This window comes from Halostagnicola kamekurae, from assembly GCF_900116205.1.
GTDB lineage: Archaea > Halobacteriota > Halobacteria > Halobacteriales > Natrialbaceae > Halostagnicola > Halostagnicola kamekurae.
Genome location: NZ_FOZS01000002.1, coordinates 612530 through 723059, shown reverse-complemented (window position 1 = coordinate 723059; position 110530 = coordinate 612530). Strand labels below are relative to the sequence as shown.

Here is a 110530-nt window from a genome sequence, read left to right as displayed (position 1 = left end):
AGCGCTAACGGTATGTACATCCTCGATTCCTCGGCTTTTATCCACGATTTTCACACGACAGAACAGTCTGCGACCATCCCGCTCGTCCGCGACGAACTCGAGGACGAGAGCGCCTACCGCTACGACGCGATGGAAGGCTCCGGAATGCACATCCACATTCCGAACGAGGACACCACCGAACAGGTCGAACGCGCGGCCCGAGAGTCGGGCGACTTCGAGACTCTCTCGGAAACCGACATCCGACTCGTCGCGGCGAGTTTCGAACTCGACGGCGTGCTTGTCACCGACGACTACGCGATGCAAAACGTCGCGGAAAAGTTAAACGTCGACGTCGAAGTGATCGCTCGAGAGGGGATCGAAGAACAGCGCGACTGGCGGTTCCAGTGTCAGGGCTGCGGTCGAGAGTTCGACGACGAGAAGGATCGCTGTCCGATCTGCGGATCCGGACTCGCTCGCAAGAATCCGAGTTAATTTCGCGGCGGTAATTCTCGCGATGGACTGTCGGTTGCAAGCTCAGGATAGATACGGCACGAAAAGCAGGGCGTTGTAACAGCCGTGGACCAGCGCGGGGACGACCAGGTTGTCCGTCCGCTCGTAAATCGTCCCGAGCACCAGCGAGAGCGCGAAGACGCTGATGAGACTCGCGAGCACTCGCCCCGCGCCGGCGGTCGCGTAGGCGCCGACGTGGACGACCATGAAGACGGTGCTCGCGACCACGATCGCGCTGGGTCGCGAAAACGTTTCGTACAGCGACTTCTGGACGACGTTTCGGTACAGAAGTTCTTCGAATGGTCCGACGATAAGCACCATCGCCGGGACGATGATCACGACGAGCCCGACGTTCTGTTCGACCGTTTCGGACAGGCTGTGTTCGGCGGATTCGACGCCCGCACCGGTTATGAGCATCGAGACCGCGATGTTTGCACCGAAGATGAGAATGAGGCCGACGACCATCCAGACCACCGTCCGAAGCGTCGGCAGCTCGATATCGACGTACGACAGGCCGTACCCGCGAAACAGAAGATAGCCGACGGCGACCGTTCCGAGACCGAGACCGGTCGCGAGATAGCTCACGGCCTGCCACTGGAACTCAGTCAGCTCTCCGACCGCGACTATCATCGGCACCGAGACGACGATCGACGCGATCTGCATCGCGATCAGGCCGGCGAACCCGAGGATCACCATCTCGAGGAACTGTCCGGCTCGCCGGCTCAGTCCGGTCCCGGAGATGCCGGCGTACTCCGCGATGGCGACTCCAGTCGCGGTGAAACTCGTGACGAGAGCGCCGAATAATAGCGATATCGACCAGCCGACTTCGGGAACGGTCACCGAACCGGACGTGCCGAGCATGATCGCCGTCGCCGAGAGAACCACGACGAGGGCGCTCGAGACCGCGGCGACGAGCCCGCTTCGCTCGCGCTCGAGGATGCCATAGCGTCTCGCGAGAAAGGCCGCGACGGCGATGGCGGCGAAGACGCTCGCCCCCAGGACGGTCGGCTCGTCGATGCCCTGTCGAACGGGGACCAGGAGACATCCCATCGTGAGCGCGGTAACGATGGTTCCGACCGCGGGGACGGCGTCGACGCCGCTCGCGTCGCCGTCTGCATCCGACTGTGCTGTCGTGCCCATACCCACACTGACCGGCGAACGCACATAGGGCCACCGCATTCGGCTATCGCGTCACCGCGCTGTGGGCCTCCACTCCGGGGATCGGGCGACTACCGCTCGACGCGAAGGGTCGTCTTCTCCGCGACGGCGTCCGCTTCGGCGAACTCGCCCCCACCGAGCAGGCCGCGGGTCGCGTTCTTCGCCCACTCGACGGCCGGCTGGTTGAACGCGTTCACGCTGTAGAGTTCGCCGGCGAGCACGCACGACGCCTCCATTCCGTAGAGCAGGCCGCCGAGTTCGTACTCGTCGACCGTCTCGAGTTCGACGCGCACGTTCGGGCGACCGGCGGCGGCGAGGCTCGCCTCGGTCGCCTCGAACTCGGCCTCGAGCAGTTCGCCGAGCGTGGAGTCGCCGAGATAGGCGAGTTCCTCGACCTCGGTGTCCGGAATCGCTCGGTCGGAGCGCTCTCGCGGCGCGACGAACGTGACGAGTTTGTCCCGCGGGCCCGCGCGATACAACTGAAGCTGTGAGTGCTGGTCGGTGACTCCGAGCGCCCGAACGGGTGTCTGTCCGAGGTCGTCCTTGCCCAGACTCTCGGCCCACAGCTGGGCGAACCACTCCGCATAGGTCTCGAGCGATTCCGCGTACGGAATCATCGCGTTGATTCCGGCTCCGCGGCCGTCGAGCGCGTAGGTGGTCGCCCCGTAGGCGTAGGCGGGACACTCGAACAGCGATCCCGACAGCGATTCGGCTTCGGTTCGCGCGCCCTCGAGCAGCGCCTCGAGGTCGTGGCCGGCGACCGCGGCGGCGACCATTCCGACCGGCGAGAGCGCCGAGAACCGGCCGGGGACGCCGTCGGGAACCCGAAGTTTCGGCAGGTCGTGGCGCTCGGCGAGATCCGAGAGGGGGCCGGCCTCGCCGGTGGTCACGATCGTTCGTTCGGTCCAGTCGACGCCCGCGGCTTCGAAGGCGTCCCGAACCACGAGGAAGTTCGCCAGCGTCTCCGCGGTCGTGCCCGACTTCGAGACGACGTTGATTGCCGTCTCGGCGAGCGGAACCGACTCGAGTCGGCTCGTCACCCATTCGGGGTCGACGTTGTCGAGAAAGACCATCTCGGTGTCTCCCTCGAGCGCGTCGACGATCGTCGCCGCGCCCAGCGCGCTGCCGCCGATTCCGATCGTGATCAGCGCCTCGGCGTCGGCGACGGGGTCGACCGCTCGCCGAATCTCGTCGGGATCGGTTCGCTCGGGGAGGTTCAACGCGGCGTAGCCGTGCTCGTGATTCTCCCTGCCGGTTTCGATGCGTTCGTGGGCCTGACCGACCCGCTCGTCGAGCCGGTCGAGCGCCTCTCGAGAGATGCCCGGCGAGGCGACCGACGCGAGCGCGTTGCCGATATCGACGTCCATGCGCGAGAGCGCGACGGCCGGCCCTAAAGGCGTTCCGTCATCCGATCGATCGGGATTCGATGTGTCGCTCTTTTCACCCAATCCACGCACATTGCCAGTCCGCTACCCCATCCAAAACTGCCAGTCCGCCACCCCACTCGAATCGCCAGCCCGTCCAATCCACCGCGGGGTGGGACTGAAAGGGGCTTTCGCGGGTCGACGAACCCGGACGACGCAAGCACTGCAGGGAGCGAGCGCAGCGAGTGACCGAAGCGCACAGCGAGGCCCGGGAGTCGAGCGCGAAAGGGGCTTTCATCGTATTCTTCCTGCAAGGACTCGCCGCCTGCTCGTCTCCCCAGTTGTTCATACCCCACACGGAACGGGAGGCGAGGAACGAAACCGGGAAACGCCTCGCCCGCGAGACTCGAGTATGAGCGAGAAGACGGCGACGTTCGTCGTCACCCACGCGGAAGAAGAGTCGGCGGTCGTCAGAGACGTCGAGACGGCGCAGGTTCACACCCTCGCGTCGAATCCCGGCCTCGAGGTCGACGACGTGCTCGAGGCGACGGTGGCACCGAAGCCGCCGCTCGAGGTCGCCTGGGAGGTCGTCGACGTCGAGGATCGGCGGACGGTCGAGCTCGTCGATAGCGATCTCAGCCCGACCACCCACGAACGAGAACTGGCGGCCGACGCCCAGCCGGGCGAGGTCGTCCGCGAGGAGCGAGCGGGAACCGGCGAGATTCACGTCCTCTCGCTTCCGGACGAAGACGTCGACGACGCGGCCGCCGACGTACTCGAGGACGACGAGACGGTGGCTCGAGCGGCCCGGCTCGAGGCCGTCCGCGTCGAGGTTCGCTCAGATCCCGAGGCGGGCGTCTTGAGCGTTCGGTACCTGCCCGACTGATCGGCGCGGTCGTCGCTGTAACCCGGATTGTACGAACCGTTAGGCCCGTTTCGGGCCGCCTTCGCTCTGGACGCGCCAACTGCCCTCGACGCCGCAGGCCTCGCGGGCTTCGTACTCGAGTTCGGTTTCCTCGCCGATCAGGTCGCCGCCCTCGAGTCGTTCGACCCGCAGCGGCACGTCGAGCGTGCTCCCACAGCAGCCGACGTCGACGAACTCCTCCCAGATATCGCCGACTCAAGCCTCGTCTCGCGTCTTTCGGAGAAAGGCTCGAAACGAGGACTGCTCGAGTTGCGACCGCCCCCACTCCGAGAGGTCCTCGGGGTAGGAAACGACGACGCGCGTCGCCCGCTCTCGTGGCTCCGCTCGAGGTTCGTTCGACATAGGGGGAGAAACGGGCTCGAGTCTCAAAACGGTACCGTGGGATTTGGGGCTGGAACTGACCAGTCGAATCCGGGCCCGGAACGACTGGCATCTCGCTCGAGGGTGGGCGATTCCTCGCGCCCCGGATTCGATGGTGGGACCGGGCTCGCTCGAAAGGTTCGACGACTCGAGAGATCGGACCGGCTCGAGGGACGGGCCTGCTCGAGCTATGGGTCAATTAATTCACCCTCGGCCTAGCCCAGAAATTGATCCCTTATTCGCATTGAGGCGGCTGATTTCGTTCGATTTCGCCACGAGAAACTGGCCTTCAAGAATTGCGAAGGCTTACTTTCGGGGGCACCCACGTGGGGCGTATATGGGGTATTTCGACGTACCGGAGATCGAGTACACCCGGTACAGTAACCGGCAACTCGCGGCGATTCCGTTGGCTTTCCTCGCGGTCGCGTTGGCTATTCTATTGGTCGCGTATACCGTCTATGGAACGCCCGTCGCACTCGGAATGGATTTTGCTGGCGGCACGGAACTGACCGTCGAGACGACGGACTCGGAGTCGGCGATCCAGACCGCGTTCGACGAAGAACCAGAGTCGATTCAGTCGACGGGGGCGTCGAACCAGTACATCATCCAGTTCACGTCCGAGGACCAACAGGCGCTGACCGATCAGGCCGAGGAGAACCTCGCGCCAGCTGATGGCAACAGTGAGGTCATCCAAGAGTCCTCCTCGACATCGGCGAGCTTCGGCGCGGAGGCACAGCAAACGGCGCTGCTGGGGATCGCCGTCGCGTTCGTCGGGATGAGCGTTATCACGTTCTTGCTCTTTCGGACGTTCGTCCCGTCGATCGCGATCATCCTCTCGGCGTTTTCGGATCTCGTGATCCCGCTCGCATTCATGAATCTGGCGAACATTCCGCTCACGCTCGGGACCGTCGCCGGGTTGTTGATGCTGATCGGCTACTCGGTCGACTCCGACATCCTGTTGAACAATCACGTTCTCCGTCGTGGCGGGAGCTTCTATGAGAGTACGAACGAGGCGATCAGAACGGGTGTCACGATGACGATTACCTCGATGGTCGCCATGCTCGTGATGGCCATCGCGGCGACGATCATGGGCGTCGAACTGCTGGCCTCGATCGGGACAATCCTGTTCGTCGGGCTGGCAGCCGATCTGATGAACACCTACATGTTGAACCTCAGTCTGCTTCGCTGGTACAAGTTCGAGGGGATCAATCGATGAAACCGACGGCGTTCCTCAAGGAGAATTGGCGCGTTCTCTTGCTCGTCGTGTTCGTCCTCGGCGCGGTCGTCGCGCTGTTTCTCCCCGGCGGCGTCATGGGTGACAGCAGCTACGCCTCGCAAGGAGAGAGCAACCAGTCGTGGACCGAGGACCCGATCAACCTCGAGTACGGGCTCGGTCTCGAGGGCGGGACGCGAATCAGCGCGCCGGTCGTCGGGATGACCGCGGAGAACGTCGACGCCGGCGTCGTTTCCGACGGCGAGGCCGATCAGGATCGGATAACCGAGATCGAAGAGTCGCTGTACGCAGACGAGGCGCTCGACCTCGAGATCGGCGACGCGAACGTCGTCGTCCACGACGACGGCACCGTCAGCGTCGAACTGTTCGTCGACGACGTGAGCGAGGGGGCGTTCGTCGCCGCCCTCGAGGACGCCGACGTCGGGGCGTCCGAAGACGACGTCAGGGAGGGAGTCACGCAGGAAACTCGAAACGACATCATCGAGACGATCACCCTCCGGATCAACGAGGCGGGTCTCTCCGGCGGGCAGGTAACCGACGCGGAGATGAGCGATCAGCACTACGTCGTCACCGAGGTACCCGAGATGGGCGAAGCCGAACTCAGATCGATACTCGAGGATCGAGGTATCGTCGAAGTCGTGGCGTACCACCCGGGAGGCGAGAACGGAACCCAGGTCAACGAGACGGTCCTCACCGGCGACGACATCGCGGAGGTCGACCCGCCGAGACAACCCGAACGGGGAACGGGCTACGAAGTCCCCGTCCAGGTCGAAGATAGCAGCGCCGAGGACTTCCAATCCGACATGCGGGAGATGGGGTATACTGAACAGCAGGGATGGAGTAACTGTCGCGTACAGGACCCACAGACCGGCGAGATGGAATTCAACGACGAGCAGGAACAACACTGTCTGCTCACAGTCGTCGACGGCGAACCGGTCGCCGCACACTCGATGAGCCAGCAACTGGGATCGAGCATGGCCACCGGAGACTGGGCGGAGAGTCCGAGGTTCCAGATGGGCGCCCAGGAGTACTCGGAGGCACAGGCGCTGTCGGTCAACCTGGAGGCCGGCGAACTGCGCGCACCGCTCGATATGACCGAGGGGAAATTCTACTCGCTCCAGCCGGCGCTGGCCGACCAGTTCAAGACCTACTCGCTGCTGATCGGGGTTCTCTCGGTGATCAGCGTCAGCGGCGTCGTCTACGGTCGCTATCAGGATCGGCGCGTCGCAGCGCCGATGATACTCACGGCGCTGGCGGAGGTGTTCATCCTGCTCGGCTTCGCGGCGCTGATACGTATGCCGCTTGACCTCTCGCACATCGCCGGCTTCATCGCCGTCGTCGGAACGGGGGTAGACGACCTGATCATCATCGCCGACGAGGTGATGTCCGAAGGCGACGTCAACTCCCAGCGCGTCTTCGAGTCGCGCTTCCGCAAGGCGTTCTGGGTCATCGGGGCCGCGGCCGCGACGACGATCATCGCGATGTCGCCGCTCGCGGTGCTCAGTCTGGGTGACCTGCGCGGGTTCGCCATCATCACCATCCTCGGCGTGTTGATCGGCGTGCTCATCACCCGACCCGCCTACGGGGATATCCTGCGGCGGCTCCTCACCGACAAGTAACGCCGGAAAACGGCTCTGTTGAAATCCTTGAATTATGATGTTTTTTGGAGTGCGTGCTGACTATAGAGATTGCGTCCATCATTGGTCTTGTTAAAAAAGATGGTCTAGCCAGAGGTCGAAGCGACTCTCCCCCTCAATGGGGACGGTCGGTATAGCGACTCGTGGTTCTCCATCGTCTGCTCAACCTTCCCTTGGTTCGGCTAATACCGACGCATCCCGTCCACGCCGTGAGGAACCTATGGTTTAAGTGTCGTCTCAGCCGTCTCCCTGAAGCCCTTGTAATAGATTATACCCCACAACCGCGTCGACTCGTAGTAGTCGACGGTACCCTCGGTCGGGTCAATGACGACAGGAAACTCGAAGGATGACCAGTGTATTGGGTCGTACAGTTGGACCCAATTGGCGAGATCTGTCTCGCTAACAACGATCGGGTAGACGACGAGGTTGCCACCTAATCCCCGCGGGAGTTTCGATTTCAGGGAGAGGCCGTGCTCGAAGGCAGCCTCGCTGAACGCCCGTGCCTGATAGGCTGTTTCCGCGGTGCCGACCACGAACACGGTGTCGACTAATCCAAACTTCGAGAGCGACAGCGAACGGTCGTGAAACACCGTCACATGCTGGTCGTCCACCGTCGTCGTCGATTGTTCAAACTCGTGGAGTCTCCCCGCAAGCGTTTCGATATACCCCTCAACAGATTCGTCGTTTTTCATGGGAATTTCTTGTCAGTAGATAACTAAAAACTTAGCTGTGAATTCACCACATACGAGTGCTGGCGACATAGTGAGATCGTCTACATATCGACGACCAATTCTGCCCATCAGTTTGGAGTGCTGAATATGCGTGCTGTATTCAGCACGGAGTTTCTATCAACTACGGAGGATTTCAACAGAGCCCGGAAAACCGGTTTTTTTTGATTTACGGGGAACTCAGAATCCCCCGAGCGTCGTCTGATTCGCCGCCGCGAGCGCGTCTGCACACGTCGACCACGACTCGCGGGCGAAGGGCGGCAACTCGCCCGTCTCCTCGACGTAGGACTCGAGGAACGCTCGGGTTTTGGGATCGCCGGGGTAACCGCTGCCGATCTCGCCGTACTCCGCGGCGAGGTCGGCGACGTGGGCGTCGCGCTCGACTTTCGCCACGATGCTCGCCGCGCCGACGAGGTCGGAGTCGTCGTCCGCGCCGTGGCGGGCGTCGACGGTCGCCTCGAGCGAGCAGGCATCGCTCACTCGCCGGGCGAACCGATCCGCGTCGGTATCGCAGGCGTCACAGAGGCCGGAAATAGCTGCGTTCTCTGACTGGTCCGAAACCGCGAGCCCCGCCGTCGCGTCCTCGATCGCGTTTGCGTGCGCGCTCACAGCGAGGGCGTTCATGTTCGTCTCGGGATCGTCGATCCGCGCCGTCGAAACCTCGGCGACGCCGACGTGGACGCCGTCGGTCTCGCGAAGCGTTTCGGCCAGTTCCTCGCGCCGCTCGGCCGTGAGCCGCTTCGAATCGGCGATTCCGTCGGGCAGCCGCTCGAGATCGTCCACGCAGACGGTCGCGGCGAACATCGAGCCGAACACCGGTCCCTTGCCGGCTTCGTCGACCCCGAACTGGTACATGACAGTCCGTGGTTGGGCGACGGGCAAAATCGTTGCTTTCCGTCGCGCGCTCGAGCGCAGCGAAAACGATACCCGAAACCGGTCAGGCCGAGCGGTCGTCCCGGAAGTACTCCTCGCGTTCGAACGGTTCGTCCTCCCCCTCGACGCCGGTGACGTCGAGCGCGGTCACCTCGGCGTCGACCTCGAGCAGGCCCGCCAGACTCGGCTCGGTGCGGCCGTCGTCGCTGCTGATGAGTTCCTTGACGTAGAGCCCGCCTTCGCCGTGAAGCCGGACTTCGGCTCGCGTCGGTTCGCTGAGTTCGCCGTCGATCTCGTAGACGGTTCGCGTGCGGGTGATGTTCGCCCGTCGGTGGTCGACCCGCTGTGGGGTGTACTGCTCGAGGGTCGTTCCGTCGAGTTCGGCAAGCGCGCCCTCGAAAGCCGCTTTGTCGACGGGTTCTCCGAACTCGACGTCGGCCCGGTAGCGCTTGCTCGCGTCGTGTTCCTTGACGCGTTCGACCATCTCGTAGCTCGCGAGACGGAGTCCCTCGACCTCGACCGCGCCGTCGGCCGCGTCGTTGATCTCGCGCTCGAGCGCTTCCGGATCCGGATCGCGGATTCGCGGGTCTTTGACCTCGAGGACGAACGGGCGACCGCCCTCGAGCATCCGGGCGTCGACGTCCTCGCGGCCCGCGCCGTGGAAGGTACCCTCGTCGCCGTCCATCGCCGCGACGACGTGGGGGCGAACGACCTGTTCGACGCTCGTGTCGTACATGTAGCCCGATCCCCCGCAGTAGTCACAGGGCTCCTCGCCGTCGTCGCCCAACTGAACGCCGCTTCCGCCACACTCCCGACAGGGCCACTCGGTCTGAGGAATGTCCCGCTCGAGCTTTCGGTAGCGCCCGTAGACGAACGCGGGGTTGACCTGCAGGTCGACGGCGTGGCTCGTCACCGACCGCGGTTCCACGGCGGCCTCCCCACCCGCTTCGCCAGCTTCGGTCTCGAGCAGGTCGAACGGATCGAAGCCGTCGAGGTCGACGATAGCGAGGACGTCGGGGCGTTCGAACCCGACTTCCGCGCCGGTTTCCGCGCCGACGCGGCGACCGACCTCCCGGTTCACCTCGCGTTTGAGTGACTCGCCGACGTCCGGCTCGAGGCCGGCGTCCTCGCGGAAGAGGTCCTCGTTCTCCTCGATCAGCGGTGGGATGCGGCTCCCGACCTGGTAGGTCGCGAAGTCGATCCCCTCGAGCGCGTCGACGATCGTTTCGGCGATCGCGTCGAACGTTCCGCAGTACCCCTCACAGACCCAGCACTCGAGCGGCTCGACGGGGTCGAAATCCGCGTCGTCCTCGAGCGCGATCGTCGTCCGAAGCGCGCGCCCCCGCTCGGCGTTCGTCAGGCCGAAACTGCGTTCGGCGAACGGACGCCCGAGACAGGAGTCACAGACCGGCCCCGTCGCCAGCAACTCCCGGGCGTCTTCCGTGGGTGTCATATCTGGGGTGTCGGGTCGCCGTCGATAACACGCTTTCCCTTCCGTTCGGCGACGGATCGCGTATGGCGCTCCCACGTCCCGTCCTCGAGTGTCACGAGTCGGTGACCGTCTTCCCGGCTTTGATATCGGTCGAATCCCAAGGTGGCGTATGGACAACGTTACTCGCCGCCGTTATCTCGCCGCGGCCGCGACCGGCATCACTGGCGTCGTGGCGGGGTGTGCAGCGCCCCAATCGGAGAGTTCCGTTCCAGGGAGTTCGTCCACTGAACTCGAGGTAGACGGCGACCTCGCCGGCGAATCAGCCTACACGCAGGTCTACGACGCGGTCATCGATTCTATCGCACAGGTCCGCGCCTACGGCGTCGAGAGCCCGAGACGCCTCGGAGAGGGGACCGGACAAGGGTCGGGCTTTCTCGTCGCACTCGAGCAAGATGGAGCGTATCTCATCACCAACGAACACGTCGTCTCCGGGGCTGATTCGGTCGAGATCCAGTACATCGGCGGCGACTGGACGACCGCCACCATCGCCGGAACGGACTACTACAGCGATCTGGCCGTTCTCGCGGTCGATCACGTGCCGGACGATGCCGTGTCGCTCCCGCTGAGCGAGCAGACGCCGGTCGTCGGCCAGCAGGTCCTCGCAATCGGCGCGCCGTACGGGCTCGAGGGATCCGTTTCACAGGGGATCGTCAGCGGCGTCAACCGCTCGGTCGACGTCTCCTATCGCCGGTTTCCGTTCCCGAACGCGATCCAGACCGACGCGGCGGTCAACCCCGGCAACAGCGGCGGCCCGCTCGTCGACCTCGAGGGCCGAGCCATCGGCGTCGTCAATGCCGGCGGCGGCGACAACATCGGCTTTGCCATCTCCGCCGCGCTCGCCCGTCGCGTCGTCCCGGCGCTGGCCGACGACGGCGTGTACGAACACTCGTATCTCGGGATCAGCTACCGAGAGGTCACCAGAGCGGTCGTCGAGGAGTACGGCCTCGAGGAGGCGTCCGGCGTTCTCGTTTCCAGCGTCGATCCGAACGGTCCCGCTGACGACGAACTCGAGCGCGGCGACGTTATCTACGAACTCGACGGGGAACCGATCCCCGACCGCCACGCGCTGGGGACGTATCTCGCACTCGAGACTCGTCCCGGCGACGAGGTCGGCATCGAGTTCTGGCGAGACGGCCAGGAGAGGACGGTGACGGTCACGCTCGGGAGTCGCTAACGGCTGGGCCCGGAGCCGAAGGGACGGAGGGCAAAAAGAGACTGAACGGAAAGAGACAGACGAACGGGTCGTTCGGAGTCGTCTCGCGTCAGGACTCGAGTACCTGATCGCCGATCGTGTTCCGAAGCACTTCGCTGGTCCCCTCGTAGATCTCGTTGAGTTTCGCGTCCCGGTAGAACCGCTCTGCCGGGAAGTCCTTCGTGTAGCCGTAGCCGCCGTGGATCTGGATCCCCTCGTTTGCGACCTCTCGAGACACCTCCGAGGCGTAGAGTTTGGCCTGCGCCGCGTGTTTAATGAAGTCCTCGTCTCGAATCTTTCGATCGGCCGCACGGTGCATGAGCAGCTTCGCGGCCTGTACCTTCGTGTCCATGTCGGCCAGTTTGTGTTTGATCGCCTGAAACTCGCCGATGGGCTGGTCGAACTGCTCGCGTTCGTTCGCGTAGTCGGTCGCCTCCTCGAGGGCCGCTCGAGCGATGCCGACGCCCCGGGCGGCGATGGTGATTCGACCGCCGTTGAGCGTCTTCAGCGCCTGCACGAATCCCTCGCCCTCCTCGCCGAGCATTCGATCCGCCGGGACGCGAAGGTCGTCGAACCGGAGTTCGGCGGTCGGACAGCCCTTGTCGCCGAGTTTCTCTTCCGTTCCTTCCACGACGAAGCCGTCGTCCTCGTCCGGCCGAACGATAAACGACGAGATACCCTTGTTGCCGGCTTCGGGGTCCGTTTTCGCGAACAGCGTTATCGTGTCCGCGACCGAGCCGTTCGAGATCCAGAGCTTCCCGCCGTCGATGACGTACTCGTCGCCGTCTTTTTGCGCGGTCGTCGTCATCGACGGAACGTCGCTGCCCGCACCGGCTTCCGAGAGCGCGAACGCGCCGATGTCCGACCCTTCGGCGAGCGGCGTCAGATACTCGCTTTTCTGGTCCTCGGATCCGAACTCGTAGAGCATGTTGCCCGCCAGCGAGGTGTGGGCGGCGACGATCGTCCCCAGTCCGCCCGAGCCTCGGGAGAGCTCCTCGAGGCCGATCGCGTAGGAGTGATAGTCGAGCCCGGCGCCGCCGTACTCCTCGGGGAAGGGCATCCCCAGCAAGCCGAGTTCGGCCATCTCGTCGACGAGGTCTGCCGGAAACTCGTCGTCGTGGTCGATCTCACCCGCGACGGGGACGACCTCTTCGTCGACGAACTCGGAAACCATCTCGCGGATCTGTCGTTGTTCGGCCGAGAGCGCGAAGTCCATACGCGAGGTATCGACCGGTCGATCCTTTACAGTTGCTGTAACTCCGCTCGAGTTCACTCGCGTGGCCGCGAGTCAGCCGTGGGCCGACCAGTGGCTGCAAGGCGACGAACTGACGCGCCGAAATCGGGTATCTGTCCCCCGCTGAAGGTCGCAACCGGGACCGCGGTGTTTTTCCGGAAAGCCCGCTAATAGAGTTGCACGTAGATGACTTCGGGCCAGCGCGAACTGACGACGGACGCCGATTTCGAGTGGTGTTTCGAGGCCGTACACGGGGTCTCACGGACGTTCTCGATAACTATCGACCGACTCGAGGAGCCGATGGCCGGACACATCTGTGTCGGCTATCTCCTCTGTCGAATCGCGGATACGATCGAGGACGCGGGTCACATTCCAGCCGGGACCCAGACGGAACTGCTCGACTCGTACGACCGGTTGCTCGACCCGGAAGACGACATCGCCGTCGAGCAGTTCATGGACGACGTCGAGCCGTGGATCCCCGAAGAGACTACCGACGACTGGGAGGTCGTCGCCCAGACGCCGCGGGTCCTCGACACCTTCGACGCGCTCGAGGACGAACCGCGCGAGATCATGCGCGAACCGGTCCGGGAACTCGTCGGCGGGATGGCGATGTTCACGAGCCGATACGCCGACGAGGGCGGGCTCCGCCTCCAGACCGTCGAGGAACTCGAGGAGTACTGCTGGTACGCGGCCGGCACGGTCGGGACACTCATCACCGGGCTCGTCGCTCGCGGCGTCTCGGCGGATCGAGCCGAGGAGATGCGGGACAACGCCCGGTCGTTCGCCCTGCTCTTGCAACTGGTCAACATCGCGAAAGACGTCGAGACCGATTACCGCGAGGAGAACAACGTCTACCTCCCCGCCGAGTGGCTCGAGGAGGAAGACGTGCCCGTCGAGGAAGTCACCCACGAGGAGAACCATGGCGGCGTCACGAACGTCATCAAGCGCGTCACCGGACGGGCGGAAACCTACCTCGACGACGCCCACCGCTATCTCGAGATCATCCCCGAACACCGCGGCAACAAGCTCTCGGCGTGGGCGATCCCGTACCTGCTCGCGGTCGGCACCATGCGGGAACTCCGCGAACGGCCCGAAGACGTCGTCCGCGACGGCGACGTGAAGATCTCTCGAGCGGAAGTGTACGAGCTCATCAGCCAGTTCGAGGAGGGCGTCGCTCGGGGGAACCTCTCGACCCTTCGCAGCGAGATGGCGGAAGGACCGCTGCACCAGTAGCCGGCCCGTGCGCCGGCAGTCCACCGGTCCCGTCACCAACGGCCCGTCGATTTCTTTCCTAACAGGTTGTCGATCTCGCCATCAATGGCCCGTCGATTCCATTCCCAACGATTCGTCGATCCCGTCACCAACGGGACCGTCCCGACGACGCTCACTCGTACTCGTAAAAGCCCGACCCCGTCTTTTTGCCGAGTTCACCCGCCTCGACCTTCCGTTTGAGTAGATAGGCCGGTCGATATCGATCCCCGAGTTCCTCGTGGAGCGTCTCGGTCGCGTGGAGACAGACGTCGAGTCCGATGTGGTCGGCGAGCGTCAGCGGTCCCATCGGGACGTTCGTCCCGAGTTCCATCCCGGCGTCGATGTCGTCTTTCGTGGCCACGCCCTCGTCGTAGGCACGGATTCCCTCGTTGATCCAGGGCATCAGGATGCGGTTCGTAACGAACCCCGGTTTGTCGTCGGACTCCCAGGTCGTCTTCCCCAGCTCCTCGGCGATTCCGTGGGCCAGTTCTCGGGTCGACCCGCTCGTCTTCTCCCCGACGACGACCTCGACGCCTTCCATGATCGGGACCGGATTCATGAAGTGCAAACCGACCACCCGATCGGGGCGGTCGAGACTCGATGCGATGGACGTAATCGAGAGCGTGCTCGTGTTCGTCGCGAGGACGACCGACGGCTCACAGACCCCCTCGAGTTCCTCGAAGATATCCCGCTTGACCGAGAGGTCCTCGAGCGCGGCCTCGACGACGAGGTCGCAGTCGGCGAGCGCCTTGAGGGCCGTCGTTCCCTCGATTCGCTCGCGGATCGTCGCCGGGGATTCGGCGAGGTCGTCTCTGTCGGCGAGTCGCTCGAGACTGTCGTCGATCGAGTCGAAGCCGCTCTCGACGAGTTCGGTGTCGATATCGCGCACGACAACGTCGTAGCCCGCGGTTGCGGCGACCTGTGCGATTCCACTGCCCATGGTTCCTGCGCCGACGACGCCAATTCGGTCGATGCTCTCACGAACCATACTTCGACCGTCACGAGAGGCGGTGGTAAGCCTACCGGTGGTGACGATCTCACGGCAATTCCGCCGTTCGGCGTCAAATGGGCCCGCCACGACGACCGCGTTCGACTCCGCAACGACGACCGCGTTCGACCCGTCGGGGACAACTTTCAAGACGAGACGCCGAGAGGTACGGATAGACTGGTGTCCCGCGTGAGCAACGACGCCGCCGTTGAGCGAACGGACGAGTCGCGGATCGAGGATCGAATCCGCGACTCCCTCGAGCGAGCCGACATCGATCCGGATCGGGTCGCCGAGAAGGCCTACTCCTTTCGTATGCTGCTCGAGGCCGGCCTCGACGAGTCGGACGCCGAGACGCTCCGACGGCGGTTTTCGTTGCCGTGGTCGTTCGAAACCGACGGCGACCTCGACAGGCGCTCGACGACGGTTCGGGGGCTCGGCGACGCCGAACGCGAGTGGGTCGTCGCCAGCGCCGACGAGGACTGGCAGGCGTTCGAGAACGTCTCTCCTCCGGACGAGCCAACGGAGTCGGCCGACGAACCCGAGCGCCCCTACCCCCACCCGACTCCCCTCGAGCGCGTTACCGGCGTCGGCCCCGACGACGCGGATCGGCTGGCGACCGCCGGCATCACCTCCGCGGAGCGACTCGCGACGATCCGCGCCGCCGAGGTGGCCGAGGTTCTCGAGCTAAACGTCCTGCACGTCAGAACCTGGCGACACAACGCCAGAGAACTCCTCGAGGAGACATCCTAGTAGTTTCGTCGGAGGGAGCTAATTCGACCCGTACTCGAGCGATCACGTCGGCTATCCGACTCGAACCCGAAGGTCCTTTTCCGTCGAGTCCGTACAATCGTGTATGTTCGGTCCCGCTAACACACTCGTTCGAGTGACAGTCGCGGAGGGATCGCGATGAAACGCCGGGAGGCGATCGCCGGCGTCGCCAGTCTCGGGACGCTCGGCAGCGGCGTCGCCCTCTGGCAAACCGGAGTGCCGTCGTTCGGGGGTGAAACCGATTCGTCGGAACGCGATTCCGGGAACGAAGACGACGGTCCGCCAACAGTCCGGACGATCGACGCCGGGGCGAGCGAGGCCGGGACGCAGGTGCTCCCGCCCGAGGGGACGATTTCGGTGCTCAATTTCTTCGTCACCTACTGCGGGTACTGCAAACAACAGATGGGACCGCTCGCGGAGGCCAGAGCGGAGATCGACGACGACGTTCGATTCCTCTCGATAACGACCCAGACGATCGGCAAGACCCTCGAGAAAGACAGGCTCCGCGAGTGGTGGAAAGACTACGACGGGGCGTGGGACGTCGGCCACGGGTCGACGTACTCGTTCCGCCAGCAGTACGACGTCATCGGCACGCCGGTAACACTCGTCATCGACGAAGCGGGCGAAACGGTCTTGAACAGTGACGCGTCGATCGTCAGTTCGGGCGCAATCGTCGGCGCCGTCAACGAAGCCAGAGACGGCGAGAGCGCTTGACATCCTCTCCGCACTGAAGCGCGAGGATTCCCACGGTGCGATATTGTGGTTTACGACGTGATTTATTCTCGAGGTGTGAACGCACCAGTCTCCTCGTCAAACAAGTATGTCAATGGCTGTGCCAACCGGTGCTGTTCAGATTAGAGTTTGAAGGAGTGAGGCGGTGGAATTCCGTTGTACTTATGCCAGAATTCTACCTCCTCGGCGGGTCTAGCATCGCCATCCAGTTAGACTTTGTAGAACGCGAGGAGACACCGCACGAGCGGATGTAGTCGAGTATTCAGCTCCAACTGCGCGGATTATTACTTTCGGATACTGCATTTGTCTTGGAAAGTTTCGGTGTCAAACGGGCGCGATTGACCGTCCATAACTCGATGCAGAAAGCCGATCTACAGCCGACAGATGGCAAACAGCCGGATCACGTCACGGTCGACGAACCCGTGATCCAATTCGACGATCAACGCTACTAGCTGCACGCTGCTGTTGATCCCGAAACCAATGAATTCTCCATGTCAGGCTATTTTCGACCCGGTACGAAGGTGTCACTTCGGTCTTTCTCTCCGAACTCACGAGGAACATGACGTTAAAGATGCCGTGTTTTTCGTCGGTTTAGCACCCCAGCTCAAAGCGGCACTTCATCGATACGGACTCCGATTTCGATACGAAAAACACGAAAATCGGAACGCTGTTGAGCAGTTCTTCCAAGAGATGAAACGACGTATATGACAATTTTGAAACCATCTCAGAAGCAAACCGAAAACCGGTGAAGCATGGCTGCAGAGCGACGTATACTGCTGGAACCAGCTATCTGAACAATACCGTAAAGTTCACTGTTTGCTTGCTGGTTGGAGTGCACATCCTCAGCAAGTAGACGTTCTAACTAACGGCTTTGTGACGTACTGAGAATTAGCATATCATCCGAAGCTGTGGGTATCAGTCCCGCTGATTCTCGAGCACGCGGTATCTTTCATGTCCCGACTGTGTATTGTTATCGAAACCGATGGCAGGCGATAGTGAAACTTGGCTAAGACAATCTCCGTACCGATATATAATACAAATACAATGCTACCAAACCAAATATTAGAAGTGAGACGCTATATAAGATTGGCATGCTATTATAGATGCTCGCTGCCGAGGATATTATTACGGAAACTCCTATGAGTAAATAGATTCGGTGATGTTTAACGTGCTTTAGGCCGGAGAGGACTGCCGCTGCTAATAGCGATAAGTATAAAACCTTGAATGATATCGGGTCTGACTGATCGTAAAGTAAGACTACACCTACTAATATAATGGCCGAACCAAAAATATGAGGTGTTCTTATCTTTTCAGTAATAGAAATCATAGGTATAACTATGAATGGGAGAGTATTAAGCTTTGTTGTTAGATAGGATCAGGAACACCATCAGCAATAATAATAGCAATAACAATTAAAAGAAGGACTCCGATAATTTCGCTCCCTATTGAACCTCGGCTAGGTCCTCCCTGTTCGTCAATCCAATCAAGTATATCTCCCTTGACGTCGTTAATCTCATCAACAATATCGTCAACCGCTGCAGTTGGACTAGGTGGGTCAATGTGGAACCTGGCACATTCACCGTCTGGTGTGCCGACCCAAACTCCATTTAGATCTTCTTCCACACCAGCCCAGAATGAGAGTGTTGAAACAACATCAAAACCATCCCATCCTAACACCTTATGCGTAACTGACACACTCGCAGAGGCAAGGGGTGGAGTACGTCCACTATTACAATCTCTTGGCTCCCCAATAGTCATAGGATCAGTATTCACGCACCACTGGTCTCTACCAGTTGGAACACAGACGGTGAAAGGAATTGCGTTAGGAGTCGGAATTGAGGGGAGTGCTGGTTCAGCACCCTTGCTTTCCGTAACATTTTCATTTAGTACTACTTCTTCTTCCACCTCATATGACTGTGGGATATCTACTGCGCATCGTTTCAAATTCTTTTGGAAAGAAAGGTAATTTTCACCGATCCATTTTGGCCCATAGACGCCTGCCTTTGGAGAATCTGTAATGCGATAGACTTTATTTGCTTTGTCCTCCTTTGATTGAATTCCTTCAGCAATAAATAGGTCAAGTGCACTTTCACCACGCGAAGAAATGAAAGCGACGCGATCTTGTGATGGATGTTTAGCTACTCCTGGAACATCAGTAAGGCCATTGACTGATGCGATTCCCCGAACCGTTTTATTGTATATTGTGGCATCGACTTCTGGGTATTGCTCTCCAGTATCTGCTGCTAACACTCGTCCTGAACCTGCTGTTAGCAGTGCGCCTGTTGCGCCGATTGTCTTCAGCACCTTACGTCTGGAATTGCTAAGTTGGTTCGCCATACATTAATATTTACCAACCTAATATTTTGTATCTTACTAACTTCTGTAGTTTAAATATACATCCGGTATAGTTATTCTTTACCTTTATGGCAACCTTTACATATAATTTAGTTTGAGTGAATTGATTGACAGCAACCAATAACAGAGATGCAGTAAGCAGTAAAAACGCAAATCGAATTCAAAAAGCATAAAATATTATATTAGTATAGTATACTAATACACCAGAACATTATTATGGAATGAAATTACAACATCATTATTAGAAGGTTCTTTTATTAGTACTATGATGGGGAAGGTTACACCCTACTCAAGACGATCAATAATTAAAAGTATCGTAGGAAGCAGTATGGCAGTCACTGCGATCGGTATTGGAAACGCAAGTGACCGAGTAGTTCCAGATGAACAACATCTATATATTGTTCTTGGGGGCGGTTCCAACCTACGAACTCGAATCACACAGGCTGGATTCGAAATCTTACATGAACTTGCTGAGAAATCGGTTCTTATCATCCAAGGGCCTGAAGATAGGCTCAACCAGCTCCAGTCAATGGCAGTAATTGAAGATGTGATTCCAGATGAGGTGTACGCCTTTAATGAGATCAATCGGACAGAGGACGAACTGATTGGCACTAACGGATCGCTGTACGAAAAACAGTGGGACAAACAGATCACCCAGACAGCAGCGGCCCATGATCTGGCAACAGGCAAGGGAACGACAGTTGCAGTCATTGACAGTGGTATCAGTCATATACATCCAGTACTCGAACCCAATATCGACGTTAGCCGAGGTCGCCTCTTTCGATATGGTCGTATTCACTCGGGAAGCAACGAAGTTCTTGTCGCCGAAAAGCCAGGAACTAACTCAGTAGTATCGTCGATCACTCAGCCTGTCGCTGGCGATGTTTCTGGACATGGCACTCCCGTTGCCGGGATCACTGCTGCTGTAGGCAACGATACTGGTATCATCGGAATGGCACCAAATGCGAATATCGTCTCGCTTCGCACTATGTTCTTCGAGCGGATCAACGAGTTCATTGGCACACTCGTAGGGACGATCACCGACACTCTTCTCGCGATCGATTATGCAGTTGAGATAGGTGTCGACGTAATTAACCTCAGCTTTGGACATATGTTCCCGTCTAATAGTAGGGCTTTTACTGCGTATCGCCGTCTGGTCCAATACGCGATTGAGCATGGTGTCGTCGTTGTAGCTGCCGCTAGAAACCAAGGAATCAATTTGAACAAAAAAACGGAGTACATTTTGCCAGCCGATACTCTAGGAACAATTACCGTCGCCGCAACCGGACCTACCGACAAGCGAAGCTACTACTCGAATTATGGAGATAGGACAGTTGATGTTGCCGCACCTGGTGGTGGCTACGAAACATCTGAGAAAACAAAGTTTGCAAAGCCTGAGAGGGTTGAATATCCGGGTTCAACGAACAAAGTACTTTCAGCTGTTGCAAAAGACATCCATGGTTCGCACTACGACTACGTATCCGGGACATCGATGGCTGCACCTCAGGTATCGGGTCTAGCATGTCTCCTTCGTGAACTCAACCCTGATCTCCATCCACGGCGTGTCCATCAGGCGATTGAGCAAGGTGCGATAGAACTTTCCGGCGAATATACATCTGGGCTTGGTGCTGGCCGTATTAATGCTCTTAAGACGCTTGAGCGCGTCGCAGACTGATTAAATCTAGAACTCGAAGCTGACACCTTCTTTTTGAAGGCCCACGCCCAACGTCATGGTTGATGAAATATTCAACAGTAAACTGGCAGGCTCGTGTGAGAATTCGGAATCAAGGAATGAATATCACAGCGAAATCAAAGAAGGAAAGTCGTGAAGGCGCTCATGTGGCACGTAATGGAAACGAATGCTCAAAGAGTTTATTTGTATAGCTTGATAGGGATAACGCTTCTTGGGCTTGGAATAACAGCCCTTCTGGCAGCTGTTGTTTCTGGTAGTATTGTATCTACCTCTTTATTCTTCATTTATGCTATTTTGCTCCAACCGCCGGAATTGCCGTCTACTGAAACCCTATTCTTGGTCGGTTCTGGTGCTGGTACCTGTATTCTGACTCTTCTTCTATGGGGTGAACAACATGCTCCTGCACACTCGATCAGAGCAGTCAATGCTACTCATATCCAAGAAGATAAGCATCCAGAATTGATGAATACCGTTCAATTAGTCGCTCATCAAGTCTCGACTCCTGTGCCAGATATTTATATTGCTCCAATTGAAACACCTTTTTCTTTCACAACGGGATTCAGACCACAAACTGCACGACTTGTTATTAGTGAAGGACTATTATCAATACTTGACCAAAGTGAGGTTGAGGCCGTTATGGCACATGAAGTTGCTCATATAAAAAATCGAGACATGGTAGTGATGACTATCGCATCATTACCTATCGGAGCAACGAAACGTATTTTTCGTCTATTTTCAGATTCAACGGTAGGTGTTAAATATGGGCAGCCAAGCCGTGCTGATAGTACAGATTTATTTATAACGGTAGGGTTGATTCTGATACTTCCAATCTGGATTGTAGCTGTCTTATGCTGGGCAGCACTCTCTCGGACAAGAGAATTCACCGCTGACAGCGGTGCAATCTCTATTACTGGTGATCCGGCTAGTCTGGCAACTGCACTTGAAAAAATTGATACAACACTTTCAGAGCGTCCTTCGACTGATCTCCGCAATGCAGATATTTCGCCGCTCTCGATCGTTGAACCTCCACAAAAGCAGCCTGATTTCGGTGGTTTACCGTTACCAACTCGCCGATTGAACTGGTTAGTCAAAACCCATCCCAATACAGAACGACGGATCAAGCGACTCAGAAAGAAAAGATTATAAAAAGGACTTTTTCTCATTTTCATAAAAATCCGCCACACGTGCTCGCTGTTGCGCCAGTGTAGCTTCAACTATGTTCTTGCTAGTTCTCTCTTTGCTCCACTGAGTAAACCACCTCGGGATCGAGTGGTTCGAGAATCGGAGACATTTCGGCGTATCGTTGGAACTGAGTTGGCTGGTTCAAGTAAGTCGTCAGCTAGATCTGGATCGGACCAATAGAGATCGTGGCAGTCACTGTGACGAGATCGTTGTCCCGTTATTGATTGAGTTCTGCGAATTGGAAGAAGTCTGCAGACCAGGATATTTGAGACATTCTAAATAGCCTATTTTGGCTCTGATGAATCGCCATACAGCGTTAGATTGAGTGATTTCAGTGGGCCTGTGACGGAGTCCAACCACACCGCCATCACGGTTTCCTTCGGATAGTGATCGAATTGTCCCAGAGTAACACCTCAAGTCGCCGGATCTGATCCGTGGAAGCCGACGCCGTCTAGTGATTCATCAGAGCCGTATTTCTCTAACTTAATTATTCGAATCAATGTGGAACATCCAGCACTGCTATCGAACTTCGGGATGGAGGGTATTGGCGGATTCATCGCGCGCTAAAGCGCGAACCTTTCTCCTTGCTTCCCCGTAACCCGTTTCCCTCGAGCCGCTTACACGACGCTCGAGATCATGTAGAGGTTGATACCGATCGCGACCAGCCACGGCAGGGCCAGTCCCGCCGGCACGATCGGTCGGTACTCCTCGGGGAGCAAGGATCGACACCCGATGCCGACGGCGACCGCGATCAGCTTCAACCCGACCATGCCCGCCGGACCGTAGCCGTCGATCGCGCCATGAGCGATCGGGTTCGATTCGGCGAGTCCGAGGTGGAGTCCGACGAACGTCGTGACGACGTCTCCGATCAGGGCCGCACCAACGGCGACCCACAGTAGCCCCTCGAGTTCGATCGGCGACGCCTCCGTGTCGGCCGCTCTCGCGAACCCGGCAATCGAACGCATAGGCCCCTGACCGGAGTCGAACCGGCTGGCGTCGGTGACCGTCCACCGGCGATGGACCGTCTCGAGCCTCCCACGGTGTCACGGAGCGGCCGTTCGAACGCCCGCTCTACCGACCGACGTATTGTTAAGTGACCCGTAGCTCTCGATCTGCGGCGAGGTCGGCTCGCGACTCTGCGTTCGGTCGTGGAAGGGTTCGCTTACCGCCCGCCGATCCGGATCGATCTCAGCGCGAACTCACAACGTGAGATCTCGGCGCGTTTCGAGACCGCTCTCTCGACCGAACCATCAGGATAATTCATCGTGGACAGCGTTTTTACCGTGCGGTTCCCAGTGTATTCACCATGAGTCAGCGCCCTCCCACCCCCGACGAGGACCCGCCGAAGAAAGGCGTCCTCTTCTGTCCCGACTGCGGACACGAAAGTCCCGTAACGGGCGATTGGATCATCCGCGAACGGCCCACTCGAGACGTCTACGAGTGTCCGTCGTGTTCGACGACCATTCTGCGTCGCCGTCGCTTCGTTTCGCTGTCCTGTTGACCGTCCCCGCCGCCGGTCACAGAACCGTGCCGTGTTTCTTGCTCGGGAGCGATTTCTCGACGTCGGCGTAGAACTCGAAGCGGTTCTCGAGTTCCGTCCGGAGCGTGCTCGGGGGAACGATCTCGTCGATGACGACGTCGCTGGCCATGCGATGGATGTCGATGTCCTCGCGGTAGGCTTCCCGAAGCTCTCGCTCGAGGGCCTCGCGCTCGTCGGGATCGTCGACCGCGGCAAGCTTTCGGGCGTACACCGCGTTGATCGCCGCTTCGGGGCCCATGATCGCGATCTCTCCGGAGGGGAGACCGATGACGCTCTCGGGGTCGTAGGCCGGCCCGCCCATCGCGTAGATCCCCGCACCGTAGGCTTTCCTGACTATCACCGTCTGCTGTGGGACCGTCGCCGAGGCGGTCGCGTAGATCAGCTTCTTTCCCTTCTCGAGGATCCCCTCCTTCTCGACCTGCGACCCGGCCATGAAACCCGGCGTGTCACAGAGGTACAGCAGGGGGACGTTGAACGCGTCCGCAGTCCAGATGAACCGGGCAGCCTTCTCGGCCGCGTCCGGGAAGATCGCCCCCGCGCGCCGTGCCGGCTGGTTGGCCACGATGCCTACCGGTCTCCCGTCGATCCGGGCGAACGCCGTGACGATCTCGTCGCCGTACTCCGATCCGATCTCGAGCGTCGAATCCGCGTCGACGATGCGCTCGATCACCGCGTTCATATCGTAACTCGCGTTCGGCCGCTCGGGAACCACCGCGTCGATCCCCGCGGGCGAGGAAGCCGGCGACTGACCCTCGACTCGAGGCGGCGTCTCGTCGGCGTTGCTCGGCAGATACGAGAGCAGCTTCGCGACGAGTTCGCGGGCGTGTTCCTCGTCTCGAGCGACGAGATCCGCCGAGCCCGATTCCCGCGCGTGGACGGCCGGGCCGCCGAGTTCCTGTAAGTCGATCTCCTCGCCGGTGACCATCTGCACCATCCGCGGGGAGGCGATGGCCATCGCGGACATTCCCTCGACCATCACGGTGAAATCGGCGAAGACCGGCGTGTAGGCCGCGCCGGCGATACAGGGGCCATAGAGCACGCAGATCTGCGGGACTCGACCCGAGAGCATCGAGTGGTTGTAGTAGTACTTGCCGATCCCCTCCCGGTTGGCGAAGAAGCCCGTCTGCTGGTCGATTCGACCGCCCGAGGAGTCCATCAAGTACAGTACGGGGTTGCCGGTTTTCAGCGCCCGCTGTTGCATCCGGAGGAACTTCTCGACCCCTTTCTCGGCCATGCTCCCCCGTTTGACGGTGTAATCGTTGGCCATGACGTGGACGTCCCGGCCCTCGAACGTCGCCGCTCCAGTGATGAGTCCGTCGGCCGGCAGCCTGTTGTCGCTCTCTCCCGAGTCGTCCGTCTCGACGCCGTCGGGGTGCCACTCGTCGAACGCCGCGAACTTCCCGTCTTCGAACAGGAACTCGTCCTCCGGGCCCGAGAACCAGTACTCGAGGCGGTCCCGGACGAACAACTTCCCTTCCGACGAGAGCTGTTCTCTGTACTTCCGTGGACCCCCCTCGAGGATGTCTTCGATTTCCGCCCACAGACGCTCTTCGCGATCGGTCGGCTCAGACGAGTCCGACGACCGATTCGCCGTCGTACCCGTCGCGGCCGGACTCGCTTCCTGAGTATGCTGGTCACCGCTTGCGGTGCCCGTAGACGCCGGCGTCTCGTCCGCGCTCGAGTCGACCTCGCGAACGACCGTCGGTTTGGCTTCATCGCCCACGTAGACTTCGATGTCGACGCCGACGTGTTCGACCAGCGCCGTCGCGATGGCCGTCGCTTCCGCCTCGCTCGCGCCGTCGGCGATACGAACGTGCATGCCAAAGCCTGCGACAGATATCTTGAAACCGTTTTCCCTTTTGATGATTAAATAATTAAAGAAATAAATCCTCGGAGTGAAAGGGGAGACGAGCGTTAACTCCCTGTATTCCCGATACGTTTCGGCTCGTCTCCCGCTTCACGACACGGCAGCCGAGGACACGCGTCTCGAGTACGTCGTCGGCCGACCGAACGCAGGTACGAGTTCGTCCGGTCTCGAAGACGCCCGAACAGTGGGGGGAGATCGCGTTCGGGAGCGTCGGGAGGGCAGTCCCCGCGGTCACCAACGCAGGGACACGTATCATTACGGGGACGCCCGACACTATTCTTCGCGTTAAACTATCCATGTTTTATGTATGACTCGAGCCGTATCCGAGAGGGTCGGCTGTGTGCTGGTCGTATGAAGCGGCAGTTGCAGGCAGAAGGTGTATGCCCGTTTTCGTAGTTCGTTCGCACGTACCGTCGCCGCCGCTCTCTTGTCGCCGGGTGAGCGGCCGACATCGCGTCCGTTAGGTTACATGTCGGAAAAAGATACTGAGACCGTCGTTCACCGGCTGTCGACGATTCGCGAGCGATTGGACGCCGGAATGGACCGCCGAGAGTTCGTTCGCACACTCGCAAGCGCCGGGTACGCCGTGGGCATGGCGCAGCTTCTCGGCGTGGACGACTTTCTCGAGACCGACGACGGCGACGTGCCGGTCGTCACCGCGCTGGCTCGAGACCGAACCGACGACCCGTTTTCGCTCGAGAAGCGGACGCGAACGGTCCCGGCCGAGTGGTACGCCGCCGTCGAGAAGGCATTCGAGGTCAACGAGATACTCGCGTCGTCGCGGGTGATGGGCTATCTCGGGAGCGCGGTCGTTCCCGGCGACTACCGGAGCGGGACCGCGTCGGTGACCATCGGCGTCACCGGCGACTCCGGGTTTATCGGCGATCTGATCGGCACCGTCTCCGATAGCCTCGGACTCGAGATCGAACGCTTCGAGGACGAGGAGTTCGAGACGTTCGAGGAGTTCAGAGACGGCGCCGACAGATCGATCCGACAGCCCCGTCTCGCTCGAGACGCCGCGAACGGGACCGCGCCGGGCGGAGTCACCTGCGAAACCGACTCGACCATGGCGACGCTCGGACCTGCGATGTACGACCCCGAATCAGGATCGTCGTTTTTCGTCACCGCAGAGCACGCCTTCGACGACGAAGCGACCGTCGTGGGAGAAGCGCTCACGCTGCCGACGGAAACGGAGGAGTCGTTCGACCTCGGAACCGTTCGCTTCGACCACCCGATCGCGGACATCGTCGCCGTCGAACCGAGCGGTCGCCTCGACCCGATCAACCGAATCGACACGTCGCCGCCGTCGACTATCACCGGCCAGTACACCCGCTGGGGACTCGCCGACCTGCTCGCCCGCGGCGAACCGCTCGAGAAGGTCGGCGCGATGACGGGCCACACGACCGGCGAAATTCAGGGTATCGACGCCGTGACCTGCTTTACCGACAACTTCTGTCGCCACGGACAGATCCGCTGGGGCAGCGAGATGGACCTGATCGACGGCGATAGCGGCTCCGTTAGCTATCACCCGGACCCGGAAGATCCCGAAGAGAGCGTCCTCGTCGCGGGGTTCAACAACGCTCGAACCTGGTGGCCGGGCCAGAGTTACGTCTGGGGTGTCTCGGCCTATCGGGTGAACGAATCGCTGGGGTATCACTTCTGAGTGCAAATCGCTACTTGACAGGACTACGATGACTACCGCACTCACCGAAACGCTGCGGGCCGGCATCCGCCTCCTCGGAGACGCCGTCGTCCTCGGTCTCTGGGTGCTCTTCCTGACGCTTTTGTTTCTCTCGACGGGGTGGCCGATCTGGGCGTTCTACGCGCTGTTATTGGGTGGCGTCGCAGTCTACGTAAGTATCACCGCGTCGTGGTTCGAGTCGGACGACCCGTAAGCGGCGGGACACAGCGGCGTTCACTCGAGCGTCGACTCGAGACGGCCGATCAGGTCGGCGTTGCCGACGTGGACCGGCGTTCGGTCGTGAAGCGACTCCGGCCGAACATCGAGCAGGGATCGGTCGCCGTCCGAGGAGCGCCCGCCCGCTCGTTCGAGGATGTAGCCGATCGGAATCCCCTCGAACTGGAGTCTGAGTTTGCCCGCCGAGCGCGACTCGAGGGCCGGGTACGCGAACACGCCCCCGTAGGTCAGCACCTGGTTGACGTCGGCGATCATCGCGCCGCCGTAGCGGAGTTTCAGTTCGTCTTCGATCGCTCGCGCGTACTCGCGAAAGTCCGCCGGCCAGTCGGGGACGCGCCCGCCGAAGCCGTAGACGACGGGGTCTTCGGGCAGCGTGACGTCGTCGCGGATGACCGTCCGTTCGCCGCCGGTGAGTTCGTACTCGGTGACGCCGCTGTCGTCGGCGACGACCATCGTCGTGATCGGGCCGTAGAGAACGTACCCCGAAGCGATGAGGTCGCGTCCGGCGGCGGGAAGCGTCGCGTCGTAGATCCCGAAGATGGTCCCCATGGCGTTGTTCGACGCCAGATTCGACGAGCCGTCGAGCGGGTCGACGGCGACCGAGACCGTCCGCTCGAGACCGTCGTCGGCGTCCGACGCGCTATCGGATCCGGGCGTCGGCCCGCAGTCGATGCACTTGGCTCGCTCTTCGCTCGCGTACTGGCCGACGGCCGCGAGCGATCCGAGTCGGTCACAGAGCAGTTCGTCCGCGTACACGTCGGCTTCGGCCTGGCTCTCCCCGCTCGGGTTCTCACTCGCGGTTTTTCCGCGGCGGCCGACGAGACCCTGTCGAACGTCGACCGCGGTTCGTGCGACCGTCGAGACGACGGCGTCGACCGCCGCCTCGAGTTCGTCCCCGCCCGACTCGCGTCGGGATTCGGACGAGTCGGTGCCGGCGCGGACGTCGGGGTTCGGGTCGGTCATTCCTCGAGTGCGGCTTCCGCGCTCTCCTCGTCGTAGATGACTTTCTCGAGGGCGTCGAGCAGTTTCGTCGGGTCCTCGCGCTGCCAGACGTTCCGCCCGACCGCCAGCCCGGTACAGCCGGCGTCGACGGCCGCTTCGACCGTCGAGAGGAACTCGTAGTCGGACGTCTTCGAGCCCCCGCTCATGACGACGTTCATGTCTCCTGCGGCTTTGCAGGCGTGTCGCATGGCGTCGGGACTACCCGGGTATTTCACCTTCACGATGTCCGCGCCGACCTCGAGGGCGATGCGAGTCGCGTAGGAGATGGTGCTCGGTTTGGTGTCGTTTTTCAGGCCCTGTCCGCGCGGATACGACCACATGACGACTGGGAGGTCGTGGTCACGGGCGTTCTCCTGTGCGTCTCGGAACTCCTCGAACATCTCCACCTCGTGGTTCGAGCCGCTGTAGACGGTGAATCCGACCGCGTCGGCACCGAGCTCGGCGGCGTACTCGACCGAGCAGTTGACCGGCGAGTCGGGTTCGCCCATCCAGAGGTTCGAGGTGCCGTTTAGCTTCAACAGGAGGTTAACGTCGTCCTCGTAGCTCGGATAGTATCCCTCCGCGATCCCCTTCTGGACGGCCATCGCGGTCACGGCGTCGTGCGTCGCCGTCTCGAAGACGGTCGCCGGGTCGAGTTTCTCGGGCACGTCTTCAAAATCGACCGGCCCGTGTTCTAGGCCGTGGTCCATCGCAAGAATGAGTGATTTGCCGTCGCGGACGATCGGAGAATCGTCGATCGGTATCATCTACGTGGTGGTCCAACAGGCCGCTATAAATCTCTGATGGTCCGGCCGGTCGAAATTATTCTATTCTGTAGTAAATCTCGGTTCAAACGGCCGAATATCGCGTTTTACCGTGGTACGGGAACCCGCCACAGTGACGGCAAAATATGTGGTAAATCATACCTTTGATTCGGTGACTATCACGGTAGCGTGACAATAACAAACCCCGTCCTGCCGATGTGCTCGAGTATGCGCGGACCAACCCGACGCGGTGAGACGGCGTGAGAGACGTTCTGAAAACGGTGCTCTTTCGCCGCTCGAGCGCGATGGTCGTCGAGGAGTGTCGACGCTGTGGCACCACGGTCGGTTCGACCGCGGCGAACTGCCCGGAGTGTGACTGCGAGGAGATCGTCCGCTACACGATTCAGTGACCCCCGATCAGCGGTCAGTGACGCCCTCGTCTCACCAGCCTCGAGACGCGCTGGGGCCTCGTCTCGCACAGTCCCGTCTCATTCGGGTTCGAGACGGGCCAGGACCACGTCTCGTTCGGTCCCACCTCATTCTGTCTCGAGACACGACTCGACCCACCGGACGTGTTCCTCGAGGCGGTCCTCGCCGACCGCGGTCAGCGAGTAGACGTCGGCGAGTCCCTCCGTTCTGGTCTCGACCAGCCCCGCCTCGACCATCGCGGACAGGGTTCCGTAGAACGACGACGGCTCCAGTCGCTCGTCGTAGTGGGACTCGAGGTCGGATTTGAGTTGCTGGCCGCGCCGCTCGCCCTCGGCCGCGAGCAGATAACAGATATCCCGCCGCCGCCCGCTCCGGATCCACTTCGTCATGGGTCTCGTCCGCAGCGAAGGTGCTCTAACGTTACGATTTCTCCCGTCGAAGACAGCCGTAGTCGGGTCCAACCTCGCGCTTTCGGACGGTGTCGAGGTAGCTCGCGGTGATTTACGATCGCAACAGTTCCACACCGCCGACCGTGACCGTCCAGAGAGCTCCGCCGAGGCTCATCGCCGCGAGTATCACCTCGACGCCGATCCGAAGTCTCACCTGCCGGGTTTCGCGGCTGATCTCGTGGGCGAACAGGAACCAGCGACCGTCCGGATCGCCGACGACCACCGTCCCCGTGCCGAGCGCCAGCGAGAGCAGGACCGTTCCGACCATGCCGACGACGAGCAGGACGAGGGTCCCAACCGCGCCGACGAGAAACGCCGAGGCGAGCCTCGAGCGCGCAGTCACCCGGCCCTGAGACGCGCTCGAGCCGTAGATCCCCATCCCCCGCCCGTCCGGCGCTCGATCCGGCAGCGGACCGACGCGGACGCCCTCCGGGAAACGGACGAGGATCGAGGCCATCCAGAGGTCGCCGATCGAACCCGCGGCGTTGGCGGCGAGAGCGACGACGAGTACGGGCGATGGATACGCGCTCATCACCAGCACGCCGAGTGCCGAGATGCCGATGACGGGAGCGAGCAAGACGGCGAGCATCTGGTCGCGCGTGTAGCCGCCGTCGGAATCGGCGTAGGCGTAGGGAACGATGACGTGAGAGAGCCCGAACCCGTACGTCGGCTCCCTCCCGAAGGCGCTCATCGCGAGCCCGTGAATCGCTTCGTGGAGCGCGATGACGAGCGCGACGAGCAGCCCGAAGCCGCCGAGGAACTCGAGCGTCGTCGGGTGTGCGGAGATCGGGAGCACGATCGGCTCGAGCGGACGGCCTCGGAGCCAGGCGCGAACGCCCGCGAACAGGTAGCCGAACGCGAAGAAGCCGATCGTCGAGACGACGACCCACTGAGCCGCGACTGTCCGCGTCACTCGGAACGTCTCGAGGGTGTGGAGGGAACCGGCTGACTCCTCGGCGCTCACTGCACACTCACGAGGGGCATTCTCCAGTGAAGTGACAAAGCGATGTCGATCCGGCGCGGAATCACCCGACTGGTTCGACTCGGACCGGCCGTCGAAACCGATACTCTTCCGTTCGTCGACGCTCGAGAGAGGGTATGACAGACGAGGAACGAACGGCGACTAGCGACGAGCGAACGGCGACCAGCAATGGGATTACGGCGACCTATCGCGAGACCGAAAGTGAGCGGCTCCTCGAGTTCAGTTCCGACGCCGCTGCGGACGGTCGGGCCACGGCTGCGGTGGCACAGAACCGCGAGGGATACGCCATGCTGAAGGTTCGGCCCACCGCGACGGGGGACGAACTCGAGCGCTACTACGGCTTCGAGATGGCGCTGGACCACGTGGGGGAGCTACTCGGCGTCTCGCCCCACGAGTTGCCGGTTCCGGACGCGGCGGCCGATATGGGGATGTGAGTCTGTCGATGGTGTCCGTCGGTGAAGTCACGTTGATCGAACGCCCTCGTGTCGTCGACGATCCGGGTGAACATGTTCGTTCGAATCGAGGCAACGGTACGCTCGAATGGCAGAAAGCGGGACGCATAAGTACACAGAGGCGAAGTTCGATGTAACGACACCGTGGCATCCGATTCCTATCCCTGGCCGATCGAGACCCAGCGGCGATTCTCAGCACTGCTAGCCGGGACTGCCCTCGGGATCTATCTGCTCTTGATCATCGGTGCCACGACCTCGATTACGAACGCCGCGACGACCTGCTCGACGTGGCCGCTCTGTAGCGCTCCCGTCGATCCGGTGAGCCAGACGGAACTGGCTATCGTCTGGGGACACCGACTCACGGCGGCCGTCGTCGGCGCGCTGGCCGCGATCACCGTCGCAGCCGCCGTCGCCGGCGACGCCTCGCGTCGGGTCACCGCGGTGCTGGTCGTTTCGTTCGTGCTCTATCTGATTCAGATCGGCGTCGGTGCCGTCACGGCGACCGTCGGCTCCGCGGCGATTCTCCCTGGCCTCCACCTCGGACTCGGGATCGCCATCTTCTCGATCGTCGTTCTCGCACTCGCCTGGGACCTAGAGCGGACGACGGGCAGCGACGACGACGCGATCGAGTCGCCACCGGAGCCCGAGCCAATCGACCCCGCCGCAGTACCGGAGCGAACACTTCCGACGGGTCGACTCGAGCGCGCCCGCTTGACCGCCTTCGCGTACTTCAAGATGATGAAGCCGCGGCTGATGTGGCTGCTCTGTCTCGTCGCGGCGGCGGGGATGGCGCTCGCGGCGGGCCGGGATCTCGAGGTCGGAACCATCGTCGCCACGCTCGGTGGCGGCGTGCTCTCGATCGGCGCGTCGGGGACGTTCAACCACGTGTTAGAGCGCGACATCGACCAGAAGATGTCCCGGACGGCCGACCGTCCGCTCGCGACCGATCTGATCCCTGTCCGGCGAGCGCTGGCGTTCGGCGCGTTCTTGACGGCTGCGTCGGTGGGCATCTTTCTGACGATCAACGCGCTCGCCGCGGCGCTCGGGCTGGCCGCGATCCTCTTTTACAGCGTGGTCTACACCCTGCTGTTGAAGCCCAACACGGTCCAGAACACCGTCATCGGCGGCCTGGCTGGCGCGTTGCCCGCCCTCATCGGCTGGGCTGCGGTGACCAACGCGGTCGAACTGCCGGCGCTCGCGCTGGCGGGGGTCATCTTCCTCTGGACGCCCGCCCACTTCTATAACCTCGCGCTGGCCTACCGCGACGACTACGCTCGAGGCGGGTTCCCGATGATGCCCGTCGTTCGCGGCGAGACCGAGACCCGGAAACACATCATCTACTACATCGCGGCGACGCTGCTGGGAACCATTGGGCTCGCCTGGATCACCGACCTCGGCGCGCTGTACGCGGCGACGGTCGCCGTCTTCGGCGGCATCTTCCTCTGGACGGCGGTCAGGCTCCACTTCGAGCAGAGCGAGACCGCCGCGTTTCGATCCTTCCACGCGTCCAACGCCTTCCTCGGAGCCGTCCTCGTCGCCGTGCTCGTCGACGCGCTCGCGCTGTAGGCCGACAGAACCGCTCTGATTCCCGCGACAACTCTGGGTAGAGCGCCAGCGTAGTCTTCGGTAGCACAGCCACGATCCCCGATCGGCGAAAGAAACAGCCCCCGCTTACGACTCCGCCTCGCCGCGAGCGCCGTCGATCCGATCAAACTGCTCGTCGGAGAGTTCGACCTCGACCGCGCCGACGTTCTCCGCGAGTTGGTCGGGCGTTCTCGCGCCGACGATCGGGATGCAGGTGAACTCGCTCTGGTCCATGAGCCAGCGAAGCGACACCTGCGCCGGCGAGGCCCCGACTTCGTCCGCAACGTCCTCGACGGTCTCGAGGACGTCCCAGGCCTGCTCGGTCGCGTAATAGTCGTCGAACATGTCGTCGAGACTGCCCCGCGAGCCGTCGGGGGCGATGACCGAGCCATCGTCGGCGCGGTCGTACTTGCCGGTGAGGAAGCCGCCGCCCAGCGGTGAGTACGGACAGACGGCGAGGTCCTGATCCGCACAGACCTCGAGGTACTCTGCGACGGTGTCGTACTGGGCCGCGTTGACCATCGGCTGAGTCACGTCGAACCGCTGTAGCCCCTCGACGTCGCTGGTCCAGAGTGCCTTGGTGAGCTGCCAGGCGGCCATGCTCGAGGCCCCGAGATAGTTGACCTTCCCTTCGTCGACGAGGGCCGTCAGCGTCTCTAAGGTCTCCTGAATCGGCGTGTCCTCGTCCCAGCGGTGGATGTAGTACAGGTCGAGGTAGTCGGTTCCCAGTCGATCGAGCGTGCCTTCGATCTGGGCGCGGATGTGCTTGCGCCCGAGTCCGGAGTCGTTCGGGCCGGGTTCGCCCCAGCCGTCGAACGGGAAGTAGACCTTCGAGGCGATGACGTAGTCCTCGCGCGAGCGGTCCTCGAGCCACTCGCCGATCCACTTCTCGCTCTTTCCGTTCGGATCGCCGTAGACGTTCGCCGTGTCGATGAAGTTGATGCCGTGCTCGCTCGCGGCGTCGAGCAGGTCGTGGGCTTCCTCCCGGTCGGTTTCGACGACGCCGCCGGTTTCCCGACCGAATCGCCACGTTCCGAAACAGAGCCTCGAGACCGTCGTACCCGTGTCGCCGAGTGTCGTATACTCCATGGGCTCGATTCGGCGTCGACCGACAAAACGCATTGGGAAGCGGCGAGGGTGCGTTCGATCGGGCAGCGGTGGTTTTCCGCCGCTCGCATCCCTCGAGAACTCGAACGGAGCTGGGCCGATGGAGCTCGAACGGAGCCTGGCCGACGCAGGGTCGCGCCGACGAGGAGACGCGCTGCCGCGGATTCAGGAGAACGAAGGGAGGACCTCCTCCGCGTAGAACTCGATGGCGTCGTCCTGTTCGGGGCCGATCTGGTGGACGTAGACGTGATCGTAACCGGCCTCGATCGCCTGTTCGATGCTGTCGATGTGGGCCTGCGGGTCCGGATCGGTGACGGTCGACCCCTCGGCGACGTCCTCGCGCTCGACCATCGTCGCGGCCTGCTGGAAGTGTGCTGGCGTCGGCAGTTCCTGGCCGAGTTCGCCGGGGATGGAGCCGTTCGGCCAGTACTCGTAGACGGTGTCGACCGCCTCGTCTTCGGTCGCCGCATAACAGCAGTGAAGCTGGGCGTACTTCGGCCCCTCGCCGCCGGCGCCCTCATAGGCGTCGACGACCTCCGCTCGCGGCCCGGAAGTCCAGAGGCCGTCTCCGTCCTCCCCGGCGAACTGCGCAGTTTCCGGACCGAACGCGGAAACGACGATCTCGGGAATTTCCTCCGGAACCGTGTACAGACGAGCGTTCTCCGCGGTGAAGTACTCGCCGTGGTGGCTCGTGTTCTCGCCCGCCCAGAGCGCCCGCATGAGCGCCATGGCCTCGGCGAGCATCTCGAGGCGAACGTCGTGTTCCGGCCACTTCTCGCCGGTGACGTGTTCGTTTAAGTTCTCGCCCGTTCCGACGGCGAAGGTGAACCGATCGTCGGCCATGACCTGTGTCGTCGCGACCGCGTGTGCGACGTTGACCGGATGGATTCGAACGATCGGGCACGTGACGCCGACGCCGAACTCGATTTCGTCCGTCCGCCGGGCCAGTGCGCCAAGCACCGACCAGACGAACGGCGACTCGCCCTGCGCGGAGACCCACGGGTGGAAGTGATCGGAGATGGACAGGAAGTCGAAACCGACCTCCTCGGCGTGAACGGCGTAGTCGACGAGTTCGTTCGGCCCGTGTTCCTCGCTCGAGAGCGTGAATCCGAGTTCGACCATGAAAACCCAGTAGGACGAACGCGGGGCTGATGGTTGGCCCTGCGAACGAAAGGTCGCCGGGGACCGGACGAGCTCTCCATGGGCCTCCAACAGCACGCTATTCTCCCTGTCCGGCCTCCGCCGGCGTGCGCTCGAGCGATTGCACTCCGGTTCCGCGACGGACGACAGCGTAGCCCACGACGATGAACAGCCCACCCCAGAGCAGAAATCCGAGGTCCCAGAGGAGCACGCTTCCGGGACCGGCCGGCCAGACGTGGTGAATCCCGAGGAGGTGGTGGTTGACGAGCCCTTCGATCACGTTGAACAGCCCCCAGCCGAGGATCACCGATCCGAACAGCGCCCGGCCGGATTTGGGGACGCCGGGTCGCCCCCACGCTCGCCACAGCAGGACGATCCCGAGTACGGTGAAGACGTACGTTCCGACGTGGAAGAACCCGTCGGCCATCACGTTCAACTCGAGGTTCCCCGCGACGGCCGGGTCGGCGTGCGAGGAGACCATATGGTGCCACTGGAGGATCTGATGGATGACGATGCCGTCGAAAAACCCGCCGAGTCCCATTCCGAGGACCACGCCGGCCGTGACGAGCGGTTTCACTCGTTGTGGAAGCCCCATCCACGCTCCCGTCTGATCGCTCATGGCTCGAGTACGGGAAGCGCGGGGATAGCGATGCTGCCGGCGTATTCCCGGGTGCCCGCGAGCTATCACAGTGCCGTCTTTCGTGCTCGAGACCTGTCCAGCGGCCGAGGGTCGACGCTCGAGAGTCAGAACAACTGTTCGTCGGCGTCGAGGATCTTCGCGGGGCCGCCGACGCCCCAGACCATCGTCTCGACGCCGCAGTCTGCGACTTCCGATTCGACGCGGTCGACGTGTTCTTCGGTCGTATTTACGTAGACGCTCGCGCCGGTGTCGGTCGAGAAGTAGACCGGAACGCCTTCTTCCTCGCGGAGCGCCCGAACGCGGTTGAAGATCTCGAGCGTCGCCGGCTGCCAGTACACCCAGCCCGAGGGGCCGGTCATCGTCGTCGCGGCCAGCGACAGCGAGTCGTGCTCGGCGAGTTCGAACGCGGCGTCGAAGTCGTCGTTTCGGAGCGCGTCGCGCATCTCCGCGATCTGGCCGTGGATGTGCGCGTTACGCGCCTGAAACATGTGACTGTCGGCGGCCTCGTCGTGGGCGTCTTCGGTTTCTTTGTGGTAGGGCACGAGGCCGACGACCGTCCTGAGTTCGTCCTCGAGTCCCGTCTCGATGCGCCGGGATCGACAGTCCTCGTCGTTCAACCCCGTGTACAGTTGCGAGAACGCGCCGGTCACCGCTCGCGATGCAGACGCTGATCCGACGCGGGCGATCGTCGAAATCTCCTCTCGATCCGCGTCGATGCCGGCGGCTTCCGAAAGCGCCATCGCCGCGGCGGCGAATCCCGACGAGGACGACCCGAGTCCGACGTTCGTCTGGAAGTCGTTCTCGCTCACCAATCGAACCGGCTGTTCGGCGCGGTCCGAGTCGGCTTTCGATCGAACCTTCTCGAGGACCGCGTCGACGCGCTCGGCGGCACGCCCATCGAGTTCCTCGCCGTCGACGACGAAGGTGTCCTCGTCGTACTCCGCCGAGAACTCGGCCGTCGTCTTGGTGTGACTCGGCGCGGTACAGACGCTGATGCTGTCGTGGTACGGAAGCCGCTCGACGTCGTCGCGCATCCCGTGGTATTTGACCAGCCCCTGAATCGGGTGTGCCAAAGCCGTGGCTTTCATACCCAGACTGGCGAGTACCGGCCGCTTAAAGGTCACGGGATGGTGCTGTCGTGTCTCTCTTTCGTCACGGTATCGCCAGCGAACGCACCCTCACACGCGACGACGAGCACGGCCAACCATCGATTTGACCGGATCGCAAATCCGAACGCTGAAAGCCCGACAGTCCAAGCGGAGGCTATGGGAACGCCACGTGAGACGCGGACCGAGCAGGCCGCAGAAATCGTCGACCGGTTGGAGGAAACCTACCCCGACTCGACGATTTCGCTTCGGTACTCGAACCGACTCGAGTTGTTGATCGCGGTCATCCTCTCTGCCCAGTGTACGGACGAACGGGTCAACAAGGAAACCGAGCCGCTGTTCGAGACCTACGACGGCCCGGAAGACTACGCGAACGCGCCCCAGGAGGAACTCGCCGAGGCGCTGAACTCGATCACCTACTACAACAACAAGGCAGAGTACATTCGCAACGCCTGTGAGAAAATCGTCGAGGAACACGACGGCGAGGTTCCGGACACGATGAGCGAGCTCACCGACCTGCCGGGCGTCGGGAGGAAGACGGCGAACGTGGTGCTCCAGCACGGCCACGACATCGTCGAGGGAATCGTCGTCGACACGCACGTCCAGCGGCTCTCGAGACGGCTGGGGCTCACCGAGGAGAGCTATCCCGAACGCATCGAGGAGGCTCTGATCGAAATCGTCCCCGAGGACGACTGGCAGCAGTTCACCCACCTGTGTATCGACCACGGGCGAGCGATCTGTTCCGCGCAGAACCCCGATTGCGGCGACTGCGTGCTCGCCGACATCTGTCCGTCCGAGAAAGGCGACAGCGAGATCGACCTGGCGTCGGGCGAACCCTGGTAACGTCTCCGTGCTACCGTCGTCGCTCGAGACACAGCCGGCTTGCGTGTTCCGGCCACGCGCTTTTGTTCGAACTCCAGTTACCCCATCACAGGAGGTGACCTGTATGTCCGAAAAAGACGAACACGGTCGAGACGTCGAACTGGCCAAAGAGGACACGACGGCCGACGAAGACGAGGAACTCACCGAAGAGGAAAAGGAGGCCCGAGAACGGCGAGACGAGGAACAGCGCCGGCAGGATATCGAACACAAGTCGGTCGAACGCGAGAACGAGGCGCTGGAGCAGGAAAATCCCGACAACCACCGGGACGAAGAGCCTCACACCAGCTAAGAGGAGGCTCGTCCATCCAACCGCTGGGTCCCGAGCATCAGCCCGCTATTCGTCCGGAATTACGAGCGTCGAGAGCGATCCGTCCGCGGTGATGTGGACAGGTGTGTCGACGGTGATCGTCTCGAGCGTTCGCCCGTCGACCGACACCGCGACGGCGCTCTCGTCGCGTTCGACCGAGAGGACGAGGTCGTCGTTTGGGAGGACCCAACGATCGGTGTGGGTGTCGAACGGTGCGATCGGCGCTGCGACCACGGCCTCGACCGCCGCTGAGAGTATCGGTCCGTCGACGGCGTTCGCGTAGCCGCGACTGCCGGCCGGCGTCGCGACGACGACGCCGTCGGCGCGAAACCGATCGATCGATTCTCCCCGACTCTCGATACTGTACTCGGAAATTCGGGCCGGTTCGTCGGTCGCGAGTGTGACGTCCCAGAGCGCTCGATGACGCTGTCGGTCGCCGATCTCAACTGCGAGAACCGGGTGGACGCGAACGCGCGCATCGCCCTCGAGCAGCGTTCTGACCGCGTCTGTCAAACCGTCCGGTCGTGGCCCCTCGGTTTCGGGACGACAGCCGACCGGGAGGACGGGTGCGTCGGCGCACGCTCCCGACTGCAGGAGCTCGAACAGCGCTGCGTCGCCGAGTGCGACGACGAAAGACGGGTCCGCCCCACAGACCGTCTCGACCGCACCGGGGACGACCGATCCGTCGTATTCTGCGAGGATGCCCTCGAGTGACTCCTCGAGCGAGGGCTCGCCTGCCGACGAATCGGGGTCCGTACCGACGATGCCGACGAGCGGCTCGTCGCCCGCAGTCCACGCGGCGGATTCCATAGCCGTCAGTTCCCGCGGCCCGACCAAAAACGTGCGGATGTGCGTTCAGTTCCCGTCGCCGTCGTACGGCCAGTCGCCGGTTATCCGCATCCCCTCGGCCAGACCCTGTTCCTCGAGATCGGCGGCGATCGCGTCGGGGGCGCGGTGATCGATCGCGACCTCGTCGCTGGCGAGGTGGACGACGAGTTCGGTCAACAACACGGCCTGTTCGCGCAGCGTTCGCTTCTCGAGTTTCTCGAGCGTGTCGGCGTAGGTGTGGCCCCATCCCCGGCCGACCTCGTCGGACGTGCTTTTGACGTGATAGCCCGGCACGCCCCACTGGACGAACGGCCAGTGATCGCTGTGCGGGCCGAGGCCGGGGTCCGTCTCGATCGGGTGGTCGAACCGATCCGAAACCGTCTCTGCCGCGGACTCGAGGCCGTCGAACCCGTGACAGGTGAGCGAGAGCGTTCGATCGCCGACGACGCCGTCGTTGTTGACGACGGCAACGATGTCGTCGTGGGTAGCTTGCTCGGCGTAGTGTTCCGACCCGACGAGCCCGACCTCCTCCGCGCCGTAGGCGACGAACTCCACTCGCGTCTCGAGGTCGTCCTCGCGCCGAGAGAGGGCGTTCGCCAGTTCGATGACCATGGCGGTCCCCGCACCGTTGTCGAGGGCCCCTTCGGCGATGTCGTGTGCGTCGACGTGGCTCGTCACGAGAACGCGCTCGTCCGTTTCGGGGCCGAGTTCGGCGTGGACGTTCTGGCTCGTCGCGTCGCCGATGTCGGCTTCGACCTCGATCGCGATCTCTTCGCCGTCGAACCGGCGAGCGAGTCGCGCGCCGAGCTCGCTCGAGACGCCCAGCGCCGGGATCTCCCCGATCGGATCGGCCGGCGTTCCGACGCTTCCGGTCGGCGGCAGACAGCCTTCGACGTGGTTTCGGTAGATGAACCCGACCGCACCGCTGTCGACCGCGTGGTAGTACTTCTCTCGCCGGTGAACGTAGCGCTCGTAGTGGTCCGGAACGTCGCTTCTGACCATGACGATCTTCCCGTCTATATCCGTCTCGGCGAACGATTCCGGGAGCCCGTATCCGAGGTCGACCAGTTCGGCGGTGGCGGTCGCCGACGGACTCCGCGGGAGCGCGATCGAGGCGTGCTCGAGGCCGAGCGACGACGAGGACTGTTCGCTCCGAATCGAACTTTCGCCGCGGGTCCACCCCTGCACGTCAAACGACTCGAGGCGCGCGTTTCGCGCGCCGGCGCTGGCGAGCGCCCCCCGCGTCCGTTCCGCGGCCTCGCGCTCGCCGTCGCTGCCCGCCATCCGAGACCCGATGTCGACTAGTTCCTCGAGATGATTCCAGCCGGCGTCGCTCGTGAACGTCTCACCGATCCACGTGCTCATGGCGACGGCTACGCACTCGAGGGTGTAATCCTTCGGGAATCGTCGATGCGAGTGAGTATCCTTCGAGAATCGTCACCGTGGGAGAGAGTCCGTCGAGAATCGCTGACGCGAATCGGCTGTCGTCGCGTCCCGCGGTCGCGTGGTCGAGAGTGCGCTACGGTTTCACCCTCCGTCTACTCGTCGTCGGGCTGTAATCGTTCGGTCGTCTCGACGAGCGGGTGGCGCGCGTAGTCGACGACGTCGATGTCGCCGATCCCCTCGAGGTCTTCCTTTGCCGCCGTCTTCGCCATTCCGAGGTCGATCTCTCGGTCCGTCACGATGACGTACGCGTCCATTTCGTCGATCGATAACCGGTCTGCAGCGAGCACTCGATGATGCCCGTCGGCGAGCAGCAACGTGCCGTCGTTATCGATGACGACGAGCGGTTCGGCCAACCCGTTCTCGAGTTCGTACCGTCGTCCCTCGAGTTCGTCGGCGTAGACCCGTCCCTGGGTCGGGATCAGGTCGGCCAGCGGAACCGTCCGTCGCTCCTGTGTGAGGTCGATTTCGTGGATCTGCTCTAAGGTCCGGATCAGCTTCCCGACTTTCTCGGGGGTGGCCCGCTCGATCTGGCTCCGGATCACGTCGGCGTTCGAAACGATCCCCACGAGGTTGCCGGCGTCGTCGACGACGGGCAGTTTCTGGATTCCCGACCGCAGGATGACTCGGGCGGCATCGGTCAGTTTCATCTCGGGATGGGCGACCAGAATATCGGTCGTCATCACCTTGAAAATCGGCTCGTTGTCGTCGGCCAACAGGAGATCCCGCGCGCTGATGAACCCTTCGACCCGACGCCGGTCACAGACCGGAAAGCCGCTGTGCTCGTCGCTCTCGGCGATCCGCGATGCGACATCGTAGACGGTCGAATCGGGCGATACCGTTTCGACCTCTCGTGTCATGTACTCTTTGACCGGCGGTTTCCCCTCCGGAACAACGTCCATACGCGTTCGTTCGCTGCCGGACCGCAAAAGTACTGTGCGTTCCCGCCGATCTGGGATCGAGTTGCTTCACGCCGACTCGCCGTCGTTTCGCTCTCCGTCGTCCGGCTGAAACAGCCACTCGCTGGTCCGGTCGTAGGCCCCGACCGGCGTGCCGGGTCGCGTCCGAATCGCTTCGAAGAAGCGATCGGTGATGACCTCCTCGATGACGCTGAAGATCGAGTTCAGTTCGTCCTCGTCGTCGGCCCCGCCGAGGATTCCGATCTCGAGTTGCGCGCCGGCCATGTCGGCGTGGCCGCCGGCGCTGCCGATCGGATCGAACGCGTCTCGGAGCGTCTCGCCGAGGTCGACGTTGCTCGCTCGAGACCGGGCCGACAGAAAGACCATCTCGTCGCGAAACCCGAAGACGAGCGTCGTACTCACGCCGTCCATCGCGAGGAGTTGATCCGCCGCCTGCGGGAGCGCGTCTCGGTCCGCGATGCGCCCGACGCCCGCGACGGCGACCGACTCGCGTTGGTCGCGGTTCTTGATCGCGCGGGCGATTATCTCGAGCGTGTCGCCGCCGATCGTCGGCTGTTCGATCTGATCGATTTTGGTCTGATCGACCGACGGAAACAGCGTCGAGGCCGCCTCGAAGTCCATCGCCGAGACCTCGCGAGCGAAGTCGTTGGTATCGATCCGGATGCCATAGAGCAGCGCCGTCGCGATCCGCGATCCGATTTCGAACCCGAACCGCTCTAGGTACTCGGTCATGATCGTACTCGTCGCGCCGGCCTCCTCGCGGAGGTCGACGAACTCGCCAGCGACGGGCCCTCGCGGCGGGTGGTGATCGATCACGATGTCGACGTGGAGTTCCTCCGGGAGTTGATCGTTGACGCCGGGACGGGCGTGATCGACCAGCGCGAACGCGTCGTACGCCCCGAGAGGATCGTCTCGCGTGAAGTTCGTGAGCTCTAACTCGAGGAGGTTCACCATGGCCCTGTTTTCCTGGTGGGAAATCTCGCCGAAGTAACACGCGTCGGCCTCGAGGCCGACGCGCTCTGCGATCTCGACGAGCGCGACCGCGCTCGCGATGGCGTCGGGATCCGGGTTGTCGTGCATGAACACGCCGAGTCGGCCGTCGATGCTCGAGAGTTGCGCGCGGAGATCGATCGCGTGTTTCGCCGACCGGCTGGCCGTCTTGTCGACGATGTCTGCGGCCAGCGCTTCGGTCGGGTCGACGATCCTGTCGGCTCGGGATTCGAATGCCTCCCGATCGGACGCCGTCGCGTTTCCGCCGAGGTAGGCGACGATCGAGGCGACCGGAAACCGCTCGCGGGCCCGCTCGAGTGCGGTCCGGTTGACGTCGGTCCGATCGCCCGCGATGAAAATCTCGTCGGGCGTCTCGAGCCCGTCGAGGACGGCCGGATCGGTGGGGTCGTCGAGACGCGCCGGAACGCTCTCGTCTCGAAGCGTCTCGACGAGGCTCGGACCGTCCGCGATGACGAGCAACCGGCCGTCGCTGGTCGCGAGTTGCTCGACGATCGGCTGGCCGACGGAGCCACAGCCGAGCACGAGCCGAAAAACCATACCGCGGATTGTGACTCCTGCGGATAAAAGCTACCGGGTTTTAGGCGGCGAGTGCCGCGGCGGCGTCGACGGCGACGTCGGCGACCGGGCCGAATCCGGGCAGGACGACGACCGTCATCACGGCCGCGAAGACGACCGCGGCGTAGAGCCCGAGCGGTTGGGAGAGCGCGTCGCGCTCGTCGACCGGCTCTTCGATCCAGAGCGCCTTGATGAGCCGCGAGTAGTAGTACAGCGACAGCGCGCTGTTTATCACGAGCGCGGCGGCGACGGCGAACATCCCCGCGTCGATCGACGCGGTGAACAGGAAGTACTTGCTGAAGAAGCCGCCGAAGGGCGGGATTCCGGCGAGGCTGAACATGAATACCGTCATGGCGGCGCAGGCAACCGGCGCCTTCGCCGACAGCCCGTTGTAGTCCTCGAAGGTCCGGCCGACGCCCCAGTACTCGGCCAGGCCGACGAACAGGAACGCGCCGGTGTTCATGAAGCCGTAGACGAACAGATGCATCAACGCCGCACCCATCACGACGTCGTTTACGCCGGCTCCGAGTCCGGCCAGTCCGATCAGCGCGTAGCCGGCGTGACCGACCGAGGAGTACGCCAGCATCCGCTTTACGTTCTCCTGGGTGGCCGCTGCGAAGTTCCCGATCGTCATCGTGGCGATAGCCAGTACCATGAACAGGACCGACCAGTCGATGCCGATGACGGCGGTCGTTGTCTCGAGCGGGAACGCCGTCGTGAACACGCGGAACGCGATGACGAAGCCGGCGGCCTTCGAGGCCGAGGAGAGAAACGCCGCGATCGGCGCGGGCGCTCCCTCGTAGGCCTCGGGCGCCCAGAAGTGGACCGGAACGCTCGCGGTCTTGAACGCGAAGCCGCCGAGTAACATGAGGACGCCGAGTCCGAGCAGCGGTCCGTACCCCGCCTCGAGGTTGTTCGCGATCGCCTCGAGTTGCAAGAAGCCGGTCGCGCCATAGACGAGGCTCACCCCGTACACGAAGATCGCCGAGGAGAGCGCTCCGATGAGGAAGTACTTCAGCCCGGCTTCGACGCTGCCGCGATTGTCCTTTAAGATCGCGACGAGCGCGTACGAGGGGAGACTCGTGAGCTCGAGGGCGACGAAGATGGTGACGAGGCTGTTCGAGGCCGCCATCGTCGCCATCCCGGTCGCCGCAAGCAGCGTGAGCGAGTAGTACTCGGCTTGGTAGGTGTGGCCCTCCATGTAGTCGTAGCTCGCGACGGACACGAGCGACGTGACGGTCGCGACGACGACCATGAAGAAAAGCGCCAGCTGGTCGACGACGAGCTGGCCCTCGTGGAGTTCGATGACGCCGAAGCCGCCGTCGGCCTGGGGCGTTCCGACGCCCGCGAGCAGGAACCAGACGGCGACGGCGAGCGCGACGAGCGACCCCGCGGTCGCCGTCCCCGCCAGCAGCGTGCGGTTCGTTTTCCGCGGATCGATGCTATCGACGACGAAGAGGACGAGGGCGGTCGCCACCAGCACGTACACCGGTGCGAGTCCCGCCCAGCCGGCGAACTCTATCGGCAACATCACCACTCACCTCCGTTCTCGAGGATCGGATCGACTGCGTCGGTTATCATGTCGAAGATCAACTCCGGGGCGACGCCGAGCGCGATAATGATCGCGAGCAACACGAACATCGGCGCGATGTCGTGCAGCGGCGCGCGACCGATTTCGTAGTCGGTCTCCAGCAGATAGGGGCCGAAGACGGCCCGCTGGAGCGCAAACAGCAAGTAGCCGGCCACGATGACGATGCCGAACATCGCCACCGCGGTGATCAGCGGTGCGTACTCGAGGAACTCCGAGCCGAACGAGCCGAAGAAGATGAAGTACTCCGCGGCGAATCCGCTCATCAGCGGCAGGCCCATGTAGGCGAACGAGCCGGCGATGAGCACGCCGACGGCGAGGGGCATCTTGTCGGCCAGCCCGGACATATCGGTGAGCATCCGGGTGTGGGTCGCGTTGTAGATGACGCCGACCGCCATGAACATCAGCCCCGAGACGAGGCCGTGTGAGACCATCTGGAAGGTCGCACCGCCCACGCCGAACTGGGTGAACGCGACCAATCCGAGGATCACGTAGCCCATCGAGGAGACAGAGGAGTACGCGACCACGCGTTTGAGGTCCGTCTGTGCGAGCGCCAACAGCGCGCCGTAGATGACGCTGATCGCGGCGATGGCCGCGATCGGGACGGCGAACGCGCTGATAACTTCCTCGGGGAACATCGTGAAGTTGAACCGCAAGAGCGCGTAGGTCCCCATCTTCAGCAGGACGCCCGCCAGCAGCACCGACGCCGGCGTCGGCGCTTCGACGTGGGCGTCCGGCAGCCACGTGTGGAACGGAACGATCGGCACCTTCACCGCGAATCCGAGGAACATCGCGAGGAAGACCGCCGAGGCGAGCGCCGTCCCGCCGAGGCCGAAGATTTCCGCCTGCGGGCCGGTCTCGAGCATCGCCGTCGTGATGGCGGGCAGCGCGAACGTCGTCACGTCGAGGCTGAACACGAGCGTAACGAACGCGCCGAACATCACGAGCGACGCCACGTTCGTGTAGACGAAGAACTTGATCGCGGCGTACTTCCGGCGCGGACCGCCCCAGATCCCGATCAGCAGGTACATCGGGATGAGGACCGCCTCCCAGAAGATGAACCAGAGGAAGAAATCCAGCGCCGTGAAGACGCCGATCAGGTTCGCCTCGATGAACAGGAGCAGTCCGTAGAACTGGGACTCTCGGTCGTCGATCGGTGTCCACGAACTCACGATCGCGAGCGTAATCAACACCGTCGTGAGGACGACCAGCGGCAGGCTGATGCCGTCGAGGCCGACGAACCACGAAATCGTGTACTCGCCGAGTTGAATCCACTCCGTCGAGGATTCGAAGGCGATCACGCCGCCGTCGGCGAGCAAGGCGTTCCCGCTGCCGTCGAACGCGGTGAACATGTAGACGCTCAGTACCGCGGGTACGAGGCTAATCGCGAACGCGAGCTTTCCTGCGATACGATTCGGCGCGACGAACGTGACGAGCGCGCCGAGCAGTGCGACGCCGATTAGTAACTCGATCATCATACGAACCACCCTCCGTACACGCCAAGCACGACAAGTAACCCGACGAATCCGCCGACGATCAACGCGGCGTAGTTAGTCACGATTCCCGTCTGGATCCGCTTGATCCAGCCGCTTCCGAACAGGCTCACGCTCGAGACGCCGTCGACGACGCCGTCGATGACCGACTGGTCGAACCGATCGGCCGTTCGGGCGATCGGCAGCGTCACGCCCTCCGCGAGCCACACCTGGAACTCGTCTTGGTAGTAGTTACTCCGGAGGAGTTCGCGAACCGAACCCAACCGCTGGGTGTGCTGTGCGGGATCGGAGCCGCTGTAGAGCGTCCACGCGAGTCCCGCGCCGCTCAGAGCCAGCCCGAGCGAGAGCGCCGCTCCGACGAGCAACGTCGTCTGTTCGGAGCCGGCGATCGCTCCCGTCTCGTGGGCCAGCGTGTCGCTGTAGGCACCGTAGGTCAGCTCCTCGAGACCGCCGTAGTGGCCGTCGAGCCACATCTCGAGGAACATGATGTCCATGTCAAGTAGCTTCCCGACGGGCGCGAGGTTCGCGATCCCGGCGGTCAGCGAGAGGAGCCCGAGGACGATCAGCGGCGCTTTGACGCTCCAGCCGATGTCGTGTGGGTCCTCGGCCGCTTCCGAGCGCGGCTCTCCGTGGAACGTGAGAACCACCATGCGGAAGGTGTAAAACCCGGTGAAAAAGACCGCGATCAGCCCCATCGCGTAGGCCGCGAGGTAGACCTCGTTCTCGAGGCCGAGGATGAGCGCGTCGTAGAGCACCTCGTCTTTGGACCAGAAGCCCGAGAACGGGATGATCCCGGCGAGCGCGAGCGCGCCCGCGAGGAAGGTGTAGTAGGTGACGGGAGCCTTCTCTTTCAGCCCGCCCATCTTCCACATGTCCTGTTCGTGGTGCATGAGGATGATGACGGCGCCGGCACCGAGGAACAGGAGCGCCTTGAAGAAGGCGTGGTTCATCAGGTGGAAGACCCCGGCGACGTAGCCGCCGACGCCGAGGCCGAGCATCATGTAGCCGTACTGGCTGATCGTCGAGTACGCCAGCACCTGTTTGATGTCGTCTTTGACGACCGCCATCGACGCCGCGAACAGCGCGGTAAAGCCGCCGACGAAGGCGATGATGCCGAGCGCGGTCGGCGAGAGCACGTAGTATCCGAACATCCGTGCGACGAGGTAGACGCCGGCCGCGACCATCGTCGCCGCGTGGATGAGCGCCGACACGGTGGTCGGGCCTTCCATCGCGTCGGGCAACCAGGTCTGGAGCGGGAACTGCGCGGATTTGCCGATCACGCCGCCCAACACGAGCAGGCCGGTGATCGTGATCCACGTCCGGGCGTCGAACCCGAACAGCGTCTCGCCGCCGTCTAAGGCGGCTTCCGCCTGGGCGACGAACGAGTTGTCGCCCGCGAACGCGAGCGTGCCGAACGTCGCGCCGATCGCGACGACGCCGACGAGGAAGAAGTAGTCACCGAAGCGGGTGACCAGAAACGCCTTCTTCGCGGCCGAAGGCGCGGACTCGGTTCTGAACCAGAAGCCGATCAAGAGATACGAGCAGAGCCCGACCAGCTCGAAGAACATGAACGCCATCAGCAGGTTGTCCGCGTAGACGAATGCGAGCATGCTGAACGTGAACAGCCCGAGCTCGGCGTAGTATCGCGGCAGTCCCGTCTCGCCCTCGGCGTTCATGTAGCCGAGGCTGAAGACGTGGACGAGCAGCGCGATCAGCGAGACGATCACGAGCATCAGCGCCGAGAGCGGATCGATCAGGATGCCGAACGTGAACTCGATCCCCTGAGTGGCGCTGTGGCCCGCTGTCTCGCCGGCGGCCCACTGGTAGTACGTTTCGTGGTGTACCTCGCCGCTCGCGACGGCCGCGAGCATCAACAGCGAGAGGCCGAGGGAACCGGCCGTCGCGAAGATACCCGCGATGGCACCCTTCTTCGGCATCGCGTTGCCAAAGCAGAGTGCGACCACGAAGGCCGCGAGCGGGAGCAGTGCTATCGCCGGTGCGTAGGTAAAGATCCCTTCCATCTTCTTACCACCTCATCGTCGACGGGACCGTGACGTCGACGTCACGGAAGTTGCGATACAGTACCAGAATGATGCCGAGGCCGACGGCCACTTCCGCGGCCGCCAGCGCCATCGTAAACAGCGCGAACACCTGCCCCGTGAGGTTGCCGTGGTAGAACGAGAACGCGATCAGATTGACGTTCGCCGCGTTGAGCATCAACTCGACGGACATCAAGAAAAGCAGCGCGTTCCGCCGCGTGAGCACGCCGAACAGCCCGATACAGAACAGGGCCATCGACAGCAGGACGTAGTGTTCGATCCCAACGCTCACGCGCTCTCACCTCCGTCGGAAGCGACCACATCGTCGTCGGTCTTCGCTGAGCTCGGCCCCGAATCGGACCGGAAACTCTCGCCGCCGTCGGTCGCCGCCCCGAGATTCCCGCGACGGCTGGTTCCCGTCTGCGTCGAACTGGGTTCTGCGTCAGCCGTGGCACTCGAGAGCGCCGCGACCGTCTGGCCCTCGTCTTCGCGTTTGGCGAGGACGAGCGCGGCGTCGAGTGCGGCGTCCAGCACGATCGCGATCAACAGGAACGAGACGAGGAACGGTTCGGTATTCGTCATCGGCCCCTCGGTCGGCTGCAAGGCCTCAAGGTCGAACAGCGCGTAGCCGATTTCGGCGGTGATCGAGGAGACGCCGGAAAACCCTTGCAGCGATCCGGAAAACGTGGTGTTGAACACGACCGCGGCCATCAGGCCGAACAGGGCCACTGCGAGCAGGCCGGGGACGAGAGTTTTTCCGAGCCGTAGCTTCGGACGCGTCGTCACGACTGGGTCACCTCCGTCTCGTCGATATCGGACGTCTCGTCCTGAGTCAACATCACGGCGAACGTGATGAGGATGAGCACGCCGCCCACGTAGACGAGGATCTGCATCATCGCGACGAATTCGGCCGCGAGCATGATGTAGTACACCGCGACGCTCAACAGCGAGATGCCGAGCGCGAGCGCCGAGTGCCAGGGGTCCTCGAAGAGGACGACCCCCAGTGCGCTCGAGAGCGTGATGGCTGCGAACAGCGCGAAGGCGATCGTTTCCATCATTGGTAATCGACCTCCCCTTCGCCCTCGCCGATCCAGGCGCCCCGGTCGGGTTCTCGGGACTCGAGCGGGTCGATGTCCTTGTACCACGGGACCGCCTTGAGCTGTTCTTTGTTGTAGACGAGGTCGTTTTTCGTATCGCCCGTGAACTCGAAGTTCTGCGTGAGCAAAATCGCGTCGACGGGACAGACCTCCTCGCAGAGTCGACAGTAGATACACTGGCCGATATGGAGGTTGTACTGTTCGCCGTTTCGCTTGTCGTCCATCACGATCTGAATCGTGTCGTTCGGACAGACGTTCTCACACTGACGACACCAGATACAGCGTTCCTGACTGAACTTGTGGACGCCGCGAAACCGCGGCGAGACGTCCGGTGCCGTCTCGGGATACTCCACGGTGAACGTAGAGCCATCCAGCGCGTGTTTCATCGTCGTTGCCATCGATTTGAGTATCCCAATCATGCTATCAGCCCCACGATAATCGCGGTGAGCAAGAGGTTCGCGAACGAAAGGACCAGCAGGCCCTTCCAGCCGATCTCGATCAACTGGTCGATCCGGACTCGCGGCACCGCAGAACGGAGCCACTGGGTCATCATGAAGACGCCCCAGATTTTGAGCAGGAACCAGACGATCCCCAGGAACGCGGGCCCGGGTCCGGCGGGACCGCCGAGGAAGATCGTCGCGATGATGGCGCCGCCGAGGAAGATGTGCAAGAACTCCCCGAGGTAGATCAGGACGAAGTACACTGACGAGTACTCCGTCTGATAGCCGGCGACGATCTCGGTCGGTGCCTCCGGGGTGTCGAAGGGGTTGCGCCCGACCTCCGCGAAGTTCGCGACGAGGAACAACACGAACGCGAAGGGGTTGACGAGCGCGTACCATTGGGGAATCGAGACGACGCCGAGATCGATCAGCGCCTGCGACTGCGCCTCGACGATCGTGCTCATCTGTAAGGATCCCGCAAAGATCACGACGGACATCCCCGTGACGACCAGCGGAATCTCGTAGGCGACGTTCTGTGCGACCGCACGAAGCCCGCCCAGCAGCGAGTACTTGTTCGACGATGCGTAGCCCGCCATCACCAGTCCGAGGCTCGCGATCCCGGAAACGGCGAAGACGAACGCCAGACCGACTTCGGGGTCCGCGAGTTGAATTCCGGTCCCCATCGGGATCACGGCGAACCCGAGCATAGCCGAAGAGGCGACGACGATCGGTGCGACGTCGTAGGCCGGCCGGTCGACGTTCTCGGGAATGATGTTCTCCTTCGAGAGCAATCGAACCGCGTCGGCGACGATGATGCCGACGCCGGCCGGGCCGATCTGGTTGACCGCGATCCGATCGGTGAAGGCGGCGGTGATCTTCCGTTTCGCCCACGGCCCGGCGAGGCCGGTCATCGCGAGCATCAAGTTGCCGACGATGAAGGCCGCGAGAAACGCGGCGATCAGCTCGCCGGCCACGCCGAACTCGCCGAGTCCGGTGAGGTCACCGATCCGCTCGGGGAGCATCGGCTCGCCCACCTGAAGCACCATTTCGGGCGCGCCCCGGCTCATCGATCCACCTCGCCGAGCACGATATCTAGGCTGCCCAGGGACGCGACCAGGTCAGGAATGTACTCTCCCTGTACCATCTGCTCTAGGACCGAGAGGTTGTGGTAACACGGGCTCCGAATCTTGAAGCGGCCGGGCTTGTCCGTCCCGTCCGATCGGATGTAGATCCCGAGTTCGCCTTTCGCACCTTCGACGGCACGGTACACTTCCGTATCGGGATCCGGCTTCAACGTGCGCGGCACGTTGGCCTGTACCTCTCGTTCGTCTTCGGGCCACTCCTCGATCAGGTCGAGACACTGTTCGATGATCTTCGCGGATTCCTCGACTTCCCGCATCCGGACGAGGACGCGGCTGTAGTTGTCACAGCCGTCCTCGGTGACGACGTCCCACTCGAGATTTTCGTAGTAGCCGTAGGGGTCGTCGCGCCGGAGGTCGTAGTCGATCCCCGAACCGCGGGCGACCGGACCCGTACAGCCGTACTCTTTGGCGACTTCGGGCTCGAGAATCCCGGTGTCGACACAGCGGATCTGGAAGATCTCGTTGGTCGTGAGTAGGTCGTTGTACTCGTCGACCTTCGCCGGGAGTTCGTCGAGGAAGTCCCGCGTCTGTGCGATGAACTCCTCGCGGGGTTCGGGCAGATCCCAGGCGACGCCGCCGAGTCTAAAGTAGTTGAACATCAGCCGCTGGCCGGTCAGGTCCTCGAGGATGTCCTGGATGACCTCGCGGTCGCGGAAGGCGTACTGGAAGACGGCCGTAAAGTCGCCGTAGACGTCGAGCGCGAACGTTCCGAGCGCCAGCATGTGCGAGGCGATCCGGCAGAGTTCCGCACCCATCGTCCGGATAACCTGTGCGTACTCCGGCACCTCGATGTCCGCGAGGTCCTCGGCCACTCGAGCGTACGCCCACTCGTTCAACAGCCCCGATGAGACGTAGTCCCAGCGGTCGGGGTAGGGCATGATCTGGTGGCGGTAGGTCCCCTGCTGGCACATCTGCTCCTCACAGCGGTGCAGATAGCCGATATCGGGGTCGACGTCGAGGACCGTCTCGCCGTCCAGCACCGTCTTGATGTGCAAGACGCCGTGGGTCGCCGGGTGGTGTGGCCCCACGTTGAGGAACATCGTGTCCGACTCGGAGTCGATATGGTCCGGCTGAATCGGGTTCTCGTACTCCGAGAGCGTGACGACCTGCGGTTTCGTCTGATCGTAGTCGAGGCTTAGCGGGTGACCCTGCCAGGTCTCCGGGAGGAGGATCCGACGCGGGTCCGGGTGTCCCTCGTAATCGATGCCGACCAAGTCGAACGCCTCGCGTTCGTGCCAGTCTGCGGTCCGAAAGACCGGTTCCGCGGACTGGCTCGTCGGCTCGTCGAGGGTCGTCGGGACGACGACGCTGACCTCCTGGGTGGGGTCGGCGTACTTCTTCATGTGGTAGATCGACTCGTACCGGTCCTCGTACTGCTGTGCGGTGAGACAGGAGAGGTGGTCGAACCCGGCCTCATCGCGCAGATCAGCGAGGACGTCCTGGACGTCGTCGGGGTTGATGACGAACCCTGGCGCGTTCAGGTGATTGTCGCGTGCGATCGCGCGGTCGCCGATCAGCGCCTCGAGTTCGTCCTCGGTGGTTTCTGCGGTTCGTGGCGGTTCGATGTCCGTGCTCATGGTGAATCAGCCCAGTTGTATCGCATGACGAGGTCGTCCTCGTCGATCTCACTGGCCAGTTTCTGGACGAGTTCGTCCTGCGGAAGGTCGCCGAACTGCTCGAGTTCGTACGGTTTGACGACGACGGGGGACGATTCGCTGTTTTTGATCCGTTCCTGGAGTTTCAAGACTCCGTACACGAGCGCTTCCGGCCGCGGCGGACAACCCGGCACGTGGATGTCGACGGGAATGATCTCCTCGGCACCCTTCACGACGTTATAACCCTCCTGGAAGGGGCCGCCGGAGATCGTACACGATCCCATGCCGACGACGAACTTCGGTTCGGGCATCTGATCGTAGACGCGTTTCATCCGCGGGCCGAACTTCGAGACGATCGTTCCGGGGACGATCATCACGTCGGCCTGTCGCGGCGACGCCCGGGGAACGCCCGCACCGAAGCGATCGATGTCGTGTTTGATCGCGTACGTGGACATCATCTCGATGCTACAGCACGCGATTCCGAACTGGAGCATGAACATCGAGTTCCCCCGGACCCAGTTCATGAACTTGTCGAACTTCGTGAGGATGAACGGCGACGCGCCGAAGGCCTCTCGAAGCTTCGAGTTGAATCGGTTATCGAGTCCCTCGCCGATCCGCGCGTCTCGGGTGTCGGTCGAGGGTGCGGTACTGTCGTGTATCTGTTGGCGTGGTTCGTTGCTCATGGTCGGTCAGCCTCAGTTTCGACCTGGTACGGGCTTCGCGCCCACTGTACTGCACCGCTGCGCCACGCCCAGGCGAGTCCGACGAGGAGGATTGCGACGAACACCAGCATCGGACCGAGTATCTCGAGAAGCGACACGGCATCCGATTCGACGGCATCCAGGTAGACGACCGCCCACGGGAACAGGAGGACGGTTTCGATGTCGAAGACGAGAAAGAGAAGTGCGACCATGTAGTACTGGATGTTAAACCGAATGCGTGTCCCACCGGTCGGGACCTCGCCACTCTCGTAGGTGGCGCGTTTGCTCGTTTCGGGAACGCTTGGCCGGATGAGATACGACACCGCCATCATCGCGAGCGGAATCAGTAATCCCACGAGCGCCAGCATCCCCACAGCGATCCATTCATTCATCTCCGTAACGTTCGCAGGTTCAAACCGCACGCATATAAGGGTTGATTCTTGCGCTTTCCGGTTGATTTGCCCGGAGACGGCCGTACGGATGGGTTTCAGTGACGAACAATCGTCCACAAATAACTCCCGACCGAAACCCGATGGTAATGAGTTATTAGCCGCTCGAGTCGGCTCGAGCGGGTCCCTACTGAGTATCGGACCGATACGCCGCGACTCCGTCGTCGTGGAGGGCTCGAGACACTGTTCCAACGTCCGATTGGAGCGACTCGTGGTAGGCGACGAGTCGGTCTCGGACATCTTCGTGTTGCCGTGCGAGGATCTGGGCGGCCGATAAGGCTGCGTTGAACGATTTCCCCGCGTCGACCGCGACGAGCGGCGCACCCGTCGGCATGCCGATCACGCTGTCGACGGACTTCTCCTGGACCGGAACGCCGATGACGGGGAGCGGGTACGCGATCGACGCCGTCATGTTCGGGAGGTCCGCCGACTTCCCGCCCGCGCCCGCGATGATAACCTCGATCCCGCGCGCTTCTGCCGTCTCCGCGTAGGCCGTCATCAGATCCGGCGTTCGATGCGCGGAGGTCACGTACGTCTCGAAGGTGAACCGCTCTTCCGGGGCGCTCTCGTAGTCGGTCTGCTCGGCGAAATCGAGCTCTTCGACCAGGGCGTCGTACGCGCCGGGCCGACGACCGCCGGTCATCATCACCTCGAGGTCCGAATCGCTTCCCATGACGACACCGATGTCCGGAGTCTCCTCGGTCGGGCGGTCCTTATCCGCTTCGTCGTGCAACCGATCGATGAGGGTTGTCACAGAATCTGCCATTACCGAGGCTACCGCGTTCGAGGTAGTTAGTCGGTCCGGAGTTACTCGGTCCGGAACGTTACCGCATCCCGCAGGGCTCGAGCGGTCTCGAGGTGGGACTCGAGGAGGTCGTCGTCCGTTCTTCCCCGCCCGGAACCGTCGCCCTCGGTCGTCGACCGGTCCGTCGTCGACGGCTCGAAGTCGATGGGGTCGTCCGAACTGACCGTCACGTGGCCCATCTTCCGGAGCGGTCGGACCTGCGCTTTCCCGTACCAGTGGAGGTGGGCCGCCGGCGTCTCGAGGATTCGGTCGACGTCGTGTAGGGTCGCCTCCTGGTTCTCGTCGACGTCGCCGAGCAGGTTCGTCGAGACCGTGGGAGAGCGAAGGGCCGTCGAGGCCAGCGGCCAGCCCAGCACGGCGCGAACGTGTTGCTCGAACTGCGAGCTCTGTGCGCCCTCGATCGACCAGTGTCCGGAGTTGTGCGGTCGCGGGGCGATCTCGTTTAACAACAGCTCGCCGTCGCGGGTCTCGAACAGTTCGATCCCGTAGACGCCGCGGCCGTCCATCACCTCGAGTACGTCCGTCGCGAGTTCGGCCGCTCGCTCTCGGACTTCGGGGTCCGAGCGGGCAGGGACCAGCGTCTCGCGGAGGATCTCCTCCTCGTGGACGTTCTCGCCGACGGGGAACGTCGCCGTCTCGCCGTCACCCTTGACGGCGATAACCGACACCTCGCGGGCGAAGTCCACGAACGATTCGACCATCGCCGGTCCGGCGACCGACTCGAGGGCCGACTCCGCGTCGGCTTTCGAGTCGACGGGGACGTTGCCGCGCCCGTCGTAGCCCCCGGTTCGGGCCTTGAGCATCACCGGCGCGCCGTAGTCGTCGATCGCCGCCCGAACGTCGGCCGCGTCCTCGACGGCGCGAAACGGCGGGATCGGGATCCCGGCGTCGGCGAGTTCGCGCTTCTGGACGAGTTTGTCGTGGATCGTCTCGAGCGTCGACGGTTTCGGGTGAACCGGCGTTCCGGTGTCCTCGCTCACACGCTCTAAGACGTCCTGATCGGCGAGTTCGATCTCGAAGGTCAACACGTCGGCGCTATCCGCGAGTTCGGAGATCGCTGCTTCGTCGTCGAAGTCGGCGACGATCTGGTCTCGAGCGAGCGATGCCGCGGGACAATCCGGCGTCGGATCGAGCACGATCACGTCGACCCCGAGCGGGCCGGCCGCCTCGGCGAGCATCCGTCCGAGCTGGCCGCCGCCGACGATCCCGAGCGTCGGTCCTGGCGACTGTAGCGTCGTCATCGAGCGGCGGTTGTCCGCGACTCCGCTTAAGGATTGGCAATCGGCTAGGGTCAATCGACGCCCGGTCGGTAGACACGGGTCGATCTCGACTCGAGCCCCCTCGAAGTCGCGCGAGAACGGTACCTCTTTTACCCGCCCTCACTACCGCTGGCGTATGACCGCGCTCGGAGTGGTGGTCGCGGAGTTCAACCGCCCGATCACCGAGCAGATGGAACGAGAGGCGCTGGAAGCCGCACGCGCGGCGGGCGCGACGGTCGACCGCACCGTTCAGGTCCCCGGCGTGTACGACGCGCCGCTGGCGGCCGACCGGCTCGCTCGCCGCGAGGCGATCGACGCCGTGGTCGTCGTCGGCGCGGTGATCACCGGCGATACCGATCACGATCAGGTGATCACCGACGCGACGGCCCAGCGCCTCTCCGACGTCAGCCTCGAGCGCGACACGCCCGTTACACTCGGCGTAACGGGTCCCGGTATGTCCGCCGCAGAAGCGCGCGAACGAGTCGAGAACGCCGCGAAAGCAGTCGACGGCGCGCTCGACCTCGTCGAGGAACTCCCCGATCCGGACCCGAACACAGACGGTCCCGATCCGAACACCGATTCAAACGTAGACACCGATTCAAACGTAGACACCGATTCAAACGGAGATTACCAATGACCCTGGAATTCACCGACCGCGTAACCCGAGTCGAACCGTCAGCAACGCTCGCGATTTCCGCGCTTGCGACCGAACTCGAGGCCGAAGGCAAGGACGTCGTCGACCTCTCCGTCGGCGAACCCGACTTCCCGACGCCCGAGAACGTCATCGAGGCCGGACAGGACGCGATGGACGCCGGCCACACCGGCTACACGACCTCCGCGGGCATCCTCGAGCTTCGGGAGGCGATCGCCGACAAACTGGCCGACGACGGCCTCGATCATGGCCCCGAGAACATCATCGTCACCCCCGGGGCGAAGCAGGCGCTGTACGAAATCGTACAAGCGCTGATCGAGGACGGAGACGAAGTCGCACTGCTCGACCCCGCCTGGGTTTCCTACGAGGCGATGGTCAAGATGGCCGGCGGCGACCTCACGCGCGTCGACCTCTCCGCACACGACTTCCAGCTCGAGCCGGCACTCGACGACCTCGGCGCCGCCGTCTCCGACGACACCGAACTGCTGATCGTCAACTCGCCGTCGAACCCGACCGGCGCGGTCTACTCCGACGCGGCGCTCGAGGGCGTTCGCGATCTGGCCGTCGAACATGATATCACCGTCATCTCCGACGAGATCTACAAGGAGATTACCTACGGCGTCGAGCCGACGAGCCTAGGTACCCTCGAGGGGATGGCCGACCGGACGATCACCGTCAACGGCTTCTCGAAGGCCTACTCGATGACCGGCTGGCGACTGGGCTACTTCGCCGGTCCCGAGGAACTGGTCGATCAGGCGGGCAAACTCCACAGCCACTCGGTCTCCTCGGCCGTCAACTTCGTCCAGCACGCGGGTCTCGAGGCGCTCGAAAACACCGACGAGGCGGTCGTCGAGATGACCGAGGCGTTCGAGCAACGCCGAGACCTCGTCGTAGAACTGCTCGAGGACGAAGGCGTCGACGTGGCGGTTCCGGAGGGCGCGTTCTACATGATGCTCCCGGTCGACGAAGATGATCAGGCGTGGTGTGAGGGCGCGATCGAAGACGCCCACGTCGCGACGGTTCCCGGCAGCGCGTTCGGCACACCGGGCTACGCTCGCATCTCCTACGCCGCGAGCGAGGAACGGCTTCGCGAGGGGATTGGCCGGCTGGTCGAGGAAGGCTACTTGTAACGGCGAGCATGGCTGTTCGACCAGCGTACTGATCGAACGCGTACGTACGTCACAGATGGGGTTCTCCTGACCGACAATATTATATAATTACCTGACACAATTTGTCGTATGTATCGAGTCGCGACGGAGGACAACTCGTCGACGCTCCGCTCTCGTGGTGAGGGTCCGGACCTGCGCTGTTCGGCCGCATTTGGAGCTGTCGTCGAGACGCTCCCCGAAAACTGTCCGGTTCCGGCGCCGATTATCGAACTCGGAGCCCTCTCCCGACACGTCGAACCGGCATCGGACGCGTTCGAAATCGATCCCGAAACGATCGACATCGGGTCCGCGTCGACGGCCGTCGTTCCACCGCAGACCCTCTCGCGAGTCAGATGGTTGCTCTCCAATCATACCGACCACTTGAGCAGCCACGAGAAACGGCGCGTCGGTCTGTTATGCGAAGCCTCGAGCTTAAATCAGCCGCCGGCAGCGGGCGAGTCGAACGCGAATCGAATACGATCTGCATCCCGGACGGAGATCGACGAGTCGCTGTTTCTTGAGAACCACTCGAGGGAGTTCGAAGGCGACCACTGCGGTACCGAATACGGGACTGCGGATGCGTTGAGCGACCATCGCTCCGAATGTGCGCCGCGTCAGACTGAGACGCAGACGACGACGTCACCCGACGAGACAGAATACTCCTGTGAATACTGCGACGAGTCTTTCAGCAAGAAACTCAGTTTACGGGTCCACGAGAAGCGAAATTGCGACGAAAAGCCGTCTTCGAAGTCCTCGAGCACGAATTCCACGAGTCAACGACCAGCGTTCGGCAAAGAGATTCGGAAAGACAGGGGCTCCGAGCGTGTCTCCGGCCGAAGTCCGTTTGCAGATGCTGACAAGCTAAAGGACACCGGCATTCATCAGGGCGGAAACTGATTGCAAACCCGTGCAGTGAAAATCACTGGTCCGTCAGAGCGCTGTTCCACGAACGGGTTCCGTTCCTCGTCCGTTGATTCTCGATAGATGCGGGTGTAGGCAAGTGGTCTGGAACTACTCCAACCGAAAGATTACCGGCCCCATATGGACTCGCCGTCGTTCAGTAGGCAGCTTCACGTTCTGTAGGCGGGATTACTGGCCGAGAGGAGAAACGAGTCTCCCTCTGGGCGTTCTCTCCCTAATTGGTCACTGATGAGTATTCGAAATGAGATTTTGGAGTCAGTAGGAACAGTTACTCTTGGGGAGTAGTATCAGATAGTGACCCTTGTAGAAGATAAAATAATGAAAAGAATAGTGCCACAATACCAATTATGAGTGATGGGAATATAAGTAAACCATTAGTGATGTTCGCCTGTCGGTTGAGTGCGTATAACGACGCTGTTTGTACTAGGAGAAGCATTGCAAGCGGAATGGCTAGCATTGCAATCCCTCGATAAAAATCTCTAGTAGATAGGTCACTTGACATGCATTATATTTGACTGAGGGTTTAGGTCAATCTGTCGATAACAATGCGTTTGGTTGGGTGAGTGCTGTCCAGGCCGCTATTCTCGGCTTTTTCGCCCTCGAGGAGCAAGCACGAAACGCTATCCCGGTGGCGACCAAAGTAAGGAGTAATATGACGAGTCAACCAGATCAATCGGTTTCAAGCGCGCCCGAGGACATGGACCCTGACGAGGTCCGTGAGCGCATGCTCCGGTTTATCGTCAAACGAGATATGGATCGTCACTGTGATATCTACGACGAGCTGGTTGAGGAGTACTCGCCTTCTGAAGTTCCTTCGTTCTTGGCTCCCTCTGTCCGAGAAGTAGAGCAATGACGGACAGGATCATGACGCAACGGGAGATACAGAGAACTCACATATCGTTCAGTACAATGGAATGATTCTACCATTCGGCACCGAATTCTACTTTCGTCTCAAGGGTCACCGGGCCACGGAATTTCGTCCGACCAGACCACAATGGCACCGATAATGATACTGGATACAATTATCACCAGTTGAAGTATCGAGTTTATCGTTCCGTCATTGAGAGCCCCTGCACTGGTGGCGAGAATAAGTAAGAAAACGAAAACGAAGAAAAACAACAACGAACTTACTCCCCAGCGCCAAAGATTACCCCACGGAACTTCCTCGAGATAATCACTCATAGTTGGACTAACAGGTAGAATTACATAAATTCTCGGCAGTAAATACGCAGACGTAGTTACCGCGAACGTTGTATCCGAGAATTGTGCTTTCTCGGACGGCTCGCTATCGCCGAAATACTTGTGCACGTGACCAGTATCGCGGAAGCGATAGACCGTCTTTCGCCTGTTGCGTCGGTGAACATGACGACCCGAAGCGTTCCTGCTGGCGTCCACTTTTCGATGGATCGTTTCTACCAGGGATTTGAACCCGGAATTAGACGTTCCTGCTCGTTCGCTTCGCTCACTCGCGATCTGGGACTAATAGGGCTTCAAATCCCGCCTTCGCCGACTATATGCGCCGCTCGCGAATTTGCTCGCGACGTAAAATAGTGGACTCGCCGGGATTTGAACCCAAGCGTCGTGTACGCTGACGCGTACTCCGCTTCAACCAATGCATGGGCTGTGATCTGGAATGGATCTCAGTCTGTCCGGCGAGTCCACCCGCTCGCTCCTCTCGCGGTGACCGCCCGAGCGTCGGTCTGCCGGTGGTTCAAGAGAAACCATGCTCGAACCAATCACACCACGACAGGCCAAAGAATTGTACCTTGAAGACCGTACTGACCTCAGCGTCACCTCAAAGCAGAATCACGGATACCGGGTCGAACGATTCGTAGAATGGTGCGAGGAAACCGATCTGGATAACCTCAACGAACTTACTGGCCGAAAACTCCACGAGTTTAAGGTCTGGAGATCAGAGGAAGTGAATAACGTCACGCTTCAGAACCAGCTCGGAACCATCCGTCAGTTCCTCGTGTTCTGTGAGCGAATCGACGCGGTTCCGCCCGGATTAAGCGAGAAGGTCGAGCTTCCTAAGCTCGGTATGAACGAGGACGTTAATGACACGGCGATCACCCCGGAAGAAGCCGAGTTGATCTTGGAGTACTTGAATAAGTACGAATATGCGACGCTTCGCCACGTCATATTTCACTTGCTGTGGCATACTGGTATCCGGACCAGCACGCTACGTGCATTCGACGTGACCGACTTTCACCCGGGAGAAGGCTATATTAAAGCGGTTAATCGAGAGTCCACAGGAACACCACTAAAAAACCGAACCCAGGGCGAGAGGGAGATTAACCTGGGAAGTGGCCTCGTTCAAACCCTCAATGACTGGGTTCACGATCAACACCCTCGCGTCGAGGACGATCACGGTCGAATGCCGCTAATCTGTACGTCCCACGGACGCGCCCACGAGACAACGATCCGTTCACACGTCTACAAGATTACTCGTCCCTGCCACTATTCCAATAAGTGCCCCCACGACCGCGACATGGACGAGTGCGAGGCCGTTAACAGCTCGAAGGCCAACTTTTGTCCCTCCTCCGTCAGTCCTCACGCAATTCGTAAGGGGTCGATCACCTACCATCGGAACAAGGGTTGGCCAGTTGAGGCAGTCAGTGACCGAGCTGATGTGAGTCAGGAAGTGTTGGACAAACATTACGATAAGGCCTCGATCAGCGAGAAGCGCCAGCGACGAGCAGAATTCCTCGATCGTCTATAGCCAATTTTTTATTTTACAGGTACATTTTTCGTCATTATGCCCAAAGAGAGTGAACCTTCAGAAGACCAATCAGCAGAAGAGTTTGCGCGTGACTTGCTCCAGCGACAGCAAAGGCATGAACAAGTTGAAGAATTAACTGGAGGGATGGGCGCTGGTTCACAGGTCAATATATATCAAACTGCTGTTGACTGGACAAGGATCGAACGATTAGTTGGAGTAATTGGTGTTTTGATTCCTGTGTTCTGGTTACTTGGCCAAGGGTTCTCAATAATGATAGGAATTGCAGTACCAGAAACTATGCCCATAAGCGCCGCCTTAGGTCTGTCTGCATTAGGTGATTACTGGATTCACAGAAATGAGGGGGCAAGACCAGAACCACCAAGCCTACCCCACCAGCAGGATTGATTTTATCTATTCCATTGTTCTAATGGGAGTTACCGCCAGCAGACGACGACCGAGAGAGGCCACCGCTTCAAATCACAGCGAGAAAAATGCCGGAAATTCACTCGAAATCGTTGTGCGCAGAAGATAAGGCAAGGGACGAAACCGGCAGAAGGCCGGCTCGTCCACTCTCACTACGTTCGAGTGGACTCGCCGGGATTTGAACCCGGGGCCTCTCCCATGCCAAGGGAGTGATCTACCACTGATCTACGAGCCCTCGAGCGCACTTGCTGCTTTCCTACGGGAATAGATAAACCCCTCGAATTAGGCGTGCCGGCGAGACCGGCTGACACACCTGACGGGTGCTCGAGTCGCAGCCGGCTGAGCGATTCACCGCTTTCGGATCCACGACGCCCGTCGCCGGAGGGACAGGTAACACAGCGCAGTCACCGCGTTGAGACCGGGTGCGGCGTTGAGGATGGTCCAGCCCCAGCGACTGAACGGGCCACCCCAATCGGTGTGCGACCGAAGATATCCCGCATCGAGAAACGTCGAAACCGGTAGCACGAGGAGGTTAAACACCATAAACAGCGACAGGAGTAGTCCCTCGGACACGCCGAGGTTCAACACGAACGCTGTCAGGACGGTCACGTTGAACAGTACGCCACCGAGAAGACCGTAGAAGCCGAGCGGGCTACCGGCGGACTGCTGGGGCGGAACTACTGGCACCCAGTGGCCGTCCGCTCTCTCAACGAGCACTTGTTTGCCGTGCAGGTCAGCAACAGCGTCCGGGGACACCTCGAGTGTGCCCAGCAATCTCGAGAGTCGAGCGTCCGAATCGGGGACGGGCCATTCGAAGTAGACCGTCACCTCGGTTCCTCGATCGTCGATCTCGAGATCCAGTGCGAGCGCGTCCGCGGTAGCGATCGACCACGGATATGAATCGGGCACCGCCGACGCCGAAACGCGGTCCGTTCCGACGATCTGGGCGTACGTCTCCGAGTCGGAGAGCGATTCGGGGGAGACGGCCGCCTCGAGGTCGAGAAAGGAATCCGCGGATTGGTCGTACTCCCGGCTGGGATCACGGCCGTCGAAATCGGATTCGGTTTCGTGTGCGTCGCGTCGATCGCTGTCGCTGTTCTCACTTTCATCGGCTTCAGTCGTCCGCTCGAGTTCTCGTTCGGTCATGAAGGGGGCATTCAGTGACGGCGGTGAGCACACCGGTTCGGATGTGAATATTTCATTCCAAAAACACATAAATGCTGCCGATGGACATCTCCGTTATCACGGAGGTGGTCCGCGTAACTCGAGGTAGAAACCCTTTAGTCGCTGACCGAATAGGTACCAGTGGGAACCGCACGGCCGCAAATCTGACCCCGTCGCCCGCTCTCTTTGGGTGACTCGAGATTGCGGAAGTGCAACCCGGCGAGAGCCGGACATATGCGGCGGTCAGTGCGTTTCCTATCCTCAACAATGGCACGAATGCATACGCGCCGCCGAGGCTCGTCCGGATCGGACAAGCCCGCGGCAGACGAACCACCGGAGTGGAGCGACGTCGACTCGGAGCAGATCGAACAGCGAGTCGTTGAACTGGCAGAACAGGGCCACGACCCGAGCCAGATCGGCATCAAGCTGCGTGACGAGGGCGTCACCGGCACGCCGATTCCGGACGTCAAACTGGCGACCGGCAAGAAGGTCACCGAGATCCTCGAGGAGAACGACGCGAAGTCCGAACTCCCAGAGGACCTCCGGAGCCTGATGCAACGCGCGATCCGCCTGCGCGAGCACGTCCAGGAGAACCCACAGGACTACCAGAACAAGCGCGCGCTGCAGAACACCGAATCGAAGGTGCGCCGACTGGTCGATTACTACCGTGGGAAGGAACTCGAGCCCGAGTTCACCTACTCCTACGACGTCGCCAAGACGCTGCTCGAGGAGTAACTCGTCATGTCCACCGAGGGTCGTTCGATCGACGCCGAAACCGCCACCGACGACCTCGAGAGCGCGAGCTTCGTCCGGCTGGTCACGCGACCGGCCGGCGACGCGTTCGCCGCCTGCGGGGTCGTCGTGGACGCGCTCGCCGAGCGGGAGATTCCGTATCAGGTGAGCGCCGTCCGGACGGTCGGCGAGCGGACGACCCTTGCCGAGGAGAGTCTGGATCGAGGCCCGGCCGATCGAACGCTCGTCGTCGGTGCGGTCGACGGCGACGCGACGCGACTCGGCTCCGCGGACCGGCCGGCCACCCTCGAGGCCTGCGATCTCGTCCAAGAGCTGGGTTCGACGCCGAACCCGGTGCTCGCGCTCGCGGGCGTCGCCGCCGCCGGCGTCGAGCCCGGTGCCGGCGAGACGGAGTGGCTCCTCACGGACGCTCTCGAGCGCAACCTGCTCGAGCAGCGACCGGGCGTTTCGGTGCCGACCGCGGACCCGATCGACGGGCTCGCCTACTCGACCCGCGTGCTCGCCCCGTGGTCCGGCGACCTCGAGGCGACTCGAGATGCGTTTTCGGCGATCGTCACCGAATCGGGGACAGACGCCGAGCCGGCCACGCTGGAGCGGGAGACCCACCGGAAGATCGGCTCGCTCGTCGCGATCGACGCCGTCGGCGCACCGAACGCCGTCGACAGCGCAGCGCACTCGGTCACGCGAGCGCTGAGTCCGTACGCGCGACCCGGCGATTCGGGCGACGCACCCGAATCGACTCGGCAGACTCGCACCGACCGTCCCTTCGAGACCGTCGGCGGCTACGCCGACGTGCTCGAGGCGACCGCACGCGTCGAGCCGGGAACCGGTATCGCGCTGGCGATCGGCCACGACGCACGCGAGCCGGCGCTCGAGGCGTGGCGGGAACACGGCCGGAGCGCCCACGACGCGCTCGAATCCGGGTCGACCGGCCGCTACGACGGCGTCTTCGTCGTCGATGTCGACGACGGTCCTGTCGAAACCGTCGCTCGACTCGCTGTAGCCTACCGGTCGCCGGAGCCGACCGTTCTCGTGATCGGCGACGGCGAAGCCGGGATCTCGACGCGCGAGGACCGCGCTCTCGGGTCGACGCTCGAGGCGGTCACACGGGATCTCGACGACGACGGAGTCGAGTGCGGCTACGACGTGGGTCGTCGCCGGGGATACCTGGCCTACGGCTCGGACGTGGACGATTCGACGATCATCGCGGCAGTACGAGGGCAACTATGACGATTGGAGGTGGACACCGATGACGAGACACGCGACGATTCGGACGACACACGACGATCCGGAGCTCCTCGCCCGGGCGCTCTGTCCCGACAATACCGAGGAGATGGAGACGGCCGTCGAGGACGCTCGAACGCTCGTCACGCGGATCGAACGCGAGACGACTAGTGGGTTACAATCGACGGTCGACGATTACGTCGTCAACCTCGACGTCGCCTGTAGTATCGATAGACAGACACCCAACCCTTCGGATGCAGACTCGAGCGCGGACGGACACGGCGTCTCGACCGCGGCGAGATCCGACACGAACCACGAACCTAACACACAATGAGTGAACGATCAGTTTCACGCGCGAAACAAGAAAAGCGGTGGTACACCGTCCACGCCCCGGCGCAGTTCGACCGGGAAGTGCTCGGTGAGACACCCGCAGACGAACCGGACAAGGTCTACGGACGGACCATCGAAACGACGCTCGGCGACCTGACCAACAGCGCCAGCGAAAACAACACGAAGCTCACGTTCAAGATCACCGACGTGGGCAGCGACAGCGCCTACACGGACTTCGTCGAACACTCGCTGACGCGGGATTACCTGCGCTCGCTGGTTCGACGCGGCGCCTCGAAGATCGAGGCCTACGTCACCGTCCTGACGACGGACGACTACCGCGTTCAGATCCAGCCGGTCGCGTTCACGACGAAGAAAGCCGACGCGAGCCAGGAGAAGGCCATCCGCGAGAAGATGGTCGAAATGGTCGAGGAAGCGGCCCAGGAGCGAACCTTCGAGGACCTGATCGACGGCGTCGTCGAAGGCCGTCTCTCCTCTGCGATCTACGGCGAAGCGAAGCCGATCTACCCGCTTCGCCGGGTCGAGATCCAGAAGACGACCCTCGAGGCGCATCCGGAAGAAGTCGCAGAAGAGCAGGCGACGGCCGTCGACGTCGACGAAGAGGACGTCGCGACGGACGAATAGACTGCGGACTGGCGCGATTCGATTCGAGTTTCGATCGGAAGACTGTTTTTCGACGCGGAGTGCGGCTTACTCGGTTACTTTGATGAGGCCAATCATACCGCCTTCCTCGTGCGGTAAGCAGGCGTAGTGATACGTTCCGGGAACCTCGAACGTGTGTTCGAACGTTTCTCGAGTGTGGAGCGCACCGTTGTTCTCGTTCCAGAACTCCTCGTGTGCCGTTTCGAAGTCGTCGTAGTCGCCCGTCGCGAAGTACTCCGCTCCCTTGTCCTCGAAAAGGGAGGAGTCGTAGGCTGTGACCGTGTGGATCGCTTCGCTCGTGTTCTTCCAGACGACGGTCTCGCCGACGGAAATCTCGTACGTTTCGGGAACGAACTCGGTCCGAGTCATTCCGATGTCGCAGTCGTTCCCGCTACAGGGCTCGCCTCTGAGCGTTCCGGTGACCGTTGAACAACCCGCGACCCCGACTGTCGAGACCGTTCCCAGGGACGCGAGATAGGCACGGCGGTTCATAGACGGGGGTTGGGACAGACCGAATATAAGCCCCCGGTTCGATTCCCACTCGACGTTTCCCAATAGTGCGACCGTCGAAAAACGAAAACACGTAAGGTAACTGCCCATCGAATGCCGGAGTATGCTTCCCCGGTTCGTCGGTCGGCTCGGCGCCGCCGACGCAGTGACGATCGCGAACGGAGCGCTGGGCTTTCTCGCGGTCGTCATCGCGTTCGTCGATATCGACCTCGCCGCTCGACTTATCCTCTTCGCTGCGATCGCTGACGGACTCGACGGCATCCTCGCACGCCGGTACGGCGGAACTGAAGCGGGACCGTACCTCGACTCGCTGGCCGACGTCGCTTCTTTCGGCGTCGCCCCCGCCGTCCTCGCGTTCGTCGTCGTCACGGACGGGTTCGGTATCGGATTCGAGACGGTATCGCTCGAGTTGCTCGTCGTCACCGGCGTCTGTGCGCTGTTCGTCGCGATGGCCATCGCGAGACTCGGGATGTACACCGCCTACGATACGGCGACCAATTACACGGAAGGGATTCAGACGACGCTCGCCGCGACGATCATCGGATCTGCGATCCTGGCGCACAAACCGGCCGCCGAGCCGTGGCTCGTACTGACGATTACCGGTATGTTCTGTTATCTCATGGTCTCCCGGATCCAGTACCCGGACTTGCTGGTTCGGGATACGCTCATAATGGGCGTGGTTCACGCGCTCGCGATCCTCATTCCGGGCTTTGCCGGCCGAACGTTTCCCTACGCCCTGCTCACGCTCGGAATCGCGTACATGACGCTCAGTCCGTGGTTTTACTGGCGCGAGGATACCCACGCCGATCCGGCCGATGCCGAAGAGCCCGAGAGTGCGGAGATGCACGGAAACGTCTGATCGAACCCACTTACGTCTACTCACCTGTGTTTGCGGGCTGGACGAATTCGTCCGGACTCTGCATGGAAACGCTTAGGAGCGTCCTGACACGATACCCTCGTATGAACGCAGTCAGGAGACAGGCGGCACCTCGCCGGGTGGTGGGATGAGCGACGAGGACGCTCCCGACTCCGAGCAGACACAGGATCTCGAGGAGCGGGCCGACGAGATCCGCGAGGAGTTCGCATCGATCGAAGCCGAGTTCGGCCCCATCCGCGACGATCTGGATCCGATTCGAGACGAGATCGAACCGGTCCACGACACCCTAGCGGCCGCCGAGACCGAAGACGACCTCGACGACGTCGAGGCGGAACTCGAGCCGGTTCGATCGGACCTCGAGGACGTTCGCGAGGCGTTCGACGCCGTCCGCGAGGAGTTCGACGAGATCGAGCTTCCGGAACCCGAAACGGACGAGGACGACGAGGAGGAGGAGGCGAGCGATGGGGAAGACGACGACGCTCCCGACGGACCGATCGCGGAACTCGAGGCCGAACAGGAGGCGCTCGAGGAGAAACTCGACGATCTCGAGGGAGAAATCGAGGACCTCGAGGACGAGGTCGACGACATCCAGTCCGACGTCGACGACCAGCGGGGGCCGTACGCGACGGACGTCATCGACGAAGTCGAGAGCGCCAAAGGTGACCTCGAGAGCACCCGCTGGACCGAGGAGGGCGAGGAAGAACTGCGAGAAGCGGTCGAGGAGACACTCGAGGATAGCAACGCCGTGCTTGGAACGTCGGTTTCGATTTCGGCAGACGAACCCCTGCTCGACGCGCTGGTCGATGCGCTCGAACGCCTCGAAGCCGAAATCGAGGCCGCGGAACTGGACCCCGACGAGGACGCCGAGGATATCGCCTCGCTGCTCGAGATCACCGACGTGTTACAGTCCGGCGTCGACGACGCGACGGCCTGGGACGACCTGCAGGTGCGCGAACAGCTCCGACGCGAGGGGTTCTACGACGTCCTCGATCACGTCAAGGACTTCCCCCCGGAGTGGCACGCGCTGAAAGTCCACGAGAAACGCGGCAACGCCGACATGATCCTGCTCGCACTCGAGTCGCTGGGTTCGGACTTCATGGAAGAACACTGTCTCGAGTCTCTAGAGCGGATGGGGCCCGAGGAAGCGACCGAACCGATGCTCCAGCGGGCGAACCGTCGGGATACGACCGCGATGTCGATCCTCGGAAAGATCGGCAACGACGACGAGGACGTCGTCGAGACGCTCCTCGAGTACGTCGATTCGAACCCGCAACTGCAGCGCCCCGCGATGCGAGCGCTCGGCGAAGTCGGCAGCGAAGAGGCGGTACAGCCGATCGCGAACCAGTTGGTCGCCGAGGAGGCTGCCGTCCGAAGCTCCGCCGCCCGCGCGCTGGGACTGATCGGCGACACCCGCGCGATCGAACCACTCGCCGAACGGATCGACGAAGACGACGAAGACACGGTGCGTGCGAGCGCCGTCTGGGCGCTCACCCAGATCGGCACCGAACGCGCCCTCGAGGTCGCTGCGGACGCTGCCGGCGACCGCGCGTATCTCGTGCAGGCCGAAGCCGAGAAGGCGGATTTCGAGCCCGCTGCGTAGGTAGATGAGCAGACAGTTCCGTTTCGCTGCCTAATCGGTTTCTGTTCGTGCGGCGATTCGGAGACGGTATTTTCACAGTGTATCGACCCCCTCGACGGGTGAGGATTTACATACCGAGACGCGGCCAGACCGCCCAATGCGTGCCAGGGTCCTCCTCGCCGCGGTCCTCGTTTGCGGACTCGTCGCCAGCGCGTGTGCCGTCGCGTTCGTCGGCGCGCCTCCGGGCGTCGACGTGCGATCGTCCGTCCCCGGCGAATCCGCCTCGAGCGAACGGGCAGAGCCCTCCACATCGGCGGAAGCCACGCCGGGAGACGTATCTTCCGCCCAGGCGCTTGCGTGCCCGGTCGCCGCGCGGTCGGACGACAGCCACCGCAACGTCTCCGAGGCCCGGATCGTCGAACTGTATCCGAACCCGACGACGCCCGAGAACGTCGGCGAGTTTTTCGTCCTCGAGACGCCGCCGGAGACCTCGCTCGAGAACTGGACGGTCACGGACGGTCACACGACCGCGTCGTTTCCGAACGAAACAGTCTCGGGCGCGGTCGCCGTCACGATCAATCCCAACGAAACGGCGTCACTCACCGACGAACCCACCCTCGAACTCGAGGGGCATCTCCGCCTCGCGACGGACGGAGACCGCCTCGAGATCCGGAACGGCTCCGACCGAATCGACGCGGTCAGTTACGAGGATGCGCCGGTCGCCGAACAGTGGTATCGGACCGAACGGGCGAACGAATCGGGCGACCAGTCGAACCCGAGCGCGAGCGCCCGCTCGAGTGGGGACGCGACTGGCCGATGGTGGCCAAGGGGCGCGACCTGTCTTCCGTCGACGCGCGTCGCTGCGGAGAACGCGACGACGTTCGTTCTCCCCGATAGCCCAGAGATTCCGCTGGAGACGATCCGAAATGCAGAGGAGAATCTCTCACTGGCTGGGTATACGTTCACGTCCGAGGCGGTCGCCTCGGAACTCGTCGCGGCGAGCGAACGCGGCGTCGAGGTCGACGTGCTGCTCGAGTCCGGTCCCGTCGGCGGCGCGTCGTCCGCGACCGAAGCGCCCCTCTCGACCCTCGAAGACGGCGGCGTCGACGTTCGAATGACCGGCGGGGAGAACGCGCGCTATCGCTACCACCACCCAAAGTACGCGATCGCCGACGACACGGTGCTCATCATGACCGAAAACTGGAAACCGTCCGGCGTCGGCGGCGAGTCGAGTCGCGGCTGGGGAATTTCTCTGGAGAACACGGCGCTCGCGACGGACCTCGAGACCGTGTTCGACGCCGACTTCAGCGGGCCCGACACGGAGTCCGGGACGGCCTATCTCGAGGACGCTTCGTTCAGCGACCCAGCGGGTCAGGTCCAGACCCCCACCGAGTTCCCGTCGAACCACCCGCCCGAATCCGTCGACGTCGAGAGCGCTGAACTCCTGCTCGCTCCCGACAACGCCGAGCCGAGACTCCGCGAACTCCTCGCGTCCGCCGAGGACGAGATCCTCGTCAAACAGGCGAGTCTCGGCGGGCCCGACGTGTCGCTCGTCGAGGAAACGGTCGACGCGGCACGCCGCGGCGTCGAGGTCCGCATCCTGCTCGATTCGTCGTGGTACGTCGAAGAGGAAAACGCCAGAGTGAAATCGGTCCTCGAGGAGACGGCGGCCGCGGAAGACCTCCCGCTCGAGGTCGCCCTCGTCGAACCGAAAAACAGGTTCGAGAAAATTCACGCCAAAGGAGTCGTAATCGACGGCGAGACGACGGTCGTCGGGAGCATCAACTGGAACGACAACTCGCTTCGAAACAACCGCGAGGTCGTTCTCGCGATCCACGGCGAGGAACCGGCCGCCTATTACGAGGGGGTCTTCGATGCCGACTGGAACGGCGGGACGTGGTCGCTTCCGGTCGGACTCGCTGCTGTCGTCGCGCTCGCCCTCCTCGGGGCCGCAGCACTCGGCCGGCGATACATCTCGTTCGGCGATTCGCGCCGTCCGACGATCGACGGTGTTGGTCGGGATCGCCTCGAGTACGACGAGGACGCGAGTCCGGTCGAACCCCCACCGCTCGAGGACGACTCTCTCGACCCGGACACGACAGAAACGGCTCACTCGATCGCTCGTGACGTCGAACGTCGCCGGTCCGACGAATGAGATCTATTATCGAAAAGCTGGGAGAGCGGGTTACGGATGGTGGCCGGTTCACGGGATGGTTCACGTGGATCGGTCGGTTCGTCGGCTCTCGCCGGTTCGAGAGTCAGGACCGAGTATACCACTGTGGAAACTGCGATCGTCGGTTCAGACTGAATAGACAGTACTGTCCGGAGTGTGGATCGTACCGTATCGAACGGATCCGATACGACGAACTGATCGAGTAGAACTCTCGCGATGGACGGTTAGTTCGCCGGCCCGCAAACCTCGAGCAGACTACAGCAGTCGGCTTCGGGGTCGAAACAGTCCGGACACTGCTCCGGGCGGTCGATGATCGTATCGAGTCTCTCGGCGACCGTATCGTCGATGACGCTCTCGAGCGCGCGGGCTTCGTCGCGAAACTCGTCGACCTCGAGGACGTTCGCGAGGAATCGCTCGATGATACAGTACGTCTGGAGCGCCTCGTGGGCGCGTTCGAGCCCCTCCTCCGTGAGACTCGCGCCTTTGTACTTTTCGTGATCGACGAGGTCTTTGTCCTGGAGTTTCCCGATCATTTCGTTGACACTCGCCGGACTCACGCCGAGGAGGTCCGCGAGCGTGCCCGTCGAGGCCGGTCCCTCCTCCATTCGCTGTGCGAGATAGATCGCCTTGAGATATTGATCTGCTGTGTTCATCGCCAACCCTTCGTGTGGTGTCTTGGTCGTCGATCGGTCCGACTCGTCTGGCGCTCGTGAGTGGTGCGTATCCCGATCATGCCCGCCGCTCCATAATTTCTGTGACTTCCTCGACGCCCTCTTTTTCTTCCGCGCGGATCTCTCGGAGGGTCTCGAGAACTCGTTCCCGATCGACGGCGAACGTCGCGTCGGCGGCTTCGATCGCCTCGATGAGATCGTCGTAGAACTTGTAGGCCGTTTCCTCGTTGCAGAGTTGGTCGTACAACACGCCGTCGGTATCCTCTGGTGGGCCGTACTGGGCGTCGACGAGCTGATTGATCTCCTCGTATCCGACCGTTTCCGCCTCGAGGTCGTCGATCAACGTTTCGAGCCGATCGCGGTGATCGGCCGACTCTTCCGTTGCGTCCGTAAGTAGCTCCCTGACCTCTCTGTCGATCTCCGCTCGCGCCTCGGCGGGGAGTGACTCGAGGTGATGGGCAGCACGCGACTCGACGACTTCCTCTAGGACCACGCCGATCTGGAGAAGGCGGGTCAGTTGGTGGTCGGTCGAGACACGCTGTCCCAAGCTCATACACGTCTGTGGGTGGTCGCGTTACTTAACTTCCCGTTTTCTCGTCGGGAGTCGTCTGGGTAGTCGGCTCGCTTTCGAAGTGATGACCAACCGTCGGGCAGTCGCTCGAGTACGTTGGTGTGATCGAACGCGAAGAAAGCGTAGTAGGCGTTAGTTTCGGAGACGCGTGTTGACGAGCGACTCGAAGTCCGTTCGGAGTTCGTCGACGGCGACTTCCTCGAGAACGGGGACGAAGAAGCCCTCGACGAGCATGTTGCGAGCCGCCTCCGGCGTGACGCCTCGGGAGGTCATATACAGGAGGTCCTCCTGGTCGACCTGCCCGACGGTGGCGCTGTGGGAGGCTTCCGTGTCGTGGTTGTTGATGATGAGCTTCGGCGAGGCGTCGGCTTCGCTCTCGTCGGAGAGCATGAGCGTGTTCTCTCGCTGGTAGGAACTCGTATCCCAGGCGACGTCGCCGACGTCCTGGACGCCCTCGTAGACCGATCGCGCGACGTCGTCGGTGACCCCGCGGGTGACGAGATCTGCCGTCGTGTGTTCGGCGCGGTGCCAGACCTTGAAGTCCAGATCGAAGTGCTGGTCGTTGTGTCCGTAGAACGCACCGATGATCTGTGTTTCCGCACCGTCGCCATTGAGCTCAGTCGAGACCCCCGTCTTGGTTAGCTTCGAGCCGACGTTACCTTCGATCCAGTTGATCGTGGCGTAGGTGTCGGCGTCGCCGCGTTTGGCGGTGAAGTTGTACGTCTCCTCGGAGAGGTCCTGAAGCGATCCGTACTGTACATAGCTGTTTTCGGCCGCGGCGACTTCGACGATACCGCTGTAATACTGCTCGTCCTCGAGATCGGTACCAGTTGACTGGCGCTCGAGGATCGTCACCGACGAGGATTCCTCGGTGACGACGAGCGTGTAGTTAAACAGCGATCGGGAGTTCATCTCGGTCCGGATCGTCACGTCCTCGGCGTCGACGCCTTCGGGGACGTAGATGACCGTTCCCGTGGAGAAAAGCGCCGTCGAGAGCGCCGTGAGGTAGTTCTCCTGAGGATCGACCATGGAACCGAAGTGCTCCTCGAGTAGCGACTCGTGTTCGTCGACGGCCTCGGCCCACGAGAGGACCTCGGCGTTTTCGGGACCGACCTGGTCTTTGTCTTCGGCGGTATTCAACGGATCGACGAGCGACTCGAAATCCAGTTCGTAGAGGTTGGTCCAGTTCTGTCCCGGCGTTCGGATCACGTCGGGCATTTCCAGCTCTTCGAGCGCCTCAAGCGCCTCGAGACGGGTCTCTAGGAGCCAGTCGGGCTCGTCGAGCCGATCGCTGATCTCGCGTACCTGTTCGTCCGTCAGATTGGCGTGTACCTGCGTGCTCATGTCTATCCGAGGCTTCCCTCCATCTCGAGTTCGATCAAGCGATTCAGTTCGACTGCGTATTCGATCGGGAGCTCTTCGGTGATCGGCTCGATGAAGCCGGCGACGATCATCTTCTTCGCGTCGTCGTCGTCCAGTCCGCGGCTCTGGAGGTAGAAGATGTCCTCGTCACCGATCTTGCCGACCGTCGCTTCGTGAGCGACGTCGACCTTCGACTCCTCGATCTCCATGTACGGCATGGTATCGGAGGTCGACTCGTTGTCGAACATCAGGGCGTCACACTCGACTGCCGTACTCGAGTTCTCGGCACCGTCGGCGATGTGGACGAGCCCGCGGTAGTTGGTGCGGCCGCCGTCTTTCGAGATCGACTTCGATTCGATCGTCGAACTCGTGTTCGGCGCGTTGTGATAGACCTTCGCGCCGGTGTCGATGTTCTGTCCCTCGCCGGCGAAGGCGATGGTGATGTGAGTGTCCGTCGCGCCGCGACCCTTGAGGATGGTACACGGGTAGAGCATGGTCGCTTTCGATCCCATGCTGCCCGACACCCACTCCATCGTGCCGTTTTCTTCGACGATGGCGCGTTTGGTGTTCAGGTTGAACGTGTTCTTCGACCAGTTTTGGACCGTCGAGTACTGAACGTGGGCGTCGTCTTCGACGAAGACCTCGACACAGCCCGAGTGCAGGTTGTGCGAGCCGTACTTCGGCGCGGAACAGCCCTCGATGTAGTGGACTTCCGAGCCCTCTTCGGCGACGATGAGCGTGTGCTCGAACTGGCCCATCCCTTCCGAGTTCATGCGGAAGTACGCCTGGACGGGCATCTCGACGGTGACGTCTTCTGGAACGTAGACGAACGAACCGCCGGACCAGACGGCGCCGTGAAGCGCCGCGAACTTGTTGTCGCTCGGGGGAACGCAGCTCGTCATGAAGTACTCCTTGACGAGCTCCGGGTGCTCTTTGACGGCGCGGTCCATGTTCATGAAGACCACGCCCTTCTCCTCCCACTGGTCTTGCATGTTCTGGTAGACGACCTCGGACTCGTACTGCGCGCCGACGCCCGAGAGCGCGTTCTTCTCGGCTTCCGGAATGCCGAGCTTGTCGAACGTGTCTTTGATCTCGTCTGGAAGCTCCGTCCAGTCGTCGACGCCTTCGCGTTTGTCGACGTCCGGGCGGATGTACGGAACGATCTCTTCGATGTCGAGTTCGGTCAGGTCCGGCTGACCCGGCCAGTCCGTCGGCATCGGCATCGCGTGATACTGCTGTAGCGCGCGGAGCCGTCGCTCGAGCATCCAGTCCGGTTCGTCTTTGTCCTCACTGATCAGTCGGACGACTTCTTCGGTGAGGCCTGCGTCGGACTTGACGGCCGAGCGCTCTTCCTTTTTGAACTCGAAGCGCGCTTCGGTGTCGGTCTCCTTGAGGTGATCTTGTTCGGAACTCATAATTTGTATGTATTCGTGTTTACGGCTGTAGCGTTATTACCGTTGTTCTAGTTGGATTCGGTTACGCCGTCTCGTAGACTTCCTCTCGGACCCAGTCGTACCCTTTGTCCTCGAGTTCGGCTGCCAGCGAGGCGTCGCCGCTCTTGACGACTTTGCCGTCGAGCATGATGTGGACCGTGTCGGGTTCGACGTAGTCGAGGATGCGCTGGTAGTGGGTGATCTGGAGGACGCCCGTTCCCTGCTCGTCGCGAAGCGTGTTGATGCCCTTCGAGACGTCCTGCAGTCGGTCGATGTCGAGCCCGGAGTCGATCTCGTCGAGGACGGCGATCGAGGGCTCGAGGATCGCGGCCTGCAGGACCTCGTTCTGTTTCTTCTCGCCGCCGGAGAAGCCGGCGTTGAGGTAGCGCTGGGCGAACTGCTCGTCCATGTCCAGTTCCTCCATCTTCTCCGCGAGAATCTCCTGGAACTCGGCGACGCCGATCTCGCCGTCGTCGGCGGGACCTTCCATCGGCGAGGACTCGAATCCCTCGTCTTCTTCCTCGGCCTCGGCCTCGTCGTCGCCTTCCTCGAAGAGTTCTTCGCGCTCCTCGAGTTTCGCGTTGAGCGCCGTCCGGAGGAAGTTCGTCATCGTGACGCCTTCGATCTCGGCCGGGTACTGGAACGCGAGGAAGATGCCGAGGGCCGCGCGCTCGTTGGGTTCGAGATCGAGGATGTTCCACGTGCGTTTGTCCTCGGGAATCTCGAACTCGCCGCCGAACTCGTCTTCCTCGAGGTGGAGGAGGACTTCCCCCTCCGTGACCTCGTAGGCCGGGTGACCCGCGATGACTTTCGCGGTGGTCGACTTCCCGGAACCGTTCGGTCCCATCAGCGCGTGGATCTCGCCCGACTCGACCTCGAGGTCGACACCGCGCAGGATCTGTTCGTCGCCTTCCGCCACTTCTGCATGCAAGTTTTGAAGCTCTAAGCGTGCCATAGTACGAATACCTCTGTCATCCAAACGGTGGGTCGTGTGAGTGATAAGGGTTTGGTATCTAATTGGATACGGTTCCGATTTCGGAAGATAATTTTTTGAAAGGGAAAGCAGTCGCCGCGATGACGACCACCGAAATCGATCATCGAACGGGTGTAGCGACGCGGCTGTCACGCGGGTTTAGGGGAAACTGTGACCGGCGATAGTCACATGAAGCTGTCGAGGCCGGTCTGTTCCTGTCCGGATTTGACCTCCTCCCACGACACGTCGAGCGCCTCGAGGATTCGTTCGATCGGTCCCTTCAACGTCTTCTCGAGCATCGTATCGTAGTCGATCTCGAACTCGGGCGGGATCTGGTCGTCGTACTCGAAGCAGATGACGTCCGGGTCGCGTTTGAACGCGCCGTAGAGGGGGTCACGGCGGGCGTCGAACTCGTCTTCGTCCTCGAGTCGCCGGAAGAAGGCGGGATCGACCCGCTCGAGGTAGAGTCGCTTGGGCTTGGATCCGCGGTCGAAGTTGGTTCCAAGCAGGAGGTTCGCGTACTTCGCGCCGCGAACCTGTGCGGTGTCGGTGTCGTAGTTGTCGAGTCGTTTTCCGATGCCTCCCGGAATGGCGATCTCTTCGGGGTTGACGTTCCCGGATTCGAAGTCCTCGATGATCCCGTTGACGTACTCTTTGACGCCCTCGATGTCGCCCTCGCGGACGATCATCTCGATGACCTGATGCTGGACCTCCTTCGTGATCGGGGCGATGTCCGATCGCTTGTACTCGAAGCCGGTGATGTCGATGTCGTCGACGTCTTTACCCTCCTTCCAGACGATGTGGCCCGCGTAGCGTTTCTTCGTTCCCGCCTGGAAGAAGCGCCGGTAGAGCTTCTCGAACTCGATCTGGAAGCGATGGGAGTCTGCGTTCAGTTCCTCGCGCGCGAAGTCGTCGTAGCGGTCGTTGACGTAATCCTCGATGTCGAACGACTGCTCGAGCGCGTCCTCTTTCGTAACGTCCGGTCCGAGCTCGAGCATGACCGAGTCTGTGTCCCCGTAGGCGACGGTGTGATCGAGCTCGCTCGCTGCGGTTTCGGTGAACTCGATGACCTCTCGTCCCGTGGCGGTGATCGCCGATGCTGCATCCTTGTCGTAGAGACGGAACCGCTCCCACCCCGACACGCCGTAGAGGCTGTTCATGATGACCTTCACGGCCCCTTGCTGGCGGTCGTACTGCTCGTACTCGCGAGTGCCGGGTTCGTACTCGTTTCGGAGCGACTTCTTCTCCTCTCGCTCTGCGAGCAGTTCGTTGATCATCTCTCGCATCACGCCGTCGGGCTTCTTCCGGAAGTGCGTTCCAGAGGGCGCGACGTGGGTCTCGCCGTCGTAGGTTTCGGGGTCGACTTTCGTCTCCGGCGAGGCGTTGATCGTCACCATACACATCGGATACAGGCTCTTCAGGTCGAGGACGGTGACGTTCTCTCGAACGCCCGTAATCGGCTCAAAGACGGCCCCGCCCTCGTACTCCTCGTCGGCTTCCTGCTGGCCTTTCGAGGGAAGCGCGAACTGGCCATGGGCCTGATGAAGGACGTACATGTCGACGGTATCGCCGGGCGTCGGGGCGTCCTCGAGTTTACAGCCGACGAACGAGCGCACCTCGTCCCAGAAGGCGATGATCTCCTGTTGGCGATCGAGTTCGACGCAGAGTTCGACGTCCCGGAGGTTGTACTCGAGCAGGCGCGTCGGGTCGTCCTCCCAGAGGTCGCCGATCGAGCCGGCGTAGCGTTCCTTGCCGACGCCGAGTTCGGCCTCGCCGACGGCGTCGAGCCGGTAGGAGTCGAGTTCCGAGAAGACCATCCGCTGGTACGCATACAGCAGGTCGAACACGACGCGGCCTTTCACGTCGGGACCGCCCCAGCCGCTTCGCCAGACCTCGTCGACGCGCGAGAGGCGATCCGGGTTCAGGTCGTAGTCGTGGTGCGGTCCCTCGAGTTCCTCGAGCCGATCGAGGAAGTACGGGCAGTCGAAGTCCTCGAAGTTCCAACCCGTGAGGATATCCGGATCGGTGTCGTCGACGTAATCGAGAAACGCCTCGAGCATCGCCTCCTCGTCGGCGAAGCTTCGGACCTCGTGGTCGATGTCGCCTTCGATCGGTTCGTACTCCTCGATCGCCGTCGGGGTCGCCCCGTCGCCGACCGGTGCCTCGTAGAGCCACATCACGTACTCGTCGCGGTAGGAGTCGTGGCTCGTGAGACAGACGATGGGTTCCTCGCCGTCTTCGGGGAACCCGGCCCGGTCGTTGACCTCGATGTCGAAGGTACAGACGCGCGGGTCGGCGTCGACGTCGGCCGCGGCCACTTCGTCGTGTGGAACGTGGAGCGTCCCGTCGTCGGCCCGTCGTTCGGCGACCGTGATCCCGCTTCGAACGTCCTTGTCGATGAGAAACCGGTTCGGGAACAGGACGTCGGCCTCGAAGTGCTCGAACTCGTCTCTGACTTTCCCGACGTCTCGCGGCGTCTGGCCGAATATCTTCGTCAGTTTCTCGCCGCGGATACTCTCGTAGGGCTCGTCGTCTTCGTCGGTCTCTTCGTGGCCGGTCAACCGGTCGTACTCCTCTTCCGGCGGGTGCTCGAGCGACTCTGTGGGCGCGTAAAAGTACGGCCGGAACCCGAGAACGCGGACGTGCTCGAGCGTTCCGTCGGGAGTTCGACCGAACACGTTCATGATCACGCGCTCGTCGTCGCCGTAGCCGTCGATCGTATAATCGACCTGCATCACGGCGAGGTCGAGTTCGCCCGTGGCCTCGGGGATCGTTTCCTCGACGACGTCGACCACTTCCGAACGATCCGCTCCGCCGTTCCCAGCGACGGCCATCGCTTCTTCCGCCGGCCGCTCGTCGGACTCGGGAGAAAACGAGTCGAGGCCGGTCTGTGCCGCGTCGGTCATTGCTGTTGGGTTTGAAGGGGGCGGATAAAAACCCCCGCATACCGACCGTTCCGCCGCCCGGGAACGGAACGCCGGCCCCGCCTTTCGGTCCGAACGTGATAGTGCCGAGGCAATAAGACATATAACTTGGTAACACATAGCACAGGCCACGGTGATCGAAGTGTCCACTCGAGGTACTGACGATACGACGGCCGACGCACCGCGTAGCGAACTGACGGGCACGGAAACGATCGAATCGTACGAAATCGAGGACGGCGTCGTCTTCTACGACGCCGAGAATCCTCTCGCCTGGGTCGAAACGTCCCGGACGCTCCCTCTCAAAGAGTTCGTCTGAGAGCGACAGTGTGTCCGAGAGAGCGATAGTGTGACCGACGAACGCGAATCCTTTTGACCTTCCTATCCGTCCCAACTGATGTGGCCGATCGATCCGACCTCGAGCCGGAGGAGTACGATCCGGAGGCGGAGTTCGCGGACCCCGAGAGCGACGCGATCACGATTCCCGACGTGCAGCCGGAGGAGCCGGAGGAGAAAACGGTTACGCCACCGAAGATCTCGACTCCGGAAGTGACGGTCGCGGAAACGGACGTCCCGGAGCCGATTCTCCAGCACTTCTGGATCCTCGTACTCGTTCTCAACGCCGCGTTGCTCGCGGTGTCGCTCGGATCGATGTTGGTACTCTTCGAGGGGATGCTCACGACGGGCGGGACGCTGGCCGTCGGCGGGTTCGTCCTCCTCGGGCTCGCGCTCCGTCGATACAGGACGCTCCAGTCGCTCGAGGGATCCGATCCGACGCCGACTGCAGACCCCTAACTCACTACTATGAAAACCGTACGCGCCGACGACGGAACGGACTACGTTCTCCTGAAACGATCCGACGACGCGAGTCTCGTCCGCGATCCAGCGACCGGCAACGAGTGTTACGTCCGAAACGACCGACTCGAGATCGTCGACCGATCGCCGCTCGAGACGGCCGCGAGCGCTGTTCCCGAACCGGTCCGACGGCTCGTGACGAACGTCCACGACGAGAAGGCCCTCGGTCTCCTCTTCGAGTTGACTGAACGTGGTCCGACCGGCGTCCGAACGCTCCTCGACGCCACAGACTTCTGCGAGAGCGATCTGCACGGCACGCTCACCGTTCTCACCGCGTCGGATCTTCTCGAGGAGACGACGGTCGCCGACGAGCGGGGCTACCGCGTCACCGAAAGCGGCCGGGAGGCACTCGAGTGGATCGCCACTGGGAACGACCCGTCGTCGTGAAGCGACAGAAAAGGACGGAAATCGAGAGCGTTTCAATCCGGACCGCCGAGTGGAGTCGATATCGATCGTCGGTCTCACTCGGGAGCCGGCCCGGGACGCCACTCGAACGCGAACGAACTAATTGACCGGCGAATCGACCGGATTCCCCTCCCGATCGGTGGTCCGACAGGCCCGCTGGGCCGTGACGCGTTCGATTTTCTCGAGAAGGGTCGCTTTCGAAATCGGTTTGACGAGATAGTCGTCCCAGTCAGCCTCGAGGCGTTCGGTCGAGGGGTCGATCGCAGAGACGATAATCACGTAGCAGTCGTAGCCGCTTGCCCTGAGCAACGAGAGTACTTCGTCACCGGATAGTCCCGACATTCGACGATCGAGCAAGACTACCTCGGTCGAGTCGTCTACGGTCTCGAGGGCCTGTTCGCCATCGTAGGCGGTCTGCACGGTCCAGTTCGGCTCGAGCCACGCGGCGAATAGATCCGCGAGTCGAGGATCATCGTCTACGACGAGCACGTCTCCGTTCGAATCGTCCGCCGTCCCCTGTCTCATCGTCTCAGTCACCCACGAATCACCAATGGTTCTTCCCTGTCATAAAGCTCGTGACCACATGTAAAATAAATTTCACTCGTGGCGGAGATGCCGAGGGCCGCCCGGACGGAAAAACGGAGTCGCCGGTTTCCCACTGCCGGCGAACCCGACTACTTGCCTTCGAACTCGGCGTCGCCGTCGCTCATGAATGCCGTGATTCCTTCCATCAGGTCGTCCGTGCCCATGAGCTGGCCGAACGCGGCGGCTTCGTACTCGAGGCCGGCGTTCGTGTCGTTTCGACCGGCGAGCATCGCGCGTTTGGTGTATTTGGACGCGATCGGCGGTCCGCCGGCGAGGCTCGCGGCGAGTTCGAACGCGCGCTCTTCGAGGTCGTCGTTCTCGGACACCTCGTTGACGAACCCGTACGATTCCATCGTCTCGGCGTCGTATCGATCCGCGGTGAGGATGATCTCCTTCGCCCGACCTTCGCCGACGATTTTCGGCAGCCGCTGGGTCCCGCCCCAGCCGGGGATCAATCCGAGGTCGAGTTCGGGCTGGCCGAACTCCGAGCGCTCGCTGGCGACGCGCAGGTCCGCACAGGCGGCGAGTTCCATGCCGCCGCCGAGACAGTAGCCGTCGATGCCGGCGACGACGGGCAGGTCGCTCGACTCGAGCGTTCCGAACGCGGATTGGCCCTTCCTCGAGAGTTCGGTCCCGTGGAGCGGATCCGCGCCCCCGGCGGCCATGCTCTGGATGTCGGCGCCCGCGGAGAACGCCTTGTCGCCTTCGCCGGTGACGAGAATCGCACGGACGTCCTCGTCGTCCTCGAACAGTTCGACCGCGTCGACGACCTCGTCGATGAGTTGCTCGCTGACGGTGTTCATCCGGTGGGGTCGGTCGAAGACGATGTGACCGACCATCTCGCCGGGGTACTCGACCCGGATCGCCTCGAAGTCGACGTCGTCGTCACCGCCGGCCGGATCGTAGAACGTGCCGACGTCCGCTCGCTCTCGCAGGTACGACGCGGGCTCGTACCGGGCGTGACCCGTCTCTTCGTGAGCCGACTCGAGCGTCTCAAGGGCCGCCTCGAGGCCGAACTCGTCGACCACGGTGACCGGACCGTCCGGGAAACCGGCCCCGAGCATGACGGCCTCGTCGATCGACTCCGGCGGGGCCACGTCGTCGCCGATCAGCTTCGCGATCTCGTTGGCCATCGAGGCGGTCAGTCGCCGCTTGACTAGCTCCGACTGTTCGTCCGTCGGAATATCGACGCCGTCACCGTCCTCGTAGTCGTAGAATCCCTTGCCCGTCTTCTTGCCCAACTCCTCGTTCTCGACTTTCTCTTCGAGCAGCGGTGCCGGCTCGTAGGCGTCGCCCAGCACCTCGTGCATGTACTCGAGGACGTGGTAACTGACGTCGTTTCCGACCTGGTCGCCGAGTTCGAAACTCCCCATCGGCAGCCCCATGTCGAATTTCGTCGTCGAGTCGACCTCGGCGATGGTCGCCTGGTCGGTACTGACGAGCCACGACGCCTCGTTCATCAGGGGGACGAGGATCCGGTTGACGATGAACCCGGGGGTATCCTTGTGTACGCGCACGGGCGACTTTCCGAAGTCCTCGGCCAGCGCTTCGGTGACCTCGAGCACCGATTCGTCGGTGTGTTCGCCGGTGATGACCTCGACCAGCGGCATCCGGACCGGCGGGTTGAAAAAGTGCATGCCACAGAAGCGCTCCGGGCGATCGGTGACCTCCGAGAGGTCGGTGATCGAGAGGCTCGAGGTGTTGGTCGCGAAGATCGCTTCCTCCGGGGCGGCCGCCTCGAGATCGCCGTAGACGTCCGTTTTGATCTCCATCTTCTCGGGAACCGCCTCGATGACGATATCCGCGTCGCCGACGGCTTCCTCCATGTCGACGAGCGGCGTCACACGCTCGAGGGCGGCGTCCGCTTCGTCCTGCGTGAGCTGATCGTTTTCGGCGAGTTTGTTCAACGACCATTCGATCTGTTCATAGCCGTTGGTCACGAACTCGTCGTTGATGTCACGCATTCGCACGTCGTAGCCCGCCATCGCGGCGACCTCCGCGATTCCGTGGCCCATATTACCAGCGCCAAGAACTGCGACGGTGTTGATATCTTCGAGATCCATGGTGGATTGTCAATCCGTACCGGTTTTAACGTTTCCCTCGAAAAGGAAAGAAACTCTATTTGAGTTTATGTCCGGTTACGAAGTTCTTTATCGTTCACGAAAGAAGTGGTTCGCATGGAGTTTGGGCTATCCGACGAACAACAGCAAATCCGCGAAGAGGTAACGCGGTTCGCAGAGAACGAGATCGTGCCGGTCGCCGAGGAGTACGACGTCGAGGAGAAGTACCCTCACGACGTCGTCGACGAGGCGGCGAAAATGGGACTGACAGGGTCGTACATCCCGATGGAGTACGGCGGCGCGGGCTACTCGATTCTCGACACCGCGATCATCACAGAGGAACTGTTCTCCTACGATCCGGGCATCGCCCTCTCTATCGTCTCGACGTCGTTCGGCTGCGAGGCGATCATGAACTTCGGAACCGAAGACCAGAAAGAGCGCTTCCTAGAGCCCGTCGCACTGGGCGAGAAGATCTCGGGCGCAGCGATCTCCGAACCCGACACCGGCTCCGACGTCTCTTCGGTCTCGACTCGCGCGGAGAAGGACGGCGACGAGTGGGTCATCAACGGCAACAAGATGTGGATCACCAACGGGACCGTCGGCGACTTCTTCGTCGTGCTCTGTAAGACGAACCCCGACGCCGAGGGCCGGTACAACGGCTTCAGTCAGATAATCGTCGAATCCGACCGCGACGGGTTCCAGGCCGACAAGATAACCGGAAAACTCGGTATTCGCGCGTCGGACACCGCCGAACTCGTCTTCGACAACGTTCGCGTCCCCGAGGAGAACCTCGTCGGCACCGAGGACGCCGCGTTCATGCAACAGATGCAGTTCTTCGACGAAACCCGAACCGCCGTCGCCGCACAGGGCGTCGGGATCGCGAAAGGCGCGACGCGAGCGGCCCTCGAGTACGCTCAGGACCGCGAACAGTTCGGGAAGTCGATCTCGGAGTTCCAGGCGATCCAGCACAAACTGGCCGAAATGGCGACGAACACCGAGGCCGCACGCAACCTGACCTACAAGTCCGCCTGGAACGTCGATCAGGGCGGCGACGTCACGAAACTCGCTTCGATGGCCAAGGAGTACGCCTCCCGCGTCGCCGTGGAGGTCGCCGACGAGGCCGTCCAGATCCACGGCGGTGCCGGCTACGTCAACGACTTCCCGGTCGAGCGGTTCTACCGGGACGCCAAGATCACGCAGATCTACGAGGGCACGTCCGAAATACAGAAGAACGTCATCGCCCGCGAACTGCTCGGAAAAGGCTTCTAACCCGAGTACTACTGCTTTTAATTCCCTCGAGAGGGCGTTTCTTGCTCCGTTTTCCCAAATACTCAGTCGATCACTCCGCGGGTTCGACGACCTGTTGGCCGTTTCCGAGTTCGAGGCCGCCCTCGAGCGTCCGGACCGGATACGGGATGTCGATCCCCTCCTCGTCGAAGCGCTGTTTGACGCTGGTCACGTACTCGCCGCGAATGCGGACGAAATCGGCGCGGCCGGGGTCGGCGATCCAGAACCGCGACTGGAGGCCGACGTCCGAACTGCCGAGTTCGGTGAGTCGGACCGACGGGGCCGGGTCGTCGAGAATGTCGGGGTGGTCCATCGCCTCCTCGACGATGATGTCGGACGCCTGTTCGATGTCGTCGTCGTACCCGATGCCGAAGACGAACTTCAGCCGGAGTTTGTCGCTCTCGACCGGGTTCTTGAGAACGCCGTTCGTGAGCTCCGAGTTCGGCACCGTCAGCAACTCGTTGTCGAAGGTCCGAACTCGAGTCACCCGCAGGCTAATGTCCTCGACGGTTCCGGCGTATCCGTCCCACTCGATCCAGTCACCGATCTTGAACGGCTTGTCCGTGTAGATGAAGACGCCGGCGACGAAGTTCGAGATCACGTTCTGGGCCGCCAGTCCGATCGCGAGCGCCCCCGCGGCGGCGATACCGGCCATGGAGACGAGGAAGTTTCCGTACCCGCCGAAGCCGAACGCGACCGCGATCGCAACGAAGATAATACCGAACTGCGTAATCAGCGTAAGCGGTTTCTGTGCGTGTGCGTCGAGATTCCGTCGCGTCATCGCCCGGTTGACCAGCGGCACGACGACGGCCCGACCGATGAAATAGATGGCCAGAAACGCGACGATAAACCGGATCACGCCAGCAGCGCTCGTCGCAATCTCCGAGGAGATGCCGGTATCTTGCAACCGTGCGCCGATTGGGCCGGTCGCCAGCACCGCTCGGGCGGTCCCTGTCATCGGTACATCACTGCGGTGTGACCTCGCGTATCGAACACCGTCGCGTTCACGCGGTCGGCGAGATCAGCCGCCTTTTCTTCGGTCGAACTGCCCGCTCGAGCGGCACGGAGGAACTTGACTTTGACGAGTTCGCGATCCGCGAGCTGGTCGTTGAGTTCGTCGACGACCGCGTCGATTCCGCTTTTCCCGACCCAGACGGTCACGTCGAGGTCGTGGGCCTTCCGTTTTCGCTCCTGTCGATCCATAGCCCCGTTAGCGGGTCGATTGGTTTCAACCTTCGTGAACTGGGTCAGCCAGACAACTCGAGCCACGGCGCGTGATCACGCTCCTCATTCGGACTCGGCCCCGTCGGTGTTTTCCGTCCCCTCGTTCCCACCGGCATCGCCGTACGGATATCGGGCGTGCGAACCGCACGTACACGTAATTACGACGTGACCGTCTCGCAACCGAACCCGAGCGTTCGTTCCCGGGCGAACGTATCGGTCACACCGATCGCAGGTGAACCGGCGAAACGTCCGCGGCAGTTGCAGTCGGTTGCGCTCTGCGACTCTGCGCGCGAGTCTGACGTACTCGCGAGCGCGCTCGTCGTCGGACCTCGCGGCCGCCGCTCGAGCGAGCTCGTGCAGTCGATCGATGCGCTCGGCGGCGATACTCATCGTGTCGGTGTTTCGTCGCGGCTCCTATGGCAGTTGCGCTCTTGTGTTCCGCACGGACCCAGAGTAACTGCCACCGTGTGGGAAAGCCCCACGTTCATATTTATCATTCTCTCGCGAATTCCGACGAGTTTTATACCTACCCGGTAGTTTCGATGAGATGTGCTGATGACAATACCCTCCACCCCCCTTCTACCAACTGCCACCATGTCTACTTGTATCAAGGCGTGGTATCGCGCGAGACCAGAGACACATATGTCCGAACAGAGTACACAATATTGTTATATATCGGACGCGTATCGGAGTGATAGAACCCAATGACAGGAAGTTCGGACGGTCCCCCCGAACGGATTAGCCGCCGGTCGCTTCTGACCGCCGGAGCGGCGGGTCTGACTGCGGCGACGGCCGGCTGTATGAATCGGGTACAGAGTCTCGTCAACAGTACCACCAACCTCAACGCGGACAAGTCCGCCCTGCAGATCACCACCGTCCCCGCCGACGACGATGGACAGTCGATCCAGATCGTTCGCGAACTCGAGGCGAATCTCGAGACGCTCGGATTCGACGTTTCGCTCGATATGCGCTCGACGACCGAGTTCCAGAAAACCGTCTTTCTCGAGCAGGACTTCGATATGTACGTCGGTACGTATCCGATCGGTCCGGACCCGGATTTCCTCTACGAGCTGTTGCACTCGTCGTTCGCGACCGAGGAGGGCTGGCAGAACCCGTTCGGATTCATCGACTTCGATATCGATTCGCTGCTCACGGCCCAGCGCCAAGAAAGCGGCGCAGAACGCGAAACCCAGATCAAACGGCTGCTCTTCGAGGTCGCGAAGAAAAAGCCGTTTATCCCGATCTGCCTGCCCAGCGGCGACCGGGCGGTCGGGGACGCGATGGCCTCGCCGTGGGAACGGTACCACCCTCACTCGCGGCTCGCCTACTTCGGCGACGAAGAGGCACCCGAGACGCTCACGTCGATCATCATGAGTTCGCAGCCGACGCAGAATCTCAACCCGTTTTCGACGGCGTACCGGAGCCACGGGACGTACATCGATCTCATTTACGATTCGCTGGCGATCGACGGTTCGCTGATCGCCGACGAAGAGGGTCTCGCGGAGTTCGACAGCGAACTCGAGACCGCCGTCCGCCCCTGGCTCGCAGAGTCGATCGACGTGGGCGACTCCGAACTGACGCTGGCGCTCCGGGACGACGTGCAGTTTCACGACGGCACGGCGCTCACCGCCGAGGACGTCAAGTTCACCTACGAATTCATCGCGGATACCTCGATGGGAACGGCCGTCTCGGGCGGACAATCCGTCGACCTTCCGGCGACGAACTATCGACGACACGCCGCGACAGTCGAGTCGGTGACGACCGCGGGCGATCACGAGGTTACGATCACCTTCGAGACGAATCAGGCGGTCGCCGAGCGAGCCCTCCTCGTCCCGATCCTTCCAAAACACGTGTGGGGACTCGGCAACGGCTCGGAGACGGACCAGCAGGGCGCTCTCGGAGAGCTCGAACAAAATCAGATACCGTCCCGTCAGGGGCACTGGAGCCTGCTGGGATCGGACGAGACGGATCTCATCGTCGGCAGTGGGCCCTACGAGTTCGCTAACCGTGTCGAAGACAATCAGTTCTCGCTCGAGCGATTCGAGGACCACTTCACGTACGACAACGACGGGGTCGAGTACCCGCAAGTGACCCCGCAAACGGTGGAATTCCTGAACGACACGAGCAGCGCGTCGGCGATCCAGCAGGTCGAAGGCGGCGTCGTGGACGTGACGACCTCGCGAATCGAGCCACACGTCATCGAGGACATCACAGCGGGCGGCGACGACGACATACTCAGTGACCATCGATCCTGGTCGTTCTATCACATCGGATTCAACGACAACGTCCTCCCGTGTTCGGAACAGGAGTTTCGACACGCGGTTGCGCGAATCCTCGACCGGGAGTGGATCGTCGACTCGATCTTCTCTGGACACGCCGATCCGATCTGGACGCCCGTTCGCGATCACCCCGTCAGCGACGACGAACTAGAGCGGGAGGCGACCGAGTGGATGGATCAACGCGGAATCGAACGCAACGGCAGGATAGACGAGAGCCAGCCGTTTGCTCCCTTCTGCGGGAACGAATCGATGCAGCAAGGACGGGTCGACTTCGATCAGGCGCGTCGAGTGTTCGAGTCGGCCGGCTTCCAGTTCAACGAAGACGGCGTGCTCGTTGACAACTAATGTTACTAGATGTCCTGACCGACGTCGTCATCGTCGTCGTCGCGATGCTCGCGATCGCGATCCCGCTTATTATCGGGTTCGATCGCATCCGGACGACGTTGTCCGAGTGGCGCTCGCGAATTCGAATCTCGCTGCCGGTCATCGCGCTGTTGCTCGTCGTCATGCTGTTCAACCGCTACGGTCGCGAGACGCTGACGGCGATGTCACGGGAGTACGGCGTCGACATGACCACGGTGTTCTACGAACTCGAGGGCGATTTCATCTCCGTCTTTCAGGCGTTCGATTACACGATAGTGACCCAATTTTTCTCGTTTGTGTACATATACGCCTACGTCTTCGTGCTGGTCTTTCCGGTTCTCGCGTACTTTGCACTCTCCGATAACCGCCCGTTCAGACAGTTGCTCACGGCGTACGCGCTCAATTACAGTATCGGTGTGATCATCTACTTCCTCGCCATCGCGTTCGGACCGCGAAACGTGATGCCGGAGGTGTTCGATACGACCCTGTACAACTTCCAGCCGCGATACCAACACCTCACGCGGCAGGTCAACGATTACAGGAACGTCTTCCCGTCGTTGCACACCTCGATGGCGGTCACCGTCGGCATCTTCGCGTTACGGACTCGAGACGAATACCCGCTGTGGGCACCCATCGCTCTCTTTTTCGCGATCTGCGTTCCGCTCTCGACGATGTACCTCGCAATTCACTGGGCGATCGACGTCGTGGCGGGGACCGTCCTCGCAATCTTCTGTGTGTCCGTGTCGGTGGTCGTCGTCGAGCGCTGGGAACTCTGGAAACGGAGTTCAGAACACCTGCCGACGCTCGCCGAACTCCGCGGGTGGCTCGCCGACGCGTGGGTGCGCCTTCGATCACCCCTCCGATAGCACCTCAGAGCCGGAGATCGATCACCCTCGAGACGATCGCGTTCCAACTCGGTCGAACCTGATTGCTCTCCGTCTTGCAGACGGGCGACTCGCACACTCGAGAGTCACCGATGCGAAGCGAGCCGACAAAAACCGCGGTGGCGTGATCGATTCGACGGCTACTGCGTTACGCCAGCGTTACTCGTTTTCGAGCGCGTCGGCGATCCGCTTGAGCGCCCGCGTCTGATCGCGCATCTCGTCGCGCATTTGGCGAACCTCCTGTACGAGTTCCTCGTTGCCGACTTCCTCGCCGCGTCCGCCGGGACCGCCGGGTGCGCCGCCGGGACCGCCCGGACCGCCGCCCATCATGCCGCCCATCATCTGGGCAAACGGGTTGCCGCCGCCACCCATGCCGCCGGGACCGCCCGGACCGCCACCGCCGCCGCCGAAGGGGCTTTCCGGTGGCTCTCCCTCGCCCTCGCCTTCTTCGGCGCGCTTTTCGCGGATTTCCTCGACGCGCTCGCGGAACGACTTCTCCTCGCTGTCGTCTGCGTTCTCGTCGGGTTCGTTTTCGTCGGACATACCCTCGGGTTCTGGACGCCCGCGGAAAAGGATTGCCATGTCTCGAACGACGCGACAGTCTCCCGCCGGCGGAGGTGGGTCTCGAGAGCTAATGTCCACGCGAGGGAAGGACCGACGCTGCGCGCTCGGCGGTCGGAACCGACCTACCCGAACGATCCCAACGACGACTGCAGATCCCGGCTCGACGACTCCTCGAGAAGGTCGTAGCCCACGAGGTCGCGCATGTCGACCGCGTAGGTCGTCCCGCCGTTCTCGACGACCAGAAGCCGCCCCTTGACGCCGACGACGGTGCCCGAGGCGATTGTCTCGCGAACCGGTCGCGTCTCGAGGTCGAGTCCGTAATCGAACTCGAACCGATCGATGACGTCGAATTCTGCGAGAACGTCCACCCACGCCGCGTCGTCGACGGTCGCCGCGAGCGAGGCGACCTTCGATCGCGTTCGGACGCGGTCGACCAGTTCCTCGGCGATTTCGGCCTCGAGTTCGCGGGCGATCCGACCGTTCGAGACGGTGTGAACGTGGGCCGCGCGGTCGGCTCCTTGCTCTCTGAGCCGGGTCTCGAGTCGCCACAGTTTCGTGACGCCGACTTTGAACGTCTCCGGCGCGAACGCGGCGATATAGACGGCGTGATCCTCGTAACAGTCCATCTCGTCTTTGAGGCAGGTGCCAGTACAACGCGCACAGACCCACGTGCTCGTGTGGAACTCGCAGTAGGGGGCGCTCGGTCGGTCGCACGGAACGTGGCTCTCGTCGTCGATGACGCCGGCGCAGTGGCGCGAGCCGAGCGTGTAGGATAGCTCGGTTCCGGGCTCGAGCGATTCCCGGCTCAGGTCGGTACCGTCGCTACAGAGCAGCGAGGACCCCTTTCCCGACCGTTCGTACCCGACCAGTTGCACGGGTTCCAGTTCGAACCGAGTTCGTATAGACGTAGCGTTCTCACCGGCGGGGGTCGCACGGACGCGGCTCGCGGCCCGCGGCGACCGTCGCCGACAGCGAAGTGGATAAACCGTTCGACTCCTAACCCGCGGATATGCAAGCGCTGGTCATCGCGGCACACGGGTCACACCTCAACCCGAACGCGTCGAATCCGACGTACGCCCACGCGGACGCGATCCGCGAGACGGGTGCGTTCGACGTCGTTCGCGAAACGTTCTGGAAGGAGGAACCGCACTTCCGAGAGGTGATCAGAACCGTCGAGGCCGACGAGATCTTCGTCGTCCCGCTTTTCATCAGCGAGGGCTACTTCACGGAGCAGGTTATCCCTCGAGAGCTTCGCCTCGAGGGGTGGGACCCCGACCTGTGGGACTCCGACGGCATCGACGCCTCCCAGGCGACGCTGACGGCCGGAGACGTCGAGAAGACGATCCACTACTGCGGGCCGGTCGGCACGCACGACGCGATGACGGACGTGATCGTGGGCAGAGCCGAGAGCGTGACCGGCGACCCGGACGTCGGCGAGGGCTTCGGACTGGCGGTCGTCGGCCACGGCACCGACCGGAACGAAAACTCGGCAAAGGCGGTCCGGTACCACACCGAACGAATCCGCGAGATGGACCGGTTCGACGAGACGAAAGCGCTGTTCATGGACGAGGAGCCGGAGGTCGACGACGTCACCGACTACTTCGAGAGCGACGACATCGTGGTCGTCCCGCTTTTCATCGCCGACGGCTTCCACACGCAGGAGGACATTCCCGAAGATATGGGGCTCACCGACGACTACCGAAACGGCTGGGACGTTCCCGGCGTCGTCGACGGCCATCGAATCTGGTACACGGGCGCGGTCGGCACCGAAGAGCTGATGGCGGACGTCGTCATGGAGCGCGCGGCCGACGCCGGGGCCGATATCGGTAGCTCGATCGATCACGAGGGTCGAACGCGATCGACCGACGCCAACGTCGCGGGTGACTGACCCGTGGGACTCGAAGACGAGACGTTCGAAACGCTTCGAACCGCCGCCGACAACGGCGTCGAGTTCGATGGACTCCGCCTCGAGCGGGCGGACGGCGGCTACGTCCTCGAAACGCCGATCGAGACTCGAACGGGGCTCGATCCGGACGAGTTCCGAACGGCGCTCGAGGCCGTCGACGAGTACGTCACGAACTGGCGCTACTGGCGGGAAACCGTCGGCGACGAGGGGCAGGCGAGCCGAGCGTTCCTCCGATGGTGCGAGCGGGCACCCGTGGAGGGAAGCGCCGCTTTCGAGAGCCAGCGAACGGAACCGCTGTCGGTTCCGGAGCGCTACGACGCGCTTCGGGACGGCGTCGATCGAACGTGGGGCCAACTCCGGATCACCGCACGATTCCTCGACGTCGACGAACCGGACGGCATACGCGTCTACGACCTCTGGCACGTCGACGACGCGGACACGCCGCTCTCCGAACTCGAGGTCTACGACGAACCCAGACAGGCCCGAGAGATCGCGACGGCCGACGACGACGGGCGCTATCGGCCGCTCAAGACCGCCCCGACGCTCGCATCGGGATGGGCGTTTACCGGCCTCTCGGGATCGGAACTCGTCGACGCAGTCGATTTCTTCTACCCGGCGACGGTCGCCAACTGGCACCGCGAGCGCGAGGGCGACCTCGACATCGATCACTGGATCGACGCCGCGGAACGCCAGTCCGGCATCTACGAGGTCGTCGACGAGCTACCCCGAGAGGCTCTCGAGTGGCTGACCGAAGCCTGCTGTGTCGACTCGCAGTGTCTCAGACGACGGGAGTGGGAGTACTCGGCCGACGACGAGATCGAGGTCGACGGCGGGGACGGCGTCTTCCCCTGTCGAGAGCCCTGCTCGCTCGTGATCGCCGCGGCCCGAAAGTGGGCGATCCTCGAGTCGGAAACGGAGCGGACCTACGAACTCGAGTTGACGACGAGCGAACTCAACCAGCTCGAGGAACTGATCGACGCGGTCGCCGACGGGCGCGTCGACGAGGTCCGCGAGGCGGACGTCAACGACGGAGCGAACCGCTACCGGGCGCGATATCTTCGAGCGAAGCGCTTCGAAGACGGTTCCCTGAACGCCGCTGAGTCCGACGATCAGTAGTACAAGAGTCCCGCAGCGATCACGATGCCGGCCGCGACGATGAGAACGCCGACGAGCGCGACGGGGCCGCCGATCGACCCGGCGGTCAGGGCGGCGACCGCGAGCGCGATACACGCCAGCGCGACGACGCCGAGCGTGGCCGGGTTCGCGCCGACGGCGTTCGATATCGACTCGAGAAGCGACGGTTCGGGTTCCGGACGGTGCGGTTCGCCGAGCGAGTCGTCGACGTCGACTTCCGGGGGTCCGGGGACGACCTCGACGGCTATCCGGGCGACTTCCGCGCCGTAGCCGATCGAGATTTCGAGTGTGCCCGAGACCGGTTCGTCGACTTCGGGAACCGAGACCGGGACCACGACTTCCTCGTCCGGTTCGACGTAGTAATTGGGTTGCTTGAGCGAGCCGACGCGGGACAGTTCGCCCTCGAGTCGGCAGTGGGCGTGGGCCGGGACGGTGTGGCCGCGGAGCCGAATCGCGAACGATCCCTCGGTCTCGATCGACCGCGAGTTCGGCTCGAGCGATTCACCCGTCTCGCGGTTGATCTCGAGGGTGAGTTCGGTCCCGGACACGTTCTCTCACCTACGCTGGCGTCTGTTCGCGCATGTCCGGCGGCAGCAGGTTCGGAATGCCGTCCTCGATGGGATAGGTCTCGCCACACTCCGAGCAGACGAGGTCACCGGAGACGACCTCGTCGCCGTCGTACTGGGCGTCCTCGAGTTCCAGATCGTGTTTATCGAGCGGACAGCAGAGGATCTCAAGCAGCGACTCCTTCATAGTTGAAGGGTGTCGGCCGAGAGCAAAAGGTTTCGGGAAACCGATCGATCGGCGTGTTTGCGGACGACCGTGAGGAAACGACGGGCGTTTCGACGGACACTTCTTTCGCGTCGACCCAGTAGGGGCCGATGTCAGTACTGCGTACACACCACGTCGGGATCACGGTCAGGGACCTCGAGACGGTTCGTTCGTTCTACGAGCGCGTCCTCGGCCTGTCCGTCGTCGACACCTTCAGCGTCTCCGGAACCGGGTTCGAGGAGGCCGTCGACGTGCCGAACGCGGCCGGCTCGTTCGTCCACCTCGAGTCCGAGGGCGGGGACGTCAGACTCGAACTCGTCGAGTACGAACCGGAGGCGCCGGCGAGTCGGGCGGAATCGATCAATCAGCCGGGAGCGGCCCACGTCAGTTTCGCGGTCGCGGACCTCGAGGCATTCGCGGACTCGATCCCCGACGACGCCGAGCGACTGAGCGGCCCGCGGACGACCGCGAGCGGGACGACGATCATGTTCCTGCGCGATCCGGAGGGGAACCTGATCGAGATTGTCGAGGCCTGACTCGCGAAAACGGTCGCGATCGGCTATTCGTACGGATCTTCGACGATGACGGTCTCCTCTCGGCCCGGCCCGACGCCGACCGCGTAGATCGGCGTCTCGAGTTCGTCGGCGATGTACTCGAGGTACGTGCGGGCGGCTTCGGGGATCGCGTCGTAGCCCTCGGCCGCGACCGCCGTCCAGTCGACGTCCGACCAGCCATCGAACGTCTTCAGGGTCGCCTCACAGCGGCCCCAGGCTTCGGTGGTCGGGGGCATCGTGAGCGTTTCCTCGCCGTCGAGGCGGTAGCTGTGGCCGACCTCGACTTCCTCGAGGCCGGCGAGCACGTCGATGTGGTTGATCGCGAGTCCAGTGAAACCGTTCGCGCGCGCGGCGTGGCGTAGCATCGGCATGTCGAGCCAGCCGACGCGGCGAGGGCGACCGGTAACGGTGCCGTACTCCCCTCCCTCGTCACGGATGTACGTCGCGAGGTCCTCCTCGTCTTCGCTCGTTGCGCTCGCGGCGTCGTAGTTCGGCGTCTGGCCGTCGACGCCGCCCAGTTCGGTCGGGAGCGGTCCGGTTCCGACCCGGGAGAGGTAGGCCTTGACGATCCCGATCACTTCACCCTGGCCGACGACGGTCGGCCCGAGGCCGCTGCCGACGCTCGCGCCGCCCGCGGTCGGGTTCGAGGAGGTCACGTAAGGATAGATCCCGTGATCGATGTCGATCGACGTTCCCTGTGCGCCCTCGAGCATGACGTTGTCGCCGGCATCGATTCGCTTCTGGAGGTAGGTTCCGCAGTCGACGGTCATCCCCTCCTCGGCGAGGCGCTCGCCGTATTCGCTGTAGGTCTCGAAGAGGTGCTCGACGTCGAACGCCTCGCCGGTCTCCTTGCCGAAGACCTCCTCCGCGAGGGCTTTCTTCTGGGGGACGACGTACTCGAGTCGTTCTCGGAGCACGTCCGGCTCGAGGAGGTCGCCGACGCGGACCCCGCGACGGCCCGCCTTGTCCTCGTAGGTCGGACCGATGCCGCGCTTGGTCGTCCCGGCGGCGAGGTCCGCTTTTTCGTCCTCCTCGATGCCGTCGAGCGCGCGGTGGTACGGCAGGATCACGTGCGCTCGCTCGGCCACTCGAACGTCCGGATCGAGGCCGCGTTCGCGGAGTGTGTCGATCTCGTCGAACAGCGTTTCGGGGTTGACCACGCAACCGTTTCCGAGAACGCCGACTTTCCCCCGGACCGCGCCAGAGGGGACGAGCGAGAGTTTGTACTTCGTGCCGTCGTGAACGACGGTGTGTCCAGCGTTGTCGCCGCCCTGATAGCGAGCGACCACGTCGACGGCGTCGCCGTAGATGTCGACGACGCCGCCCTTGCCTTCGTCGCCGAGTTGCGACCCGACGATTGTGACGGTCATAACAGCGGCGGATTCTTGCCCGGCCGATAAACCGATTACGGTATTGCCGGGTGAGATCGGCGAAGATGAACAGGAACGTGAATAGTGTTCACCGACGTGAGTATTTCTCTGTTCCGCTGGGGTGAAGCGGCGAACGAACCGCTGTGAGTATCACTATCTACTCTTCGTATCTGCCGTTCACGCCGTAATCGGCTGCTATTCGACAAATACGCTCGTAGTACGGGAATCGTATCGGAGATGAATACCGAAACACGAACCGTTAACTACTCGCAAGACCCATCGGCGGGTGGACACGTTCCAGTCGGTTTCGGAGAGTAACTTTTAAAAGGCGGAAAGACAAGTTAACAAATGCCATGATAGACCGACTTGAGAAGGAAGTCGATATGCTGGAACGACATCTGCAGGTCCTGAAGATGGTTATCGAAAACGAGCCGATCGGGATCGTCAAGATGTCGAACGAAACCGGGTACCCACATCACAAAGTCCGCTACTCGCTTCGAGTCCTCGAAGAGGAGAACCTCATCGAGCCCTCGAGCCAGGGCGCGATCAAGACCGAGCGGACGGTCGAGTTCGTCGACGAACTCGACGGTAAGATGGACGAGATCGTCGACAAACTCGAAGGCATGAAGATCGAAGACGCGACCGAAATCGAAGGCTAGAAGGATTCTACAACGACTTTAGAGTTCCGGGACGGTCATGTGAAAGCCGCTCGAGCGCGACTCGACGAGCGCGAGGTGGTACCCCTGTTTTCGCGAGAGGTTGACGTAACTGAGCTTCGAACTACGGCTGAGAAAGCCGCTGCTGGTCGCCTGCTCGGTCACCTCGAGCGCGCCGGGTTCGAAGTAACTCGCGGTCACCGCCATCGCGGCCCCGAGGTCCGGATAGTTCGCGGTGACCGCCGAGGCGGCTTCCTCGAGCTCCGAGAGCATCCCCTCGGTCGCCGGATCGCGCGAGTCGTTGAGGTTCGCGACGATTAGCGGGGTCCCCATCTTGTCGAACGCGACGACGTCGAAGGTCACTTCGTCGGGGACGTCGTCCGTCTCGTCGTCCTCGAGCGAGATCGACGCGTGTAGCTCCGCCCGGTCGATCCGCGGAATCGCGTCGTAGAGGTCTCCGAACTTGTCGCCGTGGCCCGTCTCCCGGATTTCGAACAGCAGCGTCTGGACGAGCCAGTCGACGAACCGGTACTCCATCGTGTCGGCGAGGAACTCGTCGTACGGTTCGCCGAGGACGGTCACGTCCGACGAATCGAACGTCGTGTGCTGTTCGATCTGTAAGTTCGCGGCGACCTCGCCCTGCTCGCCCGCGCCGTCGTGGGCCGTCTGGAGCGTCGGATCGCTCTTCGAGGCGTATCTGACGAACAGGTTCGTCCCCGAGAGCGCCTCGCGCGGCGAGAGTTGCTGGCTCGCCGTCGACTCGCCGACGCCGGCCGCCACGGCGTCGGCCGCGTCGACGTCGCGAAGCCGCTCGCACTCCGCCTCGAGTTCGTCGATCCGCGAGCGAAGCCGTTCGACCGTTTCGGAGAGCTCCTGATTTTCGGCTCGCAACTGGTCGCGTTCGGACTCGAGCTCTCGCGCGTGCTGGGTAAGCGCCTCGATGCGTTGCTCGTACTCCTCGAGCGCCGCCTCGGCCGACATCGCGTCGGTTTCTGGCGTCGTCGGCCGCTGTCCGGAACCGGCGGCCGTCTCTCGGTCGGTACCAACTCCTTCGTCGCCGCCGGCGTCCGCTTTCGAGCCGTCAGCGCCCGATCGGGGCTGTCGACTTTCTGCCGTCCGCTCGCCGTCGGACGACTGTGAACGCGCTTCGGGTCGATCGCGATGCTCGCTCGGAGCGCGATCGGCCCGTTCGCGTTCGACGCCGCCGGCGTACTCGGTCTTCTCCGGGTCGATCGAGGGAATACTTCGGGTCTCCCGCCAGCGTTCTTCCTGTTTCAGCCGCGCGTCGAGTTCGCCCGTTTCTTCGGCGTCGTCGGCTTCGTCGGTCGGCTCGGACGATTCGGCCTCGGACGCCGTCGGTTCGGCCTCGGACGCTGGCGATTCGGCATCCTGCTCGGAGGACGGTGGTTCGGGTTCGGGCGAGTCGGCGTCGGCCGCGACTTCGACGGAGGGGGCGTTCGTCGCGTGATCGGACTTCGAACCGGGCGCGTCGTCGGACTCGAGCGACGCGTCGTTCGGATTCGCCGCCGACTGAGCGTCGTCGGTCGCGGTCGTCTGTGGGCCCGACTCGAGTGACTGGGTCTCTTCGATGTCCGTGTCTGGTTTCGATCTTTCAGCGCTCGAGTCGCTCGCATCGATCGGAGCGTCGTCAGCCGCGGTCCCGGCGTCTTCGGTGAACGAGACCGTTTCGGAATCGGTTTCGTCGGACGACGCTTCGTCCCGAAGTTCGGGCGACGAACTGGCCGCCGCCGGATCGGGCTCGTCGTCGGGACTCGTCAGGTCCGACATCTCGCGGAGCTCGGATGCCGAGGCTGGTCGAGTGGTATTCTCGGACGACGGAGACGACCCCGAATAAGCCGCCGGCTCCGCTCCGTCCGATTCCGACACACTCGGCCGTGTGTCCGCCGACCCCGGTTGGGCTGGCGACGGTGGTTCGTCTGTCGACACATTCCCTTGTCCCGCCGAATCGACGCTGGCGGCCGACGACTCCGCGTCGGACGGTCGATCGGAACCCGTCGCCGGTGAACCGCTTGTCTGGCCGGTCGACTCGTCCGAAGACGACGACTGGCCGCCGCTGGGAACGTCCGTCACGTCGATTTCCACGTCGACGACCTCGTAGATCCCGACCTCGTCGGCGGCGCGTTCGAACGCCTCGTCGCCGGTGAGCAACCGCTGTGCGTTGCCGATGTACGCGGCGGCCATGCGTCGGCCGCCGTAGTAGACGGCGTAGTAATCCCCGCTGAGAACCTGCTCGCTCAGTTCGATGTACCCGGTGAACGAGCCGTCTTTGAGCGTCTGATCGACCTCCGAGAGCGGCGTCTCGTTCGTGTAGTAGTTGGCCCTGGTTTCGCCGCCCTGTGCCTGCATCGAGCAGAGAAGGGGTAACGACGCGTGCGGTGCGGCGTAAATCGTTCCGGAAGCGTCCTCGAACGCGGTGATCTCGCCGTCGATAACGCCGACGACGCGTCCGTTGAGCATGAACAACCACGTTCCGTCCGCCGTTACCGCGCCGGAGAAATCGGAATCAGCGAGCGTGGAGAGTTCGGTATACCCGCCAGTAAAGGGACGAGAATCCCATCGTTCGACGCGCTCTTGCGTGCGCGAGTCCATAGTCCAACATGCCGTAACCGGAACAAATACGTTTCGCCTATATTTTCGATTCCGCGTCGTCGGCGAGTTCGGCCATTCGCTTTCCGATTCGGCCGGCGCTCGAGAACTCGTCTTCGCTCATCGCACTCGCCAGCGCGTTCCCGAGGACGAACACGGCGTGTTTGTGTTCGCTCTTCGATTTGTGTACGTGGGACGGATCGACATCGAGTTGGCGATACGGATCGAATAGCTCCTCGTCTACGTTCTCGCGCTGCGAGAAGTACTCCATGATGACGACAAGCTCTTCGTGGAGCTCGAGGAGTTCGTCTTTGTGCATGGACCACCGTACGAACGGTTTCGATTTAAGAGTTTTGTGCAACGCCCTCACAAAACCGGCGTGACGGGCGCGTTCGACTCGTCTCGACGGTAGCAGCCTCGATCGAACGCACTCACGGTCGGCTCCCGCCGACCGCGGCACTACAGCTCGACCCCGCTCGGGATCAAGCTGTGTTGGCGCAGGAGGCTCCCCTCGTCGTCGTAGACGAGGAACGTCCGCTTGTCGTAGCTGACGAACGGATCGCCGTCGATGCTGATCTCGACCTCGTACCGCCCATCGTCCTCGGCGGTGTGTTCCCCATAGCCTCGAGCGGCCTGGATGAACTGGAGGACGTCGGCCGCCTCCTCGTTGAGCTCGAGGATGAACTCCCCCGTAATCCTGTTCGTGACGCTGACGACACCTGCGACGTCGTCCTCGCTTCCCAGCGGCGATTGCAATCGAAGCGAGGCGTCGGTCTCGTCGGCGGCAAGCAGGGTGCCATCCGGTCCTGTGAGGCGTTCACGAAGCTCCGTCGTCGGGCCGGTAAACTCGATCGATACCTCTGGTTTTCGGGGTTCGCTATCGGTATCGACCCAGTCGACATTACTGACATCTAGCGTGAAGTGCTCGCGCCTCATTCCGTGCATATCGTTTGGGCTTCACACGGTATGAACGTAACGCACGAGTCACGTCCACCGGCGGCGCGAAATCGCTCCACGGAGCCGGTCCTTCTCGATCGAATCGACCTCTGAGACCGACGATGCTGGATCCGCGAGCGCGGTCGAACTGCTTTTGACCGTCCTCGCTCGAGGACACTTATCGGATGAGCACCCGCGCCGACGTTCGTCGAACCTACGATCGGATCGCCGAGCACTTCGCCTCGACGCGCGAATACGCCTGGCCCGAAGTCGAAGCCTTCGTCTCGGACGCACGGCCCTCGAGCGTCGGGCTCGACCTCGGCTGTGGCAACTGTCGGCACGCCGAACTCCTCGCCGAGCGAACCGATCGCGTCCTCGGGATCGACGCGAGCCGCGGGTTGCTCGAGACCGCGCGCTCGAGGGCTCGCGCCCGCGATTTCGAAGTCGATCTCCTCCAGGGAGACGCCGCTCGCATCCCGCTCGCCGAGGGAACGGTCGATCTGGCGGTCTACGTCGCGACGATCCAACACCTCCCCACGGAGGCTGATAGGCGGGAGAGCCTGAACGAACTGGCTCGCGTGCTCGCTCCCGGCGGGCGGGCGCTGGTGAGCACGTGGTCGACGGCACACGATACGTTCGACGAAACCGAGTCGTTCGATACGACCGTCGAGTGGACGCTTCCGGGCGGCCAAACGGTCGATCGATTCTATCACATTTACTCCCCGGCGGCGTTCGAAACCGCGCTCGAGGAGAGCGCCCTCGAACTCGTCGAATTCGAACTCTCGAGTGGTAACTGTTACGCGACCGTGGCTCGATCGGAACCCGCTCGAGGCCGACAATCGAAAAAGGAAGGCACTTAAGGGTGAGTCTCGAATCGGCTGATGGAGCGCGGATGGTCTAGTGGTAGGACCTGAGCCTTCCAAGCTCATGGCCCGGGTTCAAATCCCGGTCCGCGCATTACTGCTGCGAGCAAATTCGCGAGCAGCAGCAATCCCGTTCCGCGCGCTTTTCGACTCACTCGGCTCGAGATAATCGTCCAAAAGCTTCGTTCGAGACGGTTCGTCGAACGCCGCACGCAGTCTTCACTCCGAGATTTCGTTGTTCTCCATGGCGACCGTTTCGGTGGCAACGAACTTCGCGAGCTGGCGCTTTCGGTGGTTGTCGACCAGGTGGTGCTCCAGTTTGTGACCGTGTCTGATCTGTGCGTGACAGATCGGACACTCGAGCGGCGGTTTCGTTGCCATAGTGTGGCCAGCGGATCCGGTCGGATACGTCTGTTGCCGGCGATTTCAACCAGTTCCGTGAACCGTCGCGCTGGAAACGCAGTTCGCGCTCGAGACGTGTTCGCAAGTGGGGATGCGTCCGATCGAAGAGACCGTTCAACGGCGATCGATTTTGCGCCGTTATCGAACGGCATTCCCTGATTCCCGTCTGCAAAAGGCCCGAGCGGGCCTGACGTTGGGTTCCCCAGAAACGGGGATGCGTCGGGGAAGAATGGTGTGTCGGCGATGATCAGTCTGCTGGCAACAACAGATTCCCCCCATCCTCCACCTACGCAACTTTCGATAGCCAGTACGAGCATATCAATCTTATCGCCGGCTCGAGAGGACGGATTACTCTGGTGGCCGGCTGCGGCGGCTTGCACACGTCCGGAGAGTGAATATACGTCCGAGTCGCCGACGACGAAGTATGACGTCCGAACCGACCGAAAGTATGCGAACCGCCGAACGGCCGGCGAGTTGTCCGTACTGCGGGACGACGAACGACTTCGTCTTCACGTATTGCCGGGACTGCCTCGGCGAACTCCCGTCTGGTCCGCGGAGAGACACCGCGCTGGACGAATAGCCGGGACCCGATCGTTGCTCGACTCGAGTACCCGCGCTCAACTCGGGTTCTCGAAACGGACAGTTCACGATCGTTCAGTGAACTATATCCGGACAGGCGTTGGCGGAGTACTACGTGTGAACCTCGCTACGACGCTCGATCGAGTGCTCTCGACGATGGGGTATCCGTCGGTGACACACGGGCTACTCAACCGATACGCGGAGGGATTCGACCTCGAGATCGCCCGGTCGGCCCGCGTCTCAAACGGCAGTCTCCTCCGTGGCTCGGTCGATCTCGGGCCGCGGACGCGAATCAGCCGAGGGTGCATTCTCAACGGCGAGGTGACGGTCGGCAAACGGACGAACTTCGAGCCGAACTGCGACGTGATCGGTGCCGTCGAGTTCGGCAGGTACTGTGCGATCGCAAAGCGCAGTACGTTCCAGCAGACCAACCACGACACGCGGAAACCGTCGCTGCAGATCCGGCTGTACGACGAGGTACTCGACAGCGAGTTACCCCCGACCTCGAGCGGCCCGATCACGATCGGCAACGACGTCTGGGTCGGCGTCGACGCGACGATCCTCTCGGGCGTTACCGTCGGCGACGGTGCGGTCATCGGGGCCGGTTCGGTCGTCACAGACGATGTCGAACCTTACTCGGTCGTCGGTGGCGTTCCGGCGGAACACATCAAGTGGCGGTTCCCGAAAGCGGTAAGAGAGGAACTGCTCGAGCTCGAGTGGTGGACCTGGGACGAAGCGCGGATCAGGCGAAATCGGGGCTTTTTCGAGCGACGGCTCGCCGACGAGTCCGACGTTCCGACGCCCGTCAGTGAGGGTTGAGAGGCTGTAAGTCAAAGGGCGAACGGAAGAACGGGCTACAGCAGCGCCGAGAGCGCGAGCGCGGCCCCGAGCGCGCACGCGGCCCAGTCGGTCCGCGAGAACGAAAGGGCGGGGAGCGTCGGATTCCACGAGAAACACCGCGCCTGCATCGCGAGCGACAACCGATCGGCTCGAGCGAACGCTCGCGAGAGGCCGAGGACGCCGATTCTCCGGACGCGGTCGACGACGCCGCGTTCGGTTCCGAGTCGGACGGCCATCGCGCGACGAATCTGTCGCAGATCGGCCAGAACCACCGGAACGAACCGAAAGACCAGCCCGACCCCCATGCCGAGCAGTTGGCCGAGTTTACCGGGAACCGTTCGTTGCACCGCCGCTCGAGAGTCGCGCGCGGGGGTGGATCTCACGTAGGCGGCACTGAACAGGAGGAGCAAGAGGACGCGGTAACTGGCCAGTGCGGGTGAGACTGCGTCCGAAACGACGATCCAGGGAGCGCCGAGCGTGAGCATCGAAACGGCCGGCGCGGCCGCCAGGATCACGAGCGCGAAGCGATACCCGTACAGGGCTTGCCAGAGCCCCACACCCGCGACGGCGAGCCCGACCAGCACGAAGCCGGTAAACGCGATCAGCGGGACGACGTCGGTGTGTGCGAGCGCCGTCGCGGCGAATCCGACCGTTACCGCCAGCTTCGAGCGCGGATCGAGACGATGTGCGAGGGTATCGTCGGGTTCGTAGGTCAGCATCCGTCTCGAGCACCCCCAGAGACGGTTCGTTCGACGGTGCGACGGGATGTCTCGAGGCCCCGTCCGAGGTGGCGTTCGAGGGTTCCCGCCCGCTGTGTGGTGGCGGTCGCGCCGGGACTGAGGGTCACGGTGGTACTGGCGATCATGACGGTGCTCGCACGTCGAGGCCGTCCAGTCGCTCTACGACCCGCGACGGCGGGCCATCCTCGAGTATCTCCCCACCTCGCATCACGACGATCCGGTCCGCGAGACGGGTGACGTCTCGCAGGTCGTGGGTCGCGAGTACGACGCCCGTTCCGTCCCTCGAGAGGGCTTCGAGTCGCTCGAGCACCGCCTCGCGCGACGGTTCGTCGAGGCCGGTAAACGGCTCGTCCAACAGCAGGTGCGTCGGGTCCATCGCCAGCGCGCCGGCGATGGCGACTCGCGACTGCTCGCCGCCCGAGAGCGTATCGATACGTTCGTCGCCTCGCCCCTCGAGGTTCACCGTCGCGAGCGAGTCCTCGACGCGGCGATCGATCTCCGCGTGCGAGAGGCCGAGGTTTTCGGGGCCGAAGGCGACGTCGCTGCCGACGGTCGCCGCGACGAACTGATCCCGTGGGTGTTGAAACACCATGCCGGTGGCCGTCCGGGCCGCCACGGGATCGTCCGCGACCGAGACGCCGTCGACGAGCACCTCGCCGGAGTCGGGCGAGAGGAGCCCGTTGCAGTGGCGAAGCAGCGTCGTCTTGCCGCTCCCGTTCGCGCCCGCCAGCAGGACGAACTCGCCGTCGTCGATCTCGAGCGAACAGTCCTCGAGCACCGGGGGGCCCTCGAAGCCGTAGGTGACCGATTGGAATTCGATCATGTGTGTTGGTGGGTCTGTGTCCTCACGTCGCCTCGATGAGGCCGGATCGAACGATCGCGACCGCGGCGGCTATCTTGAGCAGGTCACCCGGGATCAACGGGAGTGCGGAGACGATAAACGCATCGAGAAGGGCAGTTTCGGTCACCCATGCGAACCACAAGAATCCGGCGAGGTAGACGACCGCCGTCGCGACGACGAGCGCGAGGACGACGATCGGCAAGAAGACCGAGGCCGGATCGCGGAGATCGCGTCCGCGGTGGACGATTGCACCGGTGAGCGCTGCTCCGATCGGGAACGTCAAGAGGAATCCGCCGTGCTGTCCCAGCACGACGCCGAGTCCGCTGTTGCCGCCGGCAAAGATCGGCGCGCCCAGCGTCCCCGCGAACAAGTACAGGACGATAGCGAACGGTCCCCACACCGGCCCGAGATACAATCCGGCGAGAAAGACGACGAGCATCTGAAGCGTCCCCGGCACTCCTGCGATCGGAATCGCGACGAACGCGGCCGCCCCCATCAACGCGGCGAGCAACGCCGCTCGAGCGAACGACCGGACCACGTCCCCCTCGACGAGGTCGACCGACCCCTGTTCGGTTTGCATACCCCCTCTCGTTCGTAAACCGCCATCAAAACTTCGGTTTACCGAGTTTCGCTCCGCGGCCTGCACCGCCCCGCTGCGACGACCCTAATCGAATCTTACCTGTCTGATGCCACGATACACCGATCGGTCGCTCGCTCGAGTCTCGAGCGGCGGTTTCTGGGCGGTTCGCTCGATGCGCTGGATCCCCTCACGCGCGGCAGGCGCGACAATCCGAGGTTGTATCGTCTCCCTAACTGGAACGAACGGGGTGCTTAAGCCCCGATTCGTCCCGGTGGTCGGTTGTATGAGGATAGATAGCACATCTCATTCGAGGATGGGGAACCGGGAAAGCAGATCCGGTGAGAGCGGCCGAACGGACGCATCGTCGGCGACGGCTGATCGGGAACCGACTGCCGGCGGGGGGCGAGAGAGCCGATGACCCGCCGGGCACTCGTCGTATCGGCGCTGGTCGCCGTCTCGATGGTCGTGAGCGTCGTCGCCCTGCCGTTTCTCGGTGGCGGGCTGTCCGACCGGGAATCGATGGACGACGCCGCTCTCGAGAACGCCGGCGTCGGGAGCGCGAACGATCGAGGTGACGCAACCGGGTTTGTCGCGACGGAGGGGAGCGACCTCGAGACGGCTTCGGCGGCGTCCGGTCCGGTACAGTTAGCCTCCGGTCCCACGCAATCGGCATCCGGTCCGGCACAGTCCGTATCCGATCCCGTACAGACGGCGACCGCATCCGCGTCGCTCACGCAGGAGGGCCAAGACGCCATCGAAGCCGGTGTCGAGGAGGGCGTCGACCTCGCCCAGGCACAGGGCGTCGAGATCAGCCAGGAACAGCGGGCAGCGGCCCTCGAGGCGGCCAACGCGTCCGCTGACCAGTATCAGGAGGCGGATGCCGAGCAGATCCAGGCCGCGACCGCGGGGGCGGTCCACGGCTCGCTGATGCAATCTCAGGTGGCCAACGCGACGCAGGTTCAGGTCGTGGTCGGCGGTGCGACGGAGGGCGCGCTCTCCCAGTCCCAGACGGCCAACGCGAGTCAACTACAGAGCGCGACCTGGGGCGCGGCCCACGGTTCGATAGCCCACCACCAGCGCGTGACGGTCGAACAGCTACAGGTGGCGAGTTTCGGCGCGGCCACGGGCGCGACAGCCAGTGCGGGGGAAACCGGGGTCGATCGCGCGCCGAAGATTCAGGAAGCCGCGCAGGGATCGGCCTACGGGGTCTTAGCGCAGTACCAGATGATCACCGCCGAGCAGCGCCAGCGGGTCACGATAGCGCACGTCCAGTCCGCCGCGGCGGGCGCAGCAGGCGGCGCGCTCGAGGGGAGCACCGAGGCGGCCCTCGAGGGAGAGCAGCGACTCGAGGTCGAACAGCGACAGGAGGTGACGGTAAAGCAGATCCAGAAAGCCGCGACGGGAGCCGCGAAGGGAGCGCTCGTCCAGCGACAGGCGGTGAGCCTCGAGCAGACCCAGGCGGCGGCCCACGGCGCAGCCATGGGACCGCTGAAACAGCTCCAGACGGTCTCGATCGAGCAGGTACAGCGGATTTCGATCACGCAGGTGCAGGAAGCCTCCTTCGGCGCGGCGACGGGTGCGATCAGCCAGAGCCAAGAAGCGTCGGTCGAGCAGATCCAGGCCGCGGCCGACGGCAGCGCACAGGGCGCGGTCGTCCAGCAGCAGGCGGTCTCGATCACCCAGATTCAGGCGGCGGCGACCGGAGCGGCGACGGGAGCCGTCGATTCGGCGATCCAACGACAGACCGTCGAGATCGAACAGGTTCAGGCCGCCGCGTTCGGTGCCGGATCGGGCGCGGTCAGCCAGAGCCAGGTCGTCGACATCGTGCAAGTACAGGCGCTGGCCGAGGGCGCGGGAAGCGGCGCGTTACTCCAGTCCCAGGGGGCGTCGATCGAACAGGTCCAGATCGCGGCCTCGAGCGCCTGTCAGGAAACGGCGAGCGCGATCCAGTCCCAGCGGATCAGCGTCTCGCAGGTGCAACTGCTGACCCAGGAGACCGCCAGCGACGCTGTCGATTACGCGGTTTCGGAGGGGACCGACGACGAATCTCAAATCGTCCAGTACGTCGAGGTCGAAATCGTCCAGCGAATCGAGACGATCGACGAACTCGAGGGCGACGCGTCGATTTCCGTCGACGACCAGAACAGCACCGGCGAAAACGTCACCGTCGACTCCGTCTCGCTCTCGGAGGGCGGGTTCGTCGCGATATACGACGGCGTCGACGTCGGGCTCGACCCGGATGCGGTTATCGGGAACTCAGGATACCTCGAGTCGGGCGATCACGAGGATGTCGAAATCGAACTCGACGAACCGCTCTCCGAGGACGGGCCGATCGTCGCGGCGGTCCACCACGACACGACTGACGACGAGAGCTTCGAGTACGTCGAGAGCGACGGCGCGGACGACGAGCCCTACGTCACGCAGGGTGGTCTGCCGGTGCTCGACAGCGCGTTCATCACGCTCGAGGACGACGAGCCGGAGCCACCGAACGAACCCGAGGCGTCCCTCTCGGTGAGCGACCAGACCGGGAACGGTTCGACGCTCCTCGTCGACGAGGCGAACGCCTCAGTCGAGTACGCGATCGCTGCCGAATACGACGGCGAGGCAGTCGAAAGCGACGCCTTCGAGGCGAACGAGTCGGTGACGAACGAGACGCTCGACCTCGAGCCGCCGCTCGAGGCGAACGCGACGATAGACGTCTCGGTCCGGGACGCGGAGAACGGGACGGAACTGACCACCGACTCGATCGAGTACACGCTCGAGGACGACGAGCCTGACCCGCCGGACGAGCCCGAAGCGACGCTCGAAGTGGCCGACCAGACCGGGAACGGCTCGACGCTCGTCGTCGACGAGGCGAACGCCTCCGTCGAGTACGGGCTGACTGTAACCGACGAGGAGGGAGACCAGATCGGGTCGAGTGGCCCGTACGACGCGAACGAAACGATCGCCAACGAGACGATCGACCTCGAGCCGCTGGTCGAGGAGAACGCGACGCTCGACGTGGCGGTGGTTTCGACGGGCGAGAACGGGCTCGACGACGGCGAGGTCCTCGAGAACGAATCCCTCGAGTACACGATCGAACCGGACGACGCGTCCGAGGCGTTCGCGGCCGAGTTCCCGACCTGTTCGCGGGCGGAAGTGACGGGATCACTCGAGGACGGCGACCGGATCATCGTGGCGACCACCTTCTACACGAGCGGCGGGATCGGGAACAGCCTCGGCGAGTACTCGGTGACGGTCGGCGACGATATCGACGCGCCGCTCGAGGAGCCGATCACCTTCGAGGTCGGCGAGGACTTCGCGGTGAGCGAGACCGACGAAGGGCCGGTCGTCGAGATCCCCGGCGGCGAGTTCGGGTCGGCCATCGTCGGCTTTAGCTCGCCCGATGCGACTCCCGGGAGCGTCGATTACGTGAACCCGAACGCGAGTGAGTGCGTCGAAGAGGTGCGCCCGGAGCTCCCCGAACTCACCGTCGAGGACGCGACGCCGACCGACGACGGCATCGAGGTGACCTTCGGCTACGACAATCCGAACGACGCGGATCTGATCGTCGAAAGCGAACTCGAGGGGACCACCGACGATCAGCCCCCGACAGAACTCGAACCCGGATCGGGTACCTTCACCGTCGACTGGACGCCCGAGGACGACGACGAGCGACTGGCCTGGATCGTCGACATGGGCTTTTACGACTACGAGGAGCCGATCGTCGTCGAAACGGACCCGGCGGGCGAGATCGATCCGACCGAACCGGCCGAGTTCGCGGTCGACATTCTCGAGCCGATCGAGCCGGTCGAACGGGGCGAGGACCTCGCGCTCGAGGTCGACGTCGAGAACATCGGCGGGGAAGAAGGCGAGCAGTCGGTCGATTTCGAACTCGACGGCGTGACGGGATCCGCCTCGGTCGCGCTCGCAGCGGACGAGAGCGAAACGGTTTCGTTCGCCGTCGACACGTCCGCCCTCGAGCCCGGCGAGTACGAGGCGACGGTCTCGAGCGAGAACGACAGCGACGCGGCGACGGTGACGATCGAGGAACCGCCATCGGAGGAAACGGGCGCAGTCGATCAGGGGGCCGATGATGGCGAGAACGCGACCGGAGCGGAGGGCACGCCGGACGCGGGCGAGTCGACCGCGGACGGCGGGGCTGCTGAAGGCGACGAGCCGACCGAGGACGATGGGACGATTGAAGACGGCGGTCCTGTCGACGGTGAGACGGAAGGCGACGGAGCCGAAGCGGCCGAACCCGGAAATCCGGGAAGCGGTGACGGGAATTTCGAAGGTGATGAGCCGCTCGAGGGAGACGAGCCACCGGCGAACTCGCCGCAGGATATCGGTGGGGCCGACGAAAGTGAGGATGACGATCCCACGGACGACGCAAACGAAAGCGCTCGAGTGACCGAGGCGAGTAACTAAGCCGTCTCGAGGAGTCCCAGCGGCGAAGTTTTGACGCCGTCTCAATTCCAATCAGTCGCTCCTACCGTGGTTTCGTGCCACGAGGGGTCGCGGGTGAAACCGCTTCAAAACGGAAGGCGATTGCCCGCAAAGACGTCGTCAGCCGACCAGATAGAGGCGAGAAGGCCGATGGAAAGCAGGGCATAATACTCGAGTCCGACTGGCTCGAGGACGATGATGGCGCCGGTGACGACGGTCGCCGACAGTATGGCGGCGAACGAAACGATACTGCGGTCGAATCCGCGTGCATCGACGAACACGTAACCGAGATTGATAATCCCGATCATTCCGACGATGGCGAGATAGGTACCGACGGAGCTGTCGAAGATGACGGCAACGACGCCGAGAATCGCGAGGAGTACGACGGTATCGCGGGGACTGAACCGCTCTCGAGCGAGACGCCAGAACGAACCCATGGTAGGAGAATCCAGTCAACCGGCCCTAAATTTTTCGGAGAGCGTATTGGAACCCCATCAGTTCGATGCTACATTGGTCACTCCGCGAGAAACACAGCGGTACCGGTTCGATCACATCCGCCGAAAAACGAGTCGGTCGTCCGATCAGTGCTGGTGGCCGGTCGCTTCGCCGAACGTGACGCCGAACCGCTCCTCGAAGAGATCCATCACGCGGGACTCCTGGGCCTCGAGTTCCTCGTCCGTCCCCTCGCCGTGGTGGACGACGTGGTGGGCGCGACTCGCGAACGAGAGCAGCGCGACGTCGCCGATGGTTTCGGTCGGGGTCTGGTCGCCTTCGGCGACGAGGTCGAGGAGTCCCGTCGGCACCGTCACGGTCTCCGTTTCCTCGCCGTCCGCGTCTATCGAGAAGGTTATCGTCTCAACTTCGTCTGTCATACGTCTACTCTCACGGAGCCTGCCTAAAGGTGCTGTGACTCGTGTCTCCCGACCGACCGATGGCGAGTGACCGGCGACGTTTCAGCGACCCAGAATGTCGCCTCGGTGTTTTTGCCCGTCGACGCCGTACCGTTAGGTATGCCCTCAGTCGAACTCGAGGAAGAGACGGTCCAGCGACTCGACGACCTCCGCGTCGACGACGAGTCCTACGACGAACTGATCACCGAACTCATGAACATCTACGAGACGAGCGAACTGACGCTGTTCCATTCGGGCGATTGAGGTCTGACTCCAGTCTGACGAGGTTCTCCTTGCGGGCTCAGCTCGTTCGACCCTCGCCGAACCGCTCCGTTCAAGTTCAGTTTTCGGCCGCGGCTTCGCAGACGGACTGCCAGCGGTTGTTCGACTCGAGGCGAGACTGTAACTGGTCGGCGTACTCCTGGGTGAGCGTCTCCGCGGCCTCGCGTTCCGCGTCGTAGGACCCGCCCGACGATCCGCCGCCCACGCCGAGTGCGCTCTTGATCGAATCGACCACGCCGCCGCCGCTCGAGCCGTCAGCGCCGCCCTGTCCGCCGGCGCCCATCGCGCCCATCTGCGAGCGGACGTTCTCGAGTTCGGGGAGGATGCTCTCGACGTTTTCCGTGTCGGCGACGATCCGGGCGTCGTCGGGTGTCTCGGGCCGTTCGATCTCGAACTCGGTCGCGGTCATGATCAGGTTCCACTCCTGGCTCGAGAACCGAGAGTTCTGGACTCGACTGGAGAACTCCTGATCGAGGGACATCCGTTCGCCGACGATTCGGTCGGTCCACGCGTTGTCGCTCATGTGGACCGGTTGAACGGGTGACGGTATCAGGGTTTCCCTGTCGGGAATCGATCGCGAAAAGTCGTGGGCGTTACCGGGTCGGACGCGACCGGTTCCAGACGCGCCGTTTTGCGTTCGGTCACTCGCCGACGTGGTTCGTGATCGTCGTGTGTGCGCCGATGAGCGCGCCCGCCAGGTCGAGGTTTTCGAGGTGGGTTCCCTCGTCGATGATCGAGCGCCGAATATCGCCGTTTCGAACCGTCGCGTCGGGGAAGATGACCGCGTGATCGAGCTCGGAGTCCTCGAGGTTCGCACCGTCCATCACGTGGACGTTGTCGCCGACCGAGACGTTCTCGAGGGTCGCCGTCTCGGCGACCATCGACTCGCCGTCGAGATGCCAGGCGACGGCGTCGAGGTAACTTTCCGGCGTGCCGATGTCGAACCACGCGTCTTCGAACGTAAAGGCGTGGGTCGGCTCTCGGTTCTGCAGCCACTGGACGAACCAGCCGGGTTCGTCCGGGTTGTTCCCGTCCTCGAGGTAGGTCCCGAGCAGGGAGAGAGAATCGCGTGGGAACGCGTAACAGGCAATCGAAACGAGGGTGCTCTTGGGATCGTCGGGCTTTTCCTGAAAGTCGACGACGCGGTCCCCCTCGAGTTCGACGAGTCCGTACGAGGACGCCTTCTCGCGGGAGCCGACATCGTAGGCGGCGAGCGTCGGCGTCTCGCGCCGTTCGAAGTAATCGAGAAACTCCGGAATTTCGAAGCTGATGAGGTTGTCGCCGGCGATCACCAGCAGATCGTCGTCGACCCCTTCGCGCTCGACGAGTTGGGCGAGCGCGCCGACGACACCGAACTTGTCGGCTTCCTCGCTGGTGTCCTCGATCGAGAGTCGCGGCTTTTCGAACTCG

The 110530-nt window shown here is 62.5% G+C and carries 113 protein-coding genes, 2 tRNA genes and 2 pseudogenes (2 of these 117 cut by a window edge); 49 read left to right on the top strand and 68 right to left on the bottom strand.

Features of this window, described 5'->3' with window-relative positions:
• Positions 1-8 carry the end of a PRC-barrel domain-containing protein gene (locus BM348_RS11440; RefSeq protein ID WP_092904944.1) on the top strand. It extends 238 nt beyond the left edge of the window, so the window shows 8 of its 246 coding nt (coding positions 239-246); its start codon lies off the left edge, out of view; it ends in the stop codon at positions 6-8.
• A 4-nt stretch (positions 9-12) separates the two neighbouring features.
• Positions 13-471: an NOB1 family endonuclease gene (locus BM348_RS11435; RefSeq protein ID WP_092904943.1), complete on the top strand. Its 459-nt coding sequence runs from the start codon at positions 13-15 to the stop codon at positions 469-471.
• 42 nt (positions 472-513) lie between these two features.
• Here the strand turns inward: BM348_RS11435 and BM348_RS11430 are convergent, their stop codons facing one another.
• Together BM348_RS11430 and BM348_RS11425 are read right to left on the bottom strand one after the other, a co-directional pair.
• A complete protein-coding gene (locus BM348_RS11430) occupies positions 514-1629 on the bottom strand; it encodes a CPBP family intramembrane glutamic endopeptidase (protein ID WP_092904942.1) in 1116 nt (371 codons plus the stop codon).
• An 89-nt stretch (positions 1630-1718) separates the two neighbouring features.
• Positions 1719-3014, bottom strand: coding sequence for a glucose-6-phosphate isomerase (locus tag BM348_RS11425; protein WP_092904941.1), 1296 nt, complete (start codon positions 3012-3014; stop codon positions 1719-1721).
• A 409-nt stretch (positions 3015-3423) separates the two neighbouring features.
• On the opposite strand from BM348_RS11425, the gene BM348_RS11420 reads away from it, so the two are divergent.
• Positions 3424-3897 carry a DUF5812 family protein gene (locus BM348_RS11420; protein WP_092904940.1) on the top strand — a complete coding sequence of 158 codons (474 nt, stop codon included), beginning with the start codon at positions 3424-3426 and terminating at the stop codon, positions 3895-3897.
• Between the two features lie 39 nt (positions 3898-3936).
• On the opposite strand, the pseudogene BM348_RS11415 reads toward BM348_RS11420, so the two are convergent.
• A pseudogene (locus tag BM348_RS11415) lies at positions 3937-4278 on the bottom strand (hypothetical protein).
• A gap of 355 nt (positions 4279-4633) precedes the next feature.
• Here BM348_RS11415 and secF point away from each other — a divergent pair.
• On the top strand, positions 4634-5512 hold the full coding sequence (gene secF, locus BM348_RS11410; protein WP_092904939.1) for a protein translocase subunit SecF: 879 nt from the start codon (positions 4634-4636) through the stop codon (positions 5510-5512).
• Positions 5509-7149, top strand: a complete 1641-nt coding sequence (locus tag BM348_RS11405) for a preprotein translocase subunit SecD (RefSeq protein ID WP_092904938.1) — start codon at positions 5509-5511, stop codon at positions 7147-7149. Before secF ends, BM348_RS11405 begins: the two co-directional genes overlap by 4 nt.
• 236 nt (positions 7150-7385) lie before the next feature.
• On the opposite strand, the gene BM348_RS11400 is transcribed toward BM348_RS11405, so the two are convergent.
• The 3 genes from BM348_RS11400 to BM348_RS11390 form a co-directional block, all read right to left on the bottom strand.
• A complete protein-coding gene (locus BM348_RS11400) occupies positions 7386-7859 on the bottom strand; it encodes a hypothetical protein (protein ID WP_217642013.1) in 474 nt (157 codons plus the stop codon).
• A gap of 216 nt (positions 7860-8075) precedes the next feature.
• A complete protein-coding gene (gene rnhB, locus BM348_RS11395) occupies positions 8076-8750 on the bottom strand; it encodes a ribonuclease HII (RefSeq protein WP_092904937.1) in 675 nt (224 codons plus the stop codon).
• Positions 8751-8832: 82 nt separating this feature from the next.
• Entirely contained in the window at positions 8833-10221 is a 1389-nt protein-coding gene (locus tag BM348_RS11390) for a tRNA pseudouridine(54/55) synthase Pus10 (protein WP_092904936.1), read from the bottom strand.
• A gap of 148 nt (positions 10222-10369) precedes the next feature.
• On the opposite strand from BM348_RS11390, the gene BM348_RS11385 reads away from it, so the two are divergent.
• On the top strand, positions 10370-11434 hold the full coding sequence (locus tag BM348_RS11385) for a S1C family serine protease (protein WP_092904935.1): 1065 nt from the start codon (positions 10370-10372) through the stop codon (positions 11432-11434).
• 88 nt (positions 11435-11522) lie between these two features.
• On the opposite strand, the gene BM348_RS11380 is transcribed toward BM348_RS11385, so the two are convergent.
• On the bottom strand, positions 11523-12668 hold the full coding sequence (locus tag BM348_RS11380; protein WP_092904934.1) for an acyl-CoA dehydrogenase: 1146 nt from the start codon (positions 12666-12668) through the stop codon (positions 11523-11525).
• A 204-nt stretch (positions 12669-12872) separates the two neighbouring features.
• Here BM348_RS11380 and BM348_RS11375 point away from each other — a divergent pair, with 204 nt between their 5' ends.
• Positions 12873-13919 carry a phytoene/squalene synthase family protein gene (locus tag BM348_RS11375; RefSeq protein ID WP_092904933.1) on the top strand — a complete coding sequence of 349 codons (1047 nt, stop codon included), beginning with the start codon at positions 12873-12875 and terminating at the stop codon, positions 13917-13919.
• A gap of 151 nt (positions 13920-14070) precedes the next feature.
• Here BM348_RS11375 and BM348_RS11370 read toward each other — a convergent pair whose 3' ends face one another.
• Positions 14071-14925, bottom strand: a complete 855-nt coding sequence (locus BM348_RS11370) for a 3-hydroxyacyl-CoA dehydrogenase family protein (protein ID WP_092904932.1) — start codon at positions 14923-14925, stop codon at positions 14071-14073.
• Positions 14926-14982: 57 nt separating this feature from the next.
• On the opposite strand from BM348_RS11370, the gene BM348_RS11365 reads away from it, so the two are divergent.
• The 3 genes and pseudogenes from BM348_RS11365 to BM348_RS11355 form a co-directional block, all read left to right on the top strand.
• Entirely contained in the window at positions 14983-15675 is a 693-nt protein-coding gene (locus tag BM348_RS11365; protein ID WP_245779458.1) for a hypothetical protein, read from the top strand.
• A 156-nt stretch (positions 15676-15831) separates the two neighbouring features.
• Complete coding sequence (locus BM348_RS11360; RefSeq protein WP_092904931.1) at positions 15832-16407, top strand: TlpA disulfide reductase family protein; 576 nt, start codon at positions 15832-15834, stop codon at positions 16405-16407.
• Positions 16408-16589: 182 nt separating this feature from the next.
• Positions 16590-17214: pseudogene (locus BM348_RS11355) on the top strand (IS6 family transposase); the annotation flags it as partial.
• A gap of 576 nt (positions 17215-17790) precedes the next feature.
• On the opposite strand, the gene BM348_RS20640 reads toward BM348_RS11355, so the two are convergent.
• Positions 17791-18762, bottom strand: a complete 972-nt coding sequence (locus BM348_RS20640) for a hypothetical protein (protein ID WP_139231184.1) — start codon at positions 18760-18762, stop codon at positions 17791-17793.
• A gap of 346 nt (positions 18763-19108) precedes the next feature.
• Between BM348_RS20640 and BM348_RS11350 the strand changes: the two genes are divergently transcribed.
• Positions 19109-20455, top strand: coding sequence for a S8 family peptidase (locus tag BM348_RS11350; RefSeq protein WP_175507170.1), 1347 nt, complete (start codon positions 19109-19111; stop codon positions 20453-20455).
• A gap of 174 nt (positions 20456-20629) precedes the next feature.
• Positions 20630-21619: a M48 family metallopeptidase gene (locus BM348_RS11345; RefSeq protein ID WP_175507169.1), complete on the top strand. Its 990-nt coding sequence runs from the start codon at positions 20630-20632 to the stop codon at positions 21617-21619.
• A gap of 653 nt (positions 21620-22272) precedes the next feature.
• On the opposite strand, the gene BM348_RS11340 is transcribed toward BM348_RS11345, so the two are convergent.
• The gene (locus tag BM348_RS11340; protein WP_092904928.1) at positions 22273-22620 is read right to left on the bottom strand and encodes a DUF5658 family protein; all 348 of its coding nucleotides are present in this window, start codon (positions 22618-22620) and stop codon (positions 22273-22275) included.
• A gap of 341 nt (positions 22621-22961) precedes the next feature.
• Here BM348_RS11340 and BM348_RS11335 point away from each other — a divergent pair, with 341 nt between their 5' ends.
• Entirely contained in the window at positions 22962-23156 is a 195-nt protein-coding gene (locus tag BM348_RS11335) for a hypothetical protein (protein ID WP_092904927.1), read from the top strand.
• Positions 23157-23172: 16 nt separating this feature from the next.
• Here the strand turns inward: BM348_RS11335 and BM348_RS11330 are convergent, their stop codons facing one another.
• Entirely contained in the window at positions 23173-25014 is a 1842-nt protein-coding gene (locus BM348_RS11330; RefSeq protein WP_092904926.1) for an acyl-CoA carboxylase subunit beta, read from the bottom strand.
• Positions 25015-25531: 517 nt separating this feature from the next.
• Here BM348_RS11330 and BM348_RS11325 point away from each other — a divergent pair.
• Both BM348_RS11325 and BM348_RS11320 read left to right on the top strand, forming a co-directional pair.
• A complete protein-coding gene (locus BM348_RS11325; RefSeq protein WP_092904925.1) occupies positions 25532-26725 on the top strand; it encodes a hypothetical protein in 1194 nt (397 codons plus the stop codon).
• 28 nt (positions 26726-26753) lie between these two features.
• Positions 26754-26957 carry a hypothetical protein gene (locus BM348_RS11320; protein WP_092904924.1) on the top strand — a complete coding sequence of 68 codons (204 nt, stop codon included), beginning with the start codon at positions 26754-26756 and terminating at the stop codon, positions 26955-26957.
• A gap of 20 nt (positions 26958-26977) precedes the next feature.
• On the opposite strand, the gene BM348_RS11315 is transcribed toward BM348_RS11320, so the two are convergent.
• Both BM348_RS11315 and BM348_RS11310 read right to left on the bottom strand, forming a co-directional pair.
• Positions 26978-27943, bottom strand: coding sequence for a class 1 fructose-bisphosphatase (locus BM348_RS11315; RefSeq protein ID WP_092904923.1), 966 nt, complete (start codon positions 27941-27943; stop codon positions 26978-26980).
• Complete coding sequence (locus BM348_RS11310; RefSeq protein WP_092904922.1) at positions 27940-28728, bottom strand: class I fructose-bisphosphate aldolase; 789 nt, start codon at positions 28726-28728, stop codon at positions 27940-27942. The genes BM348_RS11315 and BM348_RS11310 overlap by 4 nt, the downstream gene beginning before the upstream one ends.
• 257 nt (positions 28729-28985) lie before the next feature.
• On the opposite strand from BM348_RS11310, the gene BM348_RS21355 reads away from it, so the two are divergent.
• Positions 28986-29135: a hypothetical protein gene (locus tag BM348_RS21355; protein ID WP_175507168.1), complete on the top strand. Its 150-nt coding sequence runs from the start codon at positions 28986-28988 to the stop codon at positions 29133-29135.
• Positions 29136-29261: 126 nt separating this feature from the next.
• Here BM348_RS21355 and BM348_RS11305 read toward each other — a convergent pair whose 3' ends face one another.
• Positions 29262-29543, bottom strand: coding sequence for a PadR family transcriptional regulator (locus BM348_RS11305; protein WP_092904921.1), 282 nt, complete (start codon positions 29541-29543; stop codon positions 29262-29264).
• Between the two features lie 112 nt (positions 29544-29655).
• Positions 29656-30567 (bottom strand): DUF3267 domain-containing protein, encoded by a 912-nt coding sequence (locus tag BM348_RS11300; protein WP_092904920.1) that lies wholly within the window; start codon positions 30565-30567, stop codon positions 29656-29658.
• A gap of 134 nt (positions 30568-30701) precedes the next feature.
• Here BM348_RS11300 and BM348_RS11295 point away from each other — a divergent pair, with 134 nt between their 5' ends.
• Together BM348_RS11295 and BM348_RS11290 are read left to right on the top strand one after the other, a co-directional pair.
• Positions 30702-31019 (top strand): DUF7111 family protein, encoded by a 318-nt coding sequence (locus BM348_RS11295; RefSeq protein WP_092904919.1) that lies wholly within the window; start codon positions 30702-30704, stop codon positions 31017-31019.
• Between the two features lie 162 nt (positions 31020-31181).
• Positions 31182-32603, top strand: coding sequence for a heme o synthase (locus BM348_RS11290; RefSeq protein ID WP_092904918.1), 1422 nt, complete (start codon positions 31182-31184; stop codon positions 32601-32603).
• A gap of 105 nt (positions 32604-32708) precedes the next feature.
• Here the strand turns inward: BM348_RS11290 and BM348_RS11285 are convergent, their stop codons facing one another.
• From BM348_RS11285 to mvaD, 4 genes are all read right to left on the bottom strand, one after another.
• Positions 32709-33710 carry an aldo/keto reductase gene (locus tag BM348_RS11285; RefSeq protein WP_092904917.1) on the bottom strand — a complete coding sequence of 334 codons (1002 nt, stop codon included), beginning with the start codon at positions 33708-33710 and terminating at the stop codon, positions 32709-32711.
• Positions 33711-33893: 183 nt separating this feature from the next.
• Positions 33894-34850, bottom strand: a complete 957-nt coding sequence (locus BM348_RS11280) for a TIGR03557 family F420-dependent LLM class oxidoreductase (protein ID WP_092904916.1) — start codon at positions 34848-34850, stop codon at positions 33894-33896.
• 97 nt (positions 34851-34947) lie between these two features.
• Positions 34948-35487: a DUF2243 domain-containing protein gene (locus BM348_RS11275; protein WP_092904915.1), complete on the bottom strand. Its 540-nt coding sequence runs from the start codon at positions 35485-35487 to the stop codon at positions 34948-34950.
• A gap of 125 nt (positions 35488-35612) precedes the next feature.
• Positions 35613-36596, bottom strand: coding sequence for a phosphomevalonate decarboxylase MvaD (mvaD, locus tag BM348_RS11270; protein ID WP_092904914.1), 984 nt, complete (start codon positions 36594-36596; stop codon positions 35613-35615).
• A gap of 177 nt (positions 36597-36773) precedes the next feature.
• Between mvaD and nth the strand changes: the two genes are divergently transcribed.
• On the top strand, positions 36774-37457 hold the full coding sequence (gene nth, locus BM348_RS11265) for an endonuclease III (protein ID WP_092904913.1): 684 nt from the start codon (positions 36774-36776) through the stop codon (positions 37455-37457).
• 103 nt (positions 37458-37560) lie between these two features.
• The gene (locus tag BM348_RS11260; protein WP_092904912.1) at positions 37561-37785 is read left to right on the top strand and encodes a hypothetical protein; all 225 of its coding nucleotides are present in this window, start codon (positions 37561-37563) and stop codon (positions 37783-37785) included.
• Between the two features lie 45 nt (positions 37786-37830).
• Here BM348_RS11260 and BM348_RS11255 read toward each other — a convergent pair whose 3' ends face one another.
• The 17 genes from BM348_RS11255 to BM348_RS11175 form a co-directional block, all read right to left on the bottom strand.
• Positions 37831-38613, bottom strand: a complete 783-nt coding sequence (locus BM348_RS11255) for an NAD(+)/NADH kinase (protein WP_092904911.1) — start codon at positions 38611-38613, stop codon at positions 37831-37833.
• Between the two features lie 45 nt (positions 38614-38658).
• The gene (locus BM348_RS11250) at positions 38659-39996 is read right to left on the bottom strand and encodes a M28 family peptidase (protein WP_092904910.1); all 1338 of its coding nucleotides are present in this window, start codon (positions 39994-39996) and stop codon (positions 38659-38661) included.
• 173 nt (positions 39997-40169) lie between these two features.
• The gene (locus tag BM348_RS11245; RefSeq protein WP_092904909.1) at positions 40170-40976 is read right to left on the bottom strand and encodes a CBS domain-containing protein; all 807 of its coding nucleotides are present in this window, start codon (positions 40974-40976) and stop codon (positions 40170-40172) included.
• Between the two features lie 66 nt (positions 40977-41042).
• A complete protein-coding gene (locus BM348_RS11240) occupies positions 41043-42542 on the bottom strand; it encodes a DHH family phosphoesterase (RefSeq protein WP_092904908.1) in 1500 nt (499 codons plus the stop codon).
• A 40-nt stretch (positions 42543-42582) separates the two neighbouring features.
• Positions 42583-44091: an NADH-quinone oxidoreductase subunit N gene (locus BM348_RS11235; protein WP_092904907.1), complete on the bottom strand. Its 1509-nt coding sequence runs from the start codon at positions 44089-44091 to the stop codon at positions 42583-42585.
• Entirely contained in the window at positions 44091-45626 is a 1536-nt protein-coding gene (locus tag BM348_RS11230) for a complex I subunit 4 family protein (RefSeq protein ID WP_092904906.1), read from the bottom strand. Before BM348_RS11230 ends, BM348_RS11235 begins: the two co-directional genes overlap by 1 nt.
• The gene (gene nuoL, locus BM348_RS11225) at positions 45623-47662 is read right to left on the bottom strand and encodes an NADH-quinone oxidoreductase subunit L (RefSeq protein ID WP_092904905.1); all 2040 of its coding nucleotides are present in this window, start codon (positions 47660-47662) and stop codon (positions 45623-45625) included. Before nuoL ends, BM348_RS11230 begins: the two co-directional genes overlap by 4 nt.
• A 4-nt stretch (positions 47663-47666) precedes the next feature.
• Entirely contained in the window at positions 47667-47972 is a 306-nt protein-coding gene (nuoK, locus tag BM348_RS11220) for an NADH-quinone oxidoreductase subunit NuoK (protein WP_049952188.1), read from the bottom strand.
• Entirely contained in the window at positions 47969-48466 is a 498-nt protein-coding gene (locus BM348_RS11215) for a hypothetical protein (protein ID WP_092904904.1), read from the bottom strand. Before BM348_RS11215 ends, nuoK begins: the two co-directional genes overlap by 4 nt.
• The gene (locus BM348_RS11210; protein ID WP_092904903.1) at positions 48463-48738 is read right to left on the bottom strand and encodes an NADH-quinone oxidoreductase subunit J; all 276 of its coding nucleotides are present in this window, start codon (positions 48736-48738) and stop codon (positions 48463-48465) included. The genes BM348_RS11215 and BM348_RS11210 overlap by 4 nt, the downstream gene beginning before the upstream one ends.
• On the bottom strand, positions 48735-49196 hold the full coding sequence (locus BM348_RS11205; RefSeq protein ID WP_049952191.1) for a NuoI/complex I 23 kDa subunit family protein: 462 nt from the start codon (positions 49194-49196) through the stop codon (positions 48735-48737). The genes BM348_RS11210 and BM348_RS11205 overlap by 4 nt, the downstream gene beginning before the upstream one ends.
• Positions 49193-50284: a complex I subunit 1/NuoH family protein gene (locus BM348_RS11200; protein ID WP_245779436.1), complete on the bottom strand. Its 1092-nt coding sequence runs from the start codon at positions 50282-50284 to the stop codon at positions 49193-49195. Before BM348_RS11200 ends, BM348_RS11205 begins: the two co-directional genes overlap by 4 nt.
• Positions 50281-51936 carry an NADH-quinone oxidoreductase subunit D gene (locus BM348_RS11195; protein WP_092904901.1) on the bottom strand — a complete coding sequence of 552 codons (1656 nt, stop codon included), beginning with the start codon at positions 51934-51936 and terminating at the stop codon, positions 50281-50283. The genes BM348_RS11200 and BM348_RS11195 overlap by 4 nt, the downstream gene beginning before the upstream one ends.
• Positions 51933-52637, bottom strand: coding sequence for an NADH-quinone oxidoreductase subunit B (locus BM348_RS11190; protein ID WP_092904900.1), 705 nt, complete (start codon positions 52635-52637; stop codon positions 51933-51935). Before BM348_RS11190 ends, BM348_RS11195 begins: the two co-directional genes overlap by 4 nt.
• Positions 52634-53047, bottom strand: a complete 414-nt coding sequence (locus tag BM348_RS11185) for an NADH-quinone oxidoreductase subunit A (protein WP_050049986.1) — start codon at positions 53045-53047, stop codon at positions 52634-52636. The genes BM348_RS11190 and BM348_RS11185 overlap by 4 nt, the downstream gene beginning before the upstream one ends.
• Before the next feature lie 184 nt (positions 53048-53231).
• On the bottom strand, positions 53232-53870 hold the full coding sequence (locus BM348_RS11180; RefSeq protein ID WP_092904899.1) for an AIR carboxylase family protein: 639 nt from the start codon (positions 53868-53870) through the stop codon (positions 53232-53234).
• A 41-nt stretch (positions 53871-53911) separates the two neighbouring features.
• Positions 53912-55150, bottom strand: coding sequence for a 5-(carboxyamino)imidazole ribonucleotide synthase (locus BM348_RS11175; RefSeq protein WP_092904898.1), 1239 nt, complete (start codon positions 55148-55150; stop codon positions 53912-53914).
• Between the two features lie 154 nt (positions 55151-55304).
• Here BM348_RS11175 and ribH point away from each other — a divergent pair, with 154 nt between their 5' ends.
• The 4 genes from ribH (at position 55305) to BM348_RS11155 (ending at position 58742) form a co-directional block, all read left to right on the top strand.
• A complete protein-coding gene (gene ribH / locus BM348_RS11170; protein ID WP_092904897.1) occupies positions 55305-55805 on the top strand; it encodes a 6,7-dimethyl-8-ribityllumazine synthase in 501 nt (166 codons plus the stop codon).
• A complete protein-coding gene (locus BM348_RS11165) occupies positions 55802-56950 on the top strand; it encodes a pyridoxal phosphate-dependent aminotransferase (RefSeq protein ID WP_092904896.1) in 1149 nt (382 codons plus the stop codon). Before ribH ends, BM348_RS11165 begins: the two co-directional genes overlap by 4 nt.
• A 108-nt stretch (positions 56951-57058) precedes the next feature.
• A complete protein-coding gene (locus BM348_RS11160) occupies positions 57059-57865 on the top strand; it encodes a hypothetical protein (protein ID WP_092904895.1) in 807 nt (268 codons plus the stop codon).
• A 676-nt stretch (positions 57866-58541) separates the two neighbouring features.
• A complete protein-coding gene (locus tag BM348_RS11155) occupies positions 58542-58742 on the top strand; it encodes a hypothetical protein (protein WP_092905551.1) in 201 nt (66 codons plus the stop codon).
• 98 nt (positions 58743-58840) lie between these two features.
• Here the strand turns inward: BM348_RS11155 and BM348_RS11150 are convergent, their stop codons facing one another.
• Positions 58841-59071 carry a hypothetical protein gene (locus BM348_RS11150; RefSeq protein WP_092904894.1) on the bottom strand — a complete coding sequence of 77 codons (231 nt, stop codon included), beginning with the start codon at positions 59069-59071 and terminating at the stop codon, positions 58841-58843.
• Positions 59072-59612: 541 nt separating this feature from the next.
• On the opposite strand from BM348_RS11150, the gene BM348_RS11145 reads away from it, so the two are divergent.
• Positions 59613-60611, top strand: a complete 999-nt coding sequence (locus BM348_RS11145; RefSeq protein ID WP_092904893.1) for a tyrosine-type recombinase/integrase — start codon at positions 59613-59615, stop codon at positions 60609-60611.
• 36 nt (positions 60612-60647) lie between these two features.
• Complete coding sequence (locus BM348_RS20635) at positions 60648-61016, top strand: hypothetical protein (protein ID WP_139231181.1); 369 nt, start codon at positions 60648-60650, stop codon at positions 61014-61016.
• A 181-nt stretch (positions 61017-61197) separates the two neighbouring features.
• Here the strand turns inward: BM348_RS20635 and BM348_RS11140 are convergent.
• Positions 61198-61269 (bottom strand) — tRNA-Ala (locus BM348_RS11140).
• A gap of 113 nt (positions 61270-61382) precedes the next feature.
• Positions 61383-62180: a hypothetical protein gene (locus BM348_RS11135; RefSeq protein WP_092904892.1), complete on the bottom strand. Its 798-nt coding sequence runs from the start codon at positions 62178-62180 to the stop codon at positions 61383-61385.
• Between the two features lie 285 nt (positions 62181-62465).
• Between BM348_RS11135 and BM348_RS11130 the strand changes: the two genes are divergently transcribed.
• From BM348_RS11130 to BM348_RS11115, 4 genes are read left to right on the top strand one after another with little or no spacing between them, the layout of a single operon-like run.
• Entirely contained in the window at positions 62466-62933 is a 468-nt protein-coding gene (locus BM348_RS11130) for a 30S ribosomal protein S15 (protein ID WP_092904891.1), read from the top strand.
• A gap of 6 nt (positions 62934-62939) precedes the next feature.
• On the top strand, positions 62940-64181 hold the full coding sequence (locus tag BM348_RS11125) for an exonuclease (RefSeq protein WP_092904890.1): 1242 nt from the start codon (positions 62940-62942) through the stop codon (positions 64179-64181).
• A gap of 19 nt (positions 64182-64200) precedes the next feature.
• Entirely contained in the window at positions 64201-64509 is a 309-nt protein-coding gene (locus BM348_RS11120) for a KEOPS complex subunit Pcc1 (RefSeq protein ID WP_092904889.1), read from the top strand.
• On the top strand, positions 64506-65147 hold the full coding sequence (locus BM348_RS11115; protein WP_092904888.1) for a 30S ribosomal protein S3ae: 642 nt from the start codon (positions 64506-64508) through the stop codon (positions 65145-65147). The genes BM348_RS11120 and BM348_RS11115 overlap by 4 nt, the downstream gene beginning before the upstream one ends.
• A 66-nt stretch (positions 65148-65213) precedes the next feature.
• Here BM348_RS11115 and BM348_RS11110 read toward each other — a convergent pair whose 3' ends face one another.
• On the bottom strand, positions 65214-65657 hold the full coding sequence (locus tag BM348_RS11110; RefSeq protein ID WP_092904887.1) for a cupredoxin domain-containing protein: 444 nt from the start codon (positions 65655-65657) through the stop codon (positions 65214-65216).
• Positions 65658-65778: 121 nt separating this feature from the next.
• On the opposite strand from BM348_RS11110, the gene BM348_RS11105 reads away from it, so the two are divergent.
• The 3 genes from BM348_RS11105 (at position 65779) to BM348_RS11095 (ending at position 70286) form a co-directional block, all read left to right on the top strand.
• The gene (locus BM348_RS11105; protein ID WP_092904886.1) at positions 65779-66534 is read left to right on the top strand and encodes a protein sorting system archaetidylserine synthase; all 756 of its coding nucleotides are present in this window, start codon (positions 65779-65781) and stop codon (positions 66532-66534) included.
• Positions 66535-66679: 145 nt separating this feature from the next.
• Positions 66680-68152: a HEAT repeat domain-containing protein gene (locus BM348_RS11100; protein ID WP_092904885.1), complete on the top strand. Its 1473-nt coding sequence runs from the start codon at positions 66680-66682 to the stop codon at positions 68150-68152.
• Positions 68153-68288: 136 nt separating this feature from the next.
• Positions 68289-70286, top strand: coding sequence for a phospholipase D-like domain-containing protein (locus BM348_RS11095; RefSeq protein ID WP_092904884.1), 1998 nt, complete (start codon positions 68289-68291; stop codon positions 70284-70286).
• 242 nt (positions 70287-70528) lie between these two features.
• Here the strand turns inward: BM348_RS11095 and BM348_RS11085 are convergent, their stop codons facing one another.
• From BM348_RS11085 to BM348_RS11060, 6 genes are all read right to left on the bottom strand, one after another.
• Entirely contained in the window at positions 70529-70957 is a 429-nt protein-coding gene (locus BM348_RS11085) for a metal-dependent transcriptional regulator (protein WP_092904882.1), read from the bottom strand.
• 76 nt (positions 70958-71033) lie between these two features.
• On the bottom strand, positions 71034-71528 hold the full coding sequence (locus BM348_RS11080; RefSeq protein ID WP_092904881.1) for a rubrerythrin: 495 nt from the start codon (positions 71526-71528) through the stop codon (positions 71034-71036).
• A 150-nt stretch (positions 71529-71678) separates the two neighbouring features.
• Entirely contained in the window at positions 71679-72890 is a 1212-nt protein-coding gene (sufD, locus tag BM348_RS11075; protein ID WP_092904880.1) for a Fe-S cluster assembly protein SufD, read from the bottom strand.
• A 2-nt stretch (positions 72891-72892) separates the two neighbouring features.
• Positions 72893-74323 (bottom strand): Fe-S cluster assembly protein SufB, encoded by a 1431-nt coding sequence (sufB, locus tag BM348_RS11070; protein ID WP_092904879.1) that lies wholly within the window; start codon positions 74321-74323, stop codon positions 72893-72895.
• Between the two features lie 61 nt (positions 74324-74384).
• Complete coding sequence (gene sufC, locus BM348_RS11065; RefSeq protein ID WP_092904878.1) at positions 74385-75296, bottom strand: Fe-S cluster assembly ATPase SufC; 912 nt, start codon at positions 75294-75296, stop codon at positions 74385-74387.
• Between the two features lie 203 nt (positions 75297-75499).
• Positions 75500-78220: a DNA-directed DNA polymerase gene (locus BM348_RS11060; protein ID WP_092904877.1), complete on the bottom strand. Its 2721-nt coding sequence runs from the start codon at positions 78218-78220 to the stop codon at positions 75500-75502.
• 151 nt (positions 78221-78371) lie between these two features.
• On the opposite strand from BM348_RS11060, the gene BM348_RS11055 reads away from it, so the two are divergent.
• From BM348_RS11055 to BM348_RS11045, 3 genes are all read left to right on the top strand, one after another.
• Positions 78372-78554 carry a DUF7331 family protein gene (locus BM348_RS11055; RefSeq protein WP_092904876.1) on the top strand — a complete coding sequence of 61 codons (183 nt, stop codon included), beginning with the start codon at positions 78372-78374 and terminating at the stop codon, positions 78552-78554.
• 80 nt (positions 78555-78634) lie between these two features.
• A complete protein-coding gene (locus BM348_RS11050) occupies positions 78635-79030 on the top strand; it encodes a DUF7322 domain-containing protein (RefSeq protein WP_092904874.1) in 396 nt (131 codons plus the stop codon).
• A gap of 9 nt (positions 79031-79039) precedes the next feature.
• Positions 79040-79477 (top strand): DUF7346 family protein, encoded by a 438-nt coding sequence (locus tag BM348_RS11045; RefSeq protein ID WP_092904872.1) that lies wholly within the window; start codon positions 79040-79042, stop codon positions 79475-79477.
• Between the two features lie 117 nt (positions 79478-79594).
• On the opposite strand, the gene BM348_RS11040 is transcribed toward BM348_RS11045, so the two are convergent.
• Both BM348_RS11040 and BM348_RS11035 read right to left on the bottom strand, forming a co-directional pair.
• Complete coding sequence (locus tag BM348_RS11040) at positions 79595-80032, bottom strand: response regulator transcription factor (RefSeq protein WP_342714165.1); 438 nt, start codon at positions 80030-80032, stop codon at positions 79595-79597.
• Positions 80033-80169: 137 nt separating this feature from the next.
• Positions 80170-82143 (bottom strand): 3-hydroxyacyl-CoA dehydrogenase/enoyl-CoA hydratase family protein, encoded by a 1974-nt coding sequence (locus BM348_RS11035; protein ID WP_092904868.1) that lies wholly within the window; start codon positions 82141-82143, stop codon positions 80170-80172.
• 114 nt (positions 82144-82257) lie between these two features.
• On the opposite strand from BM348_RS11035, the gene BM348_RS11030 reads away from it, so the two are divergent.
• Positions 82258-83409, top strand: coding sequence for an acyl-CoA dehydrogenase family protein (locus BM348_RS11030; RefSeq protein WP_092904866.1), 1152 nt, complete (start codon positions 82258-82260; stop codon positions 83407-83409).
• A 70-nt stretch (positions 83410-83479) separates the two neighbouring features.
• Here the strand turns inward: BM348_RS11030 and BM348_RS11025 are convergent, their stop codons facing one another.
• The 3 genes from BM348_RS11025 to BM348_RS11015 form a co-directional block, all read right to left on the bottom strand.
• Positions 83480-84385: a mechanosensitive ion channel family protein gene (locus BM348_RS11025; RefSeq protein WP_092904864.1), complete on the bottom strand. Its 906-nt coding sequence runs from the start codon at positions 84383-84385 to the stop codon at positions 83480-83482.
• Positions 84382-84630 carry a YhbY family RNA-binding protein gene (locus tag BM348_RS11020; RefSeq protein ID WP_092904862.1) on the bottom strand — a complete coding sequence of 83 codons (249 nt, stop codon included), beginning with the start codon at positions 84628-84630 and terminating at the stop codon, positions 84382-84384. The genes BM348_RS11025 and BM348_RS11020 overlap by 4 nt, the downstream gene beginning before the upstream one ends.
• Before the next feature lie 84 nt (positions 84631-84714).
• The gene (locus tag BM348_RS11015; RefSeq protein ID WP_092904860.1) at positions 84715-85041 is read right to left on the bottom strand and encodes a ribonuclease P protein component 4; all 327 of its coding nucleotides are present in this window, start codon (positions 85039-85041) and stop codon (positions 84715-84717) included.
• Between the two features lie 314 nt (positions 85042-85355).
• On the opposite strand from BM348_RS11015, the gene BM348_RS11010 reads away from it, so the two are divergent.
• Both BM348_RS11010 and BM348_RS11005 read left to right on the top strand, forming a co-directional pair.
• The gene (locus tag BM348_RS11010) at positions 85356-87275 is read left to right on the top strand and encodes an ABC transporter substrate-binding protein (protein WP_092904858.1); all 1920 of its coding nucleotides are present in this window, start codon (positions 85356-85358) and stop codon (positions 87273-87275) included.
• Positions 87275-88159, top strand: coding sequence for a phosphatase PAP2 family protein (locus tag BM348_RS11005; RefSeq protein ID WP_092904856.1), 885 nt, complete (start codon positions 87275-87277; stop codon positions 88157-88159). Before BM348_RS11010 ends, BM348_RS11005 begins: the two co-directional genes overlap by 1 nt.
• A 177-nt stretch (positions 88160-88336) precedes the next feature.
• Here the strand turns inward: BM348_RS11005 and BM348_RS11000 are convergent, their stop codons facing one another.
• Both BM348_RS11000 and BM348_RS10995 read right to left on the bottom strand, forming a co-directional pair.
• Positions 88337-88759, bottom strand: coding sequence for a hypothetical protein (locus tag BM348_RS11000; protein WP_175507167.1), 423 nt, complete (start codon positions 88757-88759; stop codon positions 88337-88339).
• A 104-nt stretch (positions 88760-88863) separates the two neighbouring features.
• Complete coding sequence (locus BM348_RS10995; protein ID WP_092904851.1) at positions 88864-89616, bottom strand: DUF2797 domain-containing protein; 753 nt, start codon at positions 89614-89616, stop codon at positions 88864-88866.
• Positions 89617-89750: 134 nt separating this feature from the next.
• Here BM348_RS10995 and BM348_RS10990 point away from each other — a divergent pair, with 134 nt between their 5' ends.
• Positions 89751-90629 (top strand): CbiX/SirB N-terminal domain-containing protein, encoded by an 879-nt coding sequence (locus BM348_RS10990; RefSeq protein WP_092904849.1) that lies wholly within the window; start codon positions 89751-89753, stop codon positions 90627-90629.
• A 3-nt stretch (positions 90630-90632) separates the two neighbouring features.
• The gene (locus BM348_RS10985; RefSeq protein ID WP_092904847.1) at positions 90633-91763 is read left to right on the top strand and encodes a DR2241 family protein; all 1131 of its coding nucleotides are present in this window, start codon (positions 90633-90635) and stop codon (positions 91761-91763) included.
• Here BM348_RS10985 and BM348_RS10980 read toward each other — a convergent pair.
• Positions 91757-92329 (bottom strand): DUF7524 family protein, encoded by a 573-nt coding sequence (locus BM348_RS10980; RefSeq protein WP_092904845.1) that lies wholly within the window; start codon positions 92327-92329, stop codon positions 91757-91759. The genes BM348_RS10985 and BM348_RS10980 overlap by 7 nt on opposite strands.
• 10 nt (positions 92330-92339) lie before the next feature.
• Positions 92340-92534, bottom strand: coding sequence for a methytransferase partner Trm112 (locus tag BM348_RS10975; protein ID WP_092904843.1), 195 nt, complete (start codon positions 92532-92534; stop codon positions 92340-92342).
• 128 nt (positions 92535-92662) lie between these two features.
• On the opposite strand from BM348_RS10975, the gene BM348_RS10970 reads away from it, so the two are divergent.
• On the top strand, positions 92663-93088 hold the full coding sequence (locus tag BM348_RS10970; protein WP_092904841.1) for a VOC family protein: 426 nt from the start codon (positions 92663-92665) through the stop codon (positions 93086-93088).
• 23 nt (positions 93089-93111) lie between these two features.
• Here BM348_RS10970 and BM348_RS10965 read toward each other — a convergent pair whose 3' ends face one another.
• A complete protein-coding gene (locus BM348_RS10965; protein ID WP_092904839.1) occupies positions 93112-94476 on the bottom strand; it encodes an adenylosuccinate synthase in 1365 nt (454 codons plus the stop codon).
• A gap of 353 nt (positions 94477-94829) precedes the next feature.
• Between BM348_RS10965 and BM348_RS10960 the strand changes: the two genes are divergently transcribed.
• On the top strand, positions 94830-95135 hold the full coding sequence (locus tag BM348_RS10960; RefSeq protein WP_092904838.1) for a hypothetical protein: 306 nt from the start codon (positions 94830-94832) through the stop codon (positions 95133-95135).
• A gap of 18 nt (positions 95136-95153) precedes the next feature.
• Here the strand turns inward: BM348_RS10960 and BM348_RS10955 are convergent, their stop codons facing one another.
• The 3 genes from BM348_RS10955 to BM348_RS10945 form a co-directional block, all read right to left on the bottom strand.
• Positions 95154-97742 (bottom strand): DUF7527 domain-containing protein, encoded by a 2589-nt coding sequence (locus tag BM348_RS10955; protein WP_092904834.1) that lies wholly within the window; start codon positions 97740-97742, stop codon positions 95154-95156.
• Positions 97743-97779: 37 nt separating this feature from the next.
• Complete coding sequence (locus BM348_RS10950; RefSeq protein ID WP_049952319.1) at positions 97780-98058, bottom strand: UPF0058 family protein; 279 nt, start codon at positions 98056-98058, stop codon at positions 97780-97782.
• A 140-nt stretch (positions 98059-98198) separates the two neighbouring features.
• Complete coding sequence (locus BM348_RS10945; RefSeq protein WP_092905549.1) at positions 98199-98675, bottom strand: DUF5793 family protein; 477 nt, start codon at positions 98673-98675, stop codon at positions 98199-98201.
• Positions 98676-98860: 185 nt separating this feature from the next.
• On the opposite strand from BM348_RS10945, the gene BM348_RS10940 reads away from it, so the two are divergent.
• The gene (locus tag BM348_RS10940; RefSeq protein WP_092904832.1) at positions 98861-99535 is read left to right on the top strand and encodes a class I SAM-dependent methyltransferase; all 675 of its coding nucleotides are present in this window, start codon (positions 98861-98863) and stop codon (positions 99533-99535) included.
• A gap of 26 nt (positions 99536-99561) precedes the next feature.
• Positions 99562-99632: transfer RNA gene (locus BM348_RS10935), tRNA-Gly, on the top strand.
• Positions 99633-99757: 125 nt separating this feature from the next.
• Here the strand turns inward: BM348_RS10935 and BM348_RS21350 are convergent.
• Positions 99758-99919: a hypothetical protein gene (locus BM348_RS21350; protein WP_175507166.1), complete on the bottom strand. Its 162-nt coding sequence runs from the start codon at positions 99917-99919 to the stop codon at positions 99758-99760.
• Positions 99920-100364: 445 nt separating this feature from the next.
• Here BM348_RS21350 and BM348_RS21345 point away from each other — a divergent pair, with 445 nt between their 5' ends.
• Positions 100365-100520: a DUF7577 domain-containing protein gene (locus tag BM348_RS21345; protein ID WP_175507165.1), complete on the top strand. Its 156-nt coding sequence runs from the start codon at positions 100365-100367 to the stop codon at positions 100518-100520.
• 116 nt (positions 100521-100636) lie between these two features.
• Positions 100637-101338, top strand: coding sequence for a CatB-related O-acetyltransferase (locus BM348_RS10930; RefSeq protein WP_092904830.1), 702 nt, complete (start codon positions 100637-100639; stop codon positions 101336-101338).
• Positions 101339-101373: 35 nt separating this feature from the next.
• On the opposite strand, the gene BM348_RS10925 is transcribed toward BM348_RS10930, so the two are convergent.
• From BM348_RS10925 to BM348_RS10915, 4 genes are read right to left on the bottom strand one after another with little or no spacing between them, the layout of a single operon-like run.
• Positions 101374-102078 carry an energy-coupling factor transporter transmembrane component T family protein gene (locus BM348_RS10925; RefSeq protein WP_092904828.1) on the bottom strand — a complete coding sequence of 235 codons (705 nt, stop codon included), beginning with the start codon at positions 102076-102078 and terminating at the stop codon, positions 101374-101376.
• Positions 102072-102224 (bottom strand): hypothetical protein, encoded by a 153-nt coding sequence (locus BM348_RS21340; RefSeq protein WP_175507164.1) that lies wholly within the window; start codon positions 102222-102224, stop codon positions 102072-102074. The genes BM348_RS10925 and BM348_RS21340 overlap by 7 nt, the downstream gene beginning before the upstream one ends.
• Positions 102221-102922: an energy-coupling factor ABC transporter ATP-binding protein gene (locus tag BM348_RS10920; protein ID WP_092904827.1), complete on the bottom strand. Its 702-nt coding sequence runs from the start codon at positions 102920-102922 to the stop codon at positions 102221-102223. The genes BM348_RS21340 and BM348_RS10920 overlap by 4 nt, the downstream gene beginning before the upstream one ends.
• 22 nt (positions 102923-102944) lie before the next feature.
• A complete protein-coding gene (locus BM348_RS10915) occupies positions 102945-103520 on the bottom strand; it encodes a biotin transporter BioY (protein WP_092904825.1) in 576 nt (191 codons plus the stop codon).
• A gap of 414 nt (positions 103521-103934) precedes the next feature.
• Here BM348_RS10915 and BM348_RS10910 point away from each other — a divergent pair, with 414 nt between their 5' ends.
• Positions 103935-107930, top strand: coding sequence for a DUF7282 domain-containing protein (locus BM348_RS10910; protein WP_092904823.1), 3996 nt, complete (start codon positions 103935-103937; stop codon positions 107928-107930).
• Between the two features lie 104 nt (positions 107931-108034).
• On the opposite strand, the gene BM348_RS10905 is transcribed toward BM348_RS10910, so the two are convergent.
• Complete coding sequence (locus tag BM348_RS10905) at positions 108035-108385, bottom strand: hypothetical protein (RefSeq protein ID WP_092904821.1); 351 nt, start codon at positions 108383-108385, stop codon at positions 108035-108037.
• A 144-nt stretch (positions 108386-108529) separates the two neighbouring features.
• The gene (locus tag BM348_RS10900) at positions 108530-108820 is read right to left on the bottom strand and encodes a DUF7545 family protein (RefSeq protein ID WP_092904819.1); all 291 of its coding nucleotides are present in this window, start codon (positions 108818-108820) and stop codon (positions 108530-108532) included.
• Positions 108821-108958: 138 nt separating this feature from the next.
• Here BM348_RS10900 and BM348_RS21335 point away from each other — a divergent pair, with 138 nt between their 5' ends.
• Positions 108959-109102, top strand: coding sequence for a DUF7557 family protein (locus tag BM348_RS21335; protein WP_175507163.1), 144 nt, complete (start codon positions 108959-108961; stop codon positions 109100-109102).
• Positions 109103-109178: 76 nt separating this feature from the next.
• Here BM348_RS21335 and BM348_RS10890 read toward each other — a convergent pair whose 3' ends face one another.
• Complete coding sequence (locus BM348_RS10890; RefSeq protein ID WP_092904814.1) at positions 109179-109643, bottom strand: DUF5799 family protein; 465 nt, start codon at positions 109641-109643, stop codon at positions 109179-109181.
• Positions 109644-109761: 118 nt separating this feature from the next.
• On the bottom strand, positions 109762-110530 hold the 3' portion of the coding sequence (locus tag BM348_RS10885) for a sugar phosphate nucleotidyltransferase (RefSeq protein WP_092904811.1). It continues 206 nt past the right edge of the window; 769 of the gene's 975 nt are visible here — the last part of the coding sequence; the start codon falls outside the window, past its right edge; the stop codon is at positions 109762-109764.

Excerpts from the sequence above, each read along its gene's own strand:
- BM348_RS11125 (WP_092904890.1), top strand. The coding sequence starts at position 62,940 with ATGTCCACCGAGGGTCGTTCGATCGACGCCGAAACCGCCACCGACGAC.
- BM348_RS11350 (WP_175507170.1), top strand. The coding sequence starts at position 19,109 with ATGGCAGTCACTGCGATCGGTATTGGAAACGCAAGTGACCGAGTAGTT.
- BM348_RS10890 (WP_092904814.1), bottom strand. The coding sequence starts at position 109,643 with ATGAGCGACAACGCGTGGACCGACCGAATCGTCGGCGAACGGATGTCC.
- BM348_RS11205 (WP_049952191.1), bottom strand. The coding sequence starts at position 49,196 with ATGATTGGGATACTCAAATCGATGGCAACGACGATGAAACACGCGCTG.
- BM348_RS11250 (WP_092904910.1), bottom strand. The coding sequence starts at position 39,996 with ATGAGCACGTGGATCGGTGAGACGTTCACGAGCGACGCCGGCTGGAAT.
- BM348_RS11305 (WP_092904921.1), bottom strand. The coding sequence starts at position 29,543 with ATGACGAAGTGGATCCGGAGCGGGCGGCGGCGGGATATCTGTTATCTG.
- BM348_RS11200 (WP_245779436.1), bottom strand. The coding sequence starts at position 50,284 with ATGAGCCGGGGCGCGCCCGAAATGGTGCTTCAGGTGGGCGAGCCGATG.
- BM348_RS11085 (WP_092904882.1), bottom strand. The coding sequence starts at position 70,957 with ATGAACACAGCAGATCAATATCTCAAGGCGATCTATCTCGCACAGCGA.
- BM348_RS11030 (WP_092904866.1), top strand. The coding sequence starts at position 82,258 with ATGGAGTTTGGGCTATCCGACGAACAACAGCAAATCCGCGAAGAGGTA.
- BM348_RS10915 (WP_092904825.1), bottom strand. The coding sequence starts at position 103,520 with ATGCAAACCGAACAGGGGTCGGTCGACCTCGTCGAGGGGGACGTGGTC.
- BM348_RS21345 (WP_175507165.1), top strand. The coding sequence starts at position 100,365 with ATGACGTCCGAACCGACCGAAAGTATGCGAACCGCCGAACGGCCGGCG.
- sufD (WP_092904880.1), bottom strand. The coding sequence starts at position 72,890 with ATGAGCACGCAGGTACACGCCAATCTGACGGACGAACAGGTACGCGAG.
- BM348_RS11420 (WP_092904940.1), top strand. The coding sequence starts at position 3,424 with ATGAGCGAGAAGACGGCGACGTTCGTCGTCACCCACGCGGAAGAAGAG.
- BM348_RS11165 (WP_092904896.1), top strand. The coding sequence starts at position 55,802 with ATGACCCTGGAATTCACCGACCGCGTAACCCGAGTCGAACCGTCAGCA.
- BM348_RS10965 (WP_092904839.1), bottom strand. The coding sequence starts at position 94,476 with ATGACCGTCACAATCGTCGGGTCGCAACTCGGCGACGAAGGCAAGGGC.
- BM348_RS10970 (WP_092904841.1), top strand. The coding sequence starts at position 92,663 with ATGTCAGTACTGCGTACACACCACGTCGGGATCACGGTCAGGGACCTC.
- BM348_RS11145 (WP_092904893.1), top strand. The coding sequence starts at position 59,613 with ATGCTCGAACCAATCACACCACGACAGGCCAAAGAATTGTACCTTGAA.
- BM348_RS11010 (WP_092904858.1), top strand. The coding sequence starts at position 85,356 with ATGACAGGAAGTTCGGACGGTCCCCCCGAACGGATTAGCCGCCGGTCG.
- BM348_RS11160 (WP_092904895.1), top strand. The coding sequence starts at position 57,059 with ATGTATCGAGTCGCGACGGAGGACAACTCGTCGACGCTCCGCTCTCGT.
- BM348_RS10905 (WP_092904821.1), bottom strand. The coding sequence starts at position 108,385 with ATGGGTTCGTTCTGGCGTCTCGCTCGAGAGCGGTTCAGTCCCCGCGAT.
- BM348_RS11115 (WP_092904888.1), top strand. The coding sequence starts at position 64,506 with ATGAGTGAACGATCAGTTTCACGCGCGAAACAAGAAAAGCGGTGGTAC.
- BM348_RS11025 (WP_092904864.1), bottom strand. The coding sequence starts at position 84,385 with ATGACAGGGACCGCCCGAGCGGTGCTGGCGACCGGCCCAATCGGCGCA.
- BM348_RS11335 (WP_092904927.1), top strand. The coding sequence starts at position 22,962 with ATGAGTCAGCGCCCTCCCACCCCCGACGAGGACCCGCCGAAGAAAGGC.
- BM348_RS11000 (WP_175507167.1), bottom strand. The coding sequence starts at position 88,759 with ATGGCAATCCTTTTCCGCGGGCGTCCAGAACCCGAGGGTATGTCCGAC.
- BM348_RS11155 (WP_092905551.1), top strand. The coding sequence starts at position 58,542 with ATGACGAGTCAACCAGATCAATCGGTTTCAAGCGCGCCCGAGGACATG.
- BM348_RS20635 (WP_139231181.1), top strand. The coding sequence starts at position 60,648 with ATGCCCAAAGAGAGTGAACCTTCAGAAGACCAATCAGCAGAAGAGTTT.
- BM348_RS21350 (WP_175507166.1), bottom strand. The coding sequence starts at position 99,919 with ATGGCAACGAAACCGCCGCTCGAGTGTCCGATCTGTCACGCACAGATC.
- BM348_RS11190 (WP_092904900.1), bottom strand. The coding sequence starts at position 52,637 with ATGAGCAACGAACCACGCCAACAGATACACGACAGTACCGCACCCTCG.
- BM348_RS11130 (WP_092904891.1), top strand. The coding sequence starts at position 62,466 with ATGGCACGAATGCATACGCGCCGCCGAGGCTCGTCCGGATCGGACAAG.
- sufB (WP_092904879.1), bottom strand. The coding sequence starts at position 74,323 with ATGAGTTCCGAACAAGATCACCTCAAGGAGACCGACACCGAAGCGCGC.
- BM348_RS11020 (WP_092904862.1), bottom strand. The coding sequence starts at position 84,630 with ATGGATCGACAGGAGCGAAAACGGAAGGCCCACGACCTCGACGTGACC.
- BM348_RS21340 (WP_175507164.1), bottom strand. The coding sequence starts at position 102,224 with ATGATCGCCAGTACCACCGTGACCCTCAGTCCCGGCGCGACCGCCACC.
- BM348_RS11345 (WP_175507169.1), top strand. The coding sequence starts at position 20,630 with ATGGAAACGAATGCTCAAAGAGTTTATTTGTATAGCTTGATAGGGATA.
- sufC (WP_092904878.1), bottom strand. The coding sequence starts at position 75,296 with ATGGCACGCTTAGAGCTTCAAAACTTGCATGCAGAAGTGGCGGAAGGC.
- BM348_RS11230 (WP_092904906.1), bottom strand. The coding sequence starts at position 45,626 with ATGATGATCGAGTTACTAATCGGCGTCGCACTGCTCGGCGCGCTCGTC.
- BM348_RS11430 (WP_092904942.1), bottom strand. The coding sequence starts at position 1,629 with ATGGGCACGACAGCACAGTCGGATGCAGACGGCGACGCGAGCGGCGTC.
- BM348_RS11245 (WP_092904909.1), bottom strand. The coding sequence starts at position 40,976 with ATGGACGTTGTTCCGGAGGGGAAACCGCCGGTCAAAGAGTACATGACA.
- BM348_RS10925 (WP_092904828.1), bottom strand. The coding sequence starts at position 102,078 with ATGCTGACCTACGAACCCGACGATACCCTCGCACATCGTCTCGATCCG.
- BM348_RS11105 (WP_092904886.1), top strand. The coding sequence starts at position 65,779 with ATGCTTCCCCGGTTCGTCGGTCGGCTCGGCGCCGCCGACGCAGTGACG.
- BM348_RS11045 (WP_092904872.1), top strand. The coding sequence starts at position 79,040 with ATGAAAACCGTACGCGCCGACGACGGAACGGACTACGTTCTCCTGAAA.
- BM348_RS11340 (WP_092904928.1), bottom strand. The coding sequence starts at position 22,620 with ATGCGTTCGATTGCCGGGTTCGCGAGAGCGGCCGACACGGAGGCGTCG.
- BM348_RS10900 (WP_092904819.1), bottom strand. The coding sequence starts at position 108,820 with ATGACAGACGAAGTTGAGACGATAACCTTCTCGATAGACGCGGACGGC.
- BM348_RS11100 (WP_092904885.1), top strand. The coding sequence starts at position 66,680 with ATGAGCGACGAGGACGCTCCCGACTCCGAGCAGACACAGGATCTCGAG.
- BM348_RS11255 (WP_092904911.1), bottom strand. The coding sequence starts at position 38,613 with ATGGAATCCGCCGCGTGGACTGCGGGCGACGAGCCGCTCGTCGGCATC.
- BM348_RS11325 (WP_092904925.1), top strand. The coding sequence starts at position 25,532 with ATGTCGGAAAAAGATACTGAGACCGTCGTTCACCGGCTGTCGACGATT.
- BM348_RS11280 (WP_092904916.1), bottom strand. The coding sequence starts at position 34,850 with ATGGTCGAACTCGGATTCACGCTCTCGAGCGAGGAACACGGGCCGAAC.
- BM348_RS11385 (WP_092904935.1), top strand. The coding sequence starts at position 10,370 with ATGGACAACGTTACTCGCCGCCGTTATCTCGCCGCGGCCGCGACCGGC.
- BM348_RS11425 (WP_092904941.1), bottom strand. The coding sequence starts at position 3,014 with ATGGACGTCGATATCGGCAACGCGCTCGCGTCGGTCGCCTCGCCGGGC.
- BM348_RS11120 (WP_092904889.1), top strand. The coding sequence starts at position 64,201 with ATGACGAGACACGCGACGATTCGGACGACACACGACGATCCGGAGCTC.
- BM348_RS11435 (WP_092904943.1), top strand. The coding sequence starts at position 13 with ATGTACATCCTCGATTCCTCGGCTTTTATCCACGATTTTCACACGACA.
- BM348_RS11235 (WP_092904907.1), bottom strand. The coding sequence starts at position 44,091 with ATGTTGCCGATAGAGTTCGCCGGCTGGGCGGGACTCGCACCGGTGTAC.
- BM348_RS11315 (WP_092904923.1), bottom strand. The coding sequence starts at position 27,943 with ATGACCGACCCGAACCCCGACGTCCGCGCCGGCACCGACTCGTCCGAA.
- BM348_RS11180 (WP_092904899.1), bottom strand. The coding sequence starts at position 53,870 with ATGGCAGATTCTGTGACAACCCTCATCGATCGGTTGCACGACGAAGCG.
- mvaD (WP_092904914.1), bottom strand. The coding sequence starts at position 36,596 with ATGAAAGCCACGGCTTTGGCACACCCGATTCAGGGGCTGGTCAAATAC.
- BM348_RS11195 (WP_092904901.1), bottom strand. The coding sequence starts at position 51,936 with ATGAGCACGGACATCGAACCGCCACGAACCGCAGAAACCACCGAGGAC.
- BM348_RS11080 (WP_092904881.1), bottom strand. The coding sequence starts at position 71,528 with ATGAGCTTGGGACAGCGTGTCTCGACCGACCACCAACTGACCCGCCTT.
- BM348_RS11035 (WP_092904868.1), bottom strand. The coding sequence starts at position 82,143 with ATGGATCTCGAAGATATCAACACCGTCGCAGTTCTTGGCGCTGGTAAT.
- BM348_RS10960 (WP_092904838.1), top strand. The coding sequence starts at position 94,830 with ATGATAGACCGACTTGAGAAGGAAGTCGATATGCTGGAACGACATCTG.
- BM348_RS11310 (WP_092904922.1), bottom strand. The coding sequence starts at position 28,728 with ATGATACCGATCGACGATTCTCCGATCGTCCGCGACGGCAAATCACTC.
- BM348_RS11150 (WP_092904894.1), bottom strand. The coding sequence starts at position 59,071 with ATGAGTGATTATCTCGAGGAAGTTCCGTGGGGTAATCTTTGGCGCTGG.
- BM348_RS11210 (WP_092904903.1), bottom strand. The coding sequence starts at position 48,738 with ATGATGGAAACGATCGCCTTCGCGCTGTTCGCAGCCATCACGCTCTCG.
- BM348_RS11185 (WP_050049986.1), bottom strand. The coding sequence starts at position 53,047 with ATGAATGAATGGATCGCTGTGGGGATGCTGGCGCTCGTGGGATTACTG.
- BM348_RS10945 (WP_092905549.1), bottom strand. The coding sequence starts at position 98,675 with ATGAGGCGCGAGCACTTCACGCTAGATGTCAGTAATGTCGACTGGGTC.
- BM348_RS11135 (WP_092904892.1), bottom strand. The coding sequence starts at position 62,180 with ATGACCGAACGAGAACTCGAGCGGACGACTGAAGCCGATGAAAGTGAG.
- BM348_RS11370 (WP_092904932.1), bottom strand. The coding sequence starts at position 14,925 with ATGGTTCGTGAGAGCATCGACCGAATTGGCGTCGTCGGCGCAGGAACC.
- BM348_RS11060 (WP_092904877.1), bottom strand. The coding sequence starts at position 78,220 with ATGACCGACGCGGCACAGACCGGCCTCGACTCGTTTTCTCCCGAGTCC.
- BM348_RS11275 (WP_092904915.1), bottom strand. The coding sequence starts at position 35,487 with ATGAGCGATCAGACGGGAGCGTGGATGGGGCTTCCACAACGAGTGAAA.
- rnhB (WP_092904937.1), bottom strand. The coding sequence starts at position 8,750 with ATGTACCAGTTCGGGGTCGACGAAGCCGGCAAGGGACCGGTGTTCGGC.
- BM348_RS11005 (WP_092904856.1), top strand. The coding sequence starts at position 87,275 with ATGTTACTAGATGTCCTGACCGACGTCGTCATCGTCGTCGTCGCGATG.
- BM348_RS11400 (WP_217642013.1), bottom strand. The coding sequence starts at position 7,859 with ATGAAAAACGACGAATCTGTTGAGGGGTATATCGAAACGCTTGCGGGG.
- BM348_RS20640 (WP_139231184.1), bottom strand. The coding sequence starts at position 18,762 with ATGGCGAACCAACTTAGCAATTCCAGACGTAAGGTGCTGAAGACAATC.
- BM348_RS11175 (WP_092904898.1), bottom strand. The coding sequence starts at position 55,150 with ATGACGACGCTACAGTCGCCAGGACCGACGCTCGGGATCGTCGGCGGC.
- BM348_RS10920 (WP_092904827.1), bottom strand. The coding sequence starts at position 102,922 with ATGATCGAATTCCAATCGGTCACCTACGGCTTCGAGGGCCCCCCGGTG.
- BM348_RS10955 (WP_092904834.1), bottom strand. The coding sequence starts at position 97,742 with ATGGACTCGCGCACGCAAGAGCGCGTCGAACGATGGGATTCTCGTCCC.
- BM348_RS11405 (WP_092904938.1), top strand. The coding sequence starts at position 5,509 with ATGAAACCGACGGCGTTCCTCAAGGAGAATTGGCGCGTTCTCTTGCTC.
- BM348_RS11320 (WP_092904924.1), top strand. The coding sequence starts at position 26,754 with ATGACTACCGCACTCACCGAAACGCTGCGGGCCGGCATCCGCCTCCTC.
- BM348_RS21335 (WP_175507163.1), top strand. The coding sequence starts at position 108,959 with ATGCCCTCAGTCGAACTCGAGGAAGAGACGGTCCAGCGACTCGACGAC.
- BM348_RS10950 (WP_049952319.1), bottom strand. The coding sequence starts at position 98,058 with ATGCACAAAGACGAACTCCTCGAGCTCCACGAAGAGCTTGTCGTCATC.
- nuoL (WP_092904905.1), bottom strand. The coding sequence starts at position 47,662 with ATGGAAGGGATCTTTACCTACGCACCGGCGATAGCACTGCTCCCGCTC.
- BM348_RS11285 (WP_092904917.1), bottom strand. The coding sequence starts at position 33,710 with ATGGAGTATACGACACTCGGCGACACGGGTACGACGGTCTCGAGGCTC.
- BM348_RS10940 (WP_092904832.1), top strand. The coding sequence starts at position 98,861 with ATGAGCACCCGCGCCGACGTTCGTCGAACCTACGATCGGATCGCCGAG.
- BM348_RS11095 (WP_092904884.1), top strand. The coding sequence starts at position 68,289 with ATGCGTGCCAGGGTCCTCCTCGCCGCGGTCCTCGTTTGCGGACTCGTC.
- BM348_RS10975 (WP_092904843.1), bottom strand. The coding sequence starts at position 92,534 with ATGAAGGAGTCGCTGCTTGAGATCCTCTGCTGTCCGCTCGATAAACAC.
- BM348_RS11240 (WP_092904908.1), bottom strand. The coding sequence starts at position 42,542 with ATGGTTTTTCGGCTCGTGCTCGGCTGTGGCTCCGTCGGCCAGCCGATC.
- BM348_RS11375 (WP_092904933.1), top strand. The coding sequence starts at position 12,873 with ATGACTTCGGGCCAGCGCGAACTGACGACGGACGCCGATTTCGAGTGG.
- BM348_RS11015 (WP_092904860.1), bottom strand. The coding sequence starts at position 85,041 with ATGAGTATCGCCGCCGAGCGCATCGATCGACTGCACGAGCTCGCTCGA.
- ribH (WP_092904897.1), top strand. The coding sequence starts at position 55,305 with ATGACCGCGCTCGGAGTGGTGGTCGCGGAGTTCAACCGCCCGATCACC.
- BM348_RS11380 (WP_092904934.1), bottom strand. The coding sequence starts at position 12,668 with ATGGACTTCGCGCTCTCGGCCGAACAACGACAGATCCGCGAGATGGTT.
- BM348_RS11260 (WP_092904912.1), top strand. The coding sequence starts at position 37,561 with ATGTCCGAAAAAGACGAACACGGTCGAGACGTCGAACTGGCCAAAGAG.
- BM348_RS10990 (WP_092904849.1), top strand. The coding sequence starts at position 89,751 with ATGCAAGCGCTGGTCATCGCGGCACACGGGTCACACCTCAACCCGAAC.
- secF (WP_092904939.1), top strand. The coding sequence starts at position 4,634 with ATGGGGTATTTCGACGTACCGGAGATCGAGTACACCCGGTACAGTAAC.
- BM348_RS11330 (WP_092904926.1), bottom strand. The coding sequence starts at position 25,014 with ATGCACGTTCGTATCGCCGACGGCGCGAGCGAGGCGGAAGCGACGGCC.
- BM348_RS10910 (WP_092904823.1), top strand. The coding sequence starts at position 103,935 with ATGACCCGCCGGGCACTCGTCGTATCGGCGCTGGTCGCCGTCTCGATG.
- BM348_RS11360 (WP_092904931.1), top strand. The coding sequence starts at position 15,832 with ATGAAACGCCGGGAGGCGATCGCCGGCGTCGCCAGTCTCGGGACGCTC.
- BM348_RS11110 (WP_092904887.1), bottom strand. The coding sequence starts at position 65,657 with ATGAACCGCCGTGCCTATCTCGCGTCCCTGGGAACGGTCTCGACAGTC.
- nth (WP_092904913.1), top strand. The coding sequence starts at position 36,774 with ATGGGAACGCCACGTGAGACGCGGACCGAGCAGGCCGCAGAAATCGTC.
- BM348_RS11295 (WP_092904919.1), top strand. The coding sequence starts at position 30,702 with ATGACAGACGAGGAACGAACGGCGACTAGCGACGAGCGAACGGCGACC.
- BM348_RS11390 (WP_092904936.1), bottom strand. The coding sequence starts at position 10,221 with ATGACACCCACGGAAGACGCCCGGGAGTTGCTGGCGACGGGGCCGGTC.